This window comes from Clostridium sartagoforme, assembly GCF_039521405.1.
Lineage (GTDB): Bacteria > Bacillota > Clostridia > Clostridiales > Clostridiaceae > Clostridium > Clostridium sartagoforme.
Genome location: NZ_BAAACH010000011.1, coordinates 115,343 through 230,685, shown reverse-complemented (window position 1 = coordinate 230,685; position 115,343 = coordinate 115,343). Strand labels below are relative to the sequence as shown.

87 protein-coding genes, 1 pseudogene and 1 riboswitch (2 of these 89 running past the window's edge) are annotated in these 115,343 nt (G+C 29.0%); of the genes and pseudogenes, 10 read left to right on the top strand and 78 right to left on the bottom strand.

What is annotated here, in order from left to right; all coding sequences use genetic code 11:
- The 7 genes from ABDZ60_RS04705 to ABDZ60_RS04675 all read right to left on the bottom strand — a co-directional run.
- Positions 1–1,428: the start of a glycoside hydrolase family 94 protein gene (locus tag ABDZ60_RS04705; RefSeq protein ID WP_343776448.1), read on the bottom strand. It extends 7,134 nt beyond the left edge of the window; the window shows 1,428 of its 8,562 coding nt (coding positions 1–1,428); it begins with the start codon at positions 1,426–1,428; its stop codon lies off the left edge, out of view.
- 271 nt (positions 1,429–1,699) lie between these two features.
- Positions 1,700–2,077, bottom strand: a complete 378-nt coding sequence (locus ABDZ60_RS04700) for a hypothetical protein (RefSeq protein WP_016205665.1) — start codon at positions 2,075–2,077, stop codon at positions 1,700–1,702.
- Between the two features lie 183 nt (positions 2,078–2,260).
- Positions 2,261–3,106, bottom strand: coding sequence for a MurR/RpiR family transcriptional regulator (locus ABDZ60_RS04695; RefSeq protein ID WP_016205666.1), 846 nt, complete (start codon positions 3,104–3,106; stop codon positions 2,261–2,263).
- Between the two features lie 25 nt (positions 3,107–3,131).
- Positions 3,132–4,211, bottom strand: coding sequence for a MupG family TIM beta-alpha barrel fold protein (locus tag ABDZ60_RS04690; RefSeq protein WP_343776444.1), 1,080 nt, complete (start codon positions 4,209–4,211; stop codon positions 3,132–3,134).
- Between the two features lie 201 nt (positions 4,212–4,412).
- The gene (locus ABDZ60_RS04685; protein WP_016205668.1) at positions 4,413–5,774 is read right to left on the bottom strand and encodes a PTS transporter subunit EIIC; all 1,362 of its coding nucleotides are present in this window, start codon (positions 5,772–5,774) and stop codon (positions 4,413–4,415) included.
- Positions 5,775–5,829: 55 nt separating this feature from the next.
- Positions 5,830–6,738: an N-acetylmuramic acid 6-phosphate etherase gene (gene murQ / locus ABDZ60_RS04680; protein WP_047000997.1), complete on the bottom strand. Its 909-nt coding sequence runs from the start codon at positions 6,736–6,738 to the stop codon at positions 5,830–5,832.
- A 393-nt stretch (positions 6,739–7,131) separates the two neighbouring features.
- Positions 7,132–8,427 carry a M18 family aminopeptidase gene (locus ABDZ60_RS04675; protein ID WP_016205670.1) on the bottom strand — a complete coding sequence of 432 codons (1,296 nt, stop codon included), beginning with the start codon at positions 8,425–8,427 and terminating at the stop codon, positions 7,132–7,134.
- A 419-nt stretch (positions 8,428–8,846) separates the two neighbouring features.
- Here ABDZ60_RS04675 and ABDZ60_RS04670 point away from each other — a divergent pair, with 419 nt between their 5' ends.
- On the top strand, positions 8,847–10,025 hold the full coding sequence (locus tag ABDZ60_RS04670; RefSeq protein ID WP_343776438.1) for a cation diffusion facilitator family transporter: 1,179 nt from the start codon (positions 8,847–8,849) through the stop codon (positions 10,023–10,025).
- Positions 10,026–10,211: 186 nt separating this feature from the next.
- Here ABDZ60_RS04670 and ABDZ60_RS04665 read toward each other — a convergent pair whose 3' ends face one another.
- From ABDZ60_RS04665 to ABDZ60_RS04630, 8 genes are all read right to left on the bottom strand, one after another.
- The gene (locus ABDZ60_RS04665; protein ID WP_343776436.1) at positions 10,212–11,159 is read right to left on the bottom strand and encodes an N-acetylglucosamine kinase; all 948 of its coding nucleotides are present in this window, start codon (positions 11,157–11,159) and stop codon (positions 10,212–10,214) included.
- Between the two features lie 14 nt (positions 11,160–11,173).
- Positions 11,174–12,268 (bottom strand): DUF871 domain-containing protein, encoded by a 1,095-nt coding sequence (locus ABDZ60_RS04660; protein WP_047000173.1) that lies wholly within the window; start codon positions 12,266–12,268, stop codon positions 11,174–11,176.
- A 67-nt stretch (positions 12,269–12,335) separates the two neighbouring features.
- Positions 12,336–13,673 (bottom strand): PTS sugar transporter subunit IIC, encoded by a 1,338-nt coding sequence (locus ABDZ60_RS04655; protein ID WP_047000172.1) that lies wholly within the window; start codon positions 13,671–13,673, stop codon positions 12,336–12,338.
- Positions 13,674–13,740: 67 nt separating this feature from the next.
- Positions 13,741–14,052, bottom strand: a complete 312-nt coding sequence (locus ABDZ60_RS04650) for a PTS sugar transporter subunit IIB (protein ID WP_047000171.1) — start codon at positions 14,050–14,052, stop codon at positions 13,741–13,743.
- A gap of 155 nt (positions 14,053–14,207) precedes the next feature.
- The gene (locus ABDZ60_RS04645) at positions 14,208–14,540 is read right to left on the bottom strand and encodes a hypothetical protein (protein ID WP_343776432.1); all 333 of its coding nucleotides are present in this window, start codon (positions 14,538–14,540) and stop codon (positions 14,208–14,210) included.
- Positions 14,541–14,578: 38 nt separating this feature from the next.
- Complete coding sequence (locus tag ABDZ60_RS04640; RefSeq protein ID WP_047000169.1) at positions 14,579–14,896, bottom strand: PTS lactose/cellobiose transporter subunit IIA; 318 nt, start codon at positions 14,894–14,896, stop codon at positions 14,579–14,581.
- A gap of 396 nt (positions 14,897–15,292) precedes the next feature.
- Positions 15,293–17,812 carry a tetratricopeptide repeat protein gene (locus ABDZ60_RS04635; protein ID WP_047000168.1) on the bottom strand — a complete coding sequence of 840 codons (2,520 nt, stop codon included), beginning with the start codon at positions 17,810–17,812 and terminating at the stop codon, positions 15,293–15,295.
- Between the two features lie 57 nt (positions 17,813–17,869).
- Positions 17,870–18,007, bottom strand: coding sequence for a hypothetical protein (locus tag ABDZ60_RS04630; RefSeq protein ID WP_343776429.1), 138 nt, complete (start codon positions 18,005–18,007; stop codon positions 17,870–17,872).
- A 106-nt stretch (positions 18,008–18,113) separates the two neighbouring features.
- Here ABDZ60_RS04630 and ABDZ60_RS04625 point away from each other — a divergent pair, with 106 nt between their 5' ends.
- Entirely contained in the window at positions 18,114–18,497 is a 384-nt protein-coding gene (locus ABDZ60_RS04625) for a VOC family protein (protein WP_016205676.1), read from the top strand.
- A 138-nt stretch (positions 18,498–18,635) separates the two neighbouring features.
- On the opposite strand, the gene ABDZ60_RS04620 is transcribed toward ABDZ60_RS04625, so the two are convergent.
- From ABDZ60_RS04620 to ABDZ60_RS04585, 8 genes are all read right to left on the bottom strand, one after another.
- Positions 18,636–19,397 carry an alpha/beta fold hydrolase gene (locus ABDZ60_RS04620; RefSeq protein ID WP_016205677.1) on the bottom strand — a complete coding sequence of 254 codons (762 nt, stop codon included), beginning with the start codon at positions 19,395–19,397 and terminating at the stop codon, positions 18,636–18,638.
- 91 nt (positions 19,398–19,488) lie between these two features.
- Complete coding sequence (locus ABDZ60_RS04615; RefSeq protein WP_047000167.1) at positions 19,489–20,109, bottom strand: TetR/AcrR family transcriptional regulator; 621 nt, start codon at positions 20,107–20,109, stop codon at positions 19,489–19,491.
- 210 nt (positions 20,110–20,319) lie between these two features.
- Positions 20,320–21,816 carry a glycerol kinase GlpK gene (glpK, locus tag ABDZ60_RS04610; RefSeq protein WP_343776425.1) on the bottom strand — a complete coding sequence of 499 codons (1,497 nt, stop codon included), beginning with the start codon at positions 21,814–21,816 and terminating at the stop codon, positions 20,320–20,322.
- A 33-nt stretch (positions 21,817–21,849) separates the two neighbouring features.
- Positions 21,850–22,605 (bottom strand): MIP/aquaporin family protein, encoded by a 756-nt coding sequence (locus ABDZ60_RS04605; RefSeq protein WP_040436363.1) that lies wholly within the window; start codon positions 22,603–22,605, stop codon positions 21,850–21,852.
- Between the two features lie 92 nt (positions 22,606–22,697).
- Positions 22,698–23,258, bottom strand: a complete 561-nt coding sequence (locus ABDZ60_RS04600) for a glycerol-3-phosphate responsive antiterminator (RefSeq protein ID WP_016205681.1) — start codon at positions 23,256–23,258, stop codon at positions 22,698–22,700.
- A 791-nt stretch (positions 23,259–24,049) separates the two neighbouring features.
- Positions 24,050–24,772: an amino acid ABC transporter ATP-binding protein gene (locus ABDZ60_RS04595; RefSeq protein ID WP_016205682.1), complete on the bottom strand. Its 723-nt coding sequence runs from the start codon at positions 24,770–24,772 to the stop codon at positions 24,050–24,052.
- On the bottom strand, positions 24,759–25,406 hold the full coding sequence (locus ABDZ60_RS04590) for an amino acid ABC transporter permease (RefSeq protein ID WP_040436367.1): 648 nt from the start codon (positions 25,404–25,406) through the stop codon (positions 24,759–24,761). Before ABDZ60_RS04590 ends, ABDZ60_RS04595 begins: the two co-directional genes overlap by 14 nt.
- Before the next feature lie 54 nt (positions 25,407–25,460).
- Positions 25,461–26,282 carry a transporter substrate-binding domain-containing protein gene (locus ABDZ60_RS04585; protein WP_343776418.1) on the bottom strand — a complete coding sequence of 274 codons (822 nt, stop codon included), beginning with the start codon at positions 26,280–26,282 and terminating at the stop codon, positions 25,461–25,463.
- Between the two features lie 369 nt (positions 26,283–26,651).
- Between ABDZ60_RS04585 and ABDZ60_RS04580 the strand changes: the two genes are divergently transcribed.
- Positions 26,652–27,740, top strand: a complete 1,089-nt coding sequence (locus ABDZ60_RS04580; RefSeq protein ID WP_343776416.1) for a PRK06851 family protein — start codon at positions 26,652–26,654, stop codon at positions 27,738–27,740.
- A 67-nt stretch (positions 27,741–27,807) separates the two neighbouring features.
- Here ABDZ60_RS04580 and ABDZ60_RS04575 read toward each other — a convergent pair whose 3' ends face one another.
- The 17 genes and pseudogenes from ABDZ60_RS04575 to ABDZ60_RS04500 all read right to left on the bottom strand — a co-directional run bounded on the left by ABDZ60_RS04575 (position 27,808) and on the right by ABDZ60_RS04500 (position 54,227).
- The gene (locus ABDZ60_RS04575) at positions 27,808–28,095 is read right to left on the bottom strand and encodes a hypothetical protein (RefSeq protein ID WP_016205686.1); all 288 of its coding nucleotides are present in this window, start codon (positions 28,093–28,095) and stop codon (positions 27,808–27,810) included.
- Positions 28,096–28,101: 6 nt separating this feature from the next.
- Positions 28,102–30,093: an NAD-dependent DNA ligase LigA gene (ligA, locus tag ABDZ60_RS04570; protein WP_047000163.1), complete on the bottom strand. Its 1,992-nt coding sequence runs from the start codon at positions 30,091–30,093 to the stop codon at positions 28,102–28,104.
- Positions 30,094–30,501: 408 nt separating this feature from the next.
- A complete protein-coding gene (locus ABDZ60_RS04565) occupies positions 30,502–33,075 on the bottom strand; it encodes a 3'-5' exonuclease (protein ID WP_425544844.1) in 2,574 nt (857 codons plus the stop codon).
- Between the two features lie 27 nt (positions 33,076–33,102).
- Positions 33,103–33,807, bottom strand: a pseudogene (locus ABDZ60_RS18655) (ATP-dependent helicase); the annotation flags it as partial.
- Positions 33,808–34,403: 596 nt separating this feature from the next.
- Complete coding sequence (locus tag ABDZ60_RS04560) at positions 34,404–35,120, bottom strand: pseudouridine synthase (protein WP_343776411.1); 717 nt, start codon at positions 35,118–35,120, stop codon at positions 34,404–34,406.
- A gap of 335 nt (positions 35,121–35,455) precedes the next feature.
- Positions 35,456–36,199, bottom strand: coding sequence for a lytic transglycosylase domain-containing protein (locus ABDZ60_RS04555; protein ID WP_016205690.1), 744 nt, complete (start codon positions 36,197–36,199; stop codon positions 35,456–35,458).
- 56 nt (positions 36,200–36,255) lie between these two features.
- Entirely contained in the window at positions 36,256–38,304 is a 2,049-nt protein-coding gene (locus ABDZ60_RS04550; RefSeq protein WP_343776408.1) for a triple tyrosine motif-containing protein, read from the bottom strand.
- A gap of 126 nt (positions 38,305–38,430) precedes the next feature.
- Positions 38,431–38,874, bottom strand: coding sequence for a YaiI/YqxD family protein (locus tag ABDZ60_RS04545; RefSeq protein ID WP_343776406.1), 444 nt, complete (start codon positions 38,872–38,874; stop codon positions 38,431–38,433).
- Positions 38,874–40,226: a glucose-6-phosphate isomerase gene (locus ABDZ60_RS04540; protein ID WP_016205693.1), complete on the bottom strand. Its 1,353-nt coding sequence runs from the start codon at positions 40,224–40,226 to the stop codon at positions 38,874–38,876. Before ABDZ60_RS04540 ends, ABDZ60_RS04545 begins: the two co-directional genes overlap by 1 nt.
- Positions 40,227–40,454: 228 nt before the next feature.
- Positions 40,455–42,341: a ribosomal protection-like ABC-F family protein gene (gene abc-f / locus ABDZ60_RS04535; protein ID WP_343776403.1), complete on the bottom strand. Its 1,887-nt coding sequence runs from the start codon at positions 42,339–42,341 to the stop codon at positions 40,455–40,457.
- Positions 42,342–42,618: 277 nt separating this feature from the next.
- Complete coding sequence (locus ABDZ60_RS04530; RefSeq protein WP_172654997.1) at positions 42,619–42,765, bottom strand: hypothetical protein; 147 nt, start codon at positions 42,763–42,765, stop codon at positions 42,619–42,621.
- A 213-nt stretch (positions 42,766–42,978) separates the two neighbouring features.
- The gene (locus ABDZ60_RS04525) at positions 42,979–43,332 is read right to left on the bottom strand and encodes a DUF1667 domain-containing protein (protein ID WP_343776401.1); all 354 of its coding nucleotides are present in this window, start codon (positions 43,330–43,332) and stop codon (positions 42,979–42,981) included.
- Positions 43,333–43,334: 2 nt separating this feature from the next.
- Positions 43,335–44,588, bottom strand: a complete 1,254-nt coding sequence (locus ABDZ60_RS04520) for an NAD(P)/FAD-dependent oxidoreductase (RefSeq protein ID WP_343776399.1) — start codon at positions 44,586–44,588, stop codon at positions 43,335–43,337.
- 11 nt (positions 44,589–44,599) lie between these two features.
- The gene (locus tag ABDZ60_RS04515) at positions 44,600–46,027 is read right to left on the bottom strand and encodes an NAD(P)/FAD-dependent oxidoreductase (RefSeq protein ID WP_343776396.1); all 1,428 of its coding nucleotides are present in this window, start codon (positions 46,025–46,027) and stop codon (positions 44,600–44,602) included.
- A gap of 347 nt (positions 46,028–46,374) precedes the next feature.
- Positions 46,375–50,415, bottom strand: coding sequence for a fibronectin type III domain-containing protein (locus ABDZ60_RS04510; RefSeq protein ID WP_343776394.1), 4,041 nt, complete (start codon positions 50,413–50,415; stop codon positions 46,375–46,377).
- Position 50,416: 1 nt separating this feature from the next.
- Positions 50,417–53,077: a discoidin domain-containing protein gene (locus tag ABDZ60_RS04505; RefSeq protein ID WP_343776392.1), complete on the bottom strand. Its 2,661-nt coding sequence runs from the start codon at positions 53,075–53,077 to the stop codon at positions 50,417–50,419.
- 91 nt (positions 53,078–53,168) lie between these two features.
- Entirely contained in the window at positions 53,169–54,227 is a 1,059-nt protein-coding gene (locus tag ABDZ60_RS04500) for a peptidyl-prolyl cis-trans isomerase (protein ID WP_343776390.1), read from the bottom strand.
- Positions 54,228–54,375: 148 nt separating this feature from the next.
- Here ABDZ60_RS04500 and ABDZ60_RS04495 point away from each other — a divergent pair, with 148 nt between their 5' ends.
- The gene (locus tag ABDZ60_RS04495) at positions 54,376–55,251 is read left to right on the top strand and encodes an AraC family transcriptional regulator (protein ID WP_343776388.1); all 876 of its coding nucleotides are present in this window, start codon (positions 54,376–54,378) and stop codon (positions 55,249–55,251) included.
- 165 nt (positions 55,252–55,416) lie between these two features.
- Here ABDZ60_RS04495 and ABDZ60_RS04490 read toward each other — a convergent pair whose 3' ends face one another.
- The gene (locus ABDZ60_RS04490; protein ID WP_343776386.1) at positions 55,417–56,235 is read right to left on the bottom strand and encodes a peptidoglycan recognition protein family protein; all 819 of its coding nucleotides are present in this window, start codon (positions 56,233–56,235) and stop codon (positions 55,417–55,419) included.
- A 189-nt stretch (positions 56,236–56,424) separates the two neighbouring features.
- On the opposite strand from ABDZ60_RS04490, the gene ABDZ60_RS04485 reads away from it, so the two are divergent.
- Complete coding sequence (locus ABDZ60_RS04485) at positions 56,425–56,847, top strand: GNAT family N-acetyltransferase (RefSeq protein WP_343776384.1); 423 nt, start codon at positions 56,425–56,427, stop codon at positions 56,845–56,847.
- Positions 56,848–56,914: 67 nt separating this feature from the next.
- Here the strand turns inward: ABDZ60_RS04485 and gltS are convergent, their stop codons facing one another.
- Positions 56,915–58,111 carry a sodium/glutamate symporter gene (gltS, locus tag ABDZ60_RS04480; protein ID WP_343776382.1) on the bottom strand — a complete coding sequence of 399 codons (1,197 nt, stop codon included), beginning with the start codon at positions 58,109–58,111 and terminating at the stop codon, positions 56,915–56,917.
- A gap of 346 nt (positions 58,112–58,457) precedes the next feature.
- On the opposite strand from gltS, the gene ABDZ60_RS04475 reads away from it, so the two are divergent.
- Positions 58,458–58,856 carry a hypothetical protein gene (locus ABDZ60_RS04475; RefSeq protein ID WP_343776380.1) on the top strand — a complete coding sequence of 133 codons (399 nt, stop codon included), beginning with the start codon at positions 58,458–58,460 and terminating at the stop codon, positions 58,854–58,856.
- 143 nt (positions 58,857–58,999) lie between these two features.
- On the opposite strand, the gene ABDZ60_RS04470 is transcribed toward ABDZ60_RS04475, so the two are convergent.
- From ABDZ60_RS04470 to ABDZ60_RS04460, 3 genes are all read right to left on the bottom strand, one after another.
- Positions 59,000–60,739, bottom strand: coding sequence for an ammonium transporter (locus tag ABDZ60_RS04470; RefSeq protein WP_343776378.1), 1,740 nt, complete (start codon positions 60,737–60,739; stop codon positions 59,000–59,002).
- Between the two features lie 168 nt (positions 60,740–60,907).
- Positions 60,908–63,628: an ABC transporter ATP-binding protein/permease gene (locus ABDZ60_RS04465; protein ID WP_343776376.1), complete on the bottom strand. Its 2,721-nt coding sequence runs from the start codon at positions 63,626–63,628 to the stop codon at positions 60,908–60,910.
- A gap of 102 nt (positions 63,629–63,730) precedes the next feature.
- Positions 63,731–64,585 (bottom strand): MerR family DNA-binding transcriptional regulator, encoded by an 855-nt coding sequence (locus tag ABDZ60_RS04460; protein WP_343776374.1) that lies wholly within the window; start codon positions 64,583–64,585, stop codon positions 63,731–63,733.
- Between the two features lie 215 nt (positions 64,586–64,800).
- On the opposite strand from ABDZ60_RS04460, the gene ABDZ60_RS04455 reads away from it, so the two are divergent.
- Complete coding sequence (locus tag ABDZ60_RS04455; RefSeq protein ID WP_047000149.1) at positions 64,801–65,883, top strand: NAD(P)H-dependent amine dehydrogenase family protein; 1,083 nt, start codon at positions 64,801–64,803, stop codon at positions 65,881–65,883.
- A gap of 204 nt (positions 65,884–66,087) precedes the next feature.
- Here ABDZ60_RS04455 and ABDZ60_RS04450 read toward each other — a convergent pair whose 3' ends face one another.
- Both ABDZ60_RS04450 and ABDZ60_RS04445 read right to left on the bottom strand, forming a co-directional pair.
- Positions 66,088–66,243, bottom strand: a complete 156-nt coding sequence (locus ABDZ60_RS04450; protein WP_343776372.1) for a hypothetical protein — start codon at positions 66,241–66,243, stop codon at positions 66,088–66,090.
- A 45-nt stretch (positions 66,244–66,288) separates the two neighbouring features.
- Entirely contained in the window at positions 66,289–66,549 is a 261-nt protein-coding gene (locus ABDZ60_RS04445) for a hypothetical protein (protein WP_343776370.1), read from the bottom strand.
- A gap of 249 nt (positions 66,550–66,798) precedes the next feature.
- Between ABDZ60_RS04445 and ABDZ60_RS04440 the strand changes: the two genes are divergently transcribed.
- Both ABDZ60_RS04440 and ABDZ60_RS04435 read left to right on the top strand, forming a co-directional pair.
- Positions 66,799–67,629, top strand: coding sequence for a MerR family transcriptional regulator (locus ABDZ60_RS04440; protein WP_343776368.1), 831 nt, complete (start codon positions 66,799–66,801; stop codon positions 67,627–67,629).
- A 13-nt stretch (positions 67,630–67,642) separates the two neighbouring features.
- Positions 67,643–68,617, top strand: a complete 975-nt coding sequence (locus ABDZ60_RS04435) for a serine hydrolase domain-containing protein (RefSeq protein ID WP_343776366.1) — start codon at positions 67,643–67,645, stop codon at positions 68,615–68,617.
- An 83-nt stretch (positions 68,618–68,700) separates the two neighbouring features.
- On the opposite strand, the gene ABDZ60_RS04430 is transcribed toward ABDZ60_RS04435, so the two are convergent.
- The 3 genes from ABDZ60_RS04430 to chbG all read right to left on the bottom strand — a co-directional run bounded on the left by ABDZ60_RS04430 (position 68,701) and on the right by chbG (position 72,485).
- Positions 68,701–70,026, bottom strand: coding sequence for a family 4 glycosyl hydrolase (locus ABDZ60_RS04430; RefSeq protein WP_047000146.1), 1,326 nt, complete (start codon positions 70,024–70,026; stop codon positions 68,701–68,703).
- Positions 70,027–70,065: 39 nt separating this feature from the next.
- Positions 70,066–71,628: a PTS transporter subunit EIIC gene (locus tag ABDZ60_RS04425; protein ID WP_343776364.1), complete on the bottom strand. Its 1,563-nt coding sequence runs from the start codon at positions 71,626–71,628 to the stop codon at positions 70,066–70,068.
- Between the two features lie 71 nt (positions 71,629–71,699).
- Positions 71,700–72,485 (bottom strand): chitin disaccharide deacetylase, encoded by a 786-nt coding sequence (chbG, locus tag ABDZ60_RS04420; RefSeq protein ID WP_047000144.1) that lies wholly within the window; start codon positions 72,483–72,485, stop codon positions 71,700–71,702.
- Between the two features lie 435 nt (positions 72,486–72,920).
- Here chbG and ABDZ60_RS04415 point away from each other — a divergent pair, with 435 nt between their 5' ends.
- Complete coding sequence (locus ABDZ60_RS04415; protein WP_343776361.1) at positions 72,921–73,649, top strand: MurR/RpiR family transcriptional regulator; 729 nt, start codon at positions 72,921–72,923, stop codon at positions 73,647–73,649.
- Between the two features lie 93 nt (positions 73,650–73,742).
- Here the strand turns inward: ABDZ60_RS04415 and guaA are convergent, their stop codons facing one another.
- The 28 genes from guaA to ABDZ60_RS04275 all read right to left on the bottom strand — a co-directional run.
- A complete protein-coding gene (gene guaA / locus ABDZ60_RS04410) occupies positions 73,743–75,284 on the bottom strand; it encodes a glutamine-hydrolyzing GMP synthase (protein ID WP_343776359.1) in 1,542 nt (513 codons plus the stop codon).
- 327 nt (positions 75,285–75,611) lie between these two features.
- Positions 75,612–77,060, bottom strand: a complete 1,449-nt coding sequence (gene guaB, locus ABDZ60_RS04405; protein ID WP_047000125.1) for an IMP dehydrogenase — start codon at positions 77,058–77,060, stop codon at positions 75,612–75,614.
- Positions 77,061–77,215: 155 nt separating this feature from the next.
- Positions 77,216–77,313: riboswitch (purine riboswitch) on the bottom strand.
- A 202-nt stretch (positions 77,314–77,515) separates the two neighbouring features.
- Entirely contained in the window at positions 77,516–78,214 is a 699-nt protein-coding gene (locus ABDZ60_RS04400; RefSeq protein ID WP_343776356.1) for a response regulator, read from the bottom strand.
- Positions 78,189–80,894 carry an ATP-binding protein gene (locus ABDZ60_RS04395; RefSeq protein ID WP_343776354.1) on the bottom strand — a complete coding sequence of 902 codons (2,706 nt, stop codon included), beginning with the start codon at positions 80,892–80,894 and terminating at the stop codon, positions 78,189–78,191. The genes ABDZ60_RS04400 and ABDZ60_RS04395 overlap by 26 nt, the downstream gene beginning before the upstream one ends.
- Before the next feature lie 60 nt (positions 80,895–80,954).
- Positions 80,955–81,548: a potassium-transporting ATPase subunit KdpC gene (gene kdpC, locus ABDZ60_RS04390; RefSeq protein ID WP_343776352.1), complete on the bottom strand. Its 594-nt coding sequence runs from the start codon at positions 81,546–81,548 to the stop codon at positions 80,955–80,957.
- A 15-nt stretch (positions 81,549–81,563) separates the two neighbouring features.
- Complete coding sequence (gene kdpB / locus ABDZ60_RS04385; protein WP_047000121.1) at positions 81,564–83,630, bottom strand: potassium-transporting ATPase subunit KdpB; 2,067 nt, start codon at positions 83,628–83,630, stop codon at positions 81,564–81,566.
- A 16-nt stretch (positions 83,631–83,646) separates the two neighbouring features.
- Positions 83,647–85,386, bottom strand: a complete 1,740-nt coding sequence (gene kdpA / locus ABDZ60_RS04380) for a potassium-transporting ATPase subunit KdpA (RefSeq protein ID WP_343776348.1) — start codon at positions 85,384–85,386, stop codon at positions 83,647–83,649.
- A 430-nt stretch (positions 85,387–85,816) separates the two neighbouring features.
- Positions 85,817–88,645 (bottom strand): vWA domain-containing protein, encoded by a 2,829-nt coding sequence (locus ABDZ60_RS04375; RefSeq protein WP_343776346.1) that lies wholly within the window; start codon positions 88,643–88,645, stop codon positions 85,817–85,819.
- Between the two features lie 17 nt (positions 88,646–88,662).
- Positions 88,663–89,271 (bottom strand): pilus assembly FimT family protein, encoded by a 609-nt coding sequence (locus ABDZ60_RS04370; protein ID WP_343776344.1) that lies wholly within the window; start codon positions 89,269–89,271, stop codon positions 88,663–88,665.
- A 5-nt stretch (positions 89,272–89,276) separates the two neighbouring features.
- Entirely contained in the window at positions 89,277–91,352 is a 2,076-nt protein-coding gene (locus tag ABDZ60_RS04365; protein ID WP_343776342.1) for a hypothetical protein, read from the bottom strand.
- A gap of 22 nt (positions 91,353–91,374) precedes the next feature.
- Positions 91,375–92,280: a type IV pilus modification PilV family protein gene (locus ABDZ60_RS04360; protein ID WP_343776340.1), complete on the bottom strand. Its 906-nt coding sequence runs from the start codon at positions 92,278–92,280 to the stop codon at positions 91,375–91,377.
- 9 nt (positions 92,281–92,289) lie between these two features.
- Entirely contained in the window at positions 92,290–93,516 is a 1,227-nt protein-coding gene (locus ABDZ60_RS04355) for a type 4a pilus biogenesis protein PilO (protein WP_343776338.1), read from the bottom strand.
- Between the two features lies 1 nt (position 93,517).
- A complete protein-coding gene (locus tag ABDZ60_RS04350) occupies positions 93,518–94,066 on the bottom strand; it encodes a PilN domain-containing protein (protein WP_343776336.1) in 549 nt (182 codons plus the stop codon).
- Positions 94,067–94,078: 12 nt separating this feature from the next.
- Positions 94,079–95,275: a type IV pilus assembly protein PilM gene (gene pilM / locus ABDZ60_RS04345; RefSeq protein ID WP_343776334.1), complete on the bottom strand. Its 1,197-nt coding sequence runs from the start codon at positions 95,273–95,275 to the stop codon at positions 94,079–94,081.
- 134 nt (positions 95,276–95,409) lie between these two features.
- Positions 95,410–95,826: a prepilin-type N-terminal cleavage/methylation domain-containing protein gene (locus ABDZ60_RS04340; RefSeq protein WP_343776332.1), complete on the bottom strand. Its 417-nt coding sequence runs from the start codon at positions 95,824–95,826 to the stop codon at positions 95,410–95,412.
- Between the two features lie 318 nt (positions 95,827–96,144).
- Positions 96,145–97,347, bottom strand: coding sequence for a type II secretion system F family protein (locus ABDZ60_RS04335; protein WP_343776330.1), 1,203 nt, complete (start codon positions 97,345–97,347; stop codon positions 96,145–96,147).
- Between the two features lie 16 nt (positions 97,348–97,363).
- Entirely contained in the window at positions 97,364–99,055 is a 1,692-nt protein-coding gene (locus ABDZ60_RS04330; protein WP_343776328.1) for a GspE/PulE family protein, read from the bottom strand.
- A gap of 137 nt (positions 99,056–99,192) precedes the next feature.
- Entirely contained in the window at positions 99,193–99,942 is a 750-nt protein-coding gene (locus ABDZ60_RS04325; RefSeq protein ID WP_343776326.1) for a prepilin peptidase, read from the bottom strand.
- A gap of 491 nt (positions 99,943–100,433) precedes the next feature.
- Positions 100,434–100,850 carry a type II secretion system protein gene (locus ABDZ60_RS04320; protein ID WP_343776324.1) on the bottom strand — a complete coding sequence of 139 codons (417 nt, stop codon included), beginning with the start codon at positions 100,848–100,850 and terminating at the stop codon, positions 100,434–100,436.
- 164 nt (positions 100,851–101,014) lie between these two features.
- Positions 101,015–102,640 carry a chaperonin GroEL gene (gene groL / locus ABDZ60_RS04315; protein WP_047000092.1) on the bottom strand — a complete coding sequence of 542 codons (1,626 nt, stop codon included), beginning with the start codon at positions 102,638–102,640 and terminating at the stop codon, positions 101,015–101,017.
- A 14-nt stretch (positions 102,641–102,654) separates the two neighbouring features.
- The gene (gene groES, locus ABDZ60_RS04310; RefSeq protein ID WP_016205724.1) at positions 102,655–102,939 is read right to left on the bottom strand and encodes a co-chaperone GroES; all 285 of its coding nucleotides are present in this window, start codon (positions 102,937–102,939) and stop codon (positions 102,655–102,657) included.
- A 235-nt stretch (positions 102,940–103,174) separates the two neighbouring features.
- The gene (locus ABDZ60_RS04305) at positions 103,175–104,452 is read right to left on the bottom strand and encodes an O-antigen ligase family protein (protein ID WP_343776320.1); all 1,278 of its coding nucleotides are present in this window, start codon (positions 104,450–104,452) and stop codon (positions 103,175–103,177) included.
- 154 nt (positions 104,453–104,606) lie between these two features.
- Entirely contained in the window at positions 104,607–106,100 is a 1,494-nt protein-coding gene (locus ABDZ60_RS04300) for a 4Fe-4S dicluster domain-containing protein (protein ID WP_016205726.1), read from the bottom strand.
- A 388-nt stretch (positions 106,101–106,488) separates the two neighbouring features.
- Positions 106,489–107,820, bottom strand: a complete 1,332-nt coding sequence (locus ABDZ60_RS04295) for a class II D-tagatose-bisphosphate aldolase non-catalytic subunit (RefSeq protein ID WP_343776316.1) — start codon at positions 107,818–107,820, stop codon at positions 106,489–106,491.
- A gap of 191 nt (positions 107,821–108,011) precedes the next feature.
- Positions 108,012–108,869, bottom strand: a complete 858-nt coding sequence (locus tag ABDZ60_RS04290) for a tagatose bisphosphate family class II aldolase (RefSeq protein WP_343776314.1) — start codon at positions 108,867–108,869, stop codon at positions 108,012–108,014.
- Between the two features lie 94 nt (positions 108,870–108,963).
- A complete protein-coding gene (locus ABDZ60_RS04285) occupies positions 108,964–110,127 on the bottom strand; it encodes an SIS domain-containing protein (protein WP_343776312.1) in 1,164 nt (387 codons plus the stop codon).
- A 63-nt stretch (positions 110,128–110,190) separates the two neighbouring features.
- Positions 110,191–110,919 (bottom strand): GntR family transcriptional regulator, encoded by a 729-nt coding sequence (locus tag ABDZ60_RS04280; RefSeq protein ID WP_047000086.1) that lies wholly within the window; start codon positions 110,917–110,919, stop codon positions 110,191–110,193.
- Between the two features lie 257 nt (positions 110,920–111,176).
- Positions 111,177–115,343: the 3' portion of a discoidin domain-containing protein gene (locus tag ABDZ60_RS04275; RefSeq protein ID WP_343776309.1), read on the bottom strand. 1,116 nt of this gene lie beyond the right edge of the window; 4,167 of the gene's 5,283 nt are visible here — the last part of the coding sequence; the start codon falls outside the window, past its right edge — the gene reads right to left on this strand; the stop codon is at positions 111,177–111,179.

Sequence of the window (115,343 nt, the reverse complement as noted above, 5' to 3'; positions counted from 1 at the left end):
AGACTTGCTATTACCTAGTATTGCTGGTATTACTACAATAGTTCTTTCACTTTCAGGTATTCCCTTAGAGTAATCCATCTTAGGTATAAAACTAACAGGCGTAACCTTTGCTATAAACCAGTTTAATAGTGATATTACTACCTCACTAGATGGAACTATCATCAAAATAAATGCCAATATATATTGCCATAAATTAAAGCTTAATGGAATTAGATATGTTAATAGTAAAACTACTAAATCTACTAAAATTGTTCCTAAAAATATAGTTGATAAATAACATCCCCTTGACATCTTCTTATCTATATTTTTAGTTATATTATATCTTTTTAGTATATCTCTTACCCCATCATCTACTAAATAATATCCTATATGTCTTTTATAAAAATCTCTATTTTCTAGATGTAAACTACTAAGTTCTAGAGCTGTCTTTACTAGTTTGAGTTCATCTATATTAGTTTTTCTAGAAATTTCCTCTATTTTATGTCTATAATAATCTTTTGTTTCAAAGTCCATGTCCTCATAAATTTTGGCTGGATCTTGCTTTAATATTCTTTCTACATTTGATGTTTCTGAGAAGAATTCTTTCCAATTTATAGAATCCATTATTCTTAAAGAATTTATAGTTATTCCTATGGATGTAGCAATATTCCCTTCTCTTATATGATCTTTTATTATTTCCTTTTCAAAACTTGTGTTTTCTTTTTCTTTCAATCTATCTAAAGCAAACTTGTATACTCTTTCATCCTCTATTGAATTATCTCTTAAAATACTAAAAAACTTATCTATAAACTCAGGAGAAAACAGTCCATCATGAAGACTCTCGTCATCTCCCATATAGTTATTTTTAGATTCCTCTTTAGACTCTTCAACTTTAATTATAGGATATTTATTTTCCAGCTTAGATAATAAACTATCTATCTTATCATTATTATAAGAATCTATAACTGTATTAGCTAAGTCCTTAGCTCCCAATCTTTGCTTTTGAAGAACTACCATATCATTAGTTATTATTCCTAAATTGATTATTAATGCAATCCTAAGCATTAAAGGAAAAGCCCATAATTCTCCTATTGTAAAACTTTCTCCTTGCTCATTTATAAATTTTACTAATTCATCTTTATCTATTATATTTTGGTTTTTCTCAATATAATTTTTAGCCAATATATAAACCCTTGGATAACTAATATAATCAATTTCTATTGTAGGTAAATTATTAAAATAGTTTATTGGCAAATTAAACTTAATTGTTTTATATTCCTTTTCAATTAAATAAATATTATCAAGCAGCCATTCAGCTGAAGAAATAACATCCTCCCCGTGCTTAATAAGCTTATTTAAATATTTATGATTATTAACAACTCCCTTAAATGCTTCATTAAGCTCTATGAGTATAGTTCTTCTAGTATTATTTAAAACTTCATCTCTCATAAACTTACTCCTCTCCTTATTCTTTAGTTAAGGCATTTTAAAACTCGACTAAGTTTATTATTTACATTATTGAAGAATTTTACTCATAGAAAAATAGTGAAACTAATTCGGACAAGCTGTGTAACAATGAAAATTTGATAATTGATAATTCAGGTTATAATTAGTCTGCGTTGAATTATAAAAATAAAAAATAGAAATTCTTTCGAATTTCTACTTAAATTCTCTAAACTTTATAGAAGTTTATTCTTCAATTATCCATTATTCATTATTTTTATAGTCTATTAAATTGTAAATCAAACTCACCTTCTCCTGAGTTATCAATACTTTCAAATGTCAATGTCCAATCTCCAACTATCTTATCAAAACTTTTTATTTCTTTTAAAGGCTTATCAGATGTAACTTCTTCGCTCCACTGTATATCCCCATTTGGATCTTTAAGCTCAAATTTAACATTCCCCTTAGTAAGAGTTAAATTTATTTCTAACTTCATTCCTTTAAAATTATCTTCAACATTATAAATATAAGTATCTTTTATTTTACTTCCTTGCTCTATAGTATTATGTGCTGAACTTTGATTTCTAACTATACACCCTGTCATTATAAAAAAAATCATCACAACTATAATTGTTAAACGTAAATTTCTTCTCATCTCATTCCCTCCCTAATTTATATTATGACATAAAAATTGGTAAATGCTATATTCAATTATATATAATTCAATCATAAATAACAATCAGAAGGACAATTGAAAAGGAGAGATTCAAACGAATCTCTCCTTAATTTTTTCACTGCAATTTGAAATTTTCATTTCAAATAAATTTTCATTTTTTTATTAATTCTTTAGTCCTTCTACTGCTTTTCTTGTTACTCTAAGTTTTTCTTCTACTGCCTTTAAGTTATTCTTTGCCATTCCTATAAATAGCATATCTATTATTGCAAGTTGTGATATTCTTGAACTCATAGCACCTTCTCTTAATGTCTTTTCTACAAATGGTACTTGAAGAACTATATCAGATATATCAGCCAATGTATTGTTTATACTTGCCTTTGTTATTGATATAACTGGTATTCCTGATTCCTTAGCATTTTCTGCGCACTTTATAACTTCTCTAGTTTCTCCTGAGTATGATATTGCTATTGCTACATCACCTTTTTCCATAAGTGCTGAAGATGTAATTTGAAGATGTGTATCTGCATGTGCAATACATCTTTTATTTATTCTACTTAATTTATAATAGAAATCCATTCCTACTAAGCTAGAAACACCCACACTAAATATATATATATTTTTAGCCTTGTTAAGTATTTCTATTGCTTTTTCTAATTCTTCTTCTTTTAAAATTCCAATTGTTTGATTCATTATAGAATCAATAGAAGCCTTTATTCCGTAAATTATATTTTTAGTTGATAAATCTCCATGCAAATATTCAAAATCAGAATTATCTTCATCATTTTGTAAATTTAATGATAATCGTAGTTTCATTTCATTTAAAGAATCAAAACCTATTTTTTTAGAGAATCTAACAACTGTTGGAGCTGAAGTATTTGTAACATCTCCAATTTCTTTTGCTGACATATTTATAATACTCTTTTTATTACTAAGTAAATATTCAGCTATTAATTTTTCTCTATCTGTGAAGCTCTCGAAGTTTTGTTTTATATACTGCAATACGTTCATTTTCACACCCTACCATCTTTTTGACTTATTTATTAATTATATTGAAATGAAATTTTTTTCCGTTACATATATATTTTAATAAATAAAAGTCCTTTTGTAAAACAGAAGCTACAATATTTGTTCTAGGATCTGCATCTTGATTTCTTTTTAATATTTCAAGCTCTCCCATATACCTCATATAGTCTTTATTATCTATAGATATATCTCCATATTTCTTACTTACTGTATTAAAAGGCTCTATAATACCACCTTCTAAAATAAGTCTACTTTCACTTGCTCTTATAGCATCTCTTGCTTCATCTGTTCTTGATGAATAAATATTATTTAAAATTCTAAGAATTAATTCATCATTAGTTTTTATTTCTATATCTAGCTCTACAACATCCTGCTTTAATGATGATAAATCTTTTAATTCCTCATAAGTAGGAAGAGAATCCCCTATAAAAACAGATTCATTTTCTAAGGCAAATAAGTGATTTGCAGCTTCTTTTACACTTAATCCTCTATGATCTTCAAGAGTTGGCAGTCCATCTTTTAATGGACTTCTTTTCCTGTTGTTTGATTGAACAAATGCGCAAGGCTTTATTCCTCTCTTTTTAAGAATTCTATTTTTATCTATCATGCATTCTTCAGATATCCCAGTTCCAATTCTAGGATAAAAGTTATGCAAAGCATCTATATTACTATAATTTGGAGAGTATTTATCAAGTTCTTCAAAAAATCTTTCAGTAATAGTTGAAGCATTTAATTGAATTTTTATACCATATTCATTTCTACTCATTTTAGCTATATTTTCTTCACTATAACCAAAATCAATTCTAATGGTTTTTACTCCCATATCCCTTAATCCTTTTAAATCCATATCTTCTAAATCAAGAAATTTAAAAGTATTGGGAGATATGTCACTAATTATATCCATGTCATATTCTTTAGCTAAATTAAAAAACTCTCTAACTTCTACCTTTAAAACTTCATAATTAGCTTCCGGTATATGAAGAGACGTAAATATTCTGCCAAAACCTAAACTATGCGCATCCTTTAATAATTGAATATTTTCTTCTTTTGTGTTATCAAGTCCGAAATAAACAGAAAATCCATAATACATAAAAAAACCTCCAGTTTTTAATTAAAAAATGAAAAAAATTAAAGATGAAATAATTAAGCGTATGCTTAATTATAAAAATTAGATAGAGAAATTCTTGCAAATTTCTCTATCTACATTAGTTTTTCTTTACTATTAAATTTTCATAATTCAGCTCGTCTGAATTATTTCATTAATTGTCAATTGTCAATTGTAAATTGTAAATTATTCAACAGGGTCTTCAAATCCAAGCATTTCTGTGAATATATATCCTGCTATATATGATACAACTACTCCAATTAAGAATACAAACATCTTTCCATTAGCTATTAATAATGCTAGTGGTAATCCTGATACTCCCATTGCTACTGCTCCAACCTTGAAGATTGCCATTACAGCTCCACCAACTCCAGCTCCTAAACAAGCTCCTAAGAATGGTTTTCCAAGTGGTAATGTTATACCGTATATTAAAGGTTCTCCGATTCCTAAGAATCCTGGTACTAATCCATTTTTAGCTGTCTTCTTTAATCTTTCATTTTTAGTTCTTCTAAGTACTGCTATAGTAGCTCCTACTTGTGCCATACCTGCTGTTGCTAATATTGGAAGTAATACTGTAAATCCTGCATTAGCTATTAAATCTGCATGTATTGGTGTTAATGCTTGGTGCATTCCAGTCATAACTAGTGGTAAGAATAAAGCACCTGAAACTGCTCCTGAAATTACTGATATAACCATATTGTCTGATGCAATTGTTTGAGCAACTAAAGTACCTATTGAATCTGATATAGCTCCACCTACTGGTTGAAGAATAAATAATGCTGCAAGTACTGATACAGTTAATGTAACTAATGGTGTTACAAATAAATCTAATACATCTGGTACAACTTTTCTACAAGCTTTTTCTATATAAACTGATAGAACAACAACTAATATAACTGATATAATTCCACCTCTACCTGGTGTTAAAGGCTTTCCAAAAAGTGTAATATTAGCTAGTGCTGCTGATGAAAGTATTCCACCTAATACTCCACCCATCATTGGCATATCTGAACCAAATTCTTTGGCTGCATTTACACCTACTAAAATTGATAATATTGAGAATACACCATTACCAACAAGTCCTATAATTTGAGCTGCTGTAGTTGTCTTATAAGCATCTCCAAATTGCACATTACAAATATTATTTACAGCAAGTACAAGTCCACATGCCACAAATAAAGGTATTAATGGTATAAATACATTTCCTAATTTCTTAAGTAAATTTTTAAACTTTGTATCATTTTTTTCTTTTAATTTTTCTTTTGTTGCCTTAACAGCATCTTCTCCTAAAAGAACAGGTTTACCAACTATTTTGCTAACCTCAGCTGTAACTTTATTAACCTTACCTGGTCCGTATATTACTTGTAATTGACCTTCTGCATTAACAACTCCTAAAGCTCCTTCTGACTTCTTTATTTTTTCCATGTCAGCTTTTGAGTAATCTCTAAGTTCTAATCTGCAACGAGTCATACAATTAGCAACTGATTTTATATTTTCTTTCCCGCCTAGTAATTCAACTAAATTTTTAGCAATTTCAGCATTTGTCATTTTAAGTCCCTCCATCTTATTGTATTATTTTTTACTTATATTTTGTAATTTTTTATTAATTTATGCTTTTTAAAGCTTCTGCTATATATCCATTATTATTATCTAGGATATTTTTAGCTTCATCTTTATTTAGCTTTGATAATATCATAAATATTGAAAGCTTAACATCAAAATTTGTTTCTATTAAGAATTGTTCTGCTTCTTCTCTATCTACGCCAGTAGCTTCACAAACTATCTTTTTAGCTCTTTCAACTAATTTAGCATTTGTTGCTCTTACATCTACCATTAAGTTTCCATAAACTTTTCCAAGCTTTATCATTACTCCTGTTGATAGCATATTTAAAACTAATTTTTGAGCTGTTCCAGATTTTAATCTTGTTGAACCTGTAACTACCTCTGCCCCTACTACTGGTGCTATTGAAATTTTAGCTGCTTTTGAAACTTCTGAACCTGCATTACAAGTAACTGCTACTGTTAATGCTCCAACTTCATTAGCATACTCAAGTCCGCCTATTACATAAGGTGTTCTACCTGATGCAGCTAATCCAACTACTGTATCATTTTCATTTAAACTCTTAGCTTTTAAGTCTTCAACAGCCAATTCTCTCGAATCTTCTGCCCCTTCTTTTGCTCTGAAGATTGCTTCCTGTCCTCCTGCTATAATTCCTTGAACTAATTCTTCTGAAACTCCATATGTTGGTGGACATTCTGATGCATCTAATATTCCAAGTCTTCCTGATGTTCCTGCACCTATATAAATTAGTCTACCTCCTTTGTGCATACCTTTAACTATTCCATCTATAGCTTCTGCAATTTTTGGAAGTTCTACTTCTACTGCTTCTGCAACTTTCTTATCTTCAGCATTAATCTTCTTTACCATTTCTAAGGTTGAAACCTTATCTATATCTAAGGTATTTTGATTTCTACTTTCAGTTGTTAATTTTTCTAAATCTATTTTTTTCATATAATACCTCCAAACTAAGTATAACTTTCAAAATATTTTGACTACGTTTTCATTACAACATTATATTATCATATCTGAAATGATATTTCAATAGTTTTGTTATGAAACTTTATTTCATTTCATGACATTGACAAAGCAAATTATTATGTTTATAATTAATTATTTGTAATAAAAAGTAGATATATGTAAATTGGCTTATTCCATAGCTTTACTCCAGCTCAACACAAACTTACATATGCCTACTGGAAAACTAAAAGAAAGAAATTATAAATAGCCATACACTGATAAACTTTTTATAATTTCCTTATAGTAAAAAAGAAACTCAGTTTTAACTGAGTTTCTTGAGTAATTGTTTGTATTTAATTACTAATATTTAAATCTAAGTCATATATATTAAGAATTATAGAATTCAGTAAATAACTTTATAGTATAGGAATTATCTTTTACTGATGCTAATTCTCTTATTGAGTGCATTGAAAGTAAAGGTGCACCCATATCCATAACAGGAATTGTTAATAATGATGATGTTATAGGGCCTATAGTTGTTCCTCCTCTAACATCTGATCTGTTAAAGAATTTTTGATATGGAACTTCTGCTTTTTTGCAAAGTCCTTCAAAAATAGCTGCATTATAACTATCTGTACTATAGCTTCCTGAAGCAGCAGTCTTTAATACTGGTCCTTCGCCTAAAACTGGTCTATTTGTTGGGTCATGTTTTTCTTCGGCATTTGGATGTACTGCATGAGCTAAATCAGCTGAAATCATTATTGAATTTGCTAATGCTCTATGCATTCCTTCTCTATCTTTTCCTAATGATAAAGTTATTCTTTCTAAAATATTTAATAATAATGCTGAGTTTGCTCCTTGAGCTGTAAGACTTCCTATTTCTTCATTATCCATACAAACCATAACCTTAGTTGATTTGTTTACTTTACTATCTATTAAAGCTTGAATTCCTGTATAAACCATCCACATATCATCTAATCTACCAGCTGATATAAACTCTTCATTTAATCCTATTAAAGCGCCCTTTTCTACTTCATATAATCCTAAATCAAATCCTAATATTTCATTTGCATCAACTTTTAATTCATCGGCTAAGACATTAACTAAGAATCCATCTTTCTCAAATTTATCATTTATAAGGCTTAATAAAGGTAATGTATCTTTTTGTTTATTTATATTAAACCCTTCATTTACTGTTCTATTCATATGAATAGCAACACTTGGTATTATAAGAAGCGGCTTATTAATATTAACAAGCTTTACTTCTGGCTTTAAAGATGATTGTCCTTTTAATGTTACTTTTCCTGCTAAACCTAAAGGTCTATCAAACCAAGTATAAAGTATAGGGCCACCATAAACTTCAGTATTTAACTTTAAATACTTTCCTTCTGAAACCATTTCTGGATTTGCTTTTACTCTAAATCCTGGTGAATCAGTATGTGCTCCTATTAATTTAAATCCATCTTCTTCAACATCTCCATTCCCAATAATGAATGCAATAAGTGCTGAATCATTTTTTATAACATAATACTTACCTTCTTTTTGTAAGTTCCATTTTTCACTTTCTTTTACTTCACTAAAACCATTTAAATCTAATCTTTCTTTTATAGTTTCAACTGAGTGATATGCTGTTGGACTCTTATATAAAAAGTCTACTAAATCTAATGCTAATTCTCTTTCCATTTGTTTACCTCCCGTTTGTTGTATTTTGCGAAGCAAAATAAATCTATTTATAACTTTTATTATAATTGAACTTAGTAAATTTTAACATACCTTTTTTATATCTTAAATCTATTTAATTCTAACTTCTTGAAAATTTTCTTTGAATATGTATCAATTATAGTCCTCCCCCTATATATCAAATTACTCTCATATATAATAACGTAATTACTTTGCATAATATTTCACCAATGTAATTTTTTTCAATTTTATTGTAATTGAAATTAGTAAATTTTAGTATATAATAATTCTTATATCTTTTAATTTAATTAATAATATAATAAATTTTAAATAGAATAATAACATGAATCTATTTCATATTGAAAAAGTTTGAATATATAAATAACTACTTGGGAAAATATTATATAGATAGGAGTGATACTGTGATTTCTAATTTTTTAGTTAAGTCATTTGTTAAAAATAATGAAGATACAAAAAATCCAAAGGTACGTAATTCTTATGGTACTTTAGGTGGAGTTATTGGAATTATAATTAATTTTATTTTGTTTGTAATAAAATTTTCAGTTGGTATGCTAGTTGGATCAATTGCGATTTCTGCAGATGCCTTTAATAATTTATCTGATGCTGCTTCATCTATAATTACTATTATTGGTTTCAAAATGTCAAACAAGCCTGCTGATGCGGAGCATCCATTTGGACATGGTAGAATAGAATATTTATCAGCGCTTTTAGTTGCTTTCATGGTAATGCTTGTTGGTGTACAATTTGTTAAATCCTCTATTGAAAGAATTATGAATCCCGAAGTTATAACTTTTGAATTGATACCATTTATCTTGCTTTTAATTTCAATTGGATTTAAAGTATGGCTTTCAACCTTTAATAGATTTATAGGAAACAAAATTAATTCTTCTGCATTAAAAGCAGCTGCTACAGATGCTTTAGGTGATGTTTTTACTTCCAGTACAGTTGTAATCTCATTTTTACTTGCTAAATTCACAAGTCTTCCTATAGATGGATATATTGGTATATTTGTTGCACTAGCAATTTTATATGCTGGCTTTGGATTAGTTAGAGAAACTTTAAATCCCTTACTTGGAGAAGCACCAGATCCAGAACTTGTAAATGAACTATATGAAAAAGTATTAGCTTATCCACTTATATCAGGAGTTCATGATTTAATAGTCCATAACTACGGTCCTGGAAGAATTATAGCCTCATTACATGCTGAAATTCCAGCGGATGTAGATATAATGGAAATTCATAACGTAATAGATAAAGCTGAAAGAGAAATATCAACAGATTTAAATTTACATTTAGTAATTCATATGGATCCAATTTGTGTTCTTACAGATGAAATAAAAGAAACTTGGGATTACGTTGAAAAAATTCTTAGAAAATATCCTGAAATAAAATCAATGCATGATTTTAGAATAGTTGGCGAAGGCGATATTAAAAACTTGATATTTGATATAGTCTTAGAAGCTTCAGAATCAGGAAATAAGAAAAAACAAGAAAAAATGATAGCTGATATAAAGACATCTATAAAAAAAGAACATCCACAATACAATTGTGTAATCACTGTTGATTATGATTTTATGTAATTAATAATGGAAAATGAAAATTCATTTTAAATAAATATTTGAAATTTCAGTGAAAGAATTAAGAAATAAATGCCTTGAAATTTTAAAAAATAAAAAGAGAAATTCGGAAGAATTTCTCTTTTTATTTACATAACTTCTTCATTTTTTCCTATAATTCAGATTACCTAAATTATTTTTTTGAATTTCTCATTCTTTCATTTTTATTATCATTTCTTTAGTAATCTTATTTCCTGAATTAATATATGCAAGCAAACATGCACCCAAATCTGGATCTAACTGTGGCTCTACTAACTCAATATTGCATCCTTTTAAGTTTTCTCTTAATGGTTTTAGAATTAAATCTCCACTTTTGAATACTCCACCTGTATATGATACTTTTACTACATTTTCATCATAATTTTTTGCTAATGTTCTTATCATTTGTGAAAGTTCTATAGCAGCTTCATTAAATATTGCTATTGCACCCTCATCTCCTGATTTTGCAGCATCAGAGCATAATTTAGCAAGCTTTGCTATTTCACCTCTATCACCTTTTAATTTTTCATTTACATAAGAAACTATTTCAAAATCTGTCTTTAATCCAAGTTCCTTTTTAAATATTTCATATAATGGTGCTTTTTCTAATCTTCCATCACTTTGTTTACTAAATAAAGCTAATGCTTTTTTACCTATCCAATATGCTGAAGCTTCATCACCTATAGAGTAGCCCCATCCACCACATCTTAAGACTTTTTCATCTTTTAATGCTAATGCTATTGAACCTGTACCAGCGACAACATTAATACCATCCTCGCCTGCTAATGCACCTGCTATTGCAACTCTTACATCATTATTTAAGATATAATCCATTTTACTAAATACTCTAGAAACAACCTGTGCTATTCCTTCTGCAATTTCTTTTACTATTCCATAGCCAGCTAATCCTAAATAACTTTTTGTAATTTCTTCTTTAGAAATATTACTAGACTTTATTATTTCTTCTAATCCTTCTGTTAATAATATCTCTAGATTAGTAAATCCTATTTGAGCTGGATGACAAGTTCCCTTTATAACTCTATTAATAACTTTTCCATTTTCATTTATTAATGTGAAGCATGTTTTAGTACCGCCACCATCTATCCCTAAAAAATACATAAATTAACCTCCAATTACTTGATTAAGTTGAAGTTGAATTTTTGCCATGGTTTTATATAATCTAAAATAAATATTTCATCTTCTTTAATATGTCCTACAACATTAGATTTTCCACTATTCTTCATATCACTTAATGCAATTTGAAGTTCGCCAGCATAATGACCATATTCACTGCTCTCTATTACTATATCACCTCTTTTTATTATTTCTGGTGCATTAAATAGTTCAAACTTATGTCCTTTATACTTAACTCTGCTTTGTGTTGATCTAATTAAATTATCTGAAAAGTCTCCACGATTAAAGTGCTTTTCTTCAAATAATATTTTTCTTTCTATTTCTGGGGTAGACTCTTCAAGATAAACATCGAAGGTTACCATATCTTTTCTCATAGTACCTAGCTTTTTCATTTCTTCTTCTGTAGGATAACAATTTGATATTATTATGTCATTTATATTACCTAAAGCTATTAAATGCTTTGCTTGAACTTCTATTGGTAAGTTACGATGAAGTTCTAATGTAGGAAGCCCATCTGTAACTGGCCAAGGACCAAATGTTCCTTCATTTTGACTTGTTATAAACGCAGCTGTTCTTAATCCATGCTTATTAAATCTTTCTGTACATTTCATGAAATGTTCAAAATTTAAACCGCTATATCTATGTGGATAGAAGTTATGACAAGCAATTAAATTATCTTTATTAGGCATATAATCAATTATTGTATCTATATAATTAGTATTATTACTCATATTGATTTCAATTTTAAGATTTTCATCATTAAAAGTCATTAATGATTCTTCTGAACCAGTGAATCCCATATCTAACCTAAGTCCATCTGCTCCAATTTCTTTAAAGAAGCTTAAATCTTTATAGCTTATTCCTAATTCGTCAAAAACTCTTGGACTTACATCTACTATAATTTCAAAGCCCTTCAATTTTGCATATTCATTTATTTTTTTAAATTTATTTTTTATATTTTCTTTAGTATCATTTACTGAAAGTAAACAGGAAAATATTCTACTAAATCCATATTCACTAGCTGTATCTATATATTTATATATTGCTTCCTCTGTTGTTTTTTCTGAGTAAATTGATATTCCTAACTTTCCCATATTGTTCACCTCTAAATTTTTTTAAAATAAAGTGGTGAATTTCTTCACCACTCTAATGATTCTTATTTTATTCAGCTATAGCTTCGCCTTGTTCTTCTTGTAATAACTTCTTATCATACATTTTAACAAATGGATAATAAATTACTACTGAAATTATTATACAAACTACATTTAGTACTGCCGCTCTCCAGTCATTTGTTGCTATAAATGCTCCAATTGGTCCTGGTAATGTCCAAGGTGCTGTTACTATAACTCTAGATACTAATCCTACAGATGTAGCAATCCATGCTAATGTTCCTGTTACTAATGGAGTAATTATAAATGGTATTATTAATGTTGGGTTTAAAACTACTGGTGCACCAAATATAATTGGCTCATTAATATTAAATATACCTGGAACTAAAGCAACTCTTCCTAGTTGTTTAGCATAACTTGATTTAGCAAATATCGCTAAACATATAACTAATCCTATTGTACATCCTGATCCTCCAATCCATATAAACCATTGGAAGAAAGGTTCTGCTGCTATTGCTGGTAAAGTTTGTCCAGCAGCTGCTGCAGTTGAATTTTGTTCTAATAAAACTAACCATAATGGTCTTGCAATAGATCCAACTATTGACACACCGTGGATACCAAATGACCAGAAGAATGTAACTAATAGTACTAATATCCAAACACTTGGTAATGTATCAGAAGCTGATACTAATGGTGCAACTAGCTTTCCAACAAATCCATGCCAATCAAATTTTGCATAGTAAGTTATTGAGCCTATTAATAAAACTATAATTGCTGCTGGTGTTAGCGCTTCAAAACTTCTTGCAACTGATGGTGGAACTTGTTCTGGCATTGAAATTTTAAATCCACTTTTATTTGTAAATCTAAATATTTCAACTGCAAGTATTGATACTATAATACCAACGAACATTCCGCCTCCACCCATGTTTGCCATAGGCATTTGGAATCCTTGAGGTACTCCTTGATACCATTTTAAAAGATCTGGATTTCCCTTAACTATTTCCATTAACTCTGGAGCTAATGCTGCTGCACTCTTTGGTACAAGTGTTAAGAAAAATGCTGCTGCTGATAATGTACCTCCAGTAACTCCGTCAAGTTTATAAGATCTAGCTAAACTATATCCTATTCCCCAACAAGCATAAATTGTCATAATATACATTGTCATTCTAAAAGGAAGTACTATTGTTGCGGCATTAGCCTTTAATGTTTTAGTAATTCCCCATGCTTCTGGAAGTGGTGGGTTTGCGATTATTAAGAAAAATGATCCAACAATGATTAATGGTAATGTAGCTATAATACCATCACGCACAGCACGCAAATGACGTTGCTCTGCTAATTTTGCCATTGGCGTAGATAATTTCTTATCTAAAAATTCAGCAAAATTGTTCATAAACTGATTCCCCCTTATAATAAATAAAATAAAATGAAAAGTAAATTTATTTAAAGCTTGTATAAAACTATTTAGCTTCTACAAGATCTTTAACTTGTTTTAATAGCTTTGGTCCACCTAATGGGCTATAAGCTTGAGGCTGTATTAATGCACATGGAACATTAGCTGCATCTGCATATTCTTTTAAATAATCAAAACGATGTCTAACTTGTGGTGCCACCATTGCTACGTCATAACCTTCTTTAACTTCTTCTTCAAATTCTTGTGTACTTACAGCTTTTACTTCCATTGATACACCATTTTTTTCTGCTTCTTTCTTTAGCGCATTTACTGCTATGGCACTTGACATTCCTTGTGAGCATACAAATAAAACTTTCATAAATAATACCTCCAATTTTTTAATTTTTCTAATTATTAGAATAATTTTTATAATATGAATTCTTTGTCTTTATTATAAATCGTTTTCAAAAATTATTCAATATTTTCTTTCATGTTTTTTTAAATTTTATGAAATTATGTTTCATAACCCTTAAGTTATATGAAGAAATTTAAGTATTTCCATAAATATGATATAATTCCAAAAGAAAATGCAAAAAATGCATAATTCATCCAAAAAGCTTTACAATATCCCTTTTTAGTTTCTATAAAATATCTTGAATAAGTAATAGCAAAACTTGTTATAAATGTATTTCCTAGCAATATACTAAAATTTGTACTTACACCTAAAGTACTTAAAAGCATTGGTAATATTATGGTTCCAGTTATAGCTCCTAATAATATTACTAAAGCACTTTTATATCCAAAGGTTGGTATATTATAATCTGTTCTTTTGGCTTTTAAATCACTAACAACAGATTTTCTTCCCATAAGTTTAAATACCTCCTTTAACTATAAATTTCAAATTATTATTTATCTGCAATTTTTTTGTGTAACTTTATAATGTGTTCAATTAAAGTTTTGGCTTCAATTGCTGTCATTAAATGATCTTGAGCATGTACAAATAATACTGATACTTCTGTTTTTTCGCCTCTTGCTTCTGCTTGGATTATACTAGTTTGTATCTTATGTGCTTCTCCTAAGCATACATCTGCTTCTTTTAATAACTCTTCTGCCTTATCAAAGTCTCCATCTTCTGCCGCTGCTAAAGCTTCATAAGCTAATCCTTTTGCTGTACCACCTTGACTAATAATTTCAAATATTATTACTTCCATATCTTCTGCCATAATTATTACCTCCTGATATCGTTTTACATTTAAGTTGTATTATTTTACCTTAACTATAATTCTATTATACACTAATATTTTTTTATTTCAATATTTTTTTAATTTTTTGAAATTTTATTTTATTAAGATAATTATATTGTTAATTTTTAAATTTCTTCAATAAATATTTTTTAAATACATAATTATTATATTTTTTATCATTATATATTTTTTAGAATCATATAATTATATATTGGCATTAATGCTACATATGCTTAACATAATAAATTAATAATCAATATTTTATTAAAATTTCGAAGTATCTTATAAAAACTTCATGGAATTCCTTTTTATAAGATATATAAGAGACTTTATCAGAATTTATATTAAAATTCTGATAAAGTCTCTTCATTCTCTTTAATTGCTTATTCCATAATAAACTGACTTTTGCTTATATTTAAACAATTCAATTAAGTTACTTTTAGTTTTTTCCTCATTTTCATAATAATCTATTATATCTTTTATAGCATCATAGAACCCTAAATGTACACTTTTCTTTAACTGCTTAATTCCTTCTTTTATTAAACTGTAGTTATTATCTCTTTTACCTTGCTCTATTTTATTTTTTCCCTCTATGAAAATACTCTTTCCTCTATCAAGTTTATAATTTATTTTTTCTATAGTTTTCTCTAAATTTTCAAACTCATCTATGCTTCTTCCTCTTTTATATAAATAATATTCTAAATTTGAATATGCTTTAGTTTCACCTAGGGAAATAGCCTTTAAATAATACTCTACTGCATCCTCTTCTTTTTTATCAAACAAATTTTCTTCTGCTAGCTCTCCTAAAAAATTGAAAGCTTTTCCTTCATCTAATATCAATAATTCTTCTATATATTTACCGGCCTCTTCTTTAGATGCCTGTACACCTATTCCCTTTAAATAATAATATGCTAATTTCAAGTTTCCTTCAACAATATTAATTTCCTTTAAAAGATATGCTCCCTCTAAAGCTTTTTTATAATTTTTATCTATTCCTATTCCTTTTTCATGAATCTCTATTATATTTAATAAAGCTTCTGTATTATAATTTTCTGCTGCATTTTTATACCATTCTATTGCTTCTCTTGAATTTGCTTTAACGAATATTCCATGTTTGTACCAATGCCCAAGCTTTATCATTGCCTTTTCAGATCCCTTTTCAGCTGCTTCTAAAAAGTATTTAAAGGCTTTTTCATTGTTTTTTTCTACACATGCTCCATAAACATGAAGTAATCCATAGTAATATATTGCTTCTACCATTTCATGTTCTTTAGCTGTAGTTATATATTCTAACAATTCATCTTCATTTATTTTCTTTTCATTTACTAAATCTAGTAAGTATTCGCTTGCAAGAGCCTCTGCTGCATTATAAGAACCTTTATCATAAGCCAATTTTAAATATTTTATTCCTTTTTTTCTGTCATCCTTTAGATATGCTATACCTATAACATAAAGTGAGTGTGGATCTTCACTTTCTGTAGCTAACTTCATATAAGTTAATGCTTTTCTTTTATCTATTTCAACTATTTCTCCATTGTAATACATTATTCCAAGTCTTTGAGTAGACTTCAAATCTCCATTATTATGTCCTTTTAAATAATTTAATAATGCCATTTCAAATTTATTTTCTTCTTCATATAATTTTCCAACTTTATAGTAAAGACTTGTATTGCCTTCTTCTATACTTTTATCATATAATGAAAATGCTTTTTCCTTATCTTCATCTACATATAATCCCCAATAATACATGTCCCCTAGACTTTCTAAGCAACTAATATCATTTTTTTCTGCTCCCTTAGACAAATAAAAAAATGCTTTTTTATAATTAGTTTCTATATTATTACCTTCTAGATAGGATTGTCCTAAAATATAATAAGCATCTTCAAAATCGTTTTCCGCTGATTCCTCTAACCAATAATATGCTTTGAAATTACTTTGCTCACAGCCTTCCCCATTCTTATAAAGATAAGACAGTGCATATTGTGCTGGAGCAAAACCGCTTTCTGCTGCTTCTTTGTACCACTTAAAAGAATATTCTAAATTCCTTTCTACTTCTTCTCCTGCAAAATACATATATCCCAGAGAATATTGTGAGAATGAATTTCCTTTTAAGGCAGCCTTCTTATACCAATATAAAGCCTGTTCTATATCCTTTTCTCCGCCATACCCTTTTTCATAAAAAAGTCCTAAATAACTTTCTGCATATTCGCTACCTTCTTCTGCTGCTTTTTCAAAGTATTCCTTAGCTTTGCAATAGTCTTTCTCAACATTCTTACCTAAATAATATAATTCTCCTGCTAGTAAATATTCTTCTGCTGAATTTATTTCATCATCTTCTTCATCTTCTTCAATTTCCTTTTGGTACTCAATTCCATTTATAGAATTTAACAAATCTGTGGAATAATTATTTTCATCTCTTTCATCATAATTTAAATATTCATTAAAAACATTTTTTTCAGCTTCACTTAGCTTATCATAGAAAAGAGAATAATCCTCCTCACCGCAGTTTATTACAAGCCATACGCATACTCTATAAATTACTTTTTCATCCTTTAATAAATCCTTATACTCTAATTTTTTTGATATATCCACATTGTCATCATTCAATATATCTCTTATATAATATAAATTTTCTAAATAATTTATTATATATTTCATAAGCTCATATGGAATTATATCTTTTCTAGATAAATATTCGATATTTTCTACAAGTGAATTTTCACTATTATAAAATAATTTATTATTTAAGTGGATTGTTATAATTATTTCCTTAAATACCTTAATTAGCCTTGAGCATATTACCTTTAAATCAGTCTCTTTTCTTATTTTTTCTAAAATATAATATAAATCCCTAAATTCAAGTAATAAAAAATTAAAGTCAAACTTAAGTTTCATTATTCCCCCATAAACTATATTTAATTTCTTACTACTATATTTATTTTCTTATTTCTTTTATAGAACAAAAAAAGGGATAGATATTATATTCTTTGCTCCGTCGCAAGCTCCAAGTCGCCAGAATATAATATCTATCCCCTTATATACTAAATGTAATAATTCCTCATTAGATTCGGAATTATGAAAATTATTCATAGATTTTGGAGGTTACTCCTAAATTCTAAATTCTAAATTCTTATTTAAGTCTTTAAAAAGGATGCTATAATTAAATAACAAATAAATTGAATTTATGGAGGTATTTATGAAGATAGAACATATTGCAATGTATGTAGAGGACTTAGAAAAAGCAAAGGACTTTTTTATTAAGTATTTTGGGGCAACTTCAAATGATTGTTATCATAATAAAAACACTAATTTTAGGTCTTATTTTTTAACCTTTGATGATGGTGCTAGATTAGAGATAATGAATAAACCACAAATGGAAAATGGAGAAAAAACTTTAACTCGTACTGGATATATTCACATTGCTTTTAGTGTAGGTAGTATGGAAAAGGTTAATGAATTAACTTCTAAATTAAAAAGTGATGGTTATGAAGTTATAAGTGGTCCAAGAACTACTGGAGATGGCTATTATGAAAGCTGCATTATTGGTATTGAAGATAATCAAATTGAAATAACTGTTTAGATAAATTCTAATTTCCTTTAATAATTAACCCCTAACAACAACTAGTTGTTAGGGGGCAATTTAAGTACTGGTTTAAAATAACTATTAATATAAAAAATGAAACCCCAATAATATATTAATTATGAGACTAATATATTTCTATTCGCCTAAGATGGATGTGGTGAAAATAAGATTTTCTAATTTCTCTACATATTGCTCTGGGTGATTGATGCTTAGTTCCCCATGATAATACCCATCTAATATTTCTAATTTACTTCCTTTAATTATCTCTTGTGTTTTTCTAGCTGAAGCTTTCATTATTGCTCTTTCTTTTCCACCAACTAATATTAGTACTTTGGCAGAAGTATTTTTAAGAGTACTTTTAATCTCATACTTAGTATTAGCTTTCATAAAAGCAATTAGACTTTCCTTATTAATATTACAACTATCATAATAGTATTCATTAAACAAATCTTTTCTAATTTTTAAAGAATTGAATTGCAACTTTGAAAACCACTTTTTTGAAATTAGACCATAGAACATAGAAAAAGAAAAATCCACCATTTTATTAGTAACTTTCATTGGTATTGTTAAAGCACTTTCTATAATGGCATAGTCACAAATATCACTTTTCTGAGATAATATTTCAATAAGTATTTGTCCACCCAAAGAAAGCCCTCCCATCATTAGAATATGTCCACTACAATGTTCATCAATATATTCAATGATCCGACTTGCATTTTCTTCAATAGATATAAATTCTGCATCACTTCCTGAATGTCCATCTAAAATTGGAATAATAATATGAAAATTGTTTTTTAAATATTCAATTTCATATTTATAATTCCACCATGACAATCCACCACCATAAAGTAGCATTATAGTTTCTTTGTTTTCATTTCCATATTCTTTTATTATCATATTAATCAGCCTATCCTTTCATAAATAAACCTTGTAATTTCAAAATTAACCTTATTGGGATTATCACTATTGGTAAAATACTTTTTATCTTTTATTTCTCTTGTTCATTGTGCATATATACTTTTTTCCAAAATTCTATTAGTAATTTCATTTCCTTTTCAATTTCATCAACAACTATATTTTGAGAACGATACTTATTAAGCATAAATCCATCAACAGAGTACATTATCTCTTTATACATAAGTTTTAAGTCTATATCTGAACGAAAAACAGAAGTGTCTATTTTTTCAAATACTTTAATTTCACTATCCAAAGTTGCATCTGCAAAACTTTTCTGAATGGAGTCCGCAATATCTGCTAACTGCTCATAATAGGCATTAAGGGAAAATGCATATATGTGAGGATATTTTTTCATAAGTGAACACTTAGCCGATAATGCCCTATATAACATTTCAAAAAAATCCTCCGTATCTAAGACACTATATTTTGAAGTAGCTTCCCTTGTTATTTCTATAGAGTGATTCCATAAATACATATATAATTCTTTTTTATTGGTAAAATAATGAAACAGTAATGACTTTGATATTCCACCCTCATTTGCAATTTCAGACATTGAAGCCTTTTTATAATTGTTTTCTGAAAAAACTTTATAGGCAGCATTTAATATCTTTTGCTGTTTATCTATTGGTAAATTAAAGAATTTAATATTCATAACAGCCTCCATTGACCAGATCGGTTAATATGCTCTAATTATAAATCTATTGACCATTTCTGAGAAGACCATTTAAAATATAAATTCAAAAACAAATTTCTCCATTATCAATATTTTATAAACTCCGAAAGGAGTTTTTTCCTTCATTCTACATTCTTCATTCTACATTCTTCATAAAAAAAGGGTTGCTTTCGCAACCCTATTTTTATCTTATTCTTCTTCCCACTTTAATGATCTCTTAACAGCTTTTTGCCATCCATGATAATACTTATTAACTTTATCAGCATCTAACTGTGGCTCAAATTCATCTGACATATGCCAGAACTTCTTAATTTCTTCTTTATCCTTCCAGAATCCTACAGCAAGACCTGCTAAGCATGCAGCTCCTAAAGCAGTAGTTTCTGATATTATAGGTCTAATTACATTTGTACCTACTATATCTGCTTGGAATTGCATTAAGAATTTATTTCTACTTGCTCCTCCATCTACCTTTATTCCCTTAAGTTCAGTTCCTACATCTTCTCTCATAGCATCTATAAGATCCTTAGTTTGATATGCAATAGATTCTAAAGCAGCTCTAATTAAATGGTTTCTATTTGCTCCTCTAGTTAAACCAAATATAGCTCCTCTTGCATACATATCCCAATGTGGTGCTCCTAGTCCAACAAAAGCCGGTACTATATAAACTCCTCCATTGTCGTCAACCTTAGTAGCAAAATATTCAGTATCAGCTGAATCATTAACTAGTTTTAATTCATCTCTAAGCCATTGAACTACTGCTCCACCAACGAAAACGGAACCTTCTAAAGCATATTGAACCTTTCCACCTAGTCCAATTGCAATAGTAGTTAAAAGTCCATTTTTACTTTCAACCATTTCTTCTCCTGTATTCATTAATAAGAAACATCCAGTTCCATAAGTATTTTTAGCTTCTCCCTTTTCAAAGCATGTTTGTCCAAATAATGCTGATTGCTGATCTCCAGCTATTCCAGCTATAGGAACCATTATATCACTCTTACCACCAAGGTTAGTATATCCATAAACTTCTGATGAATTTCTTACTTCTGGTAACATTGATTTTGGAATATTTAATTCTTCTAAAATCTTATCGTCCCATCTTAATTCTTTTATATTATAAAGCATTGTTCTAGAAGCATTTGTATAGTCTGTAACGTGAACTTTTCCGTTAGTTAGCTTCCATACAAGCCATGTATCTACAGTACCAAATAATAATTCTCCTCTTTCTGCCTTTTCTCTTGCACCCTCTACATTATCTAATATCCACTTAATCTTAGTTCCTGAAAAATATGCATCAACAACTAATCCAGTATTTTCTTTTATATATCCCTCTAACCCTTTAGCTTTTAAAGCATCACAAATATCTGCAGTTCTTCTACATTGCCAAACTATTGCATTATATACAGGGTTTCCTGTATTCTTGTCCCATACTATTGTAGTTTCTCTTTGATTTGTTATACCTATTGCTGCTACTTCATCTTGGCTAATATTTGTCTTAGCAATAACTTCTTGAAGAACACCATATTGAGTAGCCCAAATTTCTAATGGATCATGTTCTACCCATCCTTCTTTAGGATATATTTGTGTAAATTCCTTTTGGCTAATACCTAAAATATTTTGTTCCTTATCAAATACAATTGATCTTGAACTAGTCGTACCTTGGTCTAAAGCTATAATGTATTTTTTCATAATCTCTCACTCCCTCATCTACAATCCTATTTATTATAATTTTAATACAAAATCAAAAACTAAGCTACCAACAACTCCCCCAAGTATTGGTGCTATTACTGGTATCCATGCATATCCCCAATCTGAATCTATTTTGTTTTTCATTGGTAAGAAAGCATGTACTATTCTAGGTCCTAAATCTCTAGCTGGATTTATTGCATAACCAGTTGTTCCTCCTAATGATAAACCAATTGCCCATACTAATATACCTACTAAAAATGATGCCATAATTCCTACTGTACCAACGATTTCTCCACCAGAGCTTTGGAAAGTAGTTTTAAATACTTCACTATAAGTTATTCCTCTTATGCCTATTAATAATATAAAAGTCCCAGTAAATTCACAGATAAAATTGTATAAGTTACTTCTTATAGCTGGGGCTGTACAGAAGGTTCCTCTTACGTCTTCTCCAACTGTTGTTTCATCATAATGTAATTTGTAGTTAGCATATACTAGAAGCATTCCTACCATAGCTCCAAGCATTTGAGCAACAATATACATTAAAACTTTATCCCATGGAAATAATCCTGATGCTGCAAGTCCAATAGTTACTGCTGGATTTAAATGAGCTCCACCCATCCATCCTGTAATATAGGCTGCTATTGCTACAGCGAACCCCCATCCTGCTGTAATTACGATCCAACCTGAAGAATTTCCCTTTGTTTTTCTTAATACCACATTTGCAACAACTCCGTTACCAAGTAGAATTAAAATAAGAGTACCTAAGAATTCTGAAAAATAAGCTTGCATTTTGCTCTCCCCTTTTATAATTTTTTATAAAAAAACTACATAGAAATGCATAAAAAACACTCCTATGTAGATTTCTCTCCAGATCTCCATTTCTACATATACCAAATTTCCTTTTTAGTTGTAGATATACATGTTGCTCCACTTTTTAGTGTCTCCATTACATCTTCCTTATCAGAGATTAATCCTCCTGCTATTAAAGGCTTATTAAGAGTTAATGAAAGTTCTTTAATTATCTTAAATAGCAATCCTGGTAAAATTTCTACTGCATCACATTCTTCTACCAAATGATTCTTCATATTTTCCTTTGACAAACTATCTATCATAAATACTCTCTGTATCGCTATAAATCCAAGTTTTTTACCTGCCCTTATAACTTGAGATTTGGTACTTATTATGCCCTCAAATCTTGTGTTTTCCTTAATAAATCTTAACGCTACTTCCTTGCTAGAAATTCCTTCAACTAAATCAACATGTAATATTCCAGTTTTATTACTTTTATATATCTTTTCACTTATGGTCTTAATATTTAATATATCACCAAACAAAATAAAAATAACTTGAATATCACTTTGTAATGCTAGATCTAGTTCCTTTTCATCCTTTACAGCTGCTACTATAGGGTTGTCCTCTAAAAGACTTTTAAAATTATTCATCTCCCTTTAACTCCTTCTTTGTAATCATTTACAGAAGTGCTATTAAAATACTTAAGTATACCTTAATGACTTCAATATTAGTCTAAATACATATTAGATAAAATAGTAAATACTAAAAGTTTATCTTATTATAAATTCATTTGATACTTAGCTTTATATTTTTTAAAACTAAAAAAGAGCTTAGCAAAAAGAGGATATTACATCCTAGACTCTTGTGCTTAACTCTACATTCTCTTGCACTTATATAATAATTTTATCTTTATATTCTAATTCTATAATTAATATCTATATTTTACTATATATAAAATTAATAATCTATACAATTATTATAATACAAAATAAGTTTAAATTACAATATATTTATATTAATTTACATTTTTTTCAATTCATATCCTTTCCAGTTAATATTTCATATTTTTCTCAATATAAAATTAATAATTTAGAAATAAAACACTATATATTAATAATAATTAGTAATTAGTCATTATCATTTTTTTATCTGGCAAATATAAATACTCCATATCTTTTCATATCTTAACTTTCTTATACTTTTATCTTTCACTATTTCATTATTATATATATTATTATAATCTAATTTTATAACAAAAAATTAGAAAAAGTCATATAAGTTTCATTATTCCAACCTTTCACTCTAAGTCAACATGAACCTATATATGAACCTTCGCCACTAAAGGAAGAAATTATAAATACTTATTCTCATGATAAACTTTTTATAATTTATTAAAGAAAAAAATCAGCTTCGTATAAATACAAAACTGATTTTTAAATCTCTAAAGTACTTTTGATAAGAAATCTATAGTTCTTGGATTCTTAGGATTTGTAAATATTTCTTCTGGTACTCCTTGTTCTACTATATTACCGCCATCCATAAATATTATTCTATCTCCAACTTCCTTTGCAAATCCCATTTCATGAGTTACAACAACCATAGTCATTCCTTCTTTAGCTAGGCTTTTCATAACATTTAAAACTTCCCCAACCATTTCTGGATCTAAAGCAGATGTTGGTTCATCAAATAGCATAACATCTGGTTCCATAGCCAAAGCTCTTGCTATTGCAATTCTTTGCTTTTGTCCACCTGATAAAGATGATGGATAAGCATCAGATTTTTCTAGCAATCCAACTTTTGCTAATAAATCTTTTGCTATTTTTTCAGCTTCTGCTTTTGATTTATTTTTTACATTTATAGGCGATATAGTTATATTTTCTAAAACTGTCTTATGTGGGAATAAATTAAATTGTTGAAATACCATTCCCATTTTTTCTCTTATTTTATTTATATCTATATTTTTATCTGTTATATTTTGACCTTCAAATATTATCTCACCATCTGTTGGTGCTTCTAATAAATTTAAACATCTTAGAAAAGTGCTTTTCCCAGAGCCTGAAGGACCAATTACAACCACAACTTCACCTTTTTTTATGTTTTCATTAATGCCTTTTAAAACTTCGTTTTCTCCAAAATACTTATGCAAGTTATTAACGTGAATCACTAGCCTTCATTCTCCTTTCTATATAATTCATAATTCTTCCAAGCGTAAATGTAATAACAAAATAGAATATAGCTGCAACAATTAAAGGTTCAAATGCTCTAAAAGTTTTTCCTGTAATGACTTTTGCACTATACATAATTTCTCCAACCCCTATTACAGATGCCATTGAAGATTCCTTTATTACTGTAACAAATTCATTACCTATAGCAGGTAAAATGTTCTTAGTTGCTTGTGGCATTATTATAAGCCTCATAGCCATAAATTGGCTCATTCCTAGACTTCTTGCAGCTTCTAATTGTCCCTTATCTACAGCATCTATACCTGCTCTTATAATCTCAGAAACATAGGCTGCTGAATTTAAAGAAACTGCTATAATACCAGCTGGTAGAGGATCCATATTTATATTTAATAACTGATCAAATCCATAATAAACTAACATAATTTGTAATAACATTGGCGTTCCTCTAATTATTTCTATATATGCTGTTGCCAACATACTTAGAGGTTTTACTTTTCCAATTTTAAATTTTGATCTTTTCATAAGAGTTAATAATGCACCAAATATAACTCCAAATAGAACACTTAAAAGTGATATTAATATTGTCCACTGAACACCCTTATAGAAATAATCCATATTTCCAGCTAATACACTAAAATCTAATGACAAGGCTTATACCCTCCTTAATAATTATTTTTGCTTTTCTGCCAATTCATTTGCTTCTATAATAAATCTATCTAATAACTTTTCTTCTTTAATTCTATTGATTGTAGCATTTACCTTCTCTAATAAAGCTTCTTGATTCTTTTGAATTCCTACTGCAGAACCACCTTCAGTATCTTTTACTTTTTCTTCTCCGATTGTAAGTTCTGGATTATTTTTAACTATCATTTGAGCAACTGGTAATTCTACTACTAAAGCTTCAATTTTTCCACCCTTTAAAGCAAGAACTAAATCATTAACATTTGAAAGTAATTGAAGATTTGCTTCTGGCACTTTCTCTTCTGCTATTTCTGCTTGAATAGCACCCATTTGTGCTCCAACCTTTTGTCCCTTTAAATCTTCAAATGTTTTATATTTATCTTTATCAGCTACTCTTACTAACATACCATGTTCAGCAGTGTAATATATATCTGAGAAATCTATTGATTTTTTTCTTTCCTCATCTGGAGTCATTCCTGATATAGCTAAATCTATTTTACCTGAAGAAACTCCAGCTACTAAATTTTCAAAATTCATATCTTGTAATTCTAATTCTACTCCAAGATCCTTTGCTATTTCATTTGCTATATCAACATCAAATCCAACTATTTTATCTTGTCCATTCTCATCTAATATATGAAACTCGTATGGAGCATAGTCTGCACTTAAACCAACTACTAATTTGCCTTTTTCTTTTATTTCTGAAAGTTTATCTTTAGCATCTTTCTTTCCACCACAGCTTACTAAACCTAATCCCATAACCCCAACTATAGTTACAGCTAAAATTTTCTTTATCATTCCTTTTTTCATTTCAAATTCCCCCTCTTTATAATTAATTACTTATTATGATTAAATATACAATCTCTCAAAATTGCGATAGCATAATTATACACCTATTTTTTATTTTTATTCAATACTTTTTTTGATTTTTTTTATATATTTTTATTTTTTATAATATTTTAATGAAAATATTATAAAAAACCATATTTTTAATTTGTAATATTAAAAGTATATGCATTTTTTTGTCTTTTTATTAATTGAAACTTTCTGTATATTTAAAAGTTGTTAGTTAATATTATACATAATATTAAATTTACTAATATTGTTTCACTTTCTAAATATACACATATATTATTATTGAAAATTAAATGAATAAAACAATTATTAGGAGTGATATACTTGACTTATCCAAAAGAAAGGCATCTTTTTCCAGGAGGAAATACTTATAAGGGATTTTTCTCATTTTATAAGTATATATTAACACAAAAAGATGCGAATAGAATTATCTGCATGAAAGGTGGCCCTGGAACAGGCAAGTCCTCTTTAATGAAAAAAGTTGCTGCCCACTTTAAGAATAAAGGATATTCTATAGAATATCATCATTGTTCTTCTGATAATAATTCTTTAGATGGAATTGTTATAAAGGAACTAGGATTAGCCATTTTAGATGGTACATCACCTCATATGGTTGATCCAATTCATCCAGGCGCAGTAGATGAAATCCTTAATATGGGGATTGCACTTGACACTGATGCTCTTTCTTCAAATAAGGGGAACATTATGAATATTTGTAAGGATATTAGCAATAATTTTCAAAGAGCTTATACATTTCTATCTTCTGCAAAGTCTATCCATGATGACTGGAGTAGATTAAATTCTAGTGCTTTGGAATATAGTAAAATAATAACTATATCTGAAAGCCTAAAAGAAGAAATCTTTAATAAGCAAAAACCTGGATTTGGTGATGAAAGACATTTATTTGCAACGGCATTTACTCCAAATGGAATAATCACTTTTGCTAATGACATTACTAATGAATTTAAGCATAAATTTGTATTAAAAGGCGGTCCTGGATTTAGTAAAACAACTATTTTATTAGAAATAGGTAAACTTGCTCAAAAGAAAGGCTACTTCGTGGAATATATGCATGATCCGTTCATTCCTGAAAGAATAGAGCATATTTTAATTCCTGAAATTTCTACCTGTGTCTTAACAGAAAATGAAATCAGTCAAACTTCCTTTAATGGAAAATTATATAATATTGAAGATTTCTGTAATACCTCTATACTTTCAAGAAATAAGGAAGATATAAATTACAATAAAAAAGTTTTTTATGACTTAATTAATAAAGCTATTTTTTTAATTTCTGAAGCTCATAGACTTCATGATGATTTAGAATCTTATTATATAAACTCTATAGATTTTAAGATATTAGATAATATTTATGAAGATGTAATTCAAAAATTTGAGAAATATGTTCCTCTTTAAAATCACAACTAAAATAATAAAATAGAAGTAGATTTTAAACCTACTTCTATTTTATTTATTAGCTAATTTATTTTACTAAGTTTATTATAAAAAATAAACTTACAACAGATATAATTATACATATTGATGAATATATATATTTTTCTCTACCTGATCTGTATATAAAAAATCTTATTGCCCATAATGCCATAGTTAAGCATATTCCTATTTGTAATAATAGATAAGAATTAAATATAGGCATGATATTTATGAAATGATATGTGGTTAAAAAGGTAAGAACTATAATTACACTAGTTGCTATTGCAGCTAAAGTACATATTAATGTAAAAAAATCCTTAGCTCTAAATTTACCCATTTCTACTTACTCCTTTATTATAGCTTCAAACTCCTCTTCATTTAATACATTTACTCCAAGTTCGATAGCTTTATCCAATTTTGAACCAGCTTCATCTCCAGCTATTACAAAATCAGTTTTTTTACTTACACTTCCTGAAACCTTAGCTCCAAGTAATTCAAGCTTTGACTTAATATCTGTTCTTGAATAATTTTTTAAAGTACCTGTTACAACTACAGTTTTTCCTTCAAAAGGACTTGCTATTATTTCTTTTTCTTCAAACCTAGGATTAACACCAAGTTCTAAAAGCTCACTTATTGTATTTAATGTCTTTTCTTCTTTAAAGAACTCTAAAACGCATTTAGCTACAATTCCACCAACATCCTGTACTGAAACTAACTCATCAAAAGTTGCTCTTTTTAATCCATCTAATGACTTAAACTTATTAACTAAATCTTTAGCAGTCTTAACTCCAACATTAGGAATCCCTAAAGAATATATAAATCTATATAATTCACAATCTTTACTTCTTTCAACTGCATCTAATAAGTTTTGTGCTTTCTTTGGTCCAAACTTCTCTAACTGTAATAATTCATCTTTTTTAAGCTTATATAAGTCTGCTATAGATTTTATATCTAGCTTTTCAAATAACTGTTCTGCTGTTTTTTCTGAAAAGCCTTCAATATTCATAGCATCTCTTGATGCAAAGTGAACAATAGTTTTTACCATTTGAGGTTTGCATGAAAGAGTATTTTCACAGAAATAATGAACTCCATTTTGAACAAGATGTGCTCCACATGCTGGGCAAGCATTTGGAACATTTATTTCTTGTGTCTCTTCTAATGATTCTGTAACTACTCCCATTATTTCAGGAATAACATCATTAGATCTTCTTACAAAAACTTCTGAGCCTATTTTCACACCTTTTCTTCTTATATCATCTATATTATTTAAAGTTGCTCTTTTTACAGTTACTCCAGCTAGCTCTATAGGTTCTAGTATGGCAGTAGGGCCTACTCTTCCACTTCTACCAACATTCCATTCTACATCTAAAAGCTTTGTTGTAGCTTCTTGTGCTTCAAATTTATATGCTATTGCCCACTTTGGAAATTTCACTGTATATCCCATTAGCTCTCTTGTTCTTATATCATCAATAGCAATAACTACTCCATCAATATCATAATTTAATTCAAACCTTATTTCTCTTATATAGTCTATTTCTCTTTCTATTTCTTCAAGAGTAGTACAAAACTTAACATAATTATCTATTGGAAGACCTTTTTCCTTTATGAAGTCCAACATTTCTTCATATGTTTTAAAATCTCCGCCTTCTTTATATCCTACATCATAGAAAAATGCTGATAAATTTCTTTTAGCCGTTTCTTTTAAATTAAGATTTCTTAAAGCTCCCGCTGCACCATTTCTTAGATTTTTAAGAGGGATAACAGCATCCTTATTATAACTTTCAAAAGCTTCTGTAGTCATTATAGCTTCACCGTGAACCTCAAATACATCTTTACAATTTATTTTTAATGGTATTGATTTTATTGTTTTTACTTGTGCAGAAACCTCTTCACCCACTTCTCCATTTCCTCTTGTAGCTGCAGATGATAGTATTCCATTTTCATCATAAGTTAAATTTATAGTTAATCCATCAAATTTCTTTGTTAATACATATCTAGGAGCTGGTAAATTTTCTCCCCTTGAATTCATCTCTTTTATAAATTTTAAATTTCTATTATGCCAATCCTGTAGTTCTCCTACACTTTGAGCTTTGTCTAAGCTCCATAGTCTAGCCTTATGAGTATATTTAGTAAATCCTTCTAATATTCTATCTCCAACCCTTAGTGTAGGAGAATATGATAATACGTATCCTGTTTCGTCTTCTAAAGATTTTAGTTCATAATACTTTTCATCATACTCCTTATCTGTAACAGATGGATTATCTAATGAATAATATTCATAAGCATATCTATTTAATTCTTCTACTAATTCTTCTATTCTTTGCTTTTTATCCAAATAAAACACACCTCTTTTCCAGTGCACAGTTATCAGTTCACAGCGCACAGTTTTATTCAGTTGAGAGTTATCAGTTCACAATTCACAGTTTTTTGTTTCTAAGTTAATAGCTTATTTCAGTTTAAAGTCTTCCTGAATCTGTTTACTAAAACTTCTTTCATTCCTTATGGTAATTATTCTTTCTAAAGCTTAAACTGGCTATGAATTGTGCGCTGTTCCTTGTTACCTATTACATATTCTTTAATCGCTCACAACCCAAAATCAACTGTGAACCGTGCATTGTAAACTAATTCCTTTTACCTGACACTTGTTACCTGTTACCTAATGCCTCTTATTTAATCACTCACAATGCAAAATAAACTGTGAACTGTGCGTTGTGCACTGTAAACTAATTATACTGTTCCCTTTTTACATAAGTTCTAGGTTTGCTAATGAAAGCATTAATATTTTTACTCCTTGATTATCAAAAGCTATTGTAAGTTTTTTATCATCCCCTGAATTTGCTATTGATACTATTGTTCCAACACCAAATTTACTATGCTTTACTTTTCTTCCTATAGTAACATCATCCTTTGAAAGAGATGATTGTATATTTTGTTCCTTAGGTTTAGGCATATTTATTGAATTGTTTCTTAAACTATGTGGATTATTGTTTCTATTATCTCTTGGAAACATTGAAGTCCTAGCACTTTGTGCTGAATTATTTCCTGACACATATTCCTTTAAATCAGATTTTATTTCTGCTATAAAATCTGATTGAGCATATGCAACAGTTCTACCAAATTGTCTTCTAACTTCTGCTGATGTCATGAATAATTGCTCTTTTGCTCTTGTTATACCAACATAACAAAGTCTTCTTGATTCCTCCATTTCAGATTCACTATCAAAGGATGCTGTTCCTGGGAATATTCCATTTTCCATTCCAACCATAAATACAACTGGAAATTCTAATCCCTTAGCACTATGCACAGTCATTAAAACTATAGCATCATCTTCTTCTTTTAGTTTATCTGTATCTTGAACTAAGGAAACTTTTTCTAAATATGCTAAAAGAGTTTTATCTTCACTGCTTCTTTCAAAATCAACTGCATCAGAAACTAACTCCTTTAAGTTTTCTATTCTGCTTTTATCTTCTATTTCTTTTGATTTTTCTAATTCTGATATATATCCAGTTTCCTTTAATATAGTTTCAATTAAGTTAGATACAGGTAGTATTTCACTTAATTCCATGAACTTATCCATCATTTCCATAAAAATTTCTATTCCACCACAATTTCTTGCTGTAAGAGTTGGAATATTTCTTACTGTACTTAAGGCATCCCATAAAGGTAATTCATAATCATCTGCAAAGTCAATAACTTTATTTACCGTTGCATCTCCAATACCTCTCTTAGGTACATTTATAATTCTTCTTAAGCTTACACTGTCTGTAGGATTAACAAGTACCTTCAGATATGAAATCATATCCTTAATTTCTTTTCTATCATAAAACCTTGTTCCGCCTAAAATCCTATAAGGTATAGCCTTTCTTCTTAGACTTTCTTCAAATATACGTGATTGAGCATTTGTTCTATAAAGAATTGCAAAATCTTTATACTTTTTCTCTTCTTCTTGCTTTATTTTATTTATTTGAGTTGCAACAAAATCACCTTCATCACTATCTGAATAAGCTCTATAAACCTTTATTTTATTTCCTGATTCTTGTTCTGTTCTTAGAACTTTACTTTTTCTATTTGCATTATTTACAATTACAACATTGGCAGCATCTAATATATTTCCTTTTGAACGATAATTTTGCTCAAGCTTTATAACTTTTGCCTCTGGATAATCTTTTTCAAAGTCTAATATATTTCTTATATCTGCACCTCTCCATTGATATATACAATTATGAACAACTACATCATTAGCTATATAATTTCTTGCATTATCTATATTTAAATCATATACATAACCTTCATAATCTTCGATTTCTACTGAAGTTATAATATCTTCAATTACCTTTTTTCCCTCTAAAACTGCAATTGCCATTCCTTCCTTCATGCTTCCCAAAGGCATGAATTTAAAGGTATTATCTGATGTTAATTTTGCTTTTCTGAAAACCTCATAAGCATCTTCTACAGATGCAAGCTTGCTTGAAAATTCTTCAGCATCATCATACAAGGCACGTTCCGTTTCTACTCTAAAGGTATCTCTTTGCCCATTTCTGACATTAAATCCGGCTTCAATAAGTTTATTTTTACTTTCTTCTCCTGATGAGTTTAAACCTATTCTATGTGAATATAAACCTCTTTCTTCACATTTACGTCCACCAAAGAAGCTTACATTTACTATCTTTCTTACACTTTCTCCCCTTATTACAGCTGAACTTATATGGTGAGGATAATCTAAATAAAGATATTCTTCATCCATTAGCTTTTGTGCACTATCATATGTGTTTATTTCTTTAAACAATTTATTTATTTGTTCTTGAGTTAACGAAATATGTCTTCCTCTTGAATTAAACACAACCTTTGGAATGCCATATTTTACAGAATAGTATTCTTCATAATAAGTGGCTTCACCTCTTGAATTACAAACCTTTATTATCCACATTTTATCTGCTTGCTCTCCATTTAGTCTTACAGCCAATCCACTTACATCAATACCTTTTCTGCTTCGTACTGCTGAAGTTTGACCTATTCTATATCCAAAACCTTTTTTATACATCAAATAAACATAGTATTTATCTTCTCTCACAGTAACTCTTGCAAAACTTATGTGATTTGGTGTTCCCTTTATTATCTTTCCAGTATTTGTAGTTATCCTTACCACTGTTCCATTATATTCTCTTTTAGATATATCTTTTATTTTTAATAAAGTACTTTCTCCATTTCCTGCTGCCACTCTAATTTTATCTGAAGCCTTTAATTCCTCTATTTTATAAATTTTATCTTCACCTTGAATTAATGTTCCTTCAACTAGGCATTGGTCATCATCACCCACCACACATACATTTTTGTATTTTTCCGCTAAAAGTCTAACTAATTCATATTGGACCTTATTAGTATCCTGATATTCATCCACCATAATATATTGAAATTTTCTTTGATAAAACTCCAATGTTTCTTTATCGGTTTTAAATAATTCTACAGTTTTGGCAATTAAATCATCAAAGTCTAAAGCATTATTTTCCTTAAGCCTCTTTTGATACATTTGATATACATCGGCTATTTTCTTTTCTCTAAAATTACTTTCATGCTCTCTCATGAAACTTGCAGGGCTTTGCATATTATCCTTAGCCTTACTAATTTTACTCATTATCTCTTGTTCTGTTATATCTTTATCATTTATATTTAAAGCTTTCATACACTCTTTTATAAGTGTCTTTTGATCTGAAGTATCATATATTGTAAAACTTCTTTTATATCCTAACTTTTCTATTTCTCTTCTAAGGATTCTTACACAAGTTGAGTGAAAAGTAGATATCCACATATCCTCAGCTCTTTCACCTATTAAAGCTTTAACTCTATCCTTCATTTCTTTTGCAGCTTTATTAGTAAAGGTAATAGCCAATATTTTATATGGTAAAATTCCTAAATCATCTATCATATGAGCCATTCTATGTGTCAAAACTCTGGTCTTACCTGAACCAGCTCCTGCTAATATTAATACTTGACCTTCTATAGTAGTAGCCCCTTCATATTGTTCTTTGTTAAGTAATGACTTTAAATCCATTTGTACAGACTCCTTTCCTATTACTAACATATTATAACATACATATCTTTTATATTGTTGCCTAAAAGCATTAATTAGATTACAGTTATTTGTATATATTTTCCTTATTGTAATTTTATACTCTTACCTTATTTCAGTCAATCAACATAATTAATTTATCTTTTTGCAATAATACTTTCATTATTTAATATTAATGATTTTTTTGTTTCAAATAAATTATACACAATTCTTAAAAATGCAATTTTTAAGAATTTAATATTCATAAAATTACATATTAAAATAATGTTTAGTTTTATTTTAATATATAGTCAAGTAATTCAACAGACCTTTCTGAAAATGTTTACCTTCCTTAAATGTTATAATTTTATATAAGGTAAACGTTTATATATAAAAATGAACAACAAAAAACGCAACCCTTGGGGCCAGGTTGCGCTTTAGCAATAAGCAATAAATAAAAAGGGGGCTATTTATTCCTTTTATTTATCCTTGCAAAAACATTATAGTGCATCTCATTATAAAATGCAAGATATTTTGATAATATTATTGTAAAGTTTGTTCTTTGTGAATGTTAAACATTCACTATATTTAAACGTTCGTTAAAATCCTTTTAAAGTAGCTACTTCCTCATCTGTTAATTCTCTATATTCGCCCTCTTCTAAATCCTCATCTAATTTTAATGTTCCAAACTCTACTCTTTTTAAATAAGTTACTTTTTTATCAACTGCTTCGAACATCCTCTTTACTTGGTGGAACTTGCCTTCTTGAATAGTAAGCATAACCTCTGACCCCTCTTCAGAAGCTTTAATAATTTCAAGCTTAGCCTCTTTGCAAATATATCCATCATCTAACGTTATTCCACTTTCAAATTTCTTTATATCACTATCTGTCACCAATTTATCTATTTTTGCATAATAAATTTTATCCACCTTCCACTTTGGGGATATAAGCCTGTGGTTTAACTCACCATCATTTGTAAGTAATAATAACCCAACTGTATCCTTATCCAACCTTCCTATAGGAAACGGCTTAAACACTTGATGCTCTATTTCTAATAAATCAATAACAGTTTCATCCCTATTATCAAAAGTTGCAGAAATAACCCCATCAGGCTTATTCATCATTAAGTATATGTACTTTCTATAAAATATTTCTTCTCCATTTATAGAAATCCTGTCTACTTCAGGATCAACCTGCATACCATTATCCTTTACAATTTCACCATTTACCTTAATAAGTCCCTTCTTTGCAACCTGCTTAATTTCTTTTCTAGTTCCATATCCTAAATTAGATAAAACCTTATCTAGTCTTTCCATTAAAGCACCTTCTTTCTTAATTATTATATTGAGCCTTTATCACTTATTTTATTACTTAAAATCAAAAGACACAAGGAGAGAATTAACAATTGACAATTAACAATTAAAGTTAATGTTTTTACATAATCTTTGAAATTAAAGGTGAAAAAGTTAATAATAAAATCCTTTTATGCTTTAAATAAATTGGCTAAATCAAAAAAATAATGGACATAATCCTCAAAAATTATATCCATTACTAATTATTCATAACTCATTATTTTATTTTTTATAATTCTGCATAGACGAATTATTTCCCTAACTTTTCACTCTTTACCTTTTTCACTCTTTCATTTCTCTTACGCATTATTACTATAGTTTCTATAGTTACTTAGTATTTTCGGAACATAATTTTGAGTTTCTTGTGGCATTTTATATAAATCACTAGCAGATTTAACCCCTCTTCTCTCCATTGTTCCAGGCCCACCGTTATAAGCCATTAGTGCCATTTCTAAATTTCCATTATACATATCTAAATATGATTTAATATGTTTAACTCCAGCTTCTATATTTTGATCGATGTCATATGGATTGGTTAATCCATATGCTTCTGAATTAAAGTCCATTAATTGCATAAGACCCTTTGCACCTGCTGATGAAACAGCATTAGGATTAAAATTTGATTCTTGCTTTATTATAGCTAGTACTAAATTTTTATCTACTCCATATTTTTGTGAGTATTTATCAACAGTAGAATATATTTTTTCCACATCAACTGTAGTATCTTGACTTAAATCTGTGTATAAGTTATCAAAACTTATGTTTAAACTTGTATCACTATTTGTTCTATTTAAATATAATTCCCCTGTTTTTATAGGTTCAGTTCTTATTCTAAGAGGAATATTTTCAAGTTTTTGTCCTACAGCTGCGGGAATATAACTTTCTGAACTTTCTTCATTATTGCTATTAAAAATATTTTCTTCATTACTGTTTAATAATGCTTCATAGACAATATCAAATTCTGGTCCATCGCCTATTGCTTTTTTTAAAGCTTCTTTACTAACAACGCTTCCCATAAACTCTTCTACTTTAGAAATATTCACATTTGTTCCCCCCGAATTTTACTTTTGCTATAAATATCGTATTAATTATACTATTCTTAAGCCTTAACTTCAAATTCTAATAATGTATAATCTTCATAATTAATCTTTTTATAGTAACTCTTGCTAAGTACTAAAATTCTATAATTTCCTGTTGAAAATGGTAAAAAAGTATAATAATTTTTTCTACTATAACTTTGTACTCTTACCCAATTTCCCTTTTCCATAATATAAAATTCATAACATACTTCTTTTCCGCCTTCGCTACTTACATCAAATGTTACTTCATTATTAGCAATAATATTATTATTTCTTATTATTATTTTTGTGTTACTAACTGGAATAGCTTCATGAACATAAAGTGATAATTCTTTTTTTATATCATACTCTTCATTACATAATATATTTTTCGCATAAATTTCAAAGGTATATTTCCCTGAACATTTTGGCTTTAATCTCAATCTTTTACTTTCAATAAATCCTGTGTCTTCAACTTCATGTCCATTTATTTTCGTTACATACCTTAATAAAATATTCTTAGTATTTTGTACTATTGTTTCAAGTTCAATAATATCTCCAACTAAATATATTTCTTTTGGTGAAAGTAATACATAATCTATTTCAGCTTCTTCATAATCTCTCACTTTAAAGAATATAAAATCATGACAATCATATTCTTTAGATGAATATTTATCTATTACTCTAATTTCAACTTCATATTCTCCACTTTCCTCTGGAGTAAAGTTAACCCAATTTGTTATTCCATAATTACTTCTTTCTTTTTCTTTGCCATTCTTATAAACAACAAAAGAATATTTAAGCTCTGTTCCACCCTCTGCTTTAACCTTAATATTTATAGGTTCATTTTTTATACATCCTCTTGTTTTGCTTGCTGTTATATCTGTTATTTTTACAGGTTTTTCACCCTTCTTATCTATTTTAAAATTCAACTCTCTTATATCTTCATAATCACCATCGAAGGAAATATCTTTAACTTTTAATATTATTTTATAATCTCCTTCAATTTTAGTCTCCCAATTAAAGTTTCTTGATCTTATATATCCTGTATCTTCAGCAACTGGTCCTTCAACTATATATCTATACAGTATTTCCTTTCCCCCTATTACCGAAGATTTAAATAGTATATTGCTTCCTTCAACTTGAGGTGAATTTGAATCAGAAGAAAATTTTCTTATTTTTATTTCATCATAGGCTTTTACAGAATATATCATGCAAGCTCTATCATCATATTGCTTATTAGAAAAAATATCTCTCACATAACATAATAACTTATATTCTCCCTTTTGCTTTTCTGAAATTGATATTATATTTTTAGTGGAATAATCCTGTACACAATTTATTCTTCCATTACTATCCATTCTTAAAAACTTATATAAAATTGTTCTACTATTATCACAGTTTACGCCTACCTTAAATATCAATTCTTCATTTATTAATAAATTTTCACTTAAGCATTCAAAAGCATTTATTTCTATAATTGGCTGCTCTTTTACTTTAAATATCACAGTTGTAAAATCATCTACATTTTCCTTTGATGATGGTCTTTTGCATTCAATTAATATTTCACCATCTTCTGCCTTTGTTGTTGTATAAGTTAACTTATTTTCTATACTGTAGTCTTTAAGAGGTTCCCATCCTTGCTTTCCTTTAACCCAAAATCTATATAATAATATTTCTTCATCTTCTGATGCAAGAACTTCTAAGTTTATTTTATCTCCTATAACTAAAGATGTCTTATCTATTATTATATCTTTTATCAACTTATTATTTTTATTGTTGTTTTCTAAAACATCTTTTTCTTCTATCCCCTTTATTTGATAACTTATCTTTGTATTTTTAATCTTTTTCGAAATTTTATCTTTATATTGGACCATTATCATATAATCTCCTGATTTTCTTGGTCTCCATTGACATTCCTTTTTATCTGAAAAATCTTGAATTGGCTTCCAAGTTAAATTTCTTTCTCCTGGAGCACCTTCTAAAAACTTGCACTCTACTTCACTTTCTTCTGGCATCACTTTTATATTTATTTTTTCATCTACTAATGATGGACTTTCTTTATCAAAAGTTATTAATAATTCACTCATATCTACCCACCCTATTTTTCTCAATTTTCCCTAATATTATTATACAGTTTACATAACAAAATATAAAACGAAATTTGTCATCAATAAAAAAAAATAAGGATAAACCGTCCTTTATATTTCTACAGTTTATCCTTTTAAATTACATTCTATTATTCTTATTAAGTTTTTCTTTAGCCTTATATCATCTTCTATTGTTCTTTTCTTTGGATTTGAGGTTCTTCCACCTGCTCTTCTAATTTTCTGAGAAATATGCCTTTCTTCTAGCATTCTATCTATATTCTCTTCTGTATATAAATATCCCTTTGGGTTTAATATATAAGCTTTTTTTCCTAAGCAAATTGCTGCAACACCGTAATCTTGACTAATTACTACATCATTTGACTTACAATGATTAACTACATACATATCCACACTTTGAAATCCACTATCTACAACTTTAACTTCTCCGTAATCTAAAGTTATAAAATGATGTATATCACAAAAAACTATTAATTCTAATTCATATTTTCTTGCTACATCTTGAATTATGGAGATACCCGGACAGGCATCTCCATCTACTATAATTCTCATTATTTTAATTTTGCTTCCAATTCAGCTTTTAATTCTTCATATCCAGGTTTTCCTAGTAAAGCAAACATATTTTTCTTATATGCTTCAACTCCTGGTTGATCAAATGGATTTACTCCTAGTAAGTATCCACTTATTCCACAAGCTTTTTCAAAGAAGTAAACCATGTATCCAAAGTAATATGGGCTAAGTTCTGGGATATTTACTACCATGTTTGGAACTCCGCCATCATTATGTGCCAATAAAGTTCCATTAAATGCTTGTTTATTAACAAAATCTATAGTTTTTCCAGCTAAGAAATTTAATCCATCTAAATCTCCTTCAGCTTTTTCTATAGTAAGCTCTCTCTTTGCCTTTTCTACATTAAGAACAGTCTCGAACATTATTCTATTACCCTCTTGGATAAATTGTCCCATTGAGTGTAGGTCAGTTGAAAAGTCAACAGCTGCTGGGAATATTCCTTTTTGATCTTTTCCTTCTGATTCTCCAAATAATTGTTTCCACCATTCATTAAAGTAGTGTAAACCTGGCTCATAGTTAACTAAGATTTCTATATCTTTACCTTTGTTGTATAATGCATTTCTCATTGCAGCATATTTATAACAATCATTATTTTTTAAATCTGCTGTAGCATATGCCTCTCTTGCATCTGCAGCTCCTTGCATCATTTCATCTATATTAATTCCTGCAACTGCTATTGGTAGTAAACCAACTGCAGTTAAAACTGAAAATCTTCCACCAACATCATCTGGAATTACAAATGTTTCATACCCCATTTCATTAGCTAATGATTTTAATGCCCCTTTACTTTTGTCAGTAGTTGCATAAATTCTTTCCTTAGCTCCATCCACTCCATATTTCTTTTCCATATAATCTTTAAACACTCTAAATGCTATTGCAGGTTCTGTTGTTGTACCTGATTTCGAAATAACATTTACACTTATATCAATGCCTTCTATTGCATCTAAAAGATCTGCTAAATATGTTGAACTTATATTATTTCCAACAAAGAATACCTTTGGGTCATTTCTTTTATCATTTCCTAATACATTATGAAAATTGCTATTTAACATTTCTATAGCTGCTCTAGGTCCTAGGTATGAACCACCAATTCCTATAACTATCAAAGCTTGTGAGTTTTTCTTAATTTTTTCTGCTGCATTTTTTATTCTTGAAAATTCTTCTTTGTCATAATTGACAGGTAAATCAAGCCATCCCAAAAAGTCATTTCCTGCACCTGTTTTGTTGTGAAGAGTATCATGTGCTGCTTTTACCATTGCTTCCATATGGTCTAATTCTTGTAATTTCGCATATGGTTCTACTTTAGATAAATCTAATCTTAAACCTTTATTCATAACTATACCTCCGAATTTTTCATTGTGTATTTTTCCTTTTATTTCTTTTATATTATATCATATTTATAAATCTATGCTTTATTTTTTTCTTCTACTTAAACTTTTTTCGTAAATATATCTAAAAAAAACTCTAGTATTATTATTAATTCTTAATAATCTTTTATACTAGAGTTTTTTGTTTATTTTTGATTTTGAAAAAACATAATATAATGAAGTAAATAATATTTTTTAATTGTTATTAAAATACTCTTCCATTAATATTTCAAGTTCTTTTTCAAAATTTATTTTTTTATTGTATAATTCATTTAACTTCTCATAGTCATCACAAAACTTATTTATTTCATCTTCTATGTTTTTTAAATCTTCTTCTAATTGTTCTATATCCTTTTCTAATTTATCTACTTTCCACTTATTATTAGATTTCTTTTCAAATATAAAAGATTTTTCTTCTTTAACTTTACTTGCTTTAGTATCTATAGTAACATTTATAGCTTTTGCCTGCACTACTTTTTCTTTATAGTATTCATAGTTACCATTATAAGAAATAAGAGAACCTCTTGATAATTCAACTACTCTACTAGCTATACTATTTATGAAATATCTATCATGAGATATAAATAAAAGTGTCCCGTTAAACTCTTTTAAGAACTCTTCTAATTCTTCTCTTGAATCAATATCTAAATGATTTGTTGGCTCATCTAAAATCAATAAATTTAATTCATTGTGCATTAACATAGCTAATTTAAGCTTACTTCTTTCTCCTCCAGAAAGGCTTCCAACCCTTTTAAAAACATCTTCGCCAAAGAACATATATTTTGCTAAATACTCTCTTGCTTTTCCTTCACTTATAACTATGTCATTCCTAAAGGCTTCTAATATAGTTTGCTCTTCATCATCAAATATTATATTTTGTGGAAGATAACCTAATTTTATAGAACTTCCTAAAGCTGCTATGCCACTGTCTGCATTATCTGTTCCAAGTAAAATTTTAATCATTGTTGATTTTCCACAACCATTTTGACCTATTAAAGCTACAGCTTCTTTATTTCTTATAAGTAGTTGTGCTTTATTTAAAAGAACCTTTTCTTCGTATCTCTTACATAGATCCTTTATTACTATGACTTCATTTCCTGACCTATCTGCATTTTTTACATTAATATTAATTCTTTCTTTTTCTAAAATAGGTTTCTCTATTCTTTGAATTTTATTAAGCAACTTTTGCATACTGGCTGCTCTTTTAAAGAACTTTTCATTATCTCCTCTAGCTCCCCAATCTCTTAACTGAGATATAGACTTTTCAATAGCCTTAATCTTTTTTTGTTGTTCTAAAAATTCATTCATTTGAAGTTGTAGCTGTATTTCTTTTTCCTTTACAAACTCAGTATAATTACCAAAATAAGTTTTTGACTTCATATCTTCTATTTCAATTATTTTAGTTACTACATTATCTAAGAAATACCTGTCATGAGATACTATTATTACTATACCTTTATACTGCTTAAGATAATCTTCAAGCCATTCCATCGAATCTAAATCCAAATGATTCGATGGTTCATCTAGCAATAATATATCCGGATTTTGAAGTAGTATTTTTCCTAATATAATTGTAGTTTTTTCTCCTCCACTTAAGTTGCAAAATAGCTTTTCCTTAAATTTATTATTTATCTTAAGCCCAGTGCATACCTTGCTTAACTTTTCCTCTTTTTCATAGCCACCTAAACTTTCATAAGCAGATTGAAGATTTGAATATTTATTTAAAATTTTTCCAATATCACATTCACTAGACTTTGAAAGTTGCTTTTCCATATTTCTTAATTCTTGAGCCATTTTATCAATATCCTTAAATGCTGAATTTAATACATCAATTACTTTAAACTCTTTTGGATAAACTGGCATTTGTTCAAGATATCCTAATGTGGCTCCTTTTTTTATAGATAAATTTCCTTTTTCGTATTCTTCAATGCCCATAATTATTTTTAAAAGAGTACTTTTACCGCTACCATTTCCACCTACGATGCCTACTTTCTCAGAAGTTTGAACATCAAAGGTTATATCCTCTAAGACCATAGTTGCACCATAATATTTTTGTAATTTATTTAAAGATAATTCTATCATTTTTAATTCCTCCAAAATTTTTCTCTGCTTTATTTTAAATTTTTATTAAAATTCTTAGATAAATAAAATAAGCCTCATTTAATAACTTATTCCTAATTTAAAATAAGTTATTTAGAAGGCTTATGAGAGAAATTGCGTATAAAAATGACTCAAAGCATAAAACCTTGAGTCCTAAAAATCTTTACTTAATAGAATTATAAATTTATATATAGCTAAAATTTGTCTTAAATATAATCAAGCTTAAATATAATAAATTTATTAACTGTAAGATATAGAATCATGGATTTATACAATAGTCAGCATTTATTCTAAAAATGGACGCACTTCTCCCGTCAAAGCCTAAAATTGCACTTTTTTGTACTGAGCTGCTATATTTCCATTGTTTATTTAAAACAAACTTAGAATTACTAACTATATTAGCCATGATCTACCCTCCTTTTGTTATAATTAAATTTATTATATACTACATAGCTGTTATTTACAATATTTTTCAATTATAAATTTTTACCTTTCACTCTTTTACTATTTCATTCCTTAATCCATATTATCATCAACTCATTATATCTAAATTTATCCTTCATAGCTCATCAAAGATGAATTATCCCCTCAACTCTTTCACTTTTAACTCTTAACTTCTTCACCTCTCTTCCATGTTTCTACTAGCAATAACATCTACTCCAGTTCCAAGTATATTTTTAACAATAATATCTCCCATTTTTACTGGAGCCTTTACTGTTATTTCATTTAATACTTCAACACATTTAAAGTTTAAATTTTTTGGTATTGCACTTTTTGTTTTCACAGGTAAAACTGCATGGCTTCCACCCTGAATTTTTACTGTTGTAGTTACTACTCTTACAGGATTTGTTACTTCATTTATTCCATATATCTCGCCTCTTTTACAGCTATTTCCTGTTACAGTTTGTTTTTCTGTATCTACTTTCAAATGACATCCCATAGGACAACTTATGCATATTAATTCTTTAACCACAATTATTCACCATCCTCTAAAGATATAACTATATTTCCTTCGATTCCTTCTAACAGTTTCTTATTTAAAATTATTTTTTCCATTTCAGAAGGTGCTAAATGCTTTCTTTTAAAACTAGCTATTACCTTATCTTTATTTTTTACTGTAATAACCTTATCTTTGTAAATATTATTAACCCTCATAAATATTGTTAATTTATCCTCTACAGCTTCAACTGATACCTTCTGAGGAACGGTATAATTAATATTTTTCCCATTTAGAATATCAATATCTTCGCTTCTAACTAAATTATCTTTTACATATTTAGCTGCTGATAATCCAGCATGTTTGGCTTCTCCTGTTACAAAATCAACTAAATCATGAACATGAACAACGTTTCCACAAGCAAAAATTCCTTCTATTGAAGTTTCCATACTTTCATTAACTATAAGTCCATTAGTTCTCTTGTCTCCATTTAATCCAACTTTATTTGATAATTCATTTTCTGGTATTAACCCTACTGATAACAATAAAGTATCACATTCAAATTCAATTTCTGTTCCTTTTATAGGTTTTCTATTTTCATCAACCTTACATATAACAACCTTTTCTAATCTTTTATCTCCAACTATATTTACAACTGTATGAGAAAGATAAAGTGGTATATCATAATCATTTAAACATTGCACTATATTTCTATTAAGTCCATTTGAATATGGCATAAGCTCAACTACAGCTTTAACCTTAGCTCCTTCTAAAGTCATTCTTCTTGCCATTATAAGACCTATATCACCAGATCCTAAAATAACAACTTCCTTTCCTGGCATATATCCTTCAATATTCATATATCTTTGTGCTGTCCCAGCATTAAATATTCCTGATGGCCTATCTCCAGGGATATTAATTGCTCCTCTTGTTCTTTCCCTACATCCCATAGCTAGAATTATTGATTTTGCGTTTATCTCCATATATCCATTATCTGAATTTATTGCATGTATTGTTTTATCTTTTTCAATATCTAGTACCATAGTATTTAACATCACTTCAATTTTAGTTTCTTTAATTAAATTAATGAATCTTTGAGCGTATTCTGGGCCTGTTAGCTCTTCTTTAAATGTATGAAGACCAAACCCATTATGAATACATTGATTCAATATTCCTCCAAGTTCCATATCTCTTTCTATAATCAAAATACTACTAATTCCATTATTATAGGCTTCATAAGCTGCAGCTAAACCTGCTGGGCCTCCTCCAACTACTACTAAATCATATCTCATAATTAATCCCCCTACTTTGTTTTTTCCACTAAAATATAAGAATTTTCTTTTTCTTGATAAACTTCCTTAAAGTCTTTCTTCTTTTCTCGTGCTATAATTTCTAAGACCTTTGGACCACAAAATCCACCTTGGCATCTTCCCATTCCTGGTCTACATCTTCTTTTTACTCCATCTAATGTTATATCTCCAAAAGACCTAGATATGGCATCAACTATTTCTCCTTCAGTTATCACTTCACATCTACAAATTACATTCCCATAAGAAGGATTTTTCTTTATAAGTTCTTGTTTTTCATCCTTAGATAAATCCATAAAATAAAGTTGCTTCCTATTTCCATTAAAAGTTTTATTTTTTTCTTTAGTCAATCCTATAGATTGAAGAATTTCTATTGTCTCTAGTGCAATTGCTGGAGCTGAAGATAAACCCGGAGATTTCATACCCGCTACATCAATAAATCCTTTTACATCCTTTGCTTCTTCTATTATAAAATCATTTGTATCAGGTATTGCTCTAAGCCCTGCAAAATTTCTAATACTTTCTCTAAAGTTAATATTTTCTGTTGTTTTTTTAGTAGTTTCTCTCACATATTCAAGTCCTGTATTAGTTGTTCCAACATCATCTTTATCTTCAAGATTTTCTGCATCTGGACCTACAATAAGATTTCCATGAACTGTAGGTGTTACTAAAATTCCTTTACCAAGAGTTGATGGGCATTGAAAAATTGTATGGCTAAATAAATTACCTTGAGACTTATCCATAACAAAATATTGTCCTCTTCTAGGAGTTATTTTAAAGCTTTCATTACAAATTAAATTGTGAACCTTATCAGCATAAACACCTGCTGCATTAATTATAAATTTTGCTTCTATTATTTCATTTTTACTAGTTGTAATCTTAAAATTCTTATCCTTCTCTATTTTTATTACTTCTGAATCTAATATTATCTCTCCCCCATTTGAAACTCCATTTTCAGCTAAGGCGATTGTATATTCCATAACACCAACTATTCCGCCTGTTGGTGCATATAATGCCTTAAGAACCTTATCTGATATATTTGGCTCCTTATCTAAAATTTCTTCTTTTTCAAGTATTCTTAAATTTTTAACTCCAATTTTTGTTCCATTTTCATATAAATTATTTATAGATTTAACTTCTTCTTCATTAAAAGCAAGCACTAAAGATCCATTTCTTTTAAAAGGAACATCTAGTTCTTTACAAATGTCTTCAAACATTTCATTCCCTTTAACATTAAGTTTTGCCATTAAAGTTCCTTCCTTTGGATCGTATCCAGCATGGACTATTGCAGAATTGGCTTTTGATGTTCCCATAGAAACATCATTTTCCTTTTCGATGATAGTTACCTTTACATTATATTTTGTTAATTCCCTGAAAATAGATGTTCCAATTACCCCAGCACCAATTATTACTACATCATACATATTTTTTACCTCCCATAATTTCATAAAGAATAAAAAAAGCCAAGACAAAATAAAGGTATTACCCTTATTTTGTGCTTGACTCTTATTCTCTAATCGCACTTTATTTTGAAAACAAACTATTTTAGCTATAAGCTTATATAAACTAAAACAAGTTGCTTCGAACTTCTATTATTAAATTCTTTTATATTTGTCTTCATTATACCATATTTCTATATAAAAAAATAGAGTATTCATATAATTATAAATATTTAATTATTTAAATTTATAAAAAGAGTAGATGAATTTATTTCAAGATCATCTACTCTTTTTTAAACTTCTAAATTTTATATAAATTAATTCATTTGTTATTATTTTTTCCTTTTTAATATAACTACTCCAGCAATTGATATTAGTGTTGCTAATAATCCCGTAGCTATAGGTGAGCTTCCTCCTGTATTTGGTAAATCACTATTACCAATAGTACCATTTTTACTCTCCTCTTCAGTTTTATCTCTATCGCCACTTCCGTTGTCATTATTATTTGGTTTTACTTCTAAACTATTTAAAGCTAATTCTAATTCTTTTACTGCCTCATCTACTTCTTTTTGAGTTGTCTCTTCATTATTTAAAACAGTTCTTGCATTGCTTAATCTTGCAACAAGTACATTAGCACTTTCTACAGTAAACTTAGATATATCCACAGCTTTAGCTTTATTTACTAATTCTTCAAGCTTTGATTTATCTGGTATTAATCTTAAATCAAGATAAGCTCTCATTAAGCTATTATAGACTTCATTTATTTCTTCTTGAGTAGCTTCCTGATTATTTAGAACTGCCATAGCATTTTTTAATACTAAATTAAATTTAGCTGATGTTCCTGGTGTAAATTTAGACATATCTACAACTTTTAATTTTATTTCTGATACTAGTTGTTGAAGCTTAGATTTATCAGCAGATACTTCTAATTCTAAATTAGAGAATGCCTTGTTTAAATCTTCGTAAGCTTTTGCTACTTCTTCTTCCATTGCATTTTCATTTGCTATTACTTCATTAGCTTTTAAAAGTTCAACTTGTAGTTCTTCCCAAGTTGAAGATGTATATTTACTTTCATCTAAAGCATTAATTATTTCAACTAGTTTTATAAGTTCTGCCTTATCAGCCTTCTTAAAGTCTAACATATGAATTACATTAACTAGTCTATTTGTAGATAAATCTACTGCAACTTCTGTAGCATTTTTATCCGCTAAAATAGCTTTAGCCTCTTGTAACGCAGCTTCGAATTCTTGAACTACTGCTGGAACAACATTTTCAAGTGCTCCCTCTGCTTTTACATCCTCAGCATAGCCTATAACTAATTCTAATAATGTTTTATCAGCTTCTACTGGCTCTTCTGGAATCTTAGGTGTTATAAATGTTATTCTTCCTGCTTCCGATTTATTTCCTGCTTCATCAAATGCCTTTATACTTAAAGTATATTCTGTTTCAGCTGTAAGTCCAGTTAGCTTTACTGAAGTTTCATCACTAACTGTTGATATTAATATATCACCATTATATATCTCATATCTTACAACACCTATATTGTCAGTTGAAGCTTTCCAGCTAATATCCACACTATTTTGTGTAATATTATCTGTTTTTATTTCCATTGGTATTGTTGGTGCCTCTGTATCAGTTATTGCAATATTTTGATATTCAACCTTTGGTGTAATATGAATAGATGGCCTTGTTGGATTATCAATGTTTTGTGCTTCTACACGAATAAAATCACCCTTTTGAACATTAATAGTAATAGACTCTACATTAATCTTTGTTAAGCTTTGTGTTAATTCATAGGAACTAATTTCTTCTCCATTATGAGTAAAGCTTAATTTAACTTTTCCGCCACTATTCCCGGCTTGACGTAAATATGGCTCATTATCCTTAACTGATAAAATTATTGTTCCAGATTTAGGAACCCTATAAACCATAGAATGTCCTTGTTCACGTCCTGATGTTCCAAGAGTATCAACTAATAATCCATGGGTTATTTCGCTTGGTATTGTTGAGTGATTAGGAGAATCAATTCCTACACCTCCATAATTATTACCATTCCATTGAGGATAAGTAGTATCATAACTCGTCAAATTGCTATATATTCCATTTACTTTCTTTTGAGCAAACCACACATTACCTTGTTTTCCTGTATAATCTAATGCCCATTGATAACTATTTTTAACATTGATAGTATATACATTTTCAGCACCATTTTCGGCAATAACTTTTAATGTCATTCCATCTGAAATACTTCCATCTTTTACTTCACTTGTTCCATCAAAAATCTTAATGGTTGCTGTGCTATGAACAGTTATTCCTTGTATAACTTCTTGTACTTTTGTTGGATTATTTTCAACACTTGGTATATATAAAATCTTTCCGCTTTCTTTTATCATATATATACTATCTTTAATAGAATTATCTTCATTAGCTGAAATAGTATATACCTTTGTTTTACCGTTTGCAGATAAAGTGATTTTACTTCCACCAGTTACGATATCATTTTCTCCTAGTGTTTTTCCAGACACATTTTTGATAACTAAAGTTACATCATCATCATAAGATAAATTTTTTAAGAAATCTTTAACTAATATATTTCTTTCTGTACCTGAAATACTAAAATTTTCATTATTTACTTGATATATAGATGAATACACCTCTAAAGAAGCAACATTTGATTCATATGCTCCAATATCTGGAGTTCCAGCTACCTTATTTCCAAAGAAATCAAAGCCTCCATTATTTGTAATGAATTTACCTGTATTTATTGCTGGGGAATCATTCTGTAATTCATATCCTTCAAATTTGCTTAAGTCATGTGTAATTCTTTTATCACTACTTGGAGTAATACCTGTATATTGCGTAGGCCCATTCCCCGCATTAACAAACTTAGGATCTGATGTAATAGCAGCATTATCTATTGGTAAATTACTATAATTATAATATAAGTTATGGCTATAAGTTACTTTACTATTGCCTCTTGTCCAGTCCTCTGTTTTTTCTGCACCTGCATTATAAATAATATTATTTTCTATAACTGCAACTCCACCTGCCATACCAGGACGTATAAATGGAATGCCCTCTTTCATATAAAATGTATTATTATATATATCCGCTCTAGGATTACCTGGTATATTTAAAACTCCACCTAAATCATTTTCACTTATGTTGTAACGGAATATTGTATTAATTGCATCTATTCCACAAATCATAACTGCGCCGCCACCATTATTATGGCTATAGTTATATTGATATATTGTTCCATCTCCATAATCTGCATCCCAAGCTTGACCATCTTGATTTAAACAAGTATCAAATGCTTCATTATATTGGAATATTGCATCTTTACATTTCCACGGCCAAATAGCTGCTGCAACTCTTCCAGAACCAGTTTCTGAATAGTCAGTTGTATTAATTTGTCTTGCAATTCCATCAGAAACATTATATTCAATAATAGGTCTATCGCAATACATCGTTGTAATAGCATCTCCGCCTGCATCCTTTATATAATTATTTCTGATTTCAACTTTTGTTGATCCATATTTAGCTATTGTTTCATCTGGAATTACAGCAGCTGTGAATTTATCCCAATAAGCTGTATATCCAACAGCTATTCCCCAACGGTTAACATTATCTACAATACAGTTTTCAATCTTTATGTCATTATATCTAGATATTCCTGTTTCTACTTCGTTCTTCGGCTTAAATACGGTAAAATAAATTCCTCCATTATTCATATGCTTATCATAAACATTTCCAATAACATCATGAATATTTAAGCCATCTAAATAAATATGGTCTATAGTTCCTTTATTTTGTGCAACAGCTGCAACTCCTGTACGATTCATAGTATGAAGATAGTTATACTTTGCATCTATTTCTAGGGACTCATTAGTTATCTCCAAATTTCTAATATTAATATACTCTACATCGTACAATAAAATTGATGAGGATACATAACCTTTTAATTTATGGCTAGAACTATCTAATGGTTTTCCATAATCCTGATACCAGATTCCTTGACCATTTGTATTTATTATAGGGTTACTTCCTTCTCCATATTTATCTATTTCAATAGGCGCTTCCTCAGAACCACTGCCTTTAATGTGTAAAAATCCATTTGTAAAGACAGAACCTGCTTCTAACAAAACTCTATCACCAGGATTTAATTCTATTTCATTGATTTTTTGCAAACTATAAAAAGCTTTATTTTCTGATAATCCATCATTATTATCACTACCATCTAATGTACTTACATAATAAGTAGTACCTTTTACTTCATTTCCTAATGTTTCTGCCTTAGCACTTAATGGTAAAGTAAATATATTAAACAGTATTGAGCAGGATAAGGCCATAGAAAGAATTTTCTTTTTCATATTATCTTACCTCCTCATAATTCTTTTCAAACCCTAGTCTTACTTCTGCAGCTGATGCATAAATACTACTTGTAGTTGTATAACTTTCTTCTGCATGCAGTTTTACGTACCTTGCATTAACAGTATTAAAATATGCATATTTTATTGATGTACTTCTTTCCCAAATATTATTTTCTGTTGTGATCTTAGTCCATTCATCACCTGCATTTTCTTTAATATAAATTGCATACTTTGTTATTATTCCATTTGCAACACTAGTCCTTGGAACATATTTTAACATTGAAATAGGTTGAACTTTTCCCATATCAATACTTATCCATGCTTCTTCCCTTCTGCATCCATTCCAATTTGTGTGCCATATAGTAGATAAATTATCATCTAGTGCAAAACTTCCTGGACCTTCTGTTGAATTACCTTCTTGATGGCTTCCATCAGTTGCAGTCATACCTACTACAGAATATTCTACAAATTCTTTTTTAATAATAATTGTATATTCCTTGACTGAATTATCATCAAAAGTTACCCTTAATTTATCATCATTCTTTATAACTTCTCCACCAGCTAATTCTTCATTATTTCTTATTACAACTAAATCACTTACCCCTAAATAAGTAAAGCTTTTTAGAAAGTCATCTACATTAGTTCCTATAATTACACCTTCAACAGTACTTTCTCTTATATAATACTTAGTTGACTTAAGTACTTTAAGTATATTTATCACATATTCTTCAGTTGAATTATCTGAGAAAGTTACCTTTAATATATCTTTATCTTTTACGATGCCATCATTACCTAACTCCTCAGTTCCTCTTAATACTTGTAATTTAGTTCCACTAGAATATTTAAAATTATTCTTAAAATCTTCTACTTTTGTTCCACTTATTACTTCCCCTATACCATTTTCATTTATCTTATATACATTTGAGTAGATTTCATTAATTGATCCTTCATCTTTTATATTTACTTCATGAATTCCTATATCAGGAATTAATCCAGATGGATTTCCAAAGAAATCTTTATCCGGTGCTCCTGATATATAAACGCCTGCATTAACTACAGGTGAATCTTCTGAAACCTTATATCCAGAAAATGCACTTAAATCATGAGCTTTACTAATAGTTTCTGTAGGCGCTGAACCTGGATTTATAAACTTTGGATCTTCAGTAATTGCAAATTTATCTGTTCTTGGAGTTGAATTGTATCCATAATACAAATTATTTGTAAAAGTCTTATTGTTTGACGGTTCCCAAGGATCATTCGGATTTTCTGTACTTATATTATAGAAAATATTATTTGCCAAATATCCAGATCCACTGTCTTTATTACCAGTAGCTGGGTGATGTATTCTTGTTGCAAGATCACCACCAACATAAAATACATTGTTATATACTTTAGCTAATGGATTTCCTTGGAACGTAATTAAACACTTTAAGTCATTTTGACTAATGTTATATCTGAATATCCCATTATATGCTTCATTTAAACATATAAGCATAGCACCTCCACCATTGTTATGGCTGTAGTTATATTGATATATTGTTCCATCAGACCAATCGATATCCCACGCTTGACCATCTCCATTGTTTTGGCCAATTGTATCAAAGGCTTCATTATATTGGAATATAGCATCCTTAGTTTTCCATGGCCATATGGCTGCGCAGAAATTTTGCCAATAGCTATATTCAAGCATATCGACTCCTGCTTTATCTGAAACATTTCCTTGTACTATTGGGCGATATGCATACATTACTACTAATGCATCATTTCCAGAATTCTGAACATAATTTTCTTCTATTAAAACATTTGTATGACCATATTTTTCAATAACATCATCACTAATTGCTGTACCATTAAATTTAGCATGATTATAAGTATATCCTACAACTATTCCTGCACGAGATACATCTTTTACATGACATCCTTTAATTAAAATATCTTGGTATCTTGCTATTCCTGTTTTATCTTCATTATCAGGCTTCAGAACATTCATTTGTATTCCACCATTATTCATGTGTTTATCTTGAATATTTCCATCAACATCATGGATAGATAAATTTTCTAGATGAATATACTCCATCGTACCACCATTTTTAGCAATTCCAGCTACACCTGTTCTATCCATTCTTTGAGCTACTTTGTCACTTTCACTTAAATAATCAAAATCATTAGATTTATTTGTTATCTCTAAATTATTTATTTTTATAAAATCTGTATCATAAAGCAGAATTGTAGATGATACATAACCTTTGCTTCTATGACCTGAGTTATCCATAGGTTGTACATAATCTTGATACCAAACCCCTTCACCATTTCCATTGATAACAGGCTTTATATCTCCACCATACTTTGTAATTTCTATTGGATTTTCTTTTGTTCCACTAACATCTTTTAAATGTATAAATCCATTAAACACTGAACCTGATTCTAATAACACTCTATCACCTGGTTGTAATTTAACATCATCGAGTTTATCTAATGTTTCCCATGCCTTATCTTCTGTTGTAGCATCATTACTGTTATTACCATTAAGACTACTTATATAATAATCTCTTCCAACAGCACGAGTAGAATTTTCCTCTGCAAAAGCAATTGATATTCCTATATTATTAAATATTTCAATAAATAGAGTTAAACAAATAACCAGTGCTAACTTTTTTCTCATACTTCCTCCCCCTTATATAATGTTGTTATTACATTTAGTAGAAAAATAAATATATTATTATAAAATTTAAAATACATAATTTAATTGTCTTTTACTTTATATTTTTCTTTGTAAACTTATAAATATTATCAATATCATTACTAATGGCTAAATTCCTAGCACGTTCTTCAACAATTTCATCATAAAGATTTTCCCTCAATACTTTATTAATATTATCTTTCACCTCCTCATAAGGTATGTAGTCGTAACTTACTCGATTAATACATTGAATTAAATATAAACATCCGTTTTGATCTAATACTTGAGTTATCTCCCCCTTTTCAAGCTCTATAGCAATATCTAATACATCTCCCATTACTTTAGCTTTTGCAGATAGCTCTGCCGATAAAATAGTCTCGTGAGACAAATAATCTTTTAATTTTTCATCTTTTGAAGCTAAATATAATAAAGAATTAATATCATCTACCTTTTTACTTACCTCCACCATATGACTTTTTATATCCTTAACCTCTTCTTCATTTAACCCTAAGGACTCATAGTATACCTTTACAAAAGATAATTCGAAGTCATCATTTTTTATAAACAACGTATCTTTATTTTCATCATAATATCTTCTTCCATCATCTGATGAAATTTTCATGCCTTCATTATTTAAATCATTACAATAAGACTTTTGAAGCTTATCTGTTTCATATTCTAAAAAGAGAGCTTCTGTAAATTTAGACAATCCGTAAATTGTTTCTCCCTTCTTTCTACTTTCTTCTCTTTTCTTATTTTCATCATCAAATCGTATTATAAAATCCTTATATTCTACAGAATCTACATATCCTTCTTCTTTTGCTATTTCATAGATACTATGTATCCTTAATAACTCTTCTAAAGTTTTATCTGCTAGAACTTTATAAGGATATTCTCCATTGAAATCCTTTTCCCAAAACTCATTAGTTATTTTAGCTCCATACTTTTCTATGAAATATTGAGTTACATCATACTTTTTACTATTCATTGCGTTTATGTATTCATCGTCATGAATTTTAACGCTAGATATTTCTAACTTTAGACTACTATTATTTTTAAAAAACAAAAATGAACCTGACACTAGTATTAGTAGTACTATACATATCATAAAAAAAGTTATTTTTTTCTTCATTTCTCTCTCCTCTCGTATTAGCTATTTGTAATATATTAGTTAATAACTTATACTATAATCATACCAATAATAGGAAAACACTTCTTGTACGATAAAGTCTGTTTTATGATAAAACTTGTATAATTCGGAATAAAGAAAGGAGATACATATGATTCAAATTAATACAAATACAGCATGTTATAGTTCAACATATATAAACAAGAGTATTATTCAAAGTGCTACTATTCAGAAAAGAGATAACTTTTACTGCTTTCCAAAGCATATACATCAAAATATTGAAGTCTATTATTTTATAGAAGGATTTTGCAAAATGGATATTGCTAAAGAAACTATAGTAGCTGAAGCTGGTAGTCTTGTTATGATACTACCAAATACTGTTCACTCTTTTTATCTAGATTCAGATGTATCATGTAAGTTTATTCATATACATTTTGAACCTTCTGAATTAAATTCTCTTTTTATAAAAGAAAATGAAATTCAAATTGATATTCTCACACTTATATGTTCAATAACAAACTATTATAAATTAATTCCAAATGAAGATATAATTTCATTATTGTATTCAATTCTTAATGAAAAAAACAGCACAGACTTATTTTCTGAAATATTCTGTAATTTACATTTAATCGAAGTTCTACTTTATATTGTAAAGAGAGAAAATATAACATCATTTTTTCTTAGCCCTAAATCAGAAATTACTCCTCGTTACGTTCTATTTGCTTTTAAATATATTCAAAAAAATTATGCTGAAAAAATATTAATATCTGATATTGCAAATCATCTTAACATATCTTCTCGTTATTTAAGTAAGCTATTTAATGAAGCAACTAATTTAACGGTTCTTCAATACTTGAATATTTATAGAATTAATCAGGCTATAAATTTGATGATTACTACAGATAATTCCTTAACTGATATATCTTTAAATGTTGGTCTTGGAGATGTACAGCATTTTTCCAAGCTATTTAAAAATATTATAGGAATTAATCCTCGCAAGTATAAAAAATTATTAATTAAGAATTAACGTACTAAAAGATCTATATATGATATATTGAAAATTTGAAACTTTTATATTTCGATGTAAAAAAGAGTAGATAAATCTCTCTTAGATTCATCTACTCTTTTTTAAATTTCTAAATTTTGAAGTAATTTTATTTCACTTCTTTCATCTCTTCATTCTTTAATTGTTCTACGCAAGTACTAAATCTTTTAAATACACCCAACTTGTTATTTCTTTTAATAATGCTTTATTATCTACTATTTGGCTAACTGTGTATGTTCCTTGCTTAACCCAATCTGGAATTACTTCCCCTGTTGCATAATTATTTCCTATAACTTTTACTTTAGATCCTACTACTATATTTGAAACTGGATATATTTTAACTCCACTACTATTAAATACACTATACCCAGGATTTGCATCTGCACAATCTTTTGCATTTTGCAAGTTACTAAATGCTCCTATTTGTGATGCTGCATCTTCCCATGTTTTTCTAACCCTATATAATTCAGTTGTTGGTGGGTTTAATATATCTAGTTCATCTTGAATCATATTTAAGAACCTTTGCCATCCCATATCTAATGTTCTATGAGGGCAATATTTCCCACTGAAGTCTTGATGTTTTCTAATTTGAGCTATACCCCATCCATATTGTTTTAATAGTGCTGCAACTTCCTTTGCTGCTCTTTTTTCAGCATTTATAAATTTAGTTCCACCTGATTTTGAATAACAAATTTCAACAGATATATAATTTCTGTTTCCATCTCCAGTTGAGCCATCTCCTGCATGCCAAGCATTACGATTAAAAGGTATTCCTTGAATAGCTTCCACATCATCTATTGCAATGTGAAAAGATACACTGTTAGTATTTGATTGCATATAAGATATTTCATTTGATGCAGTTGCATCATTTGCAGTGTTATGAATGCATATCCCCTTTGGTGTCATAGAATATGGACACTTTATACTGTATTTGTCTGATGATATAAGTCTTTGTACTAAAGCCATTTTAAATCCTCTCCTTTTTAATTTAATTTTTATTTTTGAAGCTAGCTTCCTACATCTATTACATATGCACTTTAAAAAATTTTTTAAAAATTTCCTTAAATTATTTTGTAAGTATTTTTTAACTTAATAGATATAGACTTTATGCTATAATATAAATTAATTTTATAGATTAAAATGAGGTGTTTATTTATGAGCTTGAGAGTTCAAGATAATTGTTTAAATGTTAATTGGAATGATGTAGTTAAAATATTAAAAACTGTTGGTATGTCTTATTCTGATAATGAAACTCATAAAATTTCTTTTGAAAACAGCCATACTGTTATATTTGTTTTTGATAATGATACTCTAATGGGATTTGGAAGAGCTATTTCAGATGGTATTAGACAAGCAGCTATTTATGACTTAGCAATAGCTCCAGAATATCAAGGTAAGGGAATTGGAAGATTAATTTTAAATAATATAACTAAAAGACTTCCTAACTGTAACTTCATTTTATATGCTGCAAAAGGGAAGGAGCCTTTCTATGAAAAATTGGGATTCGGGCATTTAAAAACAGGTATGGGATTGTTTATTGATATGGAAAGAATGAAAAATAAAGGATTAATAGAATAATATAAAAAAGTTCCAATACAAAACTACTTTTGTATTGGAACTTTTTAGCGAATATAATTTTTATTTATTATCCAAATATATTTATAAATAAAGTAATTACAGCCGAATTTATGAAATCAATGAATAAACCACCTACAATTGGTACTACAAAATATGGGGTTTCACTAAATCCATATTTATCAGTTAATGCATCCATATTAGCTATTGCATTGGCTGTTGATCCCATTCCAAATCCACAAGCAGCTGATGCAAAAACTGCTGCATCATAATTTCTTCCCATAACTCTAAACATAACTATATAAGCAAAAATCCCCATAAGGATTGTTTGAGAAACAAGCATAACTATCATCGGAATTGCTAGATCAAATAACTCCCATAGCTTTAATCCCATTAATGCTAATGAAAGATAGAAAGAAAGACTAATTCCTCCTATAGTTTCTATTTCCTTGTCTTCAAGTTCAAATTTCTTAAAATCTAGTATGTTTTTTATAACTGCTGCTACAAGCATTGCTCCTATATATGATGGAAACGTTAATCCTAGACTTTGAATATATTTGGTTATAATTGAACCTAACCCCATGGCTATAAATATCCATGATGATGCCTTCATAAGTCTATTATATGATAGAACTGCAGTTTCATCATGATGAAAGTCACTTAAAGGAATATCTTTATCATGATATTCTTTAGATGTTTTAATATTATTTTTCTCTATTAAGGTTTTCGCAATAAAGCCACCTAAAATACTTCCCATCACTAATCCAAATGTTGCTGATGCAAAAGATACTGTAGTAGCCCCACTAACACCAAGATTCTCTAAAAGTGGTCCAAAAGAACCTGATGTTCCATGCCCTCCAACTAAAGGAATTGATCCTGTAGCTAGACCTAATAATGGATTAATATTAAATATTGATGCTAATGAAACACCAACTATATCTTGCAAAATTACAAGTATTACTGACAGTGTCAGAAAAATTGCTACTTTTACTCCTCCATTTTTTAATACTCTAAGACTAGCTGTATATCCTATGCTTGTAAAAAACGCAGTCATAAAAACATTTTGTAATGTAGTGTCTAAACTTATTGATGCTACATTTGTTAACCTTAAAATAAGAGCAATTATCGAAAAAATCATACCTCCAATTACTGCAGACGGTATACAATATTTTTCTAGAAATCTTATTTTTTTTCGCAAGTATCCTCCAAAGTAAAATACAACTGTTGCTAATGCCATTGTTTGAAATATATCTAGTTTAAATTCCATGTATTCACTCACCTCTCTAATATATAAGTCTTATATATTTGTTTTTCTTAAGTTAAACTATATTTAATGAAATGAAATCGTATAAAAAAATAATATAAAATAAAAAAGAGATGCTAAAACATCCCAAATTGGTATAAGGTTCCATTACATACTATCTCTTAACTAATATAAAAAAGATAGAATTAAATATAGTACATCATATTATAAATTAAAATAAATTACTTTTCAATAAAAATTACTCATTTCTATTATGTAATTTATTCAACTCTGTAACACTTTTGATATAATTAACATATTATAGACTATGTGTATTATAAAAATAAATCTTAGTGGAGATGAATTTGCTATGACATGTAATTCAAATAATAGATTCTATAATGATTACACTGATTATGATAATGAATATTATGATGATAATAATTATAATAAGAAAAATAATCATGAAAATGATTATTTTGATAGATTTTATAAAGAACAAGAAAGTAATAAGCATGATAGATGCTGCAAAAATAATGATGACTATGATAAACACGATTGCAAACACCATGATAAATGTTGCAAAAAACAAGAAAATAATCACGAAAGTAAATGTAATGGCAAGAAGCCTGCTTCTTGTTATATATGCTGTATATGTTGTAAAAAAGTTCATGATGATAAGTGCGACAAGAAATCTAATAAGTATGACTATGAAGATTACTTTAATTGGTGTAAATACAATCACGAAAACTCTAGGGAATGCAAATAAATTAGTTATTTTATAACTATGTAATTAAAAATTTATAGACTGTATTTAAATTACTTTATTATAAAATAATTTAGATACAGTCTTTTTACTCTTATATTATCTATATATTTTTATTTAAATTATATAATTTTTTTAAGATGTCACTATTCTTCATCTTGTAATGCATCATATCCATGTTCATTAGTACGAATTTTAATTACGTCTTCTACATCATATATAAATATCTTCCCATCACCAATATTACCTGTATAAAGTACCTTTTTAACTGTGTCAACTAAAGTTTCAATTGGAATCTTACATATTACAACATCTACTTTAACTTTAGGAAGTAATCTTGTATCCATAGGAACTCCTCTAAAGAAGGTTGGATTTCCTTTTTGCATACCATGTCCAAGAACATTTGTAACTGTAAGACCAGTTACTCCAAGATTTCCAAGAGCATCTTGTAATGCAGATAATTTGTTTTGGTTTGTTATTATAGTAACCTTTGTCATCTTATCACCTGAATGTTCTTTATGAACTACAGGAACTGCGACATTTGCTGGAACAGTATCTTTAGAATTATCTGTAACCTCTATATTTATATCTTCAATACTATTTATATATCCATTTCCACTTGCAACTAAAGCAAAATCTGGATAAGCTATATTTCCATGTTCACCAATATCAAGACCTGCTATTTCTTCTTCAGCAGATACACGAATTCCTATTGTCTTTTTAATTAAATACCAAACAAGTAGAGATGAAGCAAATACGAAGGCACCTACAGCAACTATTCCTATAATTTGAGCCCATAACAACTGGAATCCACCACCATAAAATAAACCATTTTGAGTAGATAGGCTTGTAATTCCTTCCTTTGCAAATAGACCAACACAGATTGTCCCAAAAACACCACAAGCTAGATGGACTGCTGTTGCCCCAACAGGATCATCAACCTTTACTTTATCAAAGAACATTACTGCATATACAACTAATATTCCTGCAATAGCACCAATTAATAAAGAAGCTTCAATACTAACATAGGCACAACTTCCTGTAATTGCTACTAAACCTGCAAGACATCCATTTATAGTCATTCCTAAATCAGGTTTTCCTATTATAATCCAAGCAGTGGCAGTAGATGTTAATATAGCTGCAATAGCCGCAGTATTAGTTGTCATTAATATATGCATTACATCATCTGGATTTTGAAAGCTCATAGTAGATCCTGGATTAAATCCAAACCAACCAAGCCAAAGTATAAATAAACCTATAACTGCTAAAGACATATTATGACCTGGAATTGCTTTTATCTTGCCATCTTTGCTGTATTTTCCAATACGTGGTCCAAGGATTAATGCACCAGCAAGTGCCGCCCAACCTCCAACTGAATGAACTACAGTATCACCTGCAAAATCCATAAATCCAATATTTGCAAGCCAACCGCCGCCCCATATCCAGTGACCTACTATTGGATAAATTATTAGAGTTAATACAAACGAGAAGATAATAAATGATAAATATTTTACACGTTCTGCTACAGCACCAGAAACTATAGTTGCTGCAGTTCCACAGAAAACTAATTGAAAGAAAAATTTGCCCCAAAAGGGAACATTTGATGTTAATGTGTCATTATAGAAAGATAAGTCCGCATTTCCTAAAATAAACAAATTTTCTGTTCCTATAAATGGATTATCTCCCCCAAACATTATCCCCCAACCAAGCAGCATAAATCCTAAGGATGAAACTGCAAATACAATAAAGTTTTTTGATAGAATATTAACAGTATTTTTTGATCTTGCAAAACCTGCCTCAACTGATGCAAAACCAAGATTCATAAAGAAAACTAAAATAGCTGCAAGAAATACCCAAACGGTGTCAATTATCATTGTAGAATTCATAATAAATACCCCCTTTATAAAATAAAAAAAGAGAGCAAAGACTTTCTTAATAGAACGTCTTTGCTCTCTCTTTTTTTAATGTTCTAATGATATCACACCAAATATTTGCTGTCAATATTTGAAAATCTATATTTTTAATATTTTTTCTAAATATTTTCCCCTTTAAATTTACTCTGTTCTTAATGCAGTTACCGGATCTTTTTTAGCTGCTTTTTTCGCAGGAATCAAGCCTCCAATTAATGTTAAAATCACACTTAAACCAATTAATATGAAAGCACTACTTACCGGTAATCTGGCATTTATTGTTGTAGTATCAGTTAATGAGTGAATCACTATATTTGTAGGTATTAAAAGCAATAATGTAACAGCAATACCTATCAAACCAGAAAATAACCCGATAATAAATGTTTCTGCATTAAACACTTGACTAATATTACCTTTTGAAGCACCTATTGCACGTAATATACCAATTTCTTTTGTTCTTTCAAGTACTGAAATATAAGTAATAATCCCAATCATTATTGAAGAAACAACTAATGATACTCCAACAAATGCAATCAATACATAAGAAATAACATCTATTATTGTTGTGATTGAAGACATTAATAAAGCAACATAATCAGTATAAGTAATTTTATTTTCTTCTGAAGCACTAGCATTGTATTCTTCTATACATCTTGAAATTTCTTCCTTTGCCTCAAAACTATCCGCATAAATATTAATTGAAGTAGGTGCATCTAAACTAACAACTCCAAATGCACTTAAATTATCATCATAATTACCTGTAGATATATATTCATCATATATCTTAATTAATGTTTCATCACCAGCGCTAGCTAAATATTGATCAAACATACTAGCTAATTCATTTTCCCCCATAGCCATCATTTGTCCTAACATCATATTTTCAGATTTCATAATGGACATAGCTAAGCTTGCTTTATCAGATATACCTAATTGTTCAACATAAGTTTTAGCATCTTTAACTTTTGTTGAATCATCAGCTGGTGTAAATGTCATTCCATTTAATACATTAACTTCTTTATTATCTAATTGTGATTTCACAACAACACTTTCATTTGCGTAATTAATAAGATAATCAGTAAGTAACCTTGTGTATCCTAATGTAGAATTAATGGATAAATTAGCATCTTCCTTTTGACGAATAACTCCGCTAATTTGAAGTTTAACTGCACTATCTAATAGTTCTTCAAGTTGTGCCTCATCCTCAATCAAATCAAATGTGCCATAATGATTCTTTACATATTTATCACTAGCAGGAATTAAGTAAAATTCTTGTTTTGCTATATCCTCATAAGTCCATTGTCTTGTTTCTAAACTAACCTCTTTACCCTCCTCCATATCTTTCATTACCTTTTTATATTCAGAAGCAGGCAATATTCCTAATTCATATAAAGTTTTTGAAGAAATTTCATTATTTTTATTAAGGGCCAATACAACTTCATTATATTTTGTTGGCCATTCACCATATAAAATATCATAACTATCTTTTAAAGCATCGCTAATAACCTTATCACCAGTACCAGGCATCAATTCAGAAAAATTAGAATTTGATCTATTTCCTCCCATAACTGATGGCATTCCGCTAGAGTTACCTCCCATAGCTGGTGGCATTGCCATAGAATTAGAATCTTCAAAAGAACTTCCATCTGTATTAATAAATTTATTTTCACTATCATAAGTAAATGCATCAAATTTCACATCATAAGAATAGACAATACCATTTTCACCAATAAATTGATGAATTTCACTATTTTCATCATCTAAATATTTCTTAAATTGTGTTAGATTGTTTTCACTAATACTTGTTGTCATACTTGATGTCATTTCCAATTCAGTATTATTAGAATAAATTGCATCTAATTCATGATTAACATCTTGATCTTTATTACCAGAATTTTCTCTACCACTTTCAATTATTCCACTTAAATCAAAAGCTTGTGATTCAATGGCAATTGGATAAGAAGTCATTGTATCTTTTTGAATATCTTCTATATAGGTATTTACACCTGTGGATAAAGATAAGATTAATGCTATACCAATAATCCCTATAGATCCTGCAAATGCAGTTAAAAATGTTCTGGCTTTTTTAGTACGAAGATTATTGAAGCTTAATGATAAGGCTGTAAGAAATGACATGGAAGATTTACCCATATTCTTATGTTCTATTACTTCTTTCTCTTCTTCGATAATAAAAGGATCAGTATCCTCTAATATAACCCCATCCTTTACCCTTACAATTCTAGTTGCATATTCTTGAGCTAATTCTGGATTATGAGTAACCATAACAACCAGTCTCTCTTTAGCTACTTCTTTTAATAATTCCATAACCTGCATACTAGTATCACTATCTAAGGCTCCTGTTGGCTCATCAGCAAGTAGAATATCAGGGTTATTAACTAAGGCACGAGCAATGGCAACACGTTGCATTTGGCCACCTGACATTTGATTTGGTTTTTTGTGAATTTGATCACCTAAACCTACTTCTTCTAATGCCTTAATTGCTTTTTTTCTTCTTTCACTCTTAGATATACCTGAAATTGTTAGAGCTAATTCTACATTTGATAATATTGTTTGATGAGGAATTAGGTTATAGCTTTGAAATACAAATCCTATTGTATGATTTCTATATGAATCCCAATCTCTATCAGTATACTTCTTCGTAGAAATATCATTGATAATTAAATCTCCAGAATCATAATGATCTAACCCACCAATAATATTTAATAATGTTGTCTTTCCAGAACCACTAGGTCCTAAAATAGCAACAAATTCATTATTTCTTAAATTCAAACTAACATCATTTAAAGCATTTTGTACCAAATCGCCAGTTATATATTGTTTTTTAATATTTTTAATTTGTAGCATCTTAAAACTCCTTTCCTTTTGTATAAAGATTATTTTACCATACTTTAATAGATTTAAAATTAAATATATAATATTTTCCAATAACTTTTGAATTGTTTTTTCTTAATTAATAGAATTATAAGTTTTCATTATTGGAACTTGCATTTTATATTTCATGTATTTATTTTGTTTTTTATTGTACGGTGTAAATAGAATAACTTCACAAAGATATTCTCCTGCTATCTCATAGCCTTCTTTCTTAATTTCGGAGTATATTTTCTTTGCATATTCATATTCTTGTGAAGTATCATCTGCATAAATTGTCATATACATATTTTCTGGTAAAATACGTTGAGATTTACTTACAGGATAATCATCATCTATAAATATAAACACTTTATTTGATTTTAGTATTTGTTTTGTAAAATCATCCTTTTCAATAAGTGTTCCTGCATTAAAGAAATATGAAAGTGGTAATCCATTTTTAATCATATAGCTTTTAAATTCTCTTAGCATTTCCTCATATCCTGAATATCCCTTTTCAAAAAAATCAATATCTGAAGTAAAAGTGTCTATCCTTCTTTCAGGTAAATACTCATATATTATCTTTCCTATAGGAGGAATAGAATTTAGGCGACTTAGATTTGATGTGAATCTCCTTATTGTATATAAACTTCTTGTAAGCTGTTTAATTTCCTTGCTTAATTTTTTCTCTTGCTCAATAAGAGATTTGTGAAGATCTTCTTGAGATGCTTGAGTTAGCTGTTTGTGAATTTGTTCTAATGTCATTCCACATATTTTCATAGTATGAATTAAGTCTAATTCATCACTTTGGGCTATATGATAATAGCGATAACCATTCTGTGGGTCTTGATATTCTGGCTTTAGCAATCCTTTTCTATCATAAAGTCGTAGTGTTTGAGTTGATACATGGTTTAATTCTGCCATTTGTCCTATTGTTAAATAATTCTCACTCATATATGTACCCCTACCTTATACTATAGTATAGTCTTTCCACTTTAATATACTTATATTATAAAACATAAAGAATTAAATCATCAAGCTATTAACTCTTATACATATGTTAATCCCTAGAATGTAAAAAATTTAACAATTTATTTGACTTTATACTTACTATAAGCTTTATAATGAAATCAGAAAATTCAATTTTTTAATATTAGGAGGTAACTTTAATGGAAAATAAAGTTAAAGTAGTACAATATGGCTGTGGAAAAATGAGCTTATATCTTATGAGGTACGTATTAGAACATGGTGGAGAGCTTGTTGGTGCCTTAGATTTAAATCCAAAAGTAATTGGAAAAGATGTTGGTGAACTGTTGGGTATGAAGCCACTTGGTGTAAAGATAAGCAGTGTTGAAGAAGCTGATAAATTGTTAAAGGAAACACAACCTGATGTTTGCGTTATCGCTACAAGATCAACTATGGAAGATTTAAAACCTGCATTTACAGTTTGTGCTGAAAATGGTATAAATGCCATAAGTACCTGCGAAGAAGCCTTATATCCTTGGAACTCATCTTATGATATTACAAAAGAATTAGATGAACTTGCAAAGAAAAACGGTTGTACATTATGTGGAAGTGGATATCCTGATATGTATTGGGGAAGCTTAATTACAACTTTAGCAGGATCAATGCATAAAATTACTAAAATAAGAGGTGTTAGTAGCTATAATGTAGAAGATTATGGAATTGCTCTTGCAGAAGGTCATGGAGCTGGTCTTTCTATTGAAAAGTTTGAAAAAGAAATTGGTAACTATAATGGATTGAATCATGAAGAAACTGCACAAGCAATTAAGGATGGTAAAGTTGTTCCTTCTTATATGTGGAACCAAAATGGATGGTTATGTAGTCAGTTAGGCTTAACTATAAAATCACAAACTCAAAAATGTATTCCTATGACACATAAAGAAGACTTGTATTCTTCAACGTTAGATATGACTGTTAAAGCTGGAGATGCAACCGGAATGTCAGCTATTGTTACAACCGAAACTGAAGAAGGAGTAACTTTAGAAACTCAATGTCAAGGTTATGTTTATGGTCCTGATGATTTTGATAAAAATGATTGGACATTTGAAGGCGAACCTGAAACATCAATTAAAGTTGATAGACCTGCAACAGTAGAATTAACATGTGCTACTCTTGTTAATAGAATTCCTATGTTAATTGATGCTGAAGCTGGATATATCACTACTGAAAAACTTCCTGTAAATCATTACCTTGTTAAATCAATGAATGAATACGTTAAAACAAAATAATTAGTATAAAAAATCCCTAATAATTAGGGATTTTTTTATGGCTCTATTTTAAAGTTATGTTGATAATGGCAGCTATAAAAGTATATAAATCTAATTATTAACTTTTAATTCGTAATAGTTTAAAATTGCTCATCAAAAGATATTACTTTTGTTTATGTTCTACAAATAAATTTATTAAGCCAATACTAAATACTAATACTCCAATTAGCATATATGAATGTTAAATCCATTTAATAATGGCTCAAATTCCCCAGTTAAATTTTTATTTGCATAAATAATATTAAGCGTTGTATAGGCTAAAGGTGAGCTTAATATTAGTATAATTACTCCAGTTAAATAATATTTAATTTGATTTTTCATAAATTCTTACCCCTGTATATAGTTTTTAATTATGAATATATATTACTATTGTTCGTTATTATATTTATCAAGTGTTTTTAATATTTTATATAATACATCACATAGAAATTTAAATATAACTATAATTCCTATTGGTTTACAAAAAGTTCCTAAGTAAAGCATTCCTACTGCAATATAGTGTCCTGTTAATGATGATGCAGTTGAACTAGATGCAAGGTAGATTAAAATGTAACCAACAAAATAAACTATTCCACCTAAAAACATACCATTAATTATTTTTTCTGTTTTATATTCTAAAAATCTCATAGTGCCACCCCTTATTAATTCTTACTAAATAATTTAATACATTTGCGTATTAAAATACAATTGTGCAATAATATATATTTTTATTATATACCCATTTAGTATATAATTCCATAAATAACCATAATAACCAACTTAGTTTTATTCAATATTATTCATATAATCCATGTCCTTTATATCATTGACTTTTCCCTTAGGATAAGGTGTAAGATAAAGATATAAAGATTTAACGAACTGAAAGGAGAATACTATATGTTATCCATTGGAGACTTTTCGAATATATGTAAGGTATCAACAAAAACTCTTCGCTATTATGCTGAAATAGGATTAATACTTCCTGAAGAAATTAATCCTGAAAATGGTTATAGGTATTATTCTATTAATCAATTACAAACTATGCTATTAATCAAGCGTCTAAAGACATATAATTTTTCTTTAGAAGAAATCAAAACAATTCTTCACTCTGAAGACTTAAAGGAAGAAAAGCTTTATATGTCCCTTGTTAGTAAGAAAAAAGAAATTGAAAAGCAAGTTAAAGAATTTAAAAATACATTAAATCAATTAAATACTGATATCTCAAATTTAAAAGAGGGAAAATCAATTATGTCATATCTAAAAGATATTGATATTAATCTTGTAGAAGTACCAAAAATGAATCTTTTATATATTAGAAAAATGGTTCAGGAGCCTGAATTTCCTGAGGAATATAATAATTGTTTTTGTAAATTATTAAATAAAATTCAAGAGGATAAATTAACCATAGTAAATCCGCCAATGGTACTCTTTCACAGCTCTGAATATAGCCCATTTGGCTTAGACACTGAATTTGCTATCCCAATAAAAGAGTATTTTAAGGGCACAAGAGATTTTAACCCAGGTTTATGCATAAAAACAGTTGTATATGGTCCTTATTCTGATCTATCCTCTGTTTATGCTAAGCAAATTCAATGGGCAGAAAAAGAAGGCTATGAATGCGTAAGTGCACTTTTTGAAGTATATGTAAATGATCCTACTGAAGTTAAAAATGAAAGCGAATTAATAACTGAAGTTTATTATCCTATTAAAAAGAAGATTCAATTTTAAAGGAGAGAGTTATATGAATGAAGAAAAAATATTAGAGTTAGAAAAAATAATAAATAAGGACTATAAGAACATTGCAGGGCTGATTGTATTAAAGGATGGTAAGACTCTATATGAAAATTACTTCAATGGTTGTACTGCTAATAGCAAACTTCATATTTATTCAGTAACAAAGAGCATTATTTCTATATTGATTGGAATTGCGATAGATAAAGGTCACATAAAAAGCGTAGATACCAAGGTATTAGATTTTTTCCCAGATTATATAGTTAAAAAAAGAGAAAAAGTAATACAAAAGATTACTCTTAAGGATTTACTTACAATGACAGCTCCATATAAATATAGGTTTAATCCTTATATTAAGTATTTTACCAGTGATGATTTTGTAAAATTCAGCCTTGATTTATTAGGTGGAAAAGATGATATTGGTAAGTTTAGATATGCTCCACTTATAGGTCCAGATATTTTCTCTGGCATTCTTGTAAAAGCAACTGGTAAACCTCTTCTTGATTTTGCAAAAGAAAATTTATTTGAACCACTAGGAATTACAGTTGCTGATAACATAACTTTTAATAGTAAAGAAGAGCAACTAGCCTTTAATAAATCTACAAATATTAGTGGTTGGGTTTCTGATTCTAAGGGCATAAACACAGGGGGATGGGGACTTACTTTATCTGCTACTGATATGGCAAAAATAGGTCAATTATACTTAAATGATGGAATATGCAATGGAAAACAAATTGTATCAAAAACTTGGATAGAGGAAAGTACAAAGGAACATAGTAGATGGGACAAACTTAATATTCCATATGGATACTTATGGTGGATTAGTGAGGATAATGATCTTGGATATTCAGCTATGGGTGATGGAGGAAATACTATCTTTGTTAATAAGGATAAAAAAATGGTAATTTCCATTGCTTCTCTCTTCATACCTCGTGCTAAGGATAGAATTGAATTTATTAAAAAATATATTAATCCAATTTATTAAATGTAAATGCAAAAACAGGGATTAAGGTTCCCAAAAGAATCCATCCCTATTTTTTTGCTTACATTTGATTTATTATTAATTACTTACTTTAATTCAGGCCATAACCCTATATTAGCTTGGTATAGCTCATCTAATACCTTTTTCCCTACAGTATAATTAGGTATTGTTTTGTTCAGCATCACAGCTTCTAAGGCTATTTGGTAAGATCCAGATAATGCTGCATCAACTGTCATTTTTTCATAGGCCTTTTGCATTTCCATCAAACCTTTTTGGAAGGTTGGTATTTCACCAATATTGATGGTTTCAGCTCCCATTGAACCAACATAGGCTGGTGTTTCAACAACTGCCTCTGGATCGAAATTGAAGATTGCACCGTGATTCTTTTTATTAACTATAAATCTTTCCCTAGTATTATGAATAATCGCATAAGCAATGTCAACAATATAATTACCATGAACACCTGCATGTAGTGAAGAATCTTTAGCTGACCCTGCTGCAATAACTCGACGACATTCATCATAGATACGCTTTTCCCTACCTTGCATTACATAATCTCCACGAGTAAAGGAAACGTCATCGTGTGCCACCATTTCATCTGGAGTTAAATAATACTGTAAGTAACAATTAGGAAAATAATCTGGAAAGCGTTTAAATAGACTAATCATTTGCTTATAGGTATCTATCCAGTACTGATCTCCAACGGTCTCATCATTTGACATCAAAAGTGTATCGATTTTACCAGAAAGAACATCTTCACGTAATTGTGGTAACAAATCAAAACCTCTTTCGTCATAGATATTAGTCCACCATCCAAAATGATTTATTCCAAAGTATTTAAAGGTTAAATTGCGATGCTCCTTATTAAAGTACTTTGCAATCGCGCCTTCAATTGAAATCGGCATATCACAAATACATAAAACATTGGCATCTGGAAACTCACGATAAATTGCTTCAGATAAAATAGCCTCTGGATTTGTATAGTTTAAAATCCAAGCCTTCGGGCAAATTTCCTTCACCTTTTTAACGATTTCTAAAACAGCTGGGATTACCCTCATGGCAAATGAAAACCCACCTAAGCCACAAGTTTCTTGTCCAACAACACCATTGTTTAAACATATTTTTTCATCAATAGCTCTCTGTTTATTCAAACCTGGACGAATTTGCATAAATAAGAAATCTGCACCTTTTAAAGCTTCATCTATATTTGTTGTGTAGGTAACGTTTACCTTGGAACCCAATTCTTTATAATACATTTTTGTATATTTCCCAAGTAAAGAAACTCTTTCCTCATCAATATCATATAAAACTAAATCCTTTAAATTTAATTCTTCTGCACGTTTTCTTAAAACTTCTAAAATACCAGGTGACTGAGTAGAACCTCCACCAACCATTACAAACTTATTGCCCATTTTCTGTCTTCCTCCAATTTTTCAAAAACTATTTCTCACTTATTCATGTTCTTTTTTAACATATTCTATATAAGCTTCAATTTTTTCACGTTCTTGTTCGACACCCATACCAATAACTACTTGGATATGTTTACCTTTATCAACAATTCCGGAAGCTTTAACTTTTTCTTTTAACATTTTAATGTTAACTTTATTTTCATCTTTTACATCAACACGCAATCTTGTGTAGCAATTAATGATGTTTTCAATATTGTCTGCACCACCTAAACCAGCAACAATATTTAGAATTTGTGGTTCAAATTCTGAATCAGAATGAACTCCAATAGAATCAACCGCTGGCTCACTTACCATCTCAGCTGCTTCGCGACCTAATGTTGGAATATTTAATTTCACAATCAATTTTTTGAACACAAAATACTCTAGAACAGCAGTTGCAATAAAGATTACTGGAATTAAATATTGATGACCCAAACGTGTTGGAAATGCGAAACTATTGATAATCATATTGATTCCTGTATCAAATTGGATATTAATTCCTACTAGGTTTGTAATGAGCAAACTCAATCCATATACTACAGAATGTGCTAACCATAAAACTGGTGATAAAAACAAGAATAAAAATTCTAGTGGTTCAGTAACACCAGCTAGGAAAGCTGTAATTACAGTTGGAATTAAAATCGTAGCAACCTTCTTTCTATTTTCTGGACGTGCAGTTTTCCAAAGCGCAAAGGCAATACCTATTGGTAAAGAAATTGAACCAAAGTTTGATAAATAACCTATAGATGGATGCATAGTTGTTATTTGACTTACGTTTCCTAGTTCTGCCAACCAAATGTTGAATGCACCATTATATAATTGACCTGCAATTTCTGCAGTACCACCAAGAGGAGTATAAAAAAGTGGCATCCATAGAAAGTGATGTAGCCCTAACGGTAAAAGAAGACGATTTAAGAAACCATAGAAGAAGAATCCCACTGCTCCTGCAGTTGTAGTTGTTTTTACCACCGCTTCAACTATTGAATTAACAATTGGCCAAACATAAGTAATACCCATTGCAAATAAAATTGTCGCAAATACTATCAAGATATAAACGGACTTTGTACCAGAATATGGTGATAAATATCTATGTAGCTTAATATCACCAAACTTATTTACCATCCAACCTACAAATACACCTAAAGAAATTCCTAGAAAAACTCCCATATCAGTTACTTGAATACCAAAAACCATCCCTTGTCCAGTACCATAAAGTCCCTGTTCGCCAGCAATAGCTAATCTATTCGTAATTGTTAACCAAGAATTATTTGCATATAAAAATATTAAATATGTAATAATCCCTAAAATTGCTGCATCCGTTTTATATTTTGGTTTTGCTAATGCCGCTGCAATCCCTACACAAAATATCGCACTTAGCTGACCAATCATACCCCCAGATAAAATATTAAAAATAAAGCCTCCAATATTCTTGGTGAAGTTTGGCATCATTTCAAGTTTCAAAATTGCGCAAACTGATAAAATAATTCCAGTCACCGCCATAAACATTACTGGCTGAATAATTGCTTTTGAAAAAATACTAGCTGATTTAATAAACTTCTCTTTCATATATCTTTCCCCTTTATTATTTTTAATTTAATTATTCCAACTTTTTGAAAAAGTTATTACCCAACAAATACTTATAAATTTTTATAGCTACATGTCACAATCTTATTTTTTTCTAAGAGTTTCTTCATTTGTGAGTCACATAAAATTGATACTTCCTTCATTCGTTGAATATTGAATGAAGAATTAAAATATAAAATTTCATCTACATAAGCTGGATGAACCATCAGCTCTGTTATCTCATTATCTTTAACTTTGTCAAGCACTATTTGAATTTCTTCAAAACATTTTACTGGGTTTTTATAGAACGGTATTGTTAAATCACGAATAGCTGTATGATTCATTAAATCAAAAAACCCCTTAATTCCCTTTTGAGCAGGTAGCTCTATATTTTCCTCTAAGTTAAAGATATTTCTAAAACATAAATTATATTTATTAGCAATTCTTTTCGTTATCTCCAAATTTTCAGGAAAAGAATGTACATGATGATGACTATCTAAATGGGTCAAATTCAATCCTTGATCTATCAAATAATCAATTTGATAAGACCACTCTTGGAAAATTTCCTCATCACACATTTGTTTACGATGTTTTTTATATTCAACTAAATTATAAAAATCTCCTTTTTCATCTATGAGCGAAGTCACTTTAGTTAAAGGTTTTCCACAAGTTAAAACAAGGTGAGCACCTACTCCAAGATTTACATTTTCTTTAGCAAGTAGAATAGCTTCATCACATCCTGGCATGTTAGCCATTAAAGTTGTTGAGGTCAGAATCCCATCTTTGTGGGATTTGATGATTCCTTGATTTACTGCCGAAGAATAACCAAAATCATCGGCATTAATAATTACTCTTTTCATAACTTCCTTCTTTCATTAAAGACACTCTATTAATTTATATGAACATCTTTCTTTTCAACTCTAGGAAATATAATACGTTTGATTAGAACTAATTATCATTCATTAAAGTAGAAGAGATCAATGAACAAAACAAATATTAGATATCCTCGCTGTCACTACAATAAATTATATAATTTAATTATCTTTACAGATCTATTTCACATGTGAATAAAAATAATCAAACTTATATAAATTCCAAAAAACGAGAAACCTAAAATTTATTAAGCTATTTTTTATAACAACTTAACAAATTTATTAAAGAAACTACTTTCATACAATTGTATTTGCTTTCTTTATAGCAATAGTATAGTATATAGAAAGAGTGTCCACAATGCTTATACCGCAGCATGGTTACGCTTTCATTTTATGAATATACTTTCACAGGAGCGTGAGATTATGGCCAAAATATACTATTTAAATCGTTTATTTCCAAATAGCAACTTTCGCGATGAAGATGAAAAAATAATCGAGAATATTATAGATGCAATTAAAAGCAAATCTATCCTCGACATTCGTAATATTGCACAAATGAATTATACATCTCAATCTTCAATTAGTCGCTTGGCTAAAAGAGCTGGCTTTAATAATTTTAAAGAATTTATTTTTTTCCTTTCAAATGAATTTTCACATAAATCCACAGGTCAATTGGAAATATTGCCATTTGTGGTAGCAAGCCAAGACTGGAATCAAATAGATAGTTATTTTAATAATGCTTTTTCAAATAAAAAAATTTACTTATTTGGTGAAGGGTTTTGTCAAGTCTTAGTTAATTATACTTATCGTAAATTACTCTTAAAAAAAATTTATGCTATTGACTTAGAAGGTGTAGAAATTAGCTTAGTGTCTGATCAAACACCTTATACATTAATTACATTTTCTCAATCAGGTGAAAACAAAAATGGTTTACTCAAAATAAAAGAGTGTAAGAATTATGGCGGAAAAGTTATTGCCTTGACAGCTACAGAAAACAGTAGCTATACGGCTAAAAGTGATCTTTCCTTTATAGTAGAAAGTGGATCTACTGGTATAGATCATGAAAATCAGAATTTAAATTATTTTTTTGGTAACTCTTTAAATTTGATGGAATATCTTATTAATCGTTATACAAAAACACCAAAAGCATAAATCTTTTGGATTTATGCTTTTGGTGTTTTCAAAGCCATGATAAAAATATAACCAAGAAAGCTCATATCCATTGCTTTCTCTATGTTTCATATATTATTCAAGTTCAATAGTTGCTGGTGGTTTCCCTGTGCAATCATATAATACACGGTTAACCCCTTTAACTTCATTTACAATTCTAGTTGTTACTTTTCCAAGTACTTCCCATGGAAGATCTGCTGATTCTGCTGTCATGAAATCACTTGTAGTTACTGCACGAAGAACTACTGCATAGTCATAAGTTCTTTCATCTCCCATTACACCTACTGAACGCATATTAGTAAGTGCTGCAAAGTATTGACCTAGCTCTTTATCAACTCCAGATTTTGCAATTTCTTCTCTGTAAATTGCATCTGCATCTTGAACTATTCTAACTTTTTCAGCTGTTACTTCACCAATTATACGTATTCCAAGACCTGGTCCTGGGAATGGCTGTCTGTAAACTAGCTTTTCAGGTATTCCAAGTTCTAAACCAGCTTTACGTACTTCATCTTTAAATAGTAGTCTTAATGGTTCTATTATCTCTTTAAAATCTACATAGTCTGGAAGTCCTCCAACATTATGATGTGATTTTATAACTGCTGATTTTCCAAGTCCACTTTCAATTACATCTGGATAAATAGTTCCTTGTACTAAGAAATCTACTGTTCCTATCTTTTTAGCTTCCTCTTCAAATACTCTTATAAATTCTTCGCCTATTATTTTTCTCTTTTGTTCAGGCTCTTCTACTCCAGCTAACTTTTCGTAAAATCTTTCCTGTGCATTTACACGAATAAAGTTTAAGTCATATTGTCCATTAGGTCCAAATACTTCTTCAACTTCATCTCCTTCATTCTTACGAAGTAATCCATGGTCTACAAATACACATGTTAATTGACTTCCTACAGCTTTTGAAAGTAATACAGCAGCTACAGATGAGTCAACTCCACCTGATAATGCACATAACACTTTACCATTTCCGACCTTTTCACGTATTTCTTTAATTGTTTTTTCTACAAATGAATCCATTTTCCAATCACCAGAACATTCACAAACATTATATAAGAAGTTTGATATCATCTTTGTTCCTTCTTGTGTATGCATAACTTCTGGGTGGAATTGAACTGCATATAAATTCTTTTCTTGGCACTCCATAGCAGCAACTGGACATACTGGAGTATTAGCTATTATTCTAAATCCTTCTGGAGCTTTTTCTATGTAATCTGTGTGACTCATCCAACAAACAGTAGATGGCGATACTCCATCAAAAATCTTTGAATCTACTTTTACGTCAACCTTTGTTTTTCCATATTCACTTACAGGAGCTGTTGCAACCTTTCCTCCAAGTACATGAGCCATTAATTGTGATCCATAGCATATTCCAAGTATAGGTATTCCTGCTTCAAATAAAGCTTTTTCACATAAAGGAGAATCCTCACCATATACACTATTTGGTCCCCCAGTAAATATTATTCCCTTAGGATTCATTTCTTTTATTTCATTAACGCTTAAAGTATGTGGATGAACTTCACAGTAAACACCACATTCCCTAACTCTTCTTGCTATTAATTGATTATATTGACCACCAAAGTCAATAACTAATACTAACTCTTTATCCATTGGCTACCTCCAATTTAGTTTTTTGTTTATTATCTACATGTTAATTTTTTGTTTATTATCTACATAAATAAGTTTAAATGAAAAAGTGAGAGAATGAAAGAGCAAAAAATTAATGAAAGAATGAAGAAATGAAAAAATTATGGTAATTATTCAACTGTAGTTGAATAATAAAATTATATTTTCTTTTTTAACTCAGCTAAACTGAGTTATTTCCTTAACTCTTTCACTGCCATTTAAAATTTCAATTTTAAATAAATCTTCACTTTTCACTCTTTCACTATAACTCAGTTTGCCTGAGCTATTTCCTCAATTGTCCATTATCAATTACTACTTGCTGTAGTTTGGTGATTCTTTAGTTATATTAACATCATGTGGATGGCTTTCTCTTATTCCTGATGCTGTTTGAACTACAAATTTTGCATTTTCATATAAATTATCTAATGTAGGTGCTCCCAGATATCCCATTCCAGATCTTATTCCACCTGTTAATTGGTATATTGTATCTGCCACATATCCTTTGTAGGCAACTCTTCCTTCAACGCCCTCTGGCACAAACTTCTTAGTTCCATTTTGGAAGTATCTATCACTTGATCCTTTTTCCATTGCTCCAAGTGATCCCATTCCTCTATAAACTTTATAACTTCTTCCTTGATATATTTCCATTTCTCCCGGTGCTTCTTCACATCCTGCAAACATTGACCCCATCATTGCAACAGATGCTCCACCAGCTAATGCTTTAACTATATCTCCTGAGTATTTTAATCCTCCATCTGCAATTACTGGAACTCCATGTTTTTTTCCTTCTTCTGCACAATCCATAACTGCTGTTAACTGAGGAACTCCAACACCTGCTACTATTCTTGTTGTGCATATTGACCCTGGTCCTATACCAACCTTAACACAATCTGCTCCTGCTTCTATTAAATCTCTTGTAGCTTCAGCTGTAGCTACATTACCAGCTATTATTTGAAGGTCTGGATACTTAGCCTTTATCTTTTTTACTCCATCCATAACACCTTTTGAATGTCCATGAGCTGTATCTAATGTAATAACATCAACATTAGCTTTAACTAAGGCATCTACTCTATCCATCATATCTTTAGTTATCCCTACTGATGCTCCACATAATAATCTACCTTTTTCATCCTTTGCTGCATTTGGAAAAGCTTTTGCTTTTTCTATATCTTTAATAGTTATTAATCCTTTTAAATTATTCTCATCATCAACTAAAGGAAGTTTTTCTATCTTGTGCTTCTTTAATATTTCAAGGGCTTCTTCTAATGTCGTTCCTTCTTTAGATGTTATTAGTGGACTCTTCGTCATAACTTCTGAAACTAGTCTATCGTAATTTGTTTCAAAAACTATGTCTCTATTAGTTATTATTCCAACTAATTGACTTCCTCTTGTTATTGGAACTCCTGATATTCTATATTGAGCCATAAGTTCTTGAGCTTGTCTTATTGTATGGTTTTCTGATAAGAATATTGGATCTGTTATTACTCCATTTTCTTGTCTTTTTACTCTATCAACTTCTTTTGCTTGCTCTTCTATAGTCATATTTTTGTGAATTATTCCTATTCCACCTTCTCTTGCAATTGCAATAGCCATTTTAGATTCTGTTACAGTATCCATACTTGCACTCATTAGTGGGATATTTAAAGTAATTTTCTTTGTTAACTTAGTTTTTAAACTAACCTCATTAGGTAAGATTTCTGATTTATTAGGTACTAGTAATACATCATCGAAAGTATAAGCAGTTTTAATTATTGTTGCCATTAGTTCTCCCCCTTAAAATAATTTTTTTCTTGCATATTTATAATTTTATGATTGTAAAATTTCTTTTTCTTATCTATTTTTATGTATAAAAAAAGACATATTAATCTTCCAAGTGAAGTTAATATGCCTAAAATACTATATAAAAAATATAGTATTAGTATATCAAAATCACTCATAGTCGGAAATTTAAGGTTTCCGGTAGATACTTCCTGCCGTATTCAGGGGATATATGAGTTGTTATATATGACTCTTTTTAAGTTAAAGATATTATATATCTATGGTCTATTATTGTCAATAAGTTTGCAATTTATATTTCAAGTAAAATTCATGAATTGCTGGTAATTATTCTAGAAAATCCATTGAATAAATTCAATTATTAATTTAAAAATCTTTTTACTTTTATTTTGTAATTTATTTTACTATATCCTAATATAATAAAAGATAATTAATTTAACTTAATCTTGTATTCTTACAAGTCTATACCCAACCCCTATATGGGTCTGTATATAAGCATTTTTCTCACAATTTTTCTCAATCTTTTTTCTTAATGTTGCCATAAAAACTCTTAATGATGGAACTTCACTTTCATATGCTACTCCCCATATCTCTTTTAAAATATAGGTATGAGTAAGAACTTTACCTACATTTTTAGCTAAAAGACACAAAAGCTTATATTCTATCGGAGTTAAATGTGTTTCTTCTCCTCCTACAAAAACACATCCTGATACATAATCTATCTTTAAATCTCCATTTATAAATTCAGTATTTTCTTCTTTTTTTGTATTATCATAATTCATTTTTCTGATAGCTACTCTAATTCTTGCTAGTAACTCATCTACACTAAATGGCTTAGTTAAATAATCATCTGCACCAGAATCCAAAGCCTCTATTTTATCTTTATCTTCACTTCTAGCACTTACAACTATTATTGGACAATTAGACCAAGCCCTTATTTTCTTTATTATATCAACACCATCTATATCAGGTAATCCTAAATCTAATATAATTATATCAGGCTTATTCGATGTTGCTAGTATTATTGCTTGCCTCCCATTTTCTGCTGTAAAACACTTATAAGAATGAATATCTAAGGTAGCAGATATAAAATTTCTTATTGCCTTGTCATCCTCAACTACTAAAATTGATACCTTCATTATTTACCTCCACTTGTGATAATGTAAATCCTATTACTGTTCCATGAGGTTTATTATTTCTAACGTAAATTTCTCCACCGTGAGCATTTATTATAGACTTACAAAGAGCAAGTCCTAACCCTAAACCTCTTCTACTATCACCTTTATTTCCATTAACAGTAAAGAACATATCAAAAATACACTCTTTATTTTGTTTGCTTATCCCTATGCCATTGTCTGCTACTTCTACTACCACCTTTTTACCTTTAGTAAATACGTTTATTTGAATTTCACTTCCTGGTTCAGTATATTTAATTGCATTATCTACTATATTTATCATTACTTGAACTATCAGTCTTACATCTACGTCTACCATTAGTAAATCATCTTTTAAGTTGACTTTAACTTTATAATTTGAAATTTTACGATTTACATGTTCAAGAGCTTCATTTATTATTTCTTCAATTAATTGTGGCTCAGTATTTAATTGCACATTTCCATTATCTAATCTAGATACTGATAATAAATTTTCAACTAAATTTATTAACCAAACTGAGTCATCATAAATATCTAATATTAGTTTTTTCTTTGTCTCTTTATCAAACTCATTATTTAAAATTGAACTAGCACTTCCAGATATACTAGTAAGTGGTGTTCTTAAATCATGAGAAACTGCTCTTAATAAATTTGCCCTAAACCTTTCATTTTCAGCTTGCATTAGTGCATTCTTTTTAGATTCATTTAAAATATACTTTTCTATTGCAAATGAAATTTGATTAAGCATTGCTTCTAGTAATGACTTTTCTCCACTATCAATATTTTCATTTTCCATCATCAATATTCCTATTACAACCATAACATCATCTTGCCCAATAAGTGGTATATACATAGCTTTTGCACCTGGAAGTGTATCTGTACTAACCCCAGCTCTTTTTCTATTCCTTATTACCCAACTAACTACTGCCTTTTCATCCTCACTTGTAAATTTCTTATCTATTTCACTGCCATCTTCAAACTTATAATTATATATGCTTTTTATATTTTCATTAGATACTTCATATATTATAATTGGCTTTTTTAAAAACTTATATAATTGCCTTTGAGTTGTTAATATTATATCCTCTAAATTATCAGTTCTTTCTAAATCTCTACTAGCTTCTAATAATATATTTGTTCTATTAGCAATCACTGCTGATACATTTGCTTGATATTTAACTTTATTAGTTAAAGTACTTGTAACTAATGCGGATATCAACATTATAATAAATGTAACTAAATATCCTGGATCATAAAAATTAAGTGAAAATCTTGGTTCTGTAAAAAGAAAATTAAATAATAGTACACTTGCTAATGAAGCTATTCCTCCATAAATAATTCCATCAGTTTTATTTGATATTAATAAAACCCCAAGTATAAAAACTGTTATCACATTAGCTTCACTAAATCCAAGCTTATATAAAATTGCACCTATTATTACTGATAGACCTAATGTCTCTATTGTTTTTATTACATCAGAACTTGATAGTTTTATATTTTTAACTTGATACTTCCTTTTAGCAACAACATCTTCACTATCTGGTATAACATATAGATCTATTTCCGGTGCTAGTTCTACAATTCTATCTACATATCCTAGCTTAGACTTAAGAAAGAACTTTCTTCTTTTTGTCCTTCCAAGAATTATCTTCGATACACCACTTAATTTTGCAAATTCTGCAACTTGATATGGTACATCATCTCCGTATACTGTTTCTACATTTGCTCCTAAATCCTCCGCAAGCTTTAAATTTTCCCTAAGCTTTTGAATATTCTTTTCATCTAATTCCTTTGAAACTATTGTTTCCACAAAAAGCGCTGTAAACTCAGCATGAAAAGCCTCTGCCATTCTAGCTGCTGCTCTTATAACCTTAGCATTTGAAGGTGAAGAACTTAAACATACTAATATATGCTCATTTGTATGATATATACCTTTGCTATAGCTCTTATTAACAGTAACTTCCTTATTTACTCTATCAGCAGTTTCCCTTAATGCAATTTCACGTAATGCTGCTAAATTTTCTTTAGAAAAAAAGTTATTAAGTGCCTTTTTAATTTGATTTTTCTTGTATATTTTACCTGCATTTAATCTATCTATAAGCTCTGAAGGCTCTATATCTATAAGCTCAACTTGGAAGGCATCATTGAAAAATCTATCTGGCACTCTTTCCTTTACTACAACATGAGTAATTGATGCAACTATATCATTTAGACTTTCTATATGCTGAACATTAACTGTGGTATAAACATCAATACCTGCACTTAATAACTCTTCTATATCACTATATCTTTTCTTATGTCTTAGCCCTTGTGCATTTGTGTGTGCAAGCTCATCTACTAATATTAACTCTGGCTTTCTTTCTAATGCTCCATCTAAATCAAACTCTTTTAAAGTTATTCCTTTATATTCAACTTCAAGTTTTGGTAAAAGTTCTAATCCATCTAAAAGGGCTAAAGTTTCTGGTCTTGTATGTGGTTCTATATATCCAACCACTACATCTACTCCAACTTTCTTTGCAGCATGAGCAGCATCCAGCATAGCGTAGGTTTTACCTACACCAGCTGCATAACCAAAAAATATTTTTAACTTTCCTCGTTTATTTTCTAATTCTTCTTCATTAATTTTTTTTAATAATTCTTCTGGATTAGGACGAGTTTCATTCATTTATAGCACCTCTGTTTTCAATTACTAATTGACAATGGACAATTGTCAATTCTACATTGTTCATTTTAAAACACCATCTAATGCAAGATTAACTTGTAATACATTTACAGTTTCTTCTCCAAATACTCCAAGTATTCTTCCCTTCGTATATTTTTCAATTATTTGCCCTACTTCATCTGTACTTATATTACGGATCTTTGCAATTCTATCCACTTGATATTCTGCTGCTGCAACTGAAATATGAGGATCAAGTCCACTTCCTGATGATGTAACTAAATCTACTGGAATAGGATCATCTTTTTTATCAGGATTTGATGCTTTTATTTTTTCTATTCTCTCACTTACTAGCTTTTCATATTCTTCACTTGCAGGACTTAAATTTGAAGGAGCTGCATACATTAATACTTTTCCATTTTCATCTGTAAATGTACTTGTATCTAAGTTCATTACACGACCCCATAAATACTCATCTCCAGTGAATTCTTGAGCAAGTAATACACTACCATATTTTTTTCCATTAACTTCTATAATACTACCATTCGCTTTATCTTTAAATAGTAATTGTGAAGCACCTGTTATAAAAACTGGATATATTAATCCACATATTATCATAAATAATAGTATAAACTTAAATGCTTTACTTATGACTTTCATAATTTATACCTCCTATTATACTAATCCAAGTACAGTTATTATTACATCAATAATCTTTATTGCTACAAATGGGGCTATTATTCCTCCAAGACCATATACTAAAAGATTTCTTGATAACAACTTACTAGCTGGAACTTCTCTATATTTTACACCTTTTAATGCTAATGGAATAAGTGCTATTATTATTAAAGCATTGTATATAACAGCTGAAAGTATTGCACTTTCTGGACTACTTAACTTCATTATATTTAATTTTTGTAGCTCAGGATAAAGACCTAAAAATAATGGTGGTATTATAGCAAAGTATTTTGCTATATCATTTGCAATACTAAATGTTGTTAATGATCCTCTTGTCATTAAAAGTTGCTTACCAATTCTAACAATTTCTATAAGCTTAGTTGGTGATGAATCTAAATCAACCATATTACCGGCTTCCTTTGCTGCTTGAGTTCCTGTATTCATAGCAACAGCAACATCTGCTTGTGCTAAGGCTGGGGCATCATTTGTTCCATCACCTGTCATTGCAACTAAATGACCTTTCCTTTGGAAATCTTTTATCATATCTAGCTTTCCTTCTGGTGTTGCCTCTGCTAAGAAGTCATCAACTCCTGCTTCTGCTGCTATTGCTGCTGCAGTAAGTGGATTATCACCAGTTATCATTATAGTTTTAATGCCCATTTTTCTAAGATCTGCAAATTTTTCTTTTACTCCTTGTTTAACTATATCTTTTAAGTGTATTATTCCTAATACCTTATTATTTTTAGCAACAACTAAAGGAGTTCCCCCAACCTTAGCTATTTCCTTAACCTTTTCTTCACATTCCTTTGAAAAGAAACCTCCTTTTTCTAAAACATATTTTTTAACTGCATCTGAAGCTCCTTTTCTTATTTCATTTCCATTGAAATCTACTCCACTCATTCTAGTTTTAGCTGTAAATTCGATAAAAGTTGCATTAAGACTACTCATATCTCTTCCTCTAATGCCAAACTGTTCTTTAGCTAGAACTACTACGCTTCTTCCTTCTGGAGTTTCATCTGCAAGAGACGCTAATTGAGCTGCATCTGCTAATTCTTTTATATCTACTCCATCAACTGGTATAAATTCACTAGCCTGACGATTTCCAAGGGTTATTGTTCCAGTTTTATCTAACATTAATATATCAACATCCCCAGCTGCTTCTATTGCTCTACCACTCATAGCTAATACATTTGCTTGGTTTAATCTACTCATCCCAGCTATACCTATTGCTGATAATAAGGCTCCTATAGTTGTTGGTGCCAAGCAAACTAATAATGCAATTAATGAAGTAATTGAAGTATTATTTACCATGCCTGCTTCATTAGAAATAAATACTGAGTAAGTGTATAAAGAAACTGTTACTATAAGGAAAATTATCGTAAGTGATACTAGTAATATTTCAAGAGCTTTTTCATTTGGTGTTTTCTTTCTAGCCGCCCCTTCTACCATAGCTATCATTTTATCCATAAAGCTTTCACCTGGATCATTACTTACTTTAATTACAAGCCAGTCAGAAATTACTGTTGTGCCACCAGTTACTGCACTTCTATCTCCACCACTTTCACGAATAACAGGGGCTGACTCTCCTGTTATTGCACTTTCGTCAACTGAAGCTGCCCCATCAATAACATCACCATCTGCTGGAATTTGCTCTCCAGCAAAAACAATAACAATATCACCTTTTTTAAGTTCAGTTGAATTTACTTTCATAACTTTATCTTTTTCTTTTGCTGATGGTATTTTACTTGCTACAACATCCTTTTTTGATGAACGTAATGCATCTGCTTGAGCCTTTCCACGTCCTTCTGCAATTGCTTCTGCAAAGTTTGCAAATAAAACTGTAAACCATAGTAAAACTGTTATTCCTAATATGAAGCTTGGAGAATTATCTTTAATTCCAAGTAAAGCTACAAAATATAGAATAGTTGTTATAATAGAAGCTATATATACTATAAACATTACAGGATTCTCTTTTTGTATCTTAGGATTTAACTTTACAAAAGAATCCCTTATCGCTCTTTTTACCATTTTCTTATCAGATAAAATACTATTATTATTTTTCATATATTCCCCCCCCATTCTATCCTATCATTTGGAAGAATTCAGCTATTGGTCCTAATGCAATTGCTGGAAAGAAACTTAATGCTCCAACTAAAATTACTACAAACACTAAAAGACCTATAAACAATGCATCATGTGTTGGTAATGTTCCTGCACTTACTGCTACCTTCTTCTTTTTAACTAATGAACCTGCAATGGCAAGTGTTGCTATCATAGGTACAAATCTTGCAAATAACATAACTAATCCAATACTAACATTTATAAATGGTGTATTTGCTGCAAAGCCTGCAAAAGCTGATCCATTATTTCCACCTGCTGAAGAATACGCATAAAGCATTTCTGAGAAACCATGTGCACCTGAGTTATTAAGACTATCTAATACACTTGGAACTACTGCTGCTATACCACTTCCTATTAAAGTTGCAATTGGTGTTGCAAGACAAACTAACATTGCCATCTTCATCTCAAATGGTTCTATTTTCTTTCCTAAATATTCTGGAGTTCTTCCAACCATTAAACCTGCCATAAATACTGCTATTATTGCAAAGGCTAACATTCCATATAATCCACAACCAACTCCACCAAATATAACTTCACCTAGTTGCATAAGTAACATAGGTACCATTCCACCTAAAGGAGTATAACTATCATGCATTGAATTTACTGATCCATTAGAAGCTGCTGTTGTAAATGCTGTCCATGTAGCTGATGAAGCTATACCAAATCTAGTCTCTTTACCTTCCATATTTCCACCAGCTTGATCTATTGTAGACACATCTATAAATCCATTTTGAGTAAGCTGAGGTGTTGCATTAGCTTCATTTACTGCTATTGTTGAAAGAGCAATAACTAACATTAAAAACATTGCAATAAATATTGCTCTACCTTGCCTCTTATCCTTAATATTTCTTCCAAATGTAAAGCATAAAGCTGCTGGAATTAATAATATTGATATCATTTCTACTACATTTGAAAAAGGTGTAGGATTTTCTAATGGATGAGCTGAGTTAACTCCAAAGAATCCACCACCATTAGTTCCTAATTGCTTAATTGCAATTTGGCTTGCTGCTGGTCCTTGAGGTACAACTTGTTTTGTTATAACCGTTCCATCCTCAAGAGTTATAGGTTGTAGTAAATCAACTTCTTGATATGCTGAAAAATTTTGCACAACGCCTTGAGATGCTATTAATAATGACACAACTATTGATAATGGCATTAAAATATGAACTATACTTCTTGTAGCATCTACCCAGAAGTTTCCTATAGTCTTTCCTTTTACTCTAGTAAATCCTCTTATAAGTGCAAATAAAACTGCTATACCTACTGCTGCTGATACAAAGTTTTGAACTGTTAATCCGAGCATTTGAGTTAGATAACTTAACTGACTTTCTCCTGAATAAGATTGCCAATTTGTATTAGTTACAAAACTTGATGTTGTATTAAAACTTAAATCCCAAGTAACTCCTTTAATTCCTTCAGGATTCAAAGGCAATATACCTTGTACTATTTGTAATAAAAATAAAATTACAAATCCTATAACACTAAAGGCAATTATTGAAACTGAATACTTTTTCCAATTCATTTCCTCATCTTTATCTATTCTTAATATCTTGTATATAAAGTTTTCTATTAGATTTAATATTTTACTTAAGAAAACTTTTTCTCCATTCATTACCTTCCCAATATACTTTCCTAATGGAATAGCTAGTACAACTAAAATTATCAAATATAATGAATACTGTATTATTAAGTTAATCATTCATTATCACCTCTTAATAAAATATAAGTTAAATAAACAAATAGCGATAAGGCTGCTAAACCAATTAAACTAGTAACAACTATCATTATTTCCTTCCCCCTTTATCTAAAATTATATAAAAATCAATATAAAGATAGTATTAGGATTAATCAGGATGACTTTAAGATTGTATAAAGATTATTTTAAAATAATCTTTTTTCCAATATCCTTTGAAAGACTCTGTCCAAACTAAAAAATATAATTCCTATAAATAACTTAAAATCATAAATTATAATTTATTATAATAATTACAGATATAAATCAAATAAAAAAAGATGACTCCTGTCCAATACAGAAATCATCTTCTTTGTAAATAACCCCTTTTTATAATGTCCTTGACATAGGTAGCATATTAAGAAGATATTCCTCTAATTATGCTCTGAATTTTAAATTAAAATAAATCTGGTAAATTTGGCTTCTCATCAGATTTACTTGTAGTGCCTATTTTAACATCCTTTGATAAACTAGATGCTACTATAGAATTGGTTAAAGTTTCACTTTCACTAGATTCTTTAATTCTTGCCTTATAAATAACTAGTATTTCTATATCATTATTTGATCCATTGTCTTTAATGTCATTAATAGATAATTTAAAGTTATTTCCTCCTAAGCTATCTATTTTTTTATTGATATCAGATATCTCTATAAGCTTAATATTTCCAGATGAATCTTTTGAAACTGTATAAATTTTTATATCATTTCTATTTACAGTATTAAATTTGCTATCTATATTTAAGTTAAGTTCAACACTATTTCCACCTACTATAAACTTAGAACCAAAAGTTACTGTTGATCCTTGAGCCATTTCAAAACTTGAATTATCATTGCCTTGTTGAATGTTTATTGAATTATTTTCTATTCCATTATATAAACCATGAGTTAGATCTTTTAATTCTTGCTTTACTGTAACTGTAGGAGTAACTATATTAGTTGTAATAGGATTTCCTAAAATACTTTTATATATCATAATATTATCTGCTTGTCTACCAAAAGAATAACTTCCACTTGCAAGATTATTGGCTTTTAATTTAATCTCTAGTATCTTACCTTCTGCATGATAATTATTATTTTGAGTTAAATTATATACTATAGTTGGAATTTCTACTATTCCTATATTCTGCTTACCACTTTCTGTAGATCTTACAATTCCTGATACTGGTTCAAAATTACTTCCTATATTTAAGTTTATAACTGGCTTAAATTCATAAGGTTTAGCTGCCGCATATGATACTATTTTTTCTCTTACTAAATCCATTCTGGAATTATTTATATTATTGTAATCATTATTTATGTTAAATATACTATCAGATTTACCACCTAAATCACTATGAAGTTTGTATAGATTTTTATCTAAACTTTCGGTCTCTAAAGATAAACTTACTATATTATAGCCTTTACTCTTTATATTATTAGCAACTTGTTTATTATAGTTAATATCATTATTAGATATTATTACAATATTTTTTGTTGCTGTAGGTCTAGAATTCCTTTCTAACTCTTCATATGCATTATTTAAAGATTCACTAATATCTTTTGTTGAAGATTCAAATATACTACCCTCTTTTAAATTATCTATAGTTAGTCTAATATCATGATAATAGTTGGTTGAGTTCTCAAAGCTTTTTAATGATGCCTCTTTTTTAGTTTCATTATTATTAAAAGTTATTAAAGAAAACTTGGCCTTCTTTTCATTTTGAAATGGATCTGTTAACTTATTTTTAATACCATTTTTTAAACTATCTAAATTTCCTTGTTTTCTACCAAGTTCTACAATTACAACAACATCTATATCTCCTGAATTAGATGAATTGTTATATACAAAATCCTGTGGACTTATCTCATATTTAAGAGTTATTTCTTCATCTTTCTTAATTTCCAGTTTATTTTCACTTATAAGCTTAGCTGAAATATTAGGTAATTCATTTGATATTATATCTACTTTTACATCTACATTGGAGCTTATAGTCAGCTTTTCATTTTCAAATAGAAAATTAATATCTATACTATCCAATATGGATTGCAAGTTCCCAACTTGGCTTCCCTTTACTATAAAACTAAAACTTACAGGCTCTGCATGATATTTAACTTTTCCTGTTATTTTATCTTCAGATGTCTTATTGTAAATTATATTTCCAATTTTAACTTCATTTCCACCTATATTTAAGTTAAATGATTGATTAAAATCTATATCTAAAGAAACTTCTTTAAGTTCATAGCTATTCTTTATATTTTCTGCTATTTCATTAAATATTTCAGTTATTGAACCATCACTTTTTGAGAAGAAACCATCCTTTTCATTTGGATCTATATTACTTGCTAAATTCTTCATAGATGAATGTATCTGTTTTAAATATGTGCTTCCTGAACTATCTAGACCATAACCAATTGAATAAGCATTATATTGCCTAGCTCCTATTTGATCTTTAGCTAAATTTTTAGTATAAGTCATTGTCTCATTACTTGTTGAACTACCAGTACCATATCTACTTGGATTAGTATCATCTAATTTATCATATTTAGAATAATATGTTGGATTTCCATCTGTCATTAAAACTACAGTTTTATTTGCACTACTATTTCCCTTATCTAATAAATATGTTGCTTTTCTTAATCCTTCTCTTATATTAGTTCCACCATTTGCATACAATCCATTAATAGCAGTAATTAATGATGAATCATTAGCAATTTTTAAATCTGATACTATTGTTGCATCTGACGCATATTTTATTATTCCAATTTTTAAATTTGGTACACCTTGCATAGCCTCAATAAATGATTTTGCGGCCTTTTTAAGTTCTTCCATCTTAGTACTAGATACTGTTTTATTGTGCTCCCCTGATTTCTTATGGGTTCTACAATAATCATATTCGTAATGTCCACTAAACAAACCATCCCATACCCAATAAGTTCCTCTTTCTTCAGTACATTTTTCTTCTAAAACAATTTTATCACTCATACTACCAGAAGTGTCTAGGACTAAAACTATTTCCTTAGGTTGTGAAGTTGTTTCAAAGTCTTCAGGTACTATCTTTCCTGAAACTAATATATCTTCCCCTACTTTTGCAGGGTTTGGCGTGGCACTTAAATTTGTAATTGTAAAATTGGGTTTTGATGCTATATTACTTGCTTTTGCATTAATATTATTAAGGGATATTAAAGTTGTTATAACAAATAAAACTGTCATAATGCTTATTATCTTAAACTTCTTTTTACTAATCATTTTATCCCCTCCCCATATCACTTATTTCTAAACTTAACTATAACACTTAGTGGCATAGTTACATCTGAATATCCTTTTTTCTTATTTAAAATTAATGAAATTTCAAGTCCTGTAGTTTCTTTAAAATTTCCTGTTGGCTTCATTCTATAATCTATTGGCCTAATCTTAAATTCAGTAATATTAGATGATAAAACCTTTGGAAGACTTAAATTTGGATCTGAAATCTCAGCTCCACTTGCATCAACCTTTTTTAATGTTAATGTACTACTTCCCTCGTTATATATAAATGTGAAGTATTCTAATCCTATTTTAAATCTTAATTCAGTAACATCTAATTTTCCATTACTATCTGTTATTAATCCTTCATAATTATATTTATTAGCCTCCATAAGCATAGTATCATTAAGTTTGCTAATTTCCTCTGCTTGTGTTCCATATAGTAATAATTCTTTTTGAATTGTCTCTGATTCTAATTGAAGGTCAGAATTAATTTCTGTAGTTGTTAATGTTTTACTATTACTAAAGAAGAAAGTATACACCACTCCAAGAACTACAACTGTTAAACTTAATGTAATTATAAGTTCTAATATAGTAAAACCTTTTGTCCTTTTTCTCAATAATTCCACCTCTTTTATTTAACAATTCTCCATAAAGATCTTTCTAGGAATTTGTCAGCACTATACAATTCTGAAGCTGAAGTAACCTTTATTTCTTCTCTTGTACCTTGTGATTCATTAAATACATCCTTTAAAATATCATAATTTAAAGCTAGTACACCTCTTACAACTTGAGGATCATAGGTTATACTGCTTTCACCAGTACCTTCAAAATTAATGTTTCCTGCTGTTATTATATTTCCTATAAATTCAAAATTTCCTTTTATAGTTATATTTCCATTAGTTATAATTAAGCCCTTTTTAACTTCTTTATCACCTATTTTGTTATTTTCTATTACTATATTTTCATTATTTCCCCTTAGTATAACTACTCCATTTTCACTTTTTATATCTTGGATATTTATATCTTTAACTTTATCAAAATCTATTTGATTACTAACAGTTCTTTTAACTTCTTGACCATTATATAAATTTTCAAATCCTGTAGCATCTCCCATAGCAAATACATTTCTAGCAAATTCATTTCTTTGCTCATTTACTAAATTTAAATCTTCGCTTGTTATATTAGATTTTTGTATATTTCCACTACTATCTTTAACACTTGTTCCAACAGATTTAACAGCTCCCTTAAGATTTACTCCACCATCATTAAACTTGTAATGATTAGTATTTTTAGAATAATACTCCGCAAAATAATCTGCCTTCATAGATGGATTAGATTGTTCATTTTTACTTTCTAATAATTGCAATGGTGAATAATACTTTAAAGAAACATTATCTTTTCCATTTAAAATATCTTCAACGTCAGTGTATGCCAAGTAATTTCCCTTTACAGCTACTGACTCGCCTGTTTGATATTTATTTCCACTTTCATCTGTTGCATTTAAATAAGCAACTCCCATAATATACGAATCTTTATTTACTGTTATTGTTGAAGTTTTACTTGTATCATTTACAATTATACTACTTGAATTTAAAGCTTTATTTGCTGTTAAAACTTCTGCTGTCTTTTCATTAATTCCATAAAAATTATTTTTTATCATTATATTACTATTTGTTGCATTTAAAGCTAAATCATTATTTACAATAACATTCTTTTCAAAAGATATATTATTAGATTGTGAAACATTAGAATTTATAGATTTACCTACATAAATATTTTTAGCATATATGTCTCCATCTACTGATGCTTCACTTACTGCGTTGTTTAAATGAAATGTATTTGAAGTATATATATTTCCATTTATATTGAACTTTGTATTTTCTAATTTTATTCCACCTTTATACTTTTCAAATGTGTATTCTGGATTATCACCTAAATTTTCATTTCCTTTAACCCATATATCTCCGTTTATTGTTAAATTTCCATTTGATAAATCCATGTTACCATCTGCAGTTATGGCTTTGCCATCAAAAACAGGATATATGTTTATTGAAGTTATCTCTGAATTATAATCTGGCGCTGTTACTACATATTTTGTAGTAACAGTTTTCTTATTTTTAAGCTCACCTTCGCTATTTTCAAAGGTTGATTTTAACTCTATAGTTATATTACTTACTTTTCCATTATTAGTGTTTTTAATATATCCGCCTTCTGGTATTTCAATTATAAAGCTATTTTCTCTATCACTTATAGCTGATTCAAATTGTAATGTACCGCTTTCAAGTATTGATTTTATATACTTCCTTTCTAAAATTAAATATTCTAAAATATCAACATTTTTAGGTACATTATTAACATTAATTGTTTGTTTATTTTTTGTGATTAAAAATTCATAAAATTTATCTTTAAATAATTCATTTATCTTATCTTTACTTCTATCTTTATCATCTAATTTTGTAAATTCCTTTTTAACTTCTTTATCTGCATATTTTATGGCTTCTTGTGAGGTTTTTATTATTATATTTTCAACTACATCTAATCCTGAATCTGCTTCATAAAGATTTTGAAGTTTTTTACTTTCATTTATTCTCATTTTATAATCATTTGCTGTAACTGCTAATATAGTTGTCCCAGTTGTAAATATAACTGCCATTACTACAACCACTATTACAAAGGTTGAAGCTTTTTTCTTTTTTCTTTTTTTCACCTCTAATTCACCACCCATAAATTTATTCTATATATAAGTTTTTACTTGAAGATCCTTCAAATAATATGTTCTCATCATTATCTTTTACTGTAACCTTATAGTTATACATATTAGCAATTTGATTTTTATCTACTTCATTTTCTTCATAAAGAATTATCTTTCCTTTACTTGAATATAAATTTAACTTCCCTAATGTACCCTTATTTTTAATAAGATATATCTCAATAGTATTACTTGTATCATTCTTTATTTCTATATTTGTATTCTTAGTATAAGTACTATCAAGATATAAAAGAAGTTTATTATTAATTGGTGCTACTTTTGTATTATCTATAATTGGACTCTTATTATTTTTTTTATAAACTTTTAAGTTAAGATTATTACTTAGTTCAATCATTATATCTTCATTATCAATTGAACTACTATTAGCTATATTGGAAGCTAATTGTATTTTATCAACTCCATTTTCTCTTAAAAAGTTAAGTCTAAAATCAGCATTATTATATTCACTTAAATTATTATTATCATCATATTGAAAATTAATATCTTTTTGTATTTCTACATTAACTTTGTAAATTCTTTCATTTGAACTTTCAGGCTCTAAAGGACTTCCATATATGGTTCTTTCAAAATCTCCTACAAAAGTATTTCCAGTTAAGTCTTTAACTATTTTATCACCATCTAAAAGTTGAAAATATCCTTCCCCAGCATCATTTTTTAAAATTATTTTATCGTAAGCCTTTAATTCTTCTAGCACTTTTTGCCCTACATAACTTGCCTTTTGTCTATACTCTGAATCCTTATTATTCTTTAAGCTTGACATTACAAGACCTGATAAAGGCACTATTAATATTGATAAAAGGGTAACACTAATTATTACCTCAATTAATGTCATCCCTTTTTTTGCTTTAAGTTTATTATTTTTCATTACTGACACCTACTTTTTAGTTACATTTACAGTATAACCTTCGCTTGTTACTGTAACTCTAGGATTTGAAGTATCATCATCTTTAACTATTATCTCAACATTTTTATCTGTATTATTTATAACCTTTAACTTTATCCCTGAATTATCAGAAGTTCCTGATCTTTTTTCGCTTAATATTTCAAAAACTATGTCTTTTGATTTTGAAGTGAATTCCTTCCCTTGTGATGAGTTATCTTTAGGATAATATGATGATGATGTTTTATATTTATAATATATTTTTCCATCTATCTCATCAAAGGCTATTTCTACTTCTTCTATTTTATCATTGTCTGAATAAATATAACTTTCTCTTGAGTCATCCTTAGCTTTTCCTATTGTTACTGTAGGCAATTCTGATGTAGATGATCTAAGCATCATTACAAAGTCATTAACATCTTTTTCATTGCTTTGCTCTTCTATAGTAGAGGCATAAGCGCCACTTGCTGCTCCACTACTAAATAGAACTTCCTTTCCATATACATTATTTAATGTCCATATTAAATATTCCATATCTTCATCAGATAATTTAGGAACTGCATGAAATTCTAAATTCATAACTCCAGTTAATTCTTCTTGGGATTTTGATGATATTGATATATTAGTAATTACTACTTTTCTTTCATAATTTTGTACTGAAGCAATAAAGGTTTTTAGTGCTTCATAATTTCCAGAGAAGTTTATTGCAACTTTAAGTTGTTCTGATGTTGCACCATTTTCTGAAGTATTACTTTGAGATTGTTGTTCTACACCATTTGCAGTTGCTTCATTACTAGTACTTCCATTATATTCATCTACTAAAGCCTTTAAAGAGCTTTCTGTTTTTTGCACTTCTGGAGATACCATTTTTTCTACTGATGCTACTTCTATAGGACTAAATGCAATATTTCCTTTAAGTCTACTATCAGTTAATAGCTTGTCTAATTCTATTATGATCTTTTCTTGCATAATAGTTGGATATAACCTTTTAGATTTATCTAATACTGTTGCTTTTAATATCTTTAAACTTTCTTCTTTAGAATCTAAATTAGCTATAGCAGCCATTACTTCATTATATCTTTGCTCAACTTGATTTTTTTCTGCTCTTTTATTATTTAACTTTTCAACTTGATTAACATAAATAAATTGATAATAAACAAAACATATTAATACAGCTAACAGAATTCCTATTAAATATTTTTCCCTCTTACTTATATTCATATTATTCAACATCCTTTAATACACATTTTATATCAAAGGTATATTGCTCATCCCCTGATATTCCGCCAATATATACATCTTGTATAATATTTAATTTTTTTAAGTTATGTTCTATTTCTCCTATTGCAACCCTATTTGTTGAAACAGCTTGAATAGAAACTTCTGTATTAGTTATGTTTATACTATTGAAAGTTACTTCTGTTGGTAAACTTGAACTTAGTTTATCTAGTAAATCAGTCGTTACTACTTCTCTTGTATTTAAAGCATAGACTATTTTACTAAGCTCAGTATCATATTTTGTTAATATATCATTTTTTTTACTTATATCATCCCATTTAGAAATTTTTTCTTTTATATCTTGTTGTTCTAACTTTTCATTGTAATTTTTTATCTTATTATTAAGCAGTAGGATATTTGTACTGTTCCAAGTTAATGTCCCAATTATAACCACAGATAAAAAACCTGCCATGGAGTAAACATAAATATTTTTATTTTTTTGTTCTTTTTTCTGTCCCTGATAAGGTGAAAAAAAGTTCATATCTCTTATCATATAATGTCCCTCCTATAATCTTATAATAGCGCTTATAGCATTTAAATACTGTCCAAGATTTTCATTAATTAAATCCTTAGATGTAAAATCTATATTAGGAATATCTTCTATATTATCTACAGCAATATTAAGTTTATTTTTAATATACAGTTCTATATTTTTTAAGTTAGAAGTTCCTCCGTAAATATAAATCTTATCTATAGTTGTATTTGATTTATTACTGTAGAACTGAAGTATTCTTTCCAATTCTTCTAGTATATCATCAACAGATTTTCTTATAGTTAAATTTAAAATATCTTCTTCGCTATTTCTTAATAAATCTCCATCTTTTATCTTTAAAGATTCTGTTGATTTTATTGACATATTTAAACTTTGGCTTAATGCATAATCTATATTATCTCCACCAGATTTTATCATTCTTGTGAAATCCAATTTACCATTTTTAAATATTGCCACATTAATAGAGGTAGCTCCCATATCAACAAAAGCAACAGTACCTCCTATAATTTGTCCGTTATTTGATGTATATTTTGAATAGTTAGCTAATTTATTTATTGAATTATAAGTTACATCTAAAGCATATGGATTTAATTCTAAGGCATTTACTACGTTATAATAGGTATTAGCCATTCTTTCTGGAAATGAAGTTACATTGATTTTTAACTTTGCACCTGTATCATCAACAATTTCATCTAAAACTATAAATTGAATTATATAGTCATCTAAATTTATGGGTAAATATTGTTGTATTTCATATCTTATAACAGTTTCCATTTCCTCTTCTTGAACTACAGGTATTAAAATATCTCTATTTATTATTGAGGATGAATTAGTTGTAAAAATAACATCCTTAGCTCTTATACTATTTTCCTTTATTAAAAAGCTTAATACATCTATAATAGCTTGAGCATTTATTATTTTTCCATCAGCAATACAGCCTTCTGGTGTTGGTATTTGAACAACCTTATTTAAATTTAGCTTATCTTTTTGATACTTACCTTCAGCTACCTTTATAAAATTAGTTCCTAAATCTATAGATAAAACAGGCCTAGATTTTTCCTTAAGCCTACCCTTTTTTTCAACCTTATTTACTTCATAAGAAGAGTTTATCTCCTCAGACTTATCTTTTTTAAAAAGTTTTCCTATGTCCTTTACGTCCATACTACTTATTTCCTTAAGCTTCGATAAGTCGAATTTTTTACTTGGCATTAAATCACCCCATTTTACAATTGATAATTAACAATTAACGATTAACAATTATTGTTGATTTTTAGATAACCTAAAAATCTTTTTAATATAAGCAAAATGCAGATTGAACCTGCATTTTGCTTTTAACTTATATATTAGTCAACATCAGTAGCTGTAGCTGGGAAGAATGTTATATCTCCTCCTTTTACAATTACCCCACCACCAGCTTTTATTTCAACTGTAAAATTAGTTGTTCCTGAAACACTTTTTACTGTTGGTACATTTTGAAGATATGCTTCAATCTTTCCTGAATCTTCATCGTCTTCTGTAGAATCAATTGTAAGAGCCGTAGTAGTTGGTACTGTTAATTTATCTTCTGCTATCAATGCAGTAACAGCATTGGCTATAGTTTTAGCATTAGCCACATCTGATTTTACATTTGCATTTTTTCTAACTTCCCCAAATTTAGGAATAGCTATTGCTGCTAGTATAGCAATAATTGCTATAACTATAATAAGTTCAATAAGGGTAAACCCCTTCTTTTTCTTTTTGTTGTTAGTGTTCTTAATCATAATAAATCCTCCTTTTATTTTTGCTTATAGCTTTATATTAATTTTTAAATATAAACATTGTTTAAACCAGTTCACAGTGCACAATTCGCAGTTCACGGCTTTATTCAGTGCACAGTTGTCAGTGCACAATTCACAGTTTTACTCAGCTTTTAAATTTATAATTTAAAAGCCTTGTTACCTATTACCTGACACCTGTTACCTGTTACCTGTTACCTGACACCCGTTACCCATTACCTGCCACCTATTCCCTGTTATCTATAAAATAACTAACTGTGCTCTGTGCACTGTGAATTGTGAACTAAAAAGTGCTTTGCACTTTTACATCTGAGTGTACATATCAAACATTGGAAGCATTATTGAAATTACTATTCCTCCAATTACTACTCCCATAATAACTATTAGTAGCGGCTCTATTAATGAAGTTGTTGTTTGAATAGCTTGTTCAACCTCATCATCATAAAAGTCTGCTGTTTTGTTTAGGATATCATCTAGTGAGCCTGATTCTTCTCCTATTTTTATCATTGAAGATAGCATTTTAGGGAAAATATCATTTTCTCTTATAGGAGTACTCAATCCATCGCCTCTTACAACTCTTTCTCTTATTCTTAAAATTGCATCTTCTGCTACTTTATTTTCTAGTACTCCTGCAACAGTCGGCAGTGCTTGTACTAAAGAAACTCCTGATGCTAATAAGGTAGATAAAGTTCTTGTAAATCTAGATACTATTATTTTTTTATTTAAATTTCCTATAATAGGAAGCCTTAATTTTAAATTGCTTATAGTTACTACTCCATTTGAACTTTTTTTATAAATATTAAAAAGTATTACCATGATTACTATTGTTAGTATTATGATAATTAAGTTATTGCTTAGAAATTTACTTGTGCCAAGCATAAATCTTGTTATCAAAGGAAGGGTTATACCTTCGCCTTCAAACATTTCCACAAAGGTTGGCATTACGAAAGTCATTATAAACATAACTGCTACCAGTGCAACTATACTAAGTACAGTTGGATATGTCATTGCTGACTTAACTTTATTATTTATTTTATTTTCTTTCTCAAAATGTACAGACATTCTAAGCATCATTTCATCAATATTTCCACTAACTTCACCAGACTCTACCATACTTATTAAAAGTTGAGGAAAATGCTTACTGTGCTTAGCCATTGATTCTGATAAAAGTTCTCCTTTTTTAACATCATCCTCAATAGTTGATAAAATTTCTCTTAATTTCTTATTTGGTATTTCCTTTGATAAAATATTTATACAATTAGTTATTGTTACACCTGCATCTAACATAGTATAAAATTGTCTGCAAAATATTGCTAAATCCTTTGTTGTTATTTTCTCAAATAGCTTAAACTCTATTGACTTGCTTTCAACTATTTCTTCTACCTTTAAAGGATAATATCCACTTGAAGTTATCATATTTATTACATCATCTTTTGAACTACCTTCGAATTTTCCTTCTATTTTAGTTCCATCACTCTTCATAGCCCTATATTTATAATTTTTCATAACTTCTTATCACCCCTTATATATCCCTTAGTAATGTTACAGTTGCAAGTTCTTGTATAGTTGTTGTGCCATTTAGAACTAACCTTTTACACTCCTCTGCAAGTGTTGTCATACCATGCTTCATTGATATATCCATTAAAATATTGGAATCTCTCGTTTTGTTAATTGCATCTCTATGCTCTCTTGTTATTTCCATTATTTCATATACACCTATTCGCCCATTATATCCAGTATTATTACAATGTCCACATCCCTTACCACGATATAATTTTAGAACTTCCTTACTATCAACATTAAATATTGATTTTTCATAATCAGATGCCATGTATTCTTCTTTGCAATTATTACATATTTTTTTTACTAATCTTTGAGCTATGATTCCTGAAATTGAAGTAGCAACTAAATACGGCTCAACTCCCATATCAACTAATCTAGTCATTGAAGATGGTGCATCATTAGTATGTAATGTACTTAGCACTAGATGCCCTGTTATAGCAGCCTTTATAGCTATTTGCGCAGTTTCTTCATCTCTTATTTCTCCAATCATAACTATATCTGGATCTTGTCTTAATATACTTCTAAGTCCACTTGCAAAGGTTAACCCAGCCTTTGTATTTACATTAACTTGATTAATTCCATTTAATGTGTATTCAACAGGATCTTCTATTGTTACTATATTTACATTATTAGAATTAAGTTCACTTAATATAGTATAAAGTGTTGTTGATTTTCCACTTCCTGTTGGCCCTGTTACTAATACTATTCCATGAGGACTAGAGATTATATTGTTTAATTTCCTAAGATTTTCTTTACTTAATCCAAGACTTTCTTTTCCAACCTTATAACTATCTCTATTTAAAATTCTAATAACTACTTTTTCTCCATTTACAATCGGAAGTACAGATACTCTAAGATCTACATCCGTATTTCCAACTTTAGTTATTATTCTTCCATCCTGTGGTACTCTTTTTTCTGCTATATTCAAGTTTGCTAAAATTTTTATTCTTGTTATTAATGGAGCTAAACTTTCTATTCCTAATGTATTAACAGTTGTTAATTCACCATCAATTCTATATCTTATTCTAATCTCCTTTTCATATGGTTCTATATGTATATCTGACGCTCTCATTTCTACTGAATTCCTAAATAAGTATTCAATCATTTTAACAACTGGAGCATTCTTTACGTCATCAATTTCTTCCACATCTAATGATATATTCTTTGCTTCTAAACTTTCTTTTAAAAGCTCTTCTGCAGCTTTATTAACTTCTTCACTGCTATAATTTATTTTAACAAATTTATCAATATCCCTTTTAGGAGCTATAAAAGTCTTAACACTTAATCCTGTTGATATAGAAATATCATCTATAGCAAATATATTTAATGGATCCGATAATGCAACCATTATTTTATCTTCTTCAAATCCAAATGCAATTAAATTATATTTATTGCAAAGATTTTGAGGTACTATCTTAATTGCTCTTTTATCAAAAGCAACATTATTTAAATCTATCTTTTTTATGCCTGTTTGTGCTTCTATGGCATTTATAATATCTTCTTCAGATACAACACCACTTTCAATCAGCACTTCTCCCAACTTCTTACCTAAAATTTTTTGAGTTTTCAATGCATTTTGAAGTTGAAAAGGAGTTATTTTTTCTGCCATTACCAGGATGTCACCAAGTCTTTTCTTTTGAACTATAGCCATAAACTCCCCTCCGTAGTTTAATTTTAATTATATTTTTAAAAAATCTTCCTTTTTTGCCCATTATTTGTTTATTCTAATATTAATATAGCTTTATTGTTTTTTCAATCTGAATATCACTTTTAATTTAATTCACTTTATTAATAAAAAAAACTTAGATATAACGACAATATTTCATGTCCATAAAATATACATATAACAGCTGCTATAGCTATATATGGTCCAAAAGCTATTTCTGATTTCTTATCTTTTAATTTAAATAAAAGTATTATAATCCCAACTAATCCTCCTAATATTATAGAAATAAAAAGAGTTACTAAAATTCCTTTAATACCTAAAAAGAGTCCACAAATACCAGCTATTTCCGCATCTCCTTGCCCCATACCATTTGTGGCTATAACTATTAGATAAATAATTGCATATCCTATAATTCCACCTAGTAAGTTATTTATAATATTAACCTCTCCAATATATGATCCTACTAATATATAAATACATCCAATTACTGCGCCTAAAATAGTATTTGAAGTATATATATATTTACTATCTAAATCTATAAAAGAAATAACAATTAGTAAGGATGATAGTAAACTATAAAATATAAAATTTAAGCTTATTCCAAATTTAATAAATATAAATAAATATATTAATCCATTTAAAATTTCTATCAATGGATATCTTAATGATATTTTCTCACCGCACTTTCTACACCTTGCTCTTAAAAATAAATAACTTAGTATTGGAACTAAGTCATATGCTCTGAGATTATAACCACAAGTTGTACAATGTGATGGTGGAAATGATATAGATTCTTCCCTAGGAATCCTATATATACAAACATTTAAAAAACTACCTATACTTAACCCTATTATAAATACAAATATTCCCATTAATACCTCCAATAAATTATTTAAAATCTATTAATATAAATTCTACATTATATACCCATTTCCTTTTAAAATTTAATATTTATGTAATAAACTGGATATCATTCTCACAGAATCAGTTTATGTTTATTCTGTTTTTTAATCACTAAATTGTATTTATTATTCTCTAATTAAAATTCTTATATAGTTCTTAAGAATATTATATTATATCAATTTACTTATACATAGTGGTAATATACACCTTAATAAAACCTAAAAGGAAACAATAAAAATTTAAAGAAAAAATCTTTAAACTACGTTTGAACAAAGAGTGTTTAACACTAATTCAAATTTCACATAGCAATTATTGATATTTATTCAAGTTTTCCACAGTTATTCTACCTTCTCTTGTTACCTGTTCCCTGCCTTGTTACCTGACACCTGTTACCTAAATCAAGCTGTGAACTGTGCCTTGTGCACTGTGAACTAAAAACCTGTCCCCTGCTCCCTGACATCTATTCCTTTTCATTAATTATTCTTAAAAAGTTTCCTTCTTTATCTATTTCAAAATCTGTTGAATTATTTATTATTTCTTTAGCTTCTTCTATCTTTAGATATTTTATTTTTTCTATTTTTTTTGAATCATCAATATAGTTTTTTATTATACCTAAAATCTTATCATTATTATCTTCCATTGATTTAATAGACTCTGAATCTAAAATCTCAATATCATCTTTTATCTTCGCAATTTCTACTGCCATTATAAAATCTTGTATTGCGCTCTTTACTTCTACTTTCTTTGTATCAACTGAATACTTTTTAAAATTAGGTATTAATACAGCTATTAATGCTATTATTAACACTATTAATGTGGTTATTTCAATTATAGTGAACTTATATTTCTTTTTTTTCTTCTTACTATATTTGGTCATGATACTACCTCTCCAACTTATATTAATATTAAATAGTATTATACTAGTTATTACTATGGTTCCTTTACTTATTTAATATCTTATATTTACTTAATAAATTATATCACTACAATTATAAAAAAAAATAGGAACTTAGTAAAATCTAAGTTCCTATTTTATTAATTTTAGTACATTCCGTCCATTCCCATTCCTGGAGCTCCTGGCATTGGTGATTCCTTTTGTGGAATATCAACAACAGCAGCTTCTGTTGTTAAGAATGTTGATGCTACTGATGCAGCATTTTGAAGTGCTGATCTTGTAACCTTAGTTGGATCTACTATACCAGCTTTAATCATATCAGTATAATTTCCATTTAAAGCATCATATCCAACTCCTGCTTCACGTCCCTTAACATGATCTATAATAACTGAACCTTCAACTCCTGCATTTATTGCAATTTGTCTCATTGGTTCTTCTAATGATCTTACAATTATATTAATACCAACTTGAGTATCTGCTACATCTGAAGTTACCTTAGTTACTTCATTAATTATATTTACATATGCAGCTCCACCACCTGGTACTATACCTTCTTCAACAGCTGCTTTTGTTGCTGCTAAAGCATCTTCAATTCTTAATTTCTTTTCTTTTAATTCTGTTTCTGTTGCTGCACCAACTTTAATTACTGCAACTCCACCTGCAAGTTTTGCTAATCTTTCTGTTAATTTTTCTTTATCAAATTCTGAAGATGTTTCTTCTATTTGAGCTCTTATTTGTGAAACTCTTTCCTTAATAGCTTCGCTATTTCCTTTTCCATTAACTATTGTGGTATTTTCTTTAGTAACTTTAACACTTTCACATTGTCCAAGCATATCTAAAGTTACTTCCTTTATGTCTATACCAAGTTCTTCTGATATTACTGTACCACCTGTTAAAACAGCTATATCTTGAAGCATTTCTTTTCTTCTATCTCCAAAGCCTGGTGCTTTTACAGCTACACATGTGAATGTTCCTCTTAATCTATTAACTACTAATGTAGTCATTGCGTCGCCTTCAACATCTTCAGCTATAATAAGTAATTTTTTACCTTGTTGAACTATTTGTTCAAGTATTGGAAGTAATTCTTGGATATTAGAAATTTTCTTATCTGCTATAAGAATTACTGGATTATCTAAAACAGCTTCCATTTTTTCAGTATCTGTTACCATGTAAGCTGACACATATCCTCTATCAAACTGCATACCTTCAACTACATCTAATTCAGTTCCCATTGATTTTGATTCTTCAACAGTTATAACTCCTTCGTTACCTACCTTTTCCATAGCATCTGATATTAACTTACCAACTTCTTCATCTGATGCTGAAATAGCTGCAACTCTAGCTATATCTTCTTTACCATTAACAGGTTTAGAAATCTTTTTAATTTCTTCTACAGCCTTATCAACTGCCATTTTAATACCATTTCTAATTAGTATTGGATTTGCTCCAGCTGTTACATTTTTTAATCCTTCTCTTATGATTGCTTGCGCTAAAAGAGTTGCTGTTGTAGTACCATCCCCTGCAACATCATTAGTTTTTGTTGCAACTTCTTTAACTAATTGTGCTCCCATATTTTCATATGGATCTTCTAACTCTATTTCTCTTGCTATAGAAACACCATCATTTGTAATAAGCGGTGCTCCAAACTTTTTATCTAAAACTACATTTCTTCCTTTTGGTCCTAAAGTAACCTTAACTGTATCTGCTAATGTATCAACACCAATTTGCATTGATCTTCTTGCATCTTCGCTAAATTTAATCATCTTTGCCATAACTTTTTCCTCCCTTATTCAACTATTGCTAAAATATCATCTTGTTTTAAAATAGTGTATTCTTCACCTTTAACTTTAACTTCTGTACCTGCATATTTTGAATAAAGTACTTTATCTCCAACTTTTACTTCCATCTCTACTCTGTTTCCATCTACCATGGCTCCTGGTCCAACTGCTACAACTTTTGCTTCTTGTGGTCTTTCTTTTGCTGTTCCAGTTAGAACTATACCACTTTTAGTTGTTTCTTCTGCTTCTAATTTTTTTATAACTACTCTATCTGCTAGTGGTTTAATATTCATAAAAAATCCCTCCTATATTATATCTATAATTTAATTACCCTTTTATATTAGCACTCACCACCAATAAGTGCTAACAACTTTATGATAATATTTTACTTTATATTTTTCAAATGTTACCTCATATATTATTACCCTATATATAATAATTATTACTCTTTTACATTAAATATTTCCATTTTCCTCATACTTTTGTTTATTTTCTTCATTTTAAATATAATTCTATTTATAAATCTTATTACCTTAAGTTGTAAATATTTTTATTTATACACACCCCTAGAAATATCCAAAAAATAGGTGCCACCATTATTACGCTTATATTAAAGAAAGCTTGTACTAAATACCCTGTTAAAGTTAAAAATAATACTTTATATAAATTGTTATTAATTTTTTTTATTAACTTATATAATATTACTCCTATTAATGTTAAATATGTTATTAAATTAAAAATACCATTACTGACTGCATATTCTAAATATTCGTTGTGTGATTTATCAATATATGATCCATTATTTTCTAAATATCCTTGATAGCTTTTATGATAATCAGAATCTAATCTATAACTTAAAGTATCAGGCCCCCACCCTATAAAAGGACTATCTATAAATGCTTTCCATGAAATTTTTAATATCTCTATTCTTCCGCTATCTTGAATTTTTGTATTTCCTTTTTCATCTACTGATATAGTATTATTTGCTCTACTAAAAATTTTTCCACCTGAAGATATATTTATTAATAGAAATATTCCACAGAACAATATAAAAATATTACCTGCTCTTTTTATCTTTTTTATATCTTTGAAGATTAAAATAAATCCTATGATTGAATATATTATAAAAGCAAGCCATCCACTACGTGTTAATGTACAAATTAAAGCTGAAAATATTATTACTGAATATATTAAATATTTTCTTCCTCCATTAAATATATAAATAGCCATGCTTATAAATAGAAAAATACATAGGTAAGAAGAAAAAAAGTTTCTATTTCCTATTAACCCAATAGAATCTCCAACTGATATATATCCAAGCATCCAGTATTGTACAGGATCAATATTATAAAACTGTATTACTCCATATGAGGCCATAATGCAAGCAGATATTAGTATTATGTCTAATATTTTTTTGTTTAATATTAAGTATTTAGAAGCTAGTATAAATAATATTATATAAATACAGTAAATTATAAATCCCTCACCTCTAGTGATATTTCCCATAAAAGCTACATACTTTTCCTTTGATAATATACTTGGAATTAACATTGTTAGGAGAAACACTAATGCTATCTTATGCTCAATACTAAATTCTGTTACCTTTAGTTTTATTAACGATAACAGAGAAATTATTCCTACAATATAAAGAAAGATTAATTTTCCTACTACATATCTTGGTGATGATACATTTACAACTATAAAAGGCATAATAATTATTACAGAATATAATATTATGTTTACTAACCTTTCTGTATCAATTTCTTTTGTGAAAATTCCTTTTATTTTTTCATATATATTTTGCACAATTTACCCCTACCAATAGATTAGTATAAAAAAATTGCGAAGCAATTTATTTAGTTCACAGTGCACAATTCACAGTTCACAATTGCTGAATTATTCCCATAACTGTGAACTGTGCCTTGTTAACTATGTACTAGAAATTTTGCTTCGCAAAGCTCTACTGTCTTTCTAAATTTATATTTTTATATTCACTAATTTTTTCATTATCTATAACAGCTTTCTTAGTAGCTTGTGAATTTATCTTATTAAATACAGTCTTAGATTTAAATGGAGTTACTAAAGTACCTGCTCCATTTATACAACCTCCATCACACATCATTCCTTCTATGAAGTTACCTGGTAGTCTTCCAATCTTAGCCATAGTCATCATCTTCTTTATTTCTATCCCTCCAGATACTTTTACTGGATTGAAATTGACTTCTATTCCTTGGCTTCTAACGTAATTTTCTATAGCGGCTGTTAATCCTCCATGTGATCCAAAACCTCTTCCATATATTGATGCATCATCCACAACTTCATTTTCACAAGAATCAATATCTATATCAAAAGCGCTAAATAAAGCAAGTAGTTCTTCAAATGTTATAACATAATCTACTGCATCTTTTACTGACTCTCTAACTGCTTCACTCTTTTTAGCAGTACATGGTCCAATAAAGACAACTTTCGCTTCTGGATCATTGTGTTTTATAAATCTCGCTGTTGCTATCATTGGAGATACTGTTCCTGATATATTTTTTACTTCTGATGGGAACATCTTTTCAATATAACTTAAGAATCCTGGACAACAAGAATTGGTCATGTAATTTTGACCTTCTTCTAATCTTTCTAAAAATTCTCCACTTTCATGTACAGTTACTGCATCAGCACCACAAGCTGCTTCTACCATATCTACAAAGCCTAATTTCTTTATTGCATTTTTGATTTGTCCATATGAAACTTTTGCTCCAAATTGTCCTGTTATTGCTGGTGCTACTACTGCATACATTTTTCTCTTTCTTCCAAGTCTTTTTGCTATAGGAACAATTAGACTTTTATCAGAAATAGCTCCAAAAGGACATGCATTCATACAACTTCCACAGTTAACACATGTTTCTTCTTTTATCATAGCTCTTCTATCTTCTATATTTATATCTAATGCACCAGTTGGACATACTCTTTTACATGGTCTCATAACTTCAGCAATAGCATCGTAAGGGCATGCTTTTTTACACATTCCACATTCTCTGCAAAGTTCTTGGTTTATATATGCTCTTCCTGCAACATAAGTTATTGCTCCAAAGTTACAAGCCTCATGACATTTATGTGCCAAACAATTTCTACATGAATCTGTAACACTATATTTATTTATAGGGCATCTATCACAAGCTGCTTCAATGACATATATTATTTGATCATCTTCTTTGATATCAACAAATTCATCATCTATATTATCTCCATTAGCTAAATACCCTGCTGCTAGCTTAGCTCTTTCTAAAACAATGGCTCTTTCTTTATAGACACAGCATCTATACATAGCTGTATCCCCCTTAATAATTTCATAAGGAATTTTTTCAATTGATTCTGTTGTTAGATTTCCATCCTTAGCTAGTTTAGCAACTTCTGTCAATACCTCATGCTTGAGCTTTTTTAATTGAGTTTCAAATTGGAACATACCAAAATCCTCCTATATAAATAAATTTAACCTATTTATCCCCTATATTATTATATCAGTTAATTTATCCCAAGTTGTTTTATTCTAAATATTCTGAAAATAAAAATTGTAACAATATATATAAAGAAGATCTTAATTCGTTTTTTAATAAAATTTATCTTATATCAATTAAATTCTGGAGTTTGAATTGTAAGTATTGAATATTTAGTAAAGTGAACATATTTATAATTTAATTAGTATGAAAGCCTATCTACTGAAGCTCGTCTAAAGTAGATAGACTTTCATTTTTTTATATTTAGCTTTTTATTCTATGTTCCTTGCTACCTTTTTCCTGTTCCCATTACTTATTATAATCAGAAACTGTGAATTATACCTTGTGAACTGTTCTCTATAAGGTTGTTTCACAATTAGCTTCAACGGCATATATATAGTCATCTAAATATTCACCAATTCTATCTTTTAATAATTCCTTAGCATTTGGCTTTAATAATCCTTCTCTAACCTTTTTATATTGTTCATGCATAAATTGACTTATAACTGTTATCGGAATTTCCATTCCTTCTAAATTACTCATAAGCTTTTCTAAAGCAAAGTTAACTTCATCTTTAGGCATATAATATCTCGCTCTATCAGATAAGCTATATTTTCTTTCTATTTTTACTTTTTCTCCTGTACCTGAATAGTGATGTACCCAATCTTTTGGATTCTTTACCATACTAAAATCTAATATTTCCATAAAATTAGATAATTCTGCATTTGAATCGTATTTTAATATTTCATTTTCAATAAGATTTAATGCAAATATACCTTCTCTAAAGCCAAATGTTAAGGCTGGTCCAACTTTTAATATTATAAACCCATCTTCAACCATTTGTTTTAGAGCTTTAGGTGTTTGATAATCAGTTGAATGTGCTTCAAATATTAATTGTGGATAATCTTTTAATCCATTTATTAATTCTTTAGCTTCTTCTCTGTTATAATTCCACACTTCATCACTGCTAAACTCAACACCTGGTTGTACTACAACACCTATTACATATTCCCAAGCATCTCCTACCCCATAGCTTTCAAATGCAGATTTGAATGTTTCTACTGTAGTCTTAAAACCTTCTACGCTAGTAACCTTTGGGCCTTCTTCTTCTTCTTCAACTTGTGCTCCTCCTGGTATCGGAACTTCACTACCTATAATATAAACTGGATGAAGAGCATTTTTGTTTTCTTCTTTTAGCTCTAAGTATGCTTCTTCTGCAATTTTACATAGCACTGATGCTCTATCAGCTATTAATGCATCTCCAAATTTACCACTTTCAATATCTCCTTTTAGTGGCATACTTGTATCTATATGAATTTTGGTGAATCCTGCTAAAACATATTCTCTTATTAAACTTTTAGCATTTTCCATAGCTTCACTTGGATCTATATTTTTCCAGGTTAATGGTCCTAAATGATCTCCTCCTAAAATTATTCTTTCTTTTGGAAATCCTATTCTTTCTGCTATTTTATAAATATACTCTACATAATCTTTTGGTTTCATTCCAGTGTATCCACCAAATTGGTCAACTTGATTTGCTGTTGCTTCTACTAAAAGCGGTATATTTTTATTTAAAAGCTTTTCCATACTTGCTTCTATTACATAATTATTAGAGCAACATACAGAAAATATTCCTACATTTTCACCATTTTTATATCTATTAACGATATCCTTCATTGGATGTATCATTTCTTCACCCCTTATTATTTATATATTTAAGGATTATTTATATCCCTAAAACTTCATTTATATATGAAAGAAAATAATATTTTAGCAGGTGCTTTAATATTATTTTCTCTCAATTTTACTGCAATTTATATATACCAATTAACAACTAATTATACACTTACTGTATAATTACTAATAAACGACTTATTTAATTAAGCCTTACCATTACTTCCGCAAACCATTATCTTATGCTCAACTATCTTTTTCATAGCTTCTTTTCCAGGTGTCATATACTTTCTAGGATCATTAGCATCTGGATGTTCATTAAAGAATTTCTTTACTGCATCAGAGAATGGTATTTTTAAATCTGTTGCTACATTAACCTTGCATATTCCAAGAGAAATTGCTTTTTTAACTAACTCATCTGGTACATCTGATGCTCCATGTAATACTAGTGGAACATCTACCATATCTCTTATTTCCTTTAATCTATCAAAATCAAGCTTTGCTTCGCCTTTATATAATCCATGAGCTGTTCCTATTGCTATTGCTAATGAATCTATTCCTGTTTTTTCAACAAATTCCTTTGCTTGTTGTGGATTAGTGTACATTGCATCTTTTTCATCTACTACTAAATCATCTTCTTGGCCGCCTAATCTTCCAAGCTCCGCTTCTACTGTTGCATCATACTTATGTGCATATTCTACTACTTCTTTAACAGTTTTTATATTATCTTCATATGATGAGTGTGATGCATCTATCATAGTTGAGTTAAAGCCCATATTTACATAATGCTTTATTTCTTCTACATCTTCAAAGTGATCTAAGTGTATAGCTATTGGAATATTGTGTTTTTTGGCTGCAACTTGAGCCATTGCCACAATGTATTCTCCACCTGCGTAATCTATTGTTGATGGTGTTCCTGCTAAAATTACTGGTGATTGTAATTCTGCTGCTGTTTCTACCACTACTTGTAATGTTTCTAGGTTATGAATATTAAATGCTGGTACAGCATACCCTTCTCTTTGAGCCTTTTTTAACATTTCTCTTGTTGATAATATTTTCATCATTTACTTCAACTCCTCTTAGTGAAATTTTTTGATTTTTACAATATATAAAAATTATTTTTCTTTTGTTAACTTTAACTAAAGCTTTTATATAAACTTATTTATTGTATTTATGAATAACTACTCCCTTAACAACTCTATTAACTGTTCCATCTGGTCTTGGATTGTCTGGTGAAATTCCTAATCTAATTGAATTAAATAATCCAAAAATTTGTCCAAATAACATATAATTAAATACTGTATATACTTCTGGAATTGTTTGTCCGTCTATTCCTATATATTTATCACAGACATCCTTTAACTCTTCATTTTTTTCATAACTTATTACCGCCAATTTATGATTCCCTGAATCACCATTTATTTCTTTTATAAGATCCATATCATAAAGATTAGTGTATTTATTGGTAGAATTCATAAATATAACTAAAGTTTCATCATTAATTATTGATTTTGGACCATGTCTGAATCCTAATACAGATTCACAGACACTTACTACTTTCCCACTTGTAAGTTCTAAATTTTTCAAAGCCATTTCTTGGCATAATCCTTTTAGTGCGCCTGATCCTAGATAAACTACTCTTGATGAATTTAATTCTGTTAATTCTTTTATATCTTCCCATTTAGTATCTAAAATTGAATTTCCTTGATTAATAACTATATCAACATATTTCTTATTTTCCTCTAAATTATTAATATCAAATATTAATAATGATGCTAATAACATGCAACTAAAAGAACTTGTCATAGCAAAACTTTTATCATTTGAAGCTTCTGGCATTAATACGCAAAGATCTCTATCACTTATGGAAGCCTTTTTAGCAAGTTCTCCTTCGGAATTACATGTAATTACCAGTTGTGATATATCTTTTACATTATCTTTAAATAAATTAAATGCTCCAACGCTTTCTGGACTATTTCCAGATCTTGCGTAAGAAACTAAAATTGTTGGTACATTTTCTTCTATGAACTCTTCTGGATTTGATACTAAGTCAGTTGAAGCAATAGCTTCCACTCTTAAATTTAATTTCTTTGCTAAATACGTATAAATTGTATCTCCAACATAGTCTGAAGTCCCTGCTCCAGTCAAAATTATTCTGGTATTTTCCTTTAAACCTCTGTTTAAAAAGTTCTTTATTTTCTCTTCATTTTCTTTTACTATATTGTAGGTTTCTTGCCATAGCATAGGTTGCTGTCTTATTTCTGAGACAGTATGAACTGCCCCTAAGCCTTCCATTTTTTCTTTATTCATTCCAAAAATCATTTTAATACCTCCTGCATCTGTTAATGTCATCATTACCAGTAATCCTAAAAAAATTTTTTTATTTTAATTATTATTTAATTTTACTCTATATTTAAATTTATCTCCTCTAGCTACACTAACAGTGTACTCTATCACAGATTCATTTTCATAGGTCAATCTTTCGATTTTCAAACTTGGTGATCCTTCTTTAATATCCAAATAGATACTTTCCAATTTATTAGTTAATATAGGTTGAAAGAACTCCTCTGCTGATGTTAACCTTGCATTAAATTCTTTTATTAATACATCATACATTGGCTTTTCTTCTAATTTCTCTCTTGTAATACCTTTAAATCTATTAAAAGGAAGATATGTTGTTTCATATAACATATGAATTCCATCTGCCATTCGTATTCTGGATATTTTATAAAGTAAATCTTCACTACTTATTCTAAATATAGAACTTATCTTATCACCGGCTTGAATAATTTCAAAACCAGTAACTTCTGATTTAGGTTTTTTGCCGAGCTTTTTCATTTCTTCTGTAAATGAATAAAAAGAAATTAAATCTTGATTCATTCTTCTTGGTGATACAAAAGTACCTTTTCCATGTACCTTGTATATATATCCCTCTTTTTCAAGCTCATCCATCGCCTGTCTAACAGTTGTCCTACTTACATCATAAATTTCACAGATTTCTCTTTCTGAAAGTATTTGTTCATTTTCTTCTAAAGTATTTTCTATTATATCTATTAGAATATTCATAAGTTGTAGGTATAATGGCGTTCTAGAGGTTTTATCTACAGTAGTCATTAAATCCCCCCATTTTTTATATTACCATATTTATATTTAAATTATATCATAATTCTTAAATAAAAGAAGCATTAAAATGCATATTTTATTATTTAAATTCAAATAAGATTATGACCTTTATTCAGATTTCATTGTAAATTATACTCTTACCTATGTCAACACTCTTATTCTTATATTTAAATATATGTAGATTTGTAGAAATAGTAGATAGATATGTTTACAACTAAATCTACCTACTATTTCTATAAAATTTTTAATTATTTATTTTTTCTTTTTATAGTTACTACTCCAGCAATTGACATCAACGTTGCAAATAATCCTAAAGCCATAGGTGAACTTCCACCAGTACTTGGTAAGTTATTATTACTACCTTTTTCACCACTTGTGTCATTATTATCATCATTGTTATTATTACCGCTATTCTCTTGTTTTACTTCTAAACCAGCTAAAGCTAAAGTTAATTCTTTCACTGCTTTATCTACTTCTTCTTGAGTAACTTCTTCTTTAGCTAAAACAGATTTACCATTAGCTAAGCTTAGATTAAATTTATTAACACTTTCTTTAGTATATTTAGATATATCTATATTTTCAGATTTATTTATTAACTCTTGAAGTTTAGCTTTATCAGCTATTAGTCTTAAATCAAGGTAAGCTTTAACTAATTTTTCATATGCTTCATTTACTTCTTCTTCCATTGCATTTTCATTTGCTATTACATTGTTAGCTTCTTCAAATGTAGCTTGTAATGAAGTCCAAGTTGCAGGTGTGTATTTGCTTTGATCTAAAGCATTAATTATTTGAACAAGCTTTTTAAGTTCTGCCTTATCTCCCTTTTTGAACTCTAACATATGAATTACATTAACCAATCTTTTTGTAGCTTCATCTACTTGAGCTTCTGTGGCATTATCATCAGCTAAAACATCTTTAGCTTCTTTTAGTGCTGCTTCAAATTCATTAATTACTGCTGGAACAACCTCTTCAAGCGCTCCATTTAATTTTGCATCCTCAGCATATTCTACAACTTTTCCTAAGCCTGTTTTATCAACTTTTTCAGTATCATCCTCTTTAATTACAAGATTATTAATTGCATTTTCTAATTCAATTTTTGCATTATTTACATTTTCTTCTGTAGATTCTATATTATTTATTACAACTTTTGCATTATTTAATGCATCATTAAATTTTACCCATGATTCTTCAGTATAATATTCTTTATCTAGCATTTCTGATATTGTTATTAAATCATTTAAGTCCTTAGATTCTAACAATGATGAATATGCTAATTCTAATTGAGCTTTTAACATATTTAAAACTTGTATATTAGCAACATCTAAAGAAGTAATTTTTGATGCAACTTTTTTATAGTTATTTACAGTTGCTTTTGTATAATTATTTTCATCTATTTCTTGTACTAAAGAGATAACTTCATTTATTTCTTCTTGTGTTGCTAATCTATCTTTTTGAGAAACATATATTTCCTTTATAGCTGCAAAGTTTTGCCCGTTGAATGTAGAAATTGAAGTTAAACGAATTACACTAGCTTTAATACTATTTTCTAATTCTATTTTATCAGTTTTACCATCTGTAAATTCGCCTTCTTTAACAACTTCCCATACACCGTTTACTTTAGCTTCTAATTTATATTGTTTAATAGTTCCATTTGATGATTTACCACGTGACAATACATCTATACTATCAAATGAAATTTCTTTACTAAAATCTATTGAAATCCAATGATTTTCTGAATGTTGGTCTGTACCTATATAGTTTGTATGCCACCAGCTGTTTTCATTTCCATCAATTGCTGATGATGCAGGACCATCTCCAGTTGAATCTAACATTTCTGAACATGCACTTGCTATCCAATCATTTCTATCATACTCAATTACAGGTACCTCATTATATTTATCATAACGTTCCTTTACCTCATCATAGTAAATAGAACTATTTCTAAATTCTATTCCTCCTAAAATTCCTCGGAAGTTATCATCAGCAACTTCTAACTCCCCACTGTTAATTGATTGATTAACCTTTGATTTATCATATACAGAGCTTGCCAATTCTCCATCAACATAAAGTTTAATCATTCCATTAACTTCACGTACTGCAGTAATTTGATGTAATCTTCCATCATTAATTTTACCTGCTAAAGTAGTTTTTATTGAAGTAGGAACATATTCGTCTGTACCAAAGGTTCCATGAGCCTTTTCAATAACAGTAGTTACTTCTTCCTTTGAACTAACATTTAAATCTTTTACTTTAAAATTTAAATATCCTTCTTCATCAATGGATAAATTGATATCTTCACCTTGCTTAAACAAATTAACTCCACTTGATATTGTGTTCACTGACATACTAATTCCAAAATCAGTTATTCCTTCAAATGTTTTATTAATATTTACTTTATAACTTTTATCCATATCAAAGAAGAATGAATCTAAATTACCATTATATTTTTTAGTTATATTTTCTCCATCTGCTAAATCTTCATTAGATTCTATAGAAACAATTTTTGAATCATTATATACTGGGATTGTTAATGTCATTGTTGATACATTGCCTACAGAATCCTTTTCCCCATTAACATTTAACACTGCATTGTTTACCAATGTAGTTTCAGTTTTAATTACAACAGTTCTATAGTCATCTAATAAATTAGTTTCTGTAACTATATTCCCTTCAACACTATAAGCATCTTTAATATTTGATACACGTTCATTATACTTAATCGTAATTTCATTATTACCAGTTACTTTAGAAGATACAATTTGAGCTCCTTCATTATCATTTTTTCCATATTGAATAATTCTAGTTTCGTATGGCTTTAATTCAACTGTAACACTATCGCCATAAGATACTGTTCCAGCTTCACCAGCAACATATGGTAGCACTTGATTTGCCTTAAGGTCCTTAACTGATTTAGATACTCCAACAACATCAATTAATTGTAATGTAAATTCTTTTACTTCTCCTGTTGGATTTCTAAAGGATATAATACCTTCATCTCCATCCCATGATGAGTATCCATATACCCCTTGAGTTGCACGATTACCAAATAGTTTAGCCTTTTCTAAAATATGAGCATTGGTTTCTGCAAAGTCTAATGCATCTGCATTTACTTGCCATTTTTCTGCATCCATAATTGATGGTGAATAATATAATTCCCAAAATGCTGTTCCACGAACTGCATTAGCAAATAAAAAATCTCTGAAATCTTCTGTAGTTGATGAACTTCCGTCAGATACACCATATATAGGATCATGATTGTATATATTCTTTAATGGGAATTGAAGTTGATTTACTTTGAATAAGTTATAGTAAACATTATCCCTATATGTGATTTTTTGTTGATGTCTTTCACCAGTACCAGCTTGTCCTGTGTCTCCAGAGTCTTGTACCCATACAGTATTTACCCATTGTAAAAGCCAAGGACTTAAATTTACATAACATGTTGCATTAATAAATAATTCCTTACCTTCTGCTGCACGACTTGCACGCATTGCATCCCATGCATCAGTCCATTTTTCCCATAAATCAGTTGTATAATATGCATTATTTGTACCACCAGTCATATGATCATGATCAGGATTTGTACAAGGTCTTACTGCAAATCCATCTATCTTCCAATAATCAACATCAAATCTTGCTTGATAATCAATAAACATACTTGTCAAATTTTTTACATATTTATCTGAACCTACACATACATTTGTCCAATAGTCTTTTTGCATATACCCAGTTCCCATTTTTTCTAGGTACTTTGCAAATCCACTAAAGTAATTATAACCACCTTGTGGTCCTACCCAAACCCCAAATTTTGATTGGAATTTTTGAGCTAATTCAGCAGATGTATATAACTCATTTGGAAACTTACTATTAAACTCCCAGAATCCTGTACGATTCACACCTTCTCCTGCATCTGCTTCTGAAACATTAGTATTAAATTCTGAGTCTCTATAATTATTCCATCCATCATCTACAACATAAGAATCAACAGGTTCAACTCCATTTTCTGTTAATCCCTTTTCACTACCATAAAATGATTTCGCAATGCTTTCATCTGTTATTCCAAGCATATTATCATACCAAGAATTATATTGCTTTCTAAAGTCAGTTGGAGTTGCAATTTCTGATATATACTCATAAAAATCAGTTTGAACAACATCTGTATCTATTCCCTTAGCAGCACCTACAACATTTTGCCATGATATAAATTTACCATCTGTTGTTAATTGGTTATCTTTAGATAGTCTATCAAATGTTTTACCACTATAATATCTTATCTGCATTTCATTATTAACCATATCTGTATCTGCGGCTGGAAATTCTGAACCAAAGAACATTCCATTTGCATATATTGGTTGTCCTAGCATTAATTCATTTTTGCCAATCCACATTGATGATACATCTTTTAAATCTGGGTG

Coding starts and splice junctions, on each gene's coding strand:
- ABDZ60_RS04700 (WP_016205665.1), bottom strand. CDS start 2,077: ATGAGAAGAAATTTACGTTTAACAATTATAGTTGTGATGATTTTTTTT.
- ABDZ60_RS04695 (WP_016205666.1), bottom strand. CDS start 3,106: ATGAACGTATTGCAGTATATAAAACAAAACTTCGAGAGCTTCACAGAT.
- ABDZ60_RS04690 (WP_343776444.1), bottom strand. CDS start 4,211: ATGTATTATGGATTTTCTGTTTATTTCGGACTTGATAACACAAAAGAA.
- ABDZ60_RS04685 (WP_016205668.1), bottom strand. CDS start 5,774: ATGACAAATGCTGAAATTGCTAAAAATTTAGTTGAATTACTAGGCGGG.
- murQ (WP_047000997.1), bottom strand. CDS start 6,738: ATGAAAAAAATAGATTTAGAAAAATTAACAACTGAAAGTAGAAATCAA.
- ABDZ60_RS04675 (WP_016205670.1), bottom strand. CDS start 8,427: ATGGAAAGAGAATTAGCATTAGATTTAGTAGACTTTTTATATAAGAGT.
- ABDZ60_RS04665 (WP_343776436.1), bottom strand. CDS start 11,159: ATGTATTTTTTAGGGATAGATGGTGGCGGTACTAAAACATGCTTCACA.
- ABDZ60_RS04660 (WP_047000173.1), bottom strand. CDS start 12,268: ATGGGAAAGTTAGGAATATCAATTTACTCAGAAAAAACAACAGAGGAA.
- ABDZ60_RS04655 (WP_047000172.1), bottom strand. CDS start 13,673: ATGAACAATTTTGCTGAATTTTTAGATAAGAAATTATCTACGCCAATG.
- ABDZ60_RS04650 (WP_047000171.1), bottom strand. CDS start 14,052: ATGAAAGTTTTATTTGTATGCTCACAAGGAATGTCAAGTGCCATAGCA.
- ABDZ60_RS04645 (WP_343776432.1), bottom strand. CDS start 14,540: ATGGGAAGAAAATCTGTTGTTAGTGATTTAAAAGCCAAAAGAACAGAT.
- ABDZ60_RS04640 (WP_047000169.1), bottom strand. CDS start 14,896: ATGGCAGAAGATATGGAAGTAATAATATTTGAAATTATTAGTCAAGGT.
- ABDZ60_RS04635 (WP_047000168.1), bottom strand. CDS start 17,812: ATGAAACTTAAGTTTGACTTTAATTTTTTATTACTTGAATTTAGGGAT.
- ABDZ60_RS04630 (WP_343776429.1), bottom strand. CDS start 18,007: ATGAATAATTTTCATAATTCCGAATCTAATGAGGAATTATTACATTTA.
- ABDZ60_RS04625 (WP_016205676.1), top strand. CDS start 18,114: ATGAAGATAGAACATATTGCAATGTATGTAGAGGACTTAGAAAAAGCA.
- ABDZ60_RS04620 (WP_016205677.1), bottom strand. CDS start 19,397: ATGATAATAAAAGAATATGGAAATGAAAACAAAGAAACTATAATGCTA.
- ABDZ60_RS04615 (WP_047000167.1), bottom strand. CDS start 20,109: ATGAATATTAAATTCTTTAATTTACCAATAGATAAACAGCAAAAGATA.
- glpK (WP_343776425.1), bottom strand. CDS start 21,816: ATGAAAAAATACATTATAGCTTTAGACCAAGGTACGACTAGTTCAAGA.
- ABDZ60_RS04605 (WP_040436363.1), bottom strand. CDS start 22,605: ATGCAAGCTTATTTTTCAGAATTCTTAGGTACTCTTATTTTAATTCTA.
- ABDZ60_RS04600 (WP_016205681.1), bottom strand. CDS start 23,258: ATGAATAATTTTAAAAGTCTTTTAGAGGACAACCCTATAGTAGCAGCT.
- ABDZ60_RS04590 (WP_040436367.1), bottom strand. CDS start 25,406: ATGGATTATTTCTATAAGGGTGTTCAGTGGACAATATTAATATCACTT.
- ABDZ60_RS04585 (WP_343776418.1), bottom strand. CDS start 26,282: ATGAAAAAAGGAATGATAAAGAAAATTTTAGCTGTAACTATAGTTGGG.
- ABDZ60_RS04575 (WP_016205686.1), bottom strand. CDS start 28,095: ATGGGTAAATTTAGAGCTAAGGATTTTTTTACATTAATATGTACTTTA.
- ABDZ60_RS04560 (WP_343776411.1), bottom strand. CDS start 35,120: ATGGAAAGACTAGATAAGGTTTTATCTAATTTAGGATATGGAACTAGA.
- ABDZ60_RS04550 (WP_343776408.1), bottom strand. CDS start 38,304: ATGAGTGAATTATTAATAACTTTTGATAAAGAAAGTCCATCATTAGTA.
- ABDZ60_RS04545 (WP_343776406.1), bottom strand. CDS start 38,874: ATGAGAATTATAGTAGATGGAGATGCCTGTCCGGGTATCTCCATAATT.
- ABDZ60_RS04540 (WP_016205693.1), bottom strand. CDS start 40,226: ATGAATAAAGGTTTAAGATTAGATTTATCTAAAGTAGAACCATATGCG.
- abc-f (WP_343776403.1), bottom strand. CDS start 42,341: ATGATAGAATTATCTTTAAATAAATTACAAAAATATTATGGTGCAACT.
- ABDZ60_RS04530 (WP_172654997.1), bottom strand. CDS start 42,765: ATGGCTAATATAGTTAGTAATTCTAAGTTTGTTTTAAATAAACAATGG.
- ABDZ60_RS04520 (WP_343776399.1), bottom strand. CDS start 44,588: ATGAGATATGATTTAGTAGTAGTTGGAGGAGGCCCAGCAGGTTTAGCT.
- ABDZ60_RS04515 (WP_343776396.1), bottom strand. CDS start 46,027: ATGTATGATGTAGTAATAATTGGTGCTGGGGTAATTGGAACATCTATT.
- ABDZ60_RS04510 (WP_343776394.1), bottom strand. CDS start 50,415: ATGAAAAAGAAAATTCTTTCTATGGCCTTATCCTGCTCAATACTGTTT.
- ABDZ60_RS04505 (WP_343776392.1), bottom strand. CDS start 53,077: ATGAGAAAAAAGTTAGCACTGGTTATTTGTTTAACTCTATTTATTGAA.
- ABDZ60_RS04500 (WP_343776390.1), bottom strand. CDS start 54,227: ATGAAGAAAAAAATAACTTTTTTTATGATATGTATAGTACTACTAATA.
- ABDZ60_RS04495 (WP_343776388.1), top strand. CDS start 54,376: ATGATTCAAATTAATACAAATACAGCATGTTATAGTTCAACATATATA.
- ABDZ60_RS04490 (WP_343776386.1), bottom strand. CDS start 56,235: ATGGCTTTAGTACAAAGACTTATATCATCAGACAAATACAGTATAAAG.
- ABDZ60_RS04485 (WP_343776384.1), top strand. CDS start 56,425: ATGAGCTTGAGAGTTCAAGATAATTGTTTAAATGTTAATTGGAATGAT.
- gltS (WP_343776382.1), bottom strand. CDS start 58,111: ATGGAATTTAAACTAGATATATTTCAAACAATGGCATTAGCAACAGTT.
- ABDZ60_RS04475 (WP_343776380.1), top strand. CDS start 58,458: ATGACATGTAATTCAAATAATAGATTCTATAATGATTACACTGATTAT.
- ABDZ60_RS04470 (WP_343776378.1), bottom strand. CDS start 60,739: ATGAATTCTACAATGATAATTGACACCGTTTGGGTATTTCTTGCAGCT.
- ABDZ60_RS04465 (WP_343776376.1), bottom strand. CDS start 63,628: ATGCTACAAATTAAAAATATTAAAAAACAATATATAACTGGCGATTTG.
- ABDZ60_RS04460 (WP_343776374.1), bottom strand. CDS start 64,585: ATGAGTGAGAATTATTTAACAATAGGACAAATGGCAGAATTAAACCAT.
- ABDZ60_RS04455 (WP_047000149.1), top strand. CDS start 64,801: ATGGAAAATAAAGTTAAAGTAGTACAATATGGCTGTGGAAAAATGAGC.
- ABDZ60_RS04450 (WP_343776372.1), bottom strand. CDS start 66,243: ATGAAAAATCAAATTAAATATTATTTAACTGGAGTAATTATACTAATA.
- ABDZ60_RS04445 (WP_343776370.1), bottom strand. CDS start 66,549: ATGAGATTTTTAGAATATAAAACAGAAAAAATAATTAATGGTATGTTT.
- ABDZ60_RS04440 (WP_343776368.1), top strand. CDS start 66,799: ATGTTATCCATTGGAGACTTTTCGAATATATGTAAGGTATCAACAAAA.
- ABDZ60_RS04435 (WP_343776366.1), top strand. CDS start 67,643: ATGAATGAAGAAAAAATATTAGAGTTAGAAAAAATAATAAATAAGGAC.
- ABDZ60_RS04430 (WP_047000146.1), bottom strand. CDS start 70,026: ATGGGCAATAAGTTTGTAATGGTTGGTGGAGGTTCTACTCAGTCACCT.
- ABDZ60_RS04425 (WP_343776364.1), bottom strand. CDS start 71,628: ATGAAAGAGAAGTTTATTAAATCAGCTAGTATTTTTTCAAAAGCAATT.
- chbG (WP_047000144.1), bottom strand. CDS start 72,485: ATGAAAAGAGTAATTATTAATGCCGATGATTTTGGTTATTCTTCGGCA.
- ABDZ60_RS04415 (WP_343776361.1), top strand. CDS start 72,921: ATGGCCAAAATATACTATTTAAATCGTTTATTTCCAAATAGCAACTTT.
- guaA (WP_343776359.1), bottom strand. CDS start 75,284: ATGGATAAAGAGTTAGTATTAGTTATTGACTTTGGTGGTCAATATAAT.
- guaB (WP_047000125.1), bottom strand. CDS start 77,060: ATGGCAACAATAATTAAAACTGCTTATACTTTCGATGATGTATTACTA.
- ABDZ60_RS04400 (WP_343776356.1), bottom strand. CDS start 78,214: ATGAAGGTATCAATTTTAGTAGTTGAGGATGACAAGGCAATAAGAAAT.
- ABDZ60_RS04395 (WP_343776354.1), bottom strand. CDS start 80,894: ATGAATGAAACTCGTCCTAATCCAGAAGAATTATTAAAAAAAATTAAT.
- kdpC (WP_343776352.1), bottom strand. CDS start 81,548: ATGAAAGTCATAAGTAAAGCATTTAAGTTTATACTATTATTTATGATA.
- kdpB (WP_047000121.1), bottom strand. CDS start 83,630: ATGAAAAATAATAATAGTATTTTATCTGATAAGAAAATGGTAAAAAGA.
- kdpA (WP_343776348.1), bottom strand. CDS start 85,386: ATGATTAACTTAATAATACAGTATTCATTATATTTGATAATTTTAGTT.
- ABDZ60_RS04375 (WP_343776346.1), bottom strand. CDS start 88,645: ATGATTAGTAAAAAGAAGTTTAAGATAATAAGCATTATGACAGTTTTA.
- ABDZ60_RS04360 (WP_343776340.1), bottom strand. CDS start 92,280: ATGAAAAATAATAAACTTAAAGCAAAAAAAGGGATGACATTAATTGAG.
- ABDZ60_RS04355 (WP_343776338.1), bottom strand. CDS start 93,516: ATGAATATAAGTAAGAGGGAAAAATATTTAATAGGAATTCTGTTAGCT.
- ABDZ60_RS04350 (WP_343776336.1), bottom strand. CDS start 94,066: ATGATAAGAGATATGAACTTTTTTTCACCTTATCAGGGACAGAAAAAA.
- pilM (WP_343776334.1), bottom strand. CDS start 95,275: ATGCCAAGTAAAAAATTCGACTTATCGAAGCTTAAGGAAATAAGTAGT.
- ABDZ60_RS04340 (WP_343776332.1), bottom strand. CDS start 95,826: ATGATTAAGAACACTAACAACAAAAAGAAAAAGAAGGGGTTTACCCTT.
- ABDZ60_RS04335 (WP_343776330.1), bottom strand. CDS start 97,347: ATGAAAAATTATAAATATAGGGCTATGAAGAGTGATGGAACTAAAATA.
- ABDZ60_RS04330 (WP_343776328.1), bottom strand. CDS start 99,055: ATGGCTATAGTTCAAAAGAAAAGACTTGGTGACATCCTGGTAATGGCA.
- ABDZ60_RS04325 (WP_343776326.1), bottom strand. CDS start 99,942: ATGGGAATATTTGTATTTATAATAGGGTTAAGTATAGGTAGTTTTTTA.
- ABDZ60_RS04320 (WP_343776324.1), bottom strand. CDS start 100,850: ATGACCAAATATAGTAAGAAGAAAAAAAAGAAATATAAGTTCACTATA.
- groL (WP_047000092.1), bottom strand. CDS start 102,640: ATGGCAAAGATGATTAAATTTAGCGAAGATGCAAGAAGATCAATGCAA.
- groES (WP_016205724.1), bottom strand. CDS start 102,939: ATGAATATTAAACCACTAGCAGATAGAGTAGTTATAAAAAAATTAGAA.
- ABDZ60_RS04300 (WP_016205726.1), bottom strand. CDS start 106,100: ATGTTCCAATTTGAAACTCAATTAAAAAAGCTCAAGCATGAGGTATTG.
- ABDZ60_RS04295 (WP_343776316.1), bottom strand. CDS start 107,820: ATGATACATCCAATGAAGGATATCGTTAATAGATATAAAAATGGTGAA.
- ABDZ60_RS04290 (WP_343776314.1), bottom strand. CDS start 108,869: ATGATGAAAATATTATCAACAAGAGAAATGTTAAAAAAGGCTCAAAGA.
- ABDZ60_RS04285 (WP_343776312.1), bottom strand. CDS start 110,127: ATGATTTTTGGAATGAATAAAGAAAAAATGGAAGGCTTAGGGGCAGTT.
- ABDZ60_RS04280 (WP_047000086.1), bottom strand. CDS start 110,919: ATGACTACTGTAGATAAAACCTCTAGAACGCCATTATACCTACAACTT.